Source organism: Ruegeria sp. CDSB013, from assembly GCF_059611165.1.
In genome coordinates, this window is record NZ_JBXWPA010000014.1 from 1 (window position 1) to 114673 (window position 114673).

Annotated in this window: 104 protein-coding genes, 1 tRNA gene and 7 pseudogenes (1 of these 112 cut by a window edge); 63 read left to right on the forward strand and 49 right to left on the reverse strand. The window is 56.0% G+C overall.

The genetic code is table 11. From position 1 onward, the window contains the following. Positions 1 to 179 precede the first annotated feature (179 nt). Genes AC2FJF_RS19845 through AC2FJF_RS19875 form a run of 7 tightly spaced genes read right to left on the reverse strand, consistent with a single transcriptional unit; the run spans position 180 to position 8518 of the window. Positions 180 to 1565: a M20 family metallopeptidase gene (locus AC2FJF_RS19845; protein ID WP_496726883.1), complete on the reverse strand. Its 1386-nt coding sequence runs from the start codon at positions 1563 to 1565 to the stop codon at positions 180 to 182. A gap of 12 nt (positions 1566 to 1577) precedes the next feature. After that, a complete protein-coding gene (locus AC2FJF_RS19850) occupies positions 1578 to 2984 on the reverse strand; it encodes an amidohydrolase (RefSeq protein WP_496726884.1) in 1407 nt (468 codons plus the stop codon). Between the two features lie 20 nt (positions 2985 to 3004). Continuing rightward, the gene (locus tag AC2FJF_RS19855; protein WP_496726885.1) at positions 3005 to 4009 is read right to left on the reverse strand and encodes an ABC transporter ATP-binding protein; all 1005 of its coding nucleotides are present in this window, start codon (positions 4007 to 4009) and stop codon (positions 3005 to 3007) included. Next, positions 4006 to 4983, reverse strand: a complete 978-nt coding sequence (locus AC2FJF_RS19860; RefSeq protein WP_496726886.1) for an ABC transporter ATP-binding protein — start codon at positions 4981 to 4983, stop codon at positions 4006 to 4008. The genes AC2FJF_RS19855 and AC2FJF_RS19860 overlap by 4 nt, the downstream gene beginning before the upstream one ends. Continuing rightward, positions 4980 to 5903 (reverse strand): ABC transporter permease, encoded by a 924-nt coding sequence (locus AC2FJF_RS19865; RefSeq protein WP_496726887.1) that lies wholly within the window; start codon positions 5901 to 5903, stop codon positions 4980 to 4982. Before AC2FJF_RS19865 ends, AC2FJF_RS19860 begins: the two co-directional genes overlap by 4 nt. Then, positions 5900 to 6877, reverse strand: coding sequence for an ABC transporter permease (locus AC2FJF_RS19870; RefSeq protein ID WP_496726888.1), 978 nt, complete (start codon positions 6875 to 6877; stop codon positions 5900 to 5902). Before AC2FJF_RS19870 ends, AC2FJF_RS19865 begins: the two co-directional genes overlap by 4 nt. A gap of 60 nt (positions 6878 to 6937) precedes the next feature. After that, on the reverse strand, positions 6938 to 8518 hold the full coding sequence (locus tag AC2FJF_RS19875) for an ABC transporter substrate-binding protein (RefSeq protein ID WP_496726889.1): 1581 nt from the start codon (positions 8516 to 8518) through the stop codon (positions 6938 to 6940). A gap of 181 nt (positions 8519 to 8699) precedes the next feature. Between AC2FJF_RS19875 and AC2FJF_RS19880 the strand changes: the two are divergent. Both AC2FJF_RS19880 and AC2FJF_RS19885 read left to right on the forward strand, forming a co-directional pair. Further along, positions 8700 to 8885: pseudogene (locus tag AC2FJF_RS19880) on the forward strand (helix-turn-helix domain-containing protein); the annotation flags it as partial. Positions 8886 to 8897: 12 nt separating this feature from the next. Beyond that, complete coding sequence (locus tag AC2FJF_RS19885; protein WP_496726969.1) at positions 8898 to 9611, forward strand: LysR substrate-binding domain-containing protein; 714 nt, start codon at positions 8898 to 8900, stop codon at positions 9609 to 9611. A 14-nt stretch (positions 9612 to 9625) separates the two neighbouring features. Here AC2FJF_RS19885 and AC2FJF_RS19890 read toward each other — a convergent pair whose 3' ends face one another. Then, entirely contained in the window at positions 9626 to 11149 is a 1524-nt protein-coding gene (locus AC2FJF_RS19890; RefSeq protein ID WP_496726890.1) for a M81 family metallopeptidase, read from the reverse strand. Between the two features lie 151 nt (positions 11150 to 11300). Between AC2FJF_RS19890 and AC2FJF_RS19895 the strand changes: the two genes are divergently transcribed. Next, the gene (locus AC2FJF_RS19895) at positions 11301 to 11801 is read left to right on the forward strand and encodes an RES family NAD+ phosphorylase (protein ID WP_496726891.1); all 501 of its coding nucleotides are present in this window, start codon (positions 11301 to 11303) and stop codon (positions 11799 to 11801) included. Between the two features lie 440 nt (positions 11802 to 12241). Here AC2FJF_RS19895 and AC2FJF_RS19900 read toward each other — a convergent pair whose 3' ends face one another. Beyond that, a complete protein-coding gene (locus tag AC2FJF_RS19900) occupies positions 12242 to 12409 on the reverse strand; it encodes a hypothetical protein (RefSeq protein WP_496726970.1) in 168 nt (55 codons plus the stop codon). A 188-nt stretch (positions 12410 to 12597) separates the two neighbouring features. On the opposite strand from AC2FJF_RS19900, the gene AC2FJF_RS19905 reads away from it, so the two are divergent. The 3 genes from AC2FJF_RS19905 (at position 12598) to AC2FJF_RS19915 (ending at position 14937) form a co-directional block, all read left to right on the forward strand. After that, positions 12598 to 13461, forward strand: a complete 864-nt coding sequence (locus AC2FJF_RS19905; protein ID WP_496726892.1) for a LysR family transcriptional regulator — start codon at positions 12598 to 12600, stop codon at positions 13459 to 13461. A gap of 402 nt (positions 13462 to 13863) precedes the next feature. After that, positions 13864 to 14133: a hypothetical protein gene (locus AC2FJF_RS19910; protein ID WP_496726893.1), complete on the forward strand. Its 270-nt coding sequence runs from the start codon at positions 13864 to 13866 to the stop codon at positions 14131 to 14133. A gap of 252 nt (positions 14134 to 14385) precedes the next feature. Further along, positions 14386 to 14937 (forward strand): 2OG-Fe(II) oxygenase, encoded by a 552-nt coding sequence (locus AC2FJF_RS19915; RefSeq protein WP_496726894.1) that lies wholly within the window; start codon positions 14386 to 14388, stop codon positions 14935 to 14937. 205 nt (positions 14938 to 15142) lie between these two features. Here AC2FJF_RS19915 and AC2FJF_RS19920 read toward each other — a convergent pair whose 3' ends face one another. The 3 genes from AC2FJF_RS19920 to AC2FJF_RS19930 all read right to left on the reverse strand — a co-directional run bounded on the left by AC2FJF_RS19920 (position 15143) and on the right by AC2FJF_RS19930 (position 17544). Beyond that, the gene (locus AC2FJF_RS19920) at positions 15143 to 15799 is read right to left on the reverse strand and encodes a hypothetical protein (RefSeq protein WP_496726896.1); all 657 of its coding nucleotides are present in this window, start codon (positions 15797 to 15799) and stop codon (positions 15143 to 15145) included. A gap of 105 nt (positions 15800 to 15904) precedes the next feature. Next, positions 15905 to 16897: an IS30 family transposase gene (locus tag AC2FJF_RS19925; RefSeq protein WP_496726898.1), complete on the reverse strand. Its 993-nt coding sequence runs from the start codon at positions 16895 to 16897 to the stop codon at positions 15905 to 15907. Next, positions 16843 to 17544 (reverse strand): MFS transporter, encoded by a 702-nt coding sequence (locus AC2FJF_RS19930; protein ID WP_496726899.1) that lies wholly within the window; start codon positions 17542 to 17544, stop codon positions 16843 to 16845. The genes AC2FJF_RS19925 and AC2FJF_RS19930 overlap by 55 nt, the downstream gene beginning before the upstream one ends. A 12-nt stretch (positions 17545 to 17556) precedes the next feature. On the opposite strand from AC2FJF_RS19930, the gene AC2FJF_RS19935 reads away from it, so the two are divergent. Further along, positions 17557 to 17871 carry a hypothetical protein gene (locus AC2FJF_RS19935; protein WP_496726900.1) on the forward strand — a complete coding sequence of 105 codons (315 nt, stop codon included), beginning with the start codon at positions 17557 to 17559 and terminating at the stop codon, positions 17869 to 17871. 284 nt (positions 17872 to 18155) lie between these two features. After that, entirely contained in the window at positions 18156 to 18437 is a 282-nt protein-coding gene (locus AC2FJF_RS19940) for an HlyU family transcriptional regulator (protein WP_496726901.1), read from the forward strand. 226 nt (positions 18438 to 18663) lie between these two features. Here AC2FJF_RS19940 and AC2FJF_RS19945 read toward each other — a convergent pair whose 3' ends face one another. The 3 genes from AC2FJF_RS19945 to AC2FJF_RS19955 form a co-directional block, all read right to left on the reverse strand. Beyond that, positions 18664 to 19788, reverse strand: coding sequence for an ATP-dependent DNA helicase (locus AC2FJF_RS19945; RefSeq protein WP_496726902.1), 1125 nt, complete (start codon positions 19786 to 19788; stop codon positions 18664 to 18666). Positions 19789 to 20092: 304 nt separating this feature from the next. Continuing rightward, positions 20093 to 21106: a hypothetical protein gene (locus AC2FJF_RS19950; RefSeq protein ID WP_496726903.1), complete on the reverse strand. Its 1014-nt coding sequence runs from the start codon at positions 21104 to 21106 to the stop codon at positions 20093 to 20095. 94 nt (positions 21107 to 21200) lie between these two features. Next, complete coding sequence (locus tag AC2FJF_RS19955) at positions 21201 to 21779, reverse strand: hypothetical protein (protein WP_496726904.1); 579 nt, start codon at positions 21777 to 21779, stop codon at positions 21201 to 21203. A gap of 220 nt (positions 21780 to 21999) precedes the next feature. On the opposite strand from AC2FJF_RS19955, the gene AC2FJF_RS19960 reads away from it, so the two are divergent. The 3 genes and pseudogenes from AC2FJF_RS19960 (at position 22000) to AC2FJF_RS19970 (ending at position 23795) form a co-directional block, all read left to right on the forward strand. Next, entirely contained in the window at positions 22000 to 22257 is a 258-nt protein-coding gene (locus AC2FJF_RS19960; RefSeq protein WP_496726905.1) for a DUF3644 domain-containing protein, read from the forward strand. A 351-nt stretch (positions 22258 to 22608) separates the two neighbouring features. Further along, positions 22609 to 22758, forward strand: a pseudogene (locus tag AC2FJF_RS19965) (helix-turn-helix domain-containing protein); the annotation flags it as partial. 17 nt (positions 22759 to 22775) lie between these two features. Then, positions 22776 to 23795, forward strand: coding sequence for a tyrosine-type recombinase/integrase (locus tag AC2FJF_RS19970; protein WP_496726906.1), 1020 nt, complete (start codon positions 22776 to 22778; stop codon positions 23793 to 23795). 281 nt (positions 23796 to 24076) lie between these two features. Here the strand turns inward: AC2FJF_RS19970 and AC2FJF_RS19975 are convergent, their stop codons facing one another. Next, a complete protein-coding gene (locus AC2FJF_RS19975; protein WP_058281578.1) occupies positions 24077 to 25171 on the reverse strand; it encodes a tyrosine-type recombinase/integrase in 1095 nt (364 codons plus the stop codon). A gap of 353 nt (positions 25172 to 25524) precedes the next feature. On the opposite strand from AC2FJF_RS19975, the gene AC2FJF_RS19980 reads away from it, so the two are divergent. Further along, positions 25525 to 25959 (forward strand): helix-turn-helix domain-containing protein, encoded by a 435-nt coding sequence (locus tag AC2FJF_RS19980; protein WP_131726293.1) that lies wholly within the window; start codon positions 25525 to 25527, stop codon positions 25957 to 25959. Then, positions 25959 to 26546 carry a hypothetical protein gene (locus tag AC2FJF_RS19985; RefSeq protein ID WP_058281576.1) on the forward strand — a complete coding sequence of 196 codons (588 nt, stop codon included), beginning with the start codon at positions 25959 to 25961 and terminating at the stop codon, positions 26544 to 26546. The genes AC2FJF_RS19980 and AC2FJF_RS19985 overlap by 1 nt, the downstream gene beginning before the upstream one ends. A gap of 366 nt (positions 26547 to 26912) precedes the next feature. Here the strand turns inward: AC2FJF_RS19985 and AC2FJF_RS19990 are convergent, their stop codons facing one another. Next, positions 26913 to 27329 carry a MerR family transcriptional regulator gene (locus AC2FJF_RS19990; protein ID WP_496673991.1) on the reverse strand — a complete coding sequence of 139 codons (417 nt, stop codon included), beginning with the start codon at positions 27327 to 27329 and terminating at the stop codon, positions 26913 to 26915. 72 nt (positions 27330 to 27401) lie between these two features. Between AC2FJF_RS19990 and AC2FJF_RS19995 the strand changes: the two genes are divergently transcribed. Further along, a complete protein-coding gene (locus AC2FJF_RS19995; RefSeq protein WP_496726907.1) occupies positions 27402 to 28037 on the forward strand; it encodes a cation efflux transmembrane domain-containing protein in 636 nt (211 codons plus the stop codon). Between the two features lie 215 nt (positions 28038 to 28252). On the opposite strand, the gene AC2FJF_RS20000 is transcribed toward AC2FJF_RS19995, so the two are convergent. From AC2FJF_RS20000 to AC2FJF_RS20040, 9 genes are all read right to left on the reverse strand, one after another. Next, on the reverse strand, positions 28253 to 28465 hold the full coding sequence (locus AC2FJF_RS20000; protein WP_299664548.1) for a hypothetical protein: 213 nt from the start codon (positions 28463 to 28465) through the stop codon (positions 28253 to 28255). Between the two features lie 222 nt (positions 28466 to 28687). Continuing rightward, complete coding sequence (locus AC2FJF_RS20005) at positions 28688 to 29689, reverse strand: ABC transporter permease (RefSeq protein WP_299664546.1); 1002 nt, start codon at positions 29687 to 29689, stop codon at positions 28688 to 28690. A 10-nt stretch (positions 29690 to 29699) separates the two neighbouring features. Continuing rightward, positions 29700 to 30455 carry an ATP-binding cassette domain-containing protein gene (locus tag AC2FJF_RS20010; protein WP_299664544.1) on the reverse strand — a complete coding sequence of 252 codons (756 nt, stop codon included), beginning with the start codon at positions 30453 to 30455 and terminating at the stop codon, positions 29700 to 29702. Positions 30456 to 30474: 19 nt separating this feature from the next. Beyond that, positions 30475 to 31707, reverse strand: coding sequence for an ROK family transcriptional regulator (locus tag AC2FJF_RS20015; RefSeq protein WP_299664541.1), 1233 nt, complete (start codon positions 31705 to 31707; stop codon positions 30475 to 30477). Between the two features lie 75 nt (positions 31708 to 31782). After that, positions 31783 to 32427 (reverse strand): AAA family ATPase, encoded by a 645-nt coding sequence (locus AC2FJF_RS20020; RefSeq protein WP_299664539.1) that lies wholly within the window; start codon positions 32425 to 32427, stop codon positions 31783 to 31785. After that, entirely contained in the window at positions 32420 to 33271 is an 852-nt protein-coding gene (locus AC2FJF_RS20025; RefSeq protein WP_299664537.1) for a PfkB family carbohydrate kinase, read from the reverse strand. Before AC2FJF_RS20025 ends, AC2FJF_RS20020 begins: the two co-directional genes overlap by 8 nt. Then, a complete protein-coding gene (gene fba / locus AC2FJF_RS20030; protein ID WP_299664535.1) occupies positions 33268 to 34341 on the reverse strand; it encodes a class II fructose-bisphosphate aldolase in 1074 nt (357 codons plus the stop codon). The genes AC2FJF_RS20025 and fba overlap by 4 nt, the downstream gene beginning before the upstream one ends. A gap of 10 nt (positions 34342 to 34351) precedes the next feature. After that, positions 34352 to 35839 carry a family 43 glycosylhydrolase gene (locus AC2FJF_RS20035; protein ID WP_299985811.1) on the reverse strand — a complete coding sequence of 496 codons (1488 nt, stop codon included), beginning with the start codon at positions 35837 to 35839 and terminating at the stop codon, positions 34352 to 34354. Between the two features lie 80 nt (positions 35840 to 35919). After that, a complete protein-coding gene (locus AC2FJF_RS20040; RefSeq protein WP_299664530.1) occupies positions 35920 to 36996 on the reverse strand; it encodes a sugar ABC transporter substrate-binding protein in 1077 nt (358 codons plus the stop codon). Positions 36997 to 37502: 506 nt separating this feature from the next. Between AC2FJF_RS20040 and AC2FJF_RS20045 the strand changes: the two genes are divergently transcribed. From AC2FJF_RS20045 to AC2FJF_RS20065, 5 genes and pseudogenes are all read left to right on the forward strand, one after another. After that, entirely contained in the window at positions 37503 to 37757 is a 255-nt protein-coding gene (locus AC2FJF_RS20045; RefSeq protein WP_496726908.1) for a hypothetical protein, read from the forward strand. Positions 37758 to 37775: 18 nt separating this feature from the next. Further along, a pseudogene (locus tag AC2FJF_RS20050) lies at positions 37776 to 38030 on the forward strand (IS110 family transposase); the annotation flags it as partial. Further along, positions 38024 to 38110, forward strand: a pseudogene (locus tag AC2FJF_RS20055) (RidA family protein); the annotation flags it as partial. The pseudogenes AC2FJF_RS20050 and AC2FJF_RS20055, both read left to right, overlap by 7 nt. 4 nt (positions 38111 to 38114) lie before the next feature. Next, on the forward strand, positions 38115 to 38201 hold the full coding sequence (gene mobC, locus AC2FJF_RS20060) for a plasmid mobilization relaxosome protein MobC (RefSeq protein ID WP_367575553.1): 87 nt from the start codon (positions 38115 to 38117) through the stop codon (positions 38199 to 38201). Between the two features lie 125 nt (positions 38202 to 38326). Further along, positions 38327 to 38626: pseudogene (locus tag AC2FJF_RS20065) on the forward strand (IS3 family transposase); the annotation flags it as partial. A gap of 61 nt (positions 38627 to 38687) precedes the next feature. Here AC2FJF_RS20065 and AC2FJF_RS20070 read toward each other — a convergent pair. After that, positions 38688 to 39113, reverse strand: coding sequence for an Lrp/AsnC family transcriptional regulator (locus AC2FJF_RS20070; RefSeq protein WP_496676975.1), 426 nt, complete (start codon positions 39111 to 39113; stop codon positions 38688 to 38690). 95 nt (positions 39114 to 39208) lie between these two features. Here AC2FJF_RS20070 and AC2FJF_RS20075 point away from each other — a divergent pair, with 95 nt between their 5' ends. The 8 genes and pseudogenes from AC2FJF_RS20075 (at position 39209) to AC2FJF_RS20110 (ending at position 47259) form a co-directional block, all read left to right on the forward strand. Beyond that, entirely contained in the window at positions 39209 to 40399 is a 1191-nt protein-coding gene (locus AC2FJF_RS20075) for a pyridoxal phosphate-dependent aminotransferase (RefSeq protein ID WP_496708008.1), read from the forward strand. Between the two features lie 25 nt (positions 40400 to 40424). Then, positions 40425 to 41171, forward strand: a complete 747-nt coding sequence (locus AC2FJF_RS20080) for an SDR family oxidoreductase (protein ID WP_106607289.1) — start codon at positions 40425 to 40427, stop codon at positions 41169 to 41171. Positions 41172 to 41183: 12 nt separating this feature from the next. Beyond that, entirely contained in the window at positions 41184 to 42026 is an 843-nt protein-coding gene (locus tag AC2FJF_RS20085; RefSeq protein WP_106607288.1) for a fumarylacetoacetate hydrolase family protein, read from the forward strand. A gap of 169 nt (positions 42027 to 42195) precedes the next feature. Beyond that, positions 42196 to 42924, forward strand: coding sequence for an SDR family NAD(P)-dependent oxidoreductase (locus AC2FJF_RS20090; protein WP_106607586.1), 729 nt, complete (start codon positions 42196 to 42198; stop codon positions 42922 to 42924). 33 nt (positions 42925 to 42957) lie between these two features. Next, complete coding sequence (locus AC2FJF_RS20095) at positions 42958 to 43623, forward strand: RraA family protein (RefSeq protein WP_106607287.1); 666 nt, start codon at positions 42958 to 42960, stop codon at positions 43621 to 43623. Positions 43624 to 43661: 38 nt separating this feature from the next. Next, the gene (locus AC2FJF_RS20100) at positions 43662 to 44810 is read left to right on the forward strand and encodes a fumarylacetoacetate hydrolase family protein (protein ID WP_106607286.1); all 1149 of its coding nucleotides are present in this window, start codon (positions 43662 to 43664) and stop codon (positions 44808 to 44810) included. Between the two features lie 12 nt (positions 44811 to 44822). After that, a complete protein-coding gene (locus AC2FJF_RS20105; protein ID WP_496705071.1) occupies positions 44823 to 46328 on the forward strand; it encodes an aldehyde dehydrogenase (NADP(+)) in 1506 nt (501 codons plus the stop codon). An 18-nt stretch (positions 46329 to 46346) separates the two neighbouring features. After that, a pseudogene (locus tag AC2FJF_RS20110) lies at positions 46347 to 47259 on the forward strand (dihydrodipicolinate synthase family protein). 219 nt (positions 47260 to 47478) lie between these two features. Here AC2FJF_RS20110 and AC2FJF_RS20115 read toward each other — a convergent pair. Further along, the gene (locus tag AC2FJF_RS20115; protein WP_106607283.1) at positions 47479 to 48489 is read right to left on the reverse strand and encodes a LacI family DNA-binding transcriptional regulator; all 1011 of its coding nucleotides are present in this window, start codon (positions 48487 to 48489) and stop codon (positions 47479 to 47481) included. A 197-nt stretch (positions 48490 to 48686) separates the two neighbouring features. On the opposite strand from AC2FJF_RS20115, the gene dctP reads away from it, so the two are divergent. The 11 genes from dctP to AC2FJF_RS20170 all read left to right on the forward strand — a co-directional run bounded on the left by dctP (position 48687) and on the right by AC2FJF_RS20170 (position 61656). After that, positions 48687 to 49688 (forward strand): TRAP transporter substrate-binding protein DctP, encoded by a 1002-nt coding sequence (dctP, locus tag AC2FJF_RS20120; RefSeq protein WP_496676989.1) that lies wholly within the window; start codon positions 48687 to 48689, stop codon positions 49686 to 49688. Between the two features lie 81 nt (positions 49689 to 49769). After that, positions 49770 to 50357, forward strand: a complete 588-nt coding sequence (locus AC2FJF_RS20125) for a TRAP transporter small permease (RefSeq protein ID WP_496676992.1) — start codon at positions 49770 to 49772, stop codon at positions 50355 to 50357. Further along, positions 50351 to 51643, forward strand: a complete 1293-nt coding sequence (locus AC2FJF_RS20130) for a TRAP transporter large permease (protein ID WP_496676995.1) — start codon at positions 50351 to 50353, stop codon at positions 51641 to 51643. Before AC2FJF_RS20125 ends, AC2FJF_RS20130 begins: the two co-directional genes overlap by 7 nt. Before the next feature lie 148 nt (positions 51644 to 51791). Next, positions 51792 to 53057 (forward strand): FAD-dependent oxidoreductase, encoded by a 1266-nt coding sequence (locus tag AC2FJF_RS20135; protein WP_496676997.1) that lies wholly within the window; start codon positions 51792 to 51794, stop codon positions 53055 to 53057. 31 nt (positions 53058 to 53088) lie between these two features. Further along, positions 53089 to 54237 (forward strand): mandelate racemase/muconate lactonizing enzyme family protein, encoded by a 1149-nt coding sequence (locus tag AC2FJF_RS20140; protein ID WP_496677000.1) that lies wholly within the window; start codon positions 53089 to 53091, stop codon positions 54235 to 54237. Next, on the forward strand, positions 54234 to 55148 hold the full coding sequence (locus AC2FJF_RS20145; RefSeq protein WP_496705072.1) for a dihydrodipicolinate synthase family protein: 915 nt from the start codon (positions 54234 to 54236) through the stop codon (positions 55146 to 55148). Before AC2FJF_RS20140 ends, AC2FJF_RS20145 begins: the two co-directional genes overlap by 4 nt. A 30-nt stretch (positions 55149 to 55178) precedes the next feature. After that, positions 55179 to 56279, forward strand: coding sequence for an Ldh family oxidoreductase (locus tag AC2FJF_RS20150; protein ID WP_496677006.1), 1101 nt, complete (start codon positions 55179 to 55181; stop codon positions 56277 to 56279). Between the two features lie 320 nt (positions 56280 to 56599). Further along, a complete protein-coding gene (locus AC2FJF_RS20155; RefSeq protein WP_106607585.1) occupies positions 56600 to 57847 on the forward strand; it encodes a sarcosine oxidase subunit beta family protein in 1248 nt (415 codons plus the stop codon). 11 nt (positions 57848 to 57858) lie between these two features. Further along, positions 57859 to 58146: a sarcosine oxidase subunit delta gene (locus AC2FJF_RS20160; RefSeq protein WP_106607275.1), complete on the forward strand. Its 288-nt coding sequence runs from the start codon at positions 57859 to 57861 to the stop codon at positions 58144 to 58146. After that, positions 58143 to 61100, forward strand: a complete 2958-nt coding sequence (locus tag AC2FJF_RS20165) for a sarcosine oxidase subunit alpha family protein (RefSeq protein WP_496677010.1) — start codon at positions 58143 to 58145, stop codon at positions 61098 to 61100. The genes AC2FJF_RS20160 and AC2FJF_RS20165 overlap by 4 nt, the downstream gene beginning before the upstream one ends. After that, positions 61093 to 61656, forward strand: a complete 564-nt coding sequence (locus AC2FJF_RS20170; RefSeq protein WP_142638799.1) for a sarcosine oxidase subunit gamma — start codon at positions 61093 to 61095, stop codon at positions 61654 to 61656. Before AC2FJF_RS20165 ends, AC2FJF_RS20170 begins: the two co-directional genes overlap by 8 nt. A gap of 829 nt (positions 61657 to 62485) precedes the next feature. Here the strand turns inward: AC2FJF_RS20170 and AC2FJF_RS20175 are convergent. The 6 genes from AC2FJF_RS20175 to AC2FJF_RS20200 form a co-directional block, all read right to left on the reverse strand. Further along, positions 62486 to 64060, reverse strand: coding sequence for a relaxase family protein (locus AC2FJF_RS20175; protein WP_496677021.1), 1575 nt, complete (start codon positions 64058 to 64060; stop codon positions 62486 to 62488). After that, positions 64054 to 64482 carry a plasmid mobilization protein gene (locus tag AC2FJF_RS20180; RefSeq protein WP_082643591.1) on the reverse strand — a complete coding sequence of 143 codons (429 nt, stop codon included), beginning with the start codon at positions 64480 to 64482 and terminating at the stop codon, positions 64054 to 64056. Before AC2FJF_RS20180 ends, AC2FJF_RS20175 begins: the two co-directional genes overlap by 7 nt. 19 nt (positions 64483 to 64501) lie before the next feature. After that, positions 64502 to 65422 (reverse strand): hypothetical protein, encoded by a 921-nt coding sequence (locus tag AC2FJF_RS20185; protein WP_496677025.1) that lies wholly within the window; start codon positions 65420 to 65422, stop codon positions 64502 to 64504. Positions 65423 to 65446: 24 nt separating this feature from the next. Beyond that, positions 65447 to 65523 (reverse strand) — tRNA-Pro (locus tag AC2FJF_RS20190). A 94-nt stretch (positions 65524 to 65617) separates the two neighbouring features. After that, a complete protein-coding gene (locus tag AC2FJF_RS20195) occupies positions 65618 to 66733 on the reverse strand; it encodes a THUMP domain-containing class I SAM-dependent RNA methyltransferase (protein ID WP_496726909.1) in 1116 nt (371 codons plus the stop codon). 73 nt (positions 66734 to 66806) lie between these two features. Further along, on the reverse strand, positions 66807 to 66965 hold the full coding sequence (locus AC2FJF_RS20200) for a hypothetical protein (protein WP_496726910.1): 159 nt from the start codon (positions 66963 to 66965) through the stop codon (positions 66807 to 66809). 56 nt (positions 66966 to 67021) lie between these two features. On the opposite strand from AC2FJF_RS20200, the gene AC2FJF_RS20205 reads away from it, so the two are divergent. The 6 genes from AC2FJF_RS20205 to nqrF are packed head-to-tail and all read left to right on the forward strand — an operon-like array spanning position 67022 to position 72882. Further along, complete coding sequence (locus tag AC2FJF_RS20205; protein ID WP_496726911.1) at positions 67022 to 68365, forward strand: Na(+)-translocating NADH-quinone reductase subunit A; 1344 nt, start codon at positions 67022 to 67024, stop codon at positions 68363 to 68365. Positions 68366 to 68370: 5 nt separating this feature from the next. Beyond that, entirely contained in the window at positions 68371 to 69579 is a 1209-nt protein-coding gene (locus tag AC2FJF_RS20210) for an NADH:ubiquinone reductase (Na(+)-transporting) subunit B (RefSeq protein ID WP_496726912.1), read from the forward strand. Next, positions 69572 to 70387, forward strand: a complete 816-nt coding sequence (locus tag AC2FJF_RS20215) for a Na(+)-translocating NADH-quinone reductase subunit C (protein WP_496726913.1) — start codon at positions 69572 to 69574, stop codon at positions 70385 to 70387. The genes AC2FJF_RS20210 and AC2FJF_RS20215 overlap by 8 nt, the downstream gene beginning before the upstream one ends. Next, positions 70387 to 71040: an NADH:ubiquinone reductase (Na(+)-transporting) subunit D gene (locus AC2FJF_RS20220; RefSeq protein WP_058277140.1), complete on the forward strand. Its 654-nt coding sequence runs from the start codon at positions 70387 to 70389 to the stop codon at positions 71038 to 71040. The genes AC2FJF_RS20215 and AC2FJF_RS20220 overlap by 1 nt, the downstream gene beginning before the upstream one ends. Further along, positions 71040 to 71648, forward strand: coding sequence for an NADH:ubiquinone reductase (Na(+)-transporting) subunit E (nqrE, locus tag AC2FJF_RS20225; RefSeq protein WP_058272100.1), 609 nt, complete (start codon positions 71040 to 71042; stop codon positions 71646 to 71648). The genes AC2FJF_RS20220 and nqrE overlap by 1 nt, the downstream gene beginning before the upstream one ends. 10 nt (positions 71649 to 71658) lie before the next feature. Beyond that, complete coding sequence (gene nqrF / locus AC2FJF_RS20230; RefSeq protein ID WP_058272099.1) at positions 71659 to 72882, forward strand: NADH:ubiquinone reductase (Na(+)-transporting) subunit F; 1224 nt, start codon at positions 71659 to 71661, stop codon at positions 72880 to 72882. Positions 72883 to 72925: 43 nt separating this feature from the next. Here nqrF and tviB read toward each other — a convergent pair whose 3' ends face one another. The 3 genes from tviB to AC2FJF_RS20245 all read right to left on the reverse strand — a co-directional run bounded on the left by tviB (position 72926) and on the right by AC2FJF_RS20245 (position 75845). Beyond that, positions 72926 to 74209, reverse strand: coding sequence for a Vi polysaccharide biosynthesis UDP-N-acetylglucosamine C-6 dehydrogenase TviB (tviB, locus tag AC2FJF_RS20235; RefSeq protein WP_496726914.1), 1284 nt, complete (start codon positions 74207 to 74209; stop codon positions 72926 to 72928). A gap of 13 nt (positions 74210 to 74222) precedes the next feature. Beyond that, positions 74223 to 75236: an NAD-dependent epimerase/dehydratase family protein gene (locus AC2FJF_RS20240; protein ID WP_496726915.1), complete on the reverse strand. Its 1014-nt coding sequence runs from the start codon at positions 75234 to 75236 to the stop codon at positions 74223 to 74225. An 84-nt stretch (positions 75237 to 75320) separates the two neighbouring features. Next, a complete protein-coding gene (locus AC2FJF_RS20245; protein ID WP_109311025.1) occupies positions 75321 to 75845 on the reverse strand; it encodes a CBS domain-containing protein in 525 nt (174 codons plus the stop codon). A gap of 121 nt (positions 75846 to 75966) precedes the next feature. On the opposite strand from AC2FJF_RS20245, the gene AC2FJF_RS20250 reads away from it, so the two are divergent. The 7 genes and pseudogenes from AC2FJF_RS20250 (at position 75967) to AC2FJF_RS20280 (ending at position 83348) form a co-directional block, all read left to right on the forward strand. Further along, a complete protein-coding gene (locus tag AC2FJF_RS20250) occupies positions 75967 to 76152 on the forward strand; it encodes a hypothetical protein (RefSeq protein ID WP_496726916.1) in 186 nt (61 codons plus the stop codon). Between the two features lie 67 nt (positions 76153 to 76219). Continuing rightward, complete coding sequence (locus AC2FJF_RS20255; protein ID WP_496726917.1) at positions 76220 to 77245, forward strand: FAD:protein FMN transferase; 1026 nt, start codon at positions 76220 to 76222, stop codon at positions 77243 to 77245. Positions 77246 to 77260: 15 nt separating this feature from the next. Then, on the forward strand, positions 77261 to 77497 hold the full coding sequence (gene nqrM / locus AC2FJF_RS20260; protein ID WP_058277146.1) for a (Na+)-NQR maturation NqrM: 237 nt from the start codon (positions 77261 to 77263) through the stop codon (positions 77495 to 77497). Positions 77498 to 77591: 94 nt separating this feature from the next. Continuing rightward, positions 77592 to 79247: pseudogene (locus AC2FJF_RS20265) on the forward strand (sulfatase-like hydrolase/transferase). Between the two features lie 103 nt (positions 79248 to 79350). After that, complete coding sequence (gene gpmI, locus AC2FJF_RS20270; RefSeq protein WP_496726919.1) at positions 79351 to 80868, forward strand: 2,3-bisphosphoglycerate-independent phosphoglycerate mutase; 1518 nt, start codon at positions 79351 to 79353, stop codon at positions 80866 to 80868. Continuing rightward, entirely contained in the window at positions 80865 to 81995 is a 1131-nt protein-coding gene (locus tag AC2FJF_RS20275; protein WP_496726920.1) for a murein hydrolase activator EnvC family protein, read from the forward strand. Before gpmI ends, AC2FJF_RS20275 begins: the two co-directional genes overlap by 4 nt. A gap of 6 nt (positions 81996 to 82001) precedes the next feature. Then, positions 82002 to 83348: a S41 family peptidase gene (locus tag AC2FJF_RS20280; protein WP_496726921.1), complete on the forward strand. Its 1347-nt coding sequence runs from the start codon at positions 82002 to 82004 to the stop codon at positions 83346 to 83348. Between the two features lie 48 nt (positions 83349 to 83396). Here the strand turns inward: AC2FJF_RS20280 and AC2FJF_RS20285 are convergent, their stop codons facing one another. From AC2FJF_RS20285 to AC2FJF_RS20295, 3 genes are all read right to left on the reverse strand, one after another. After that, positions 83397 to 84923: an MFS transporter gene (locus AC2FJF_RS20285; protein WP_496726922.1), complete on the reverse strand. Its 1527-nt coding sequence runs from the start codon at positions 84921 to 84923 to the stop codon at positions 83397 to 83399. A 90-nt stretch (positions 84924 to 85013) separates the two neighbouring features. Next, entirely contained in the window at positions 85014 to 85373 is a 360-nt protein-coding gene (locus AC2FJF_RS20290; protein WP_496726923.1) for a hypothetical protein, read from the reverse strand. A gap of 11 nt (positions 85374 to 85384) precedes the next feature. Next, positions 85385 to 86146: a DUF6478 family protein gene (locus AC2FJF_RS20295; protein ID WP_496726924.1), complete on the reverse strand. Its 762-nt coding sequence runs from the start codon at positions 86144 to 86146 to the stop codon at positions 85385 to 85387. Between the two features lie 244 nt (positions 86147 to 86390). Between AC2FJF_RS20295 and AC2FJF_RS20300 the strand changes: the two genes are divergently transcribed. The 4 genes from AC2FJF_RS20300 to AC2FJF_RS20315 are packed head-to-tail and all read left to right on the forward strand — an operon-like array spanning position 86391 to position 92642. Then, positions 86391 to 89489, forward strand: a complete 3099-nt coding sequence (locus AC2FJF_RS20300; RefSeq protein WP_496726925.1) for an ABC transporter transmembrane domain-containing protein — start codon at positions 86391 to 86393, stop codon at positions 89487 to 89489. Further along, complete coding sequence (locus tag AC2FJF_RS20305) at positions 89482 to 90378, forward strand: CPBP family intramembrane glutamic endopeptidase (protein WP_496726926.1); 897 nt, start codon at positions 89482 to 89484, stop codon at positions 90376 to 90378. Before AC2FJF_RS20300 ends, AC2FJF_RS20305 begins: the two co-directional genes overlap by 8 nt. Before the next feature lie 60 nt (positions 90379 to 90438). Beyond that, positions 90439 to 91371 carry an acetyl-CoA carboxylase, carboxyltransferase subunit beta gene (gene accD / locus AC2FJF_RS20310; protein ID WP_113788373.1) on the forward strand — a complete coding sequence of 311 codons (933 nt, stop codon included), beginning with the start codon at positions 90439 to 90441 and terminating at the stop codon, positions 91369 to 91371. Beyond that, positions 91368 to 92642, forward strand: a complete 1275-nt coding sequence (locus AC2FJF_RS20315; RefSeq protein ID WP_496726927.1) for a bifunctional folylpolyglutamate synthase/dihydrofolate synthase — start codon at positions 91368 to 91370, stop codon at positions 92640 to 92642. Before accD ends, AC2FJF_RS20315 begins: the two co-directional genes overlap by 4 nt. A 76-nt stretch (positions 92643 to 92718) precedes the next feature. On the opposite strand, the gene zapE is transcribed toward AC2FJF_RS20315, so the two are convergent. Next, on the reverse strand, positions 92719 to 93777 hold the full coding sequence (gene zapE / locus AC2FJF_RS20320; RefSeq protein WP_496726928.1) for a cell division protein ZapE: 1059 nt from the start codon (positions 93775 to 93777) through the stop codon (positions 92719 to 92721). A gap of 146 nt (positions 93778 to 93923) precedes the next feature. On the opposite strand from zapE, the gene AC2FJF_RS20325 reads away from it, so the two are divergent. Next, the gene (locus AC2FJF_RS20325; protein WP_496726929.1) at positions 93924 to 95159 is read left to right on the forward strand and encodes an MFS transporter; all 1236 of its coding nucleotides are present in this window, start codon (positions 93924 to 93926) and stop codon (positions 95157 to 95159) included. Between the two features lies 1 nt (position 95160). Here the strand turns inward: AC2FJF_RS20325 and AC2FJF_RS20330 are convergent, their stop codons facing one another. The 5 genes from AC2FJF_RS20330 to AC2FJF_RS20350 all read right to left on the reverse strand — a co-directional run bounded on the left by AC2FJF_RS20330 (position 95161) and on the right by AC2FJF_RS20350 (position 99702). Continuing rightward, positions 95161 to 95781: an HAD family hydrolase gene (locus AC2FJF_RS20330; protein ID WP_496726930.1), complete on the reverse strand. Its 621-nt coding sequence runs from the start codon at positions 95779 to 95781 to the stop codon at positions 95161 to 95163. Positions 95782 to 95924: 143 nt separating this feature from the next. After that, positions 95925 to 96380: a YaiI/YqxD family protein gene (locus AC2FJF_RS20335; protein WP_496726931.1), complete on the reverse strand. Its 456-nt coding sequence runs from the start codon at positions 96378 to 96380 to the stop codon at positions 95925 to 95927. Beyond that, positions 96377 to 97834, reverse strand: a complete 1458-nt coding sequence (gene sthA, locus AC2FJF_RS20340) for a Si-specific NAD(P)(+) transhydrogenase (RefSeq protein WP_496726932.1) — start codon at positions 97832 to 97834, stop codon at positions 96377 to 96379. The genes AC2FJF_RS20335 and sthA overlap by 4 nt, the downstream gene beginning before the upstream one ends. Before the next feature lie 3 nt (positions 97835 to 97837). Continuing rightward, a complete protein-coding gene (gene fghA, locus AC2FJF_RS20345; protein ID WP_496726933.1) occupies positions 97838 to 98671 on the reverse strand; it encodes an S-formylglutathione hydrolase in 834 nt (277 codons plus the stop codon). A 101-nt stretch (positions 98672 to 98772) separates the two neighbouring features. After that, positions 98773 to 99702 carry an AEC family transporter gene (locus AC2FJF_RS20350; protein ID WP_496726934.1) on the reverse strand — a complete coding sequence of 310 codons (930 nt, stop codon included), beginning with the start codon at positions 99700 to 99702 and terminating at the stop codon, positions 98773 to 98775. Between the two features lie 207 nt (positions 99703 to 99909). Between AC2FJF_RS20350 and AC2FJF_RS20355 the strand changes: the two genes are divergently transcribed. Next, complete coding sequence (locus AC2FJF_RS20355; RefSeq protein WP_496697795.1) at positions 99910 to 100527, forward strand: TetR/AcrR family transcriptional regulator; 618 nt, start codon at positions 99910 to 99912, stop codon at positions 100525 to 100527. A 70-nt stretch (positions 100528 to 100597) separates the two neighbouring features. Here AC2FJF_RS20355 and AC2FJF_RS20360 read toward each other — a convergent pair whose 3' ends face one another. Genes AC2FJF_RS20360 through AC2FJF_RS20370 form a run of 3 tightly spaced genes read right to left on the reverse strand, consistent with a single transcriptional unit; the run spans position 100598 to position 108029 of the window. Then, entirely contained in the window at positions 100598 to 101968 is a 1371-nt protein-coding gene (locus AC2FJF_RS20360) for an HlyD family type I secretion periplasmic adaptor subunit (RefSeq protein WP_496726935.1), read from the reverse strand. Further along, positions 101965 to 103722, reverse strand: a complete 1758-nt coding sequence (locus AC2FJF_RS20365; protein WP_496726936.1) for a type I secretion system permease/ATPase — start codon at positions 103720 to 103722, stop codon at positions 101965 to 101967. The genes AC2FJF_RS20360 and AC2FJF_RS20365 overlap by 4 nt, the downstream gene beginning before the upstream one ends. 59 nt (positions 103723 to 103781) lie before the next feature. Beyond that, positions 103782 to 108029: a beta strand repeat-containing protein gene (locus AC2FJF_RS20370; RefSeq protein ID WP_496726937.1), complete on the reverse strand. Its 4248-nt coding sequence runs from the start codon at positions 108027 to 108029 to the stop codon at positions 103782 to 103784. A gap of 345 nt (positions 108030 to 108374) precedes the next feature. Between AC2FJF_RS20370 and AC2FJF_RS20375 the strand changes: the two genes are divergently transcribed. The 6 genes from AC2FJF_RS20375 to AC2FJF_RS20400 form a co-directional block, all read left to right on the forward strand. Beyond that, positions 108375 to 109295: a LysR family transcriptional regulator gene (locus AC2FJF_RS20375; RefSeq protein ID WP_496726938.1), complete on the forward strand. Its 921-nt coding sequence runs from the start codon at positions 108375 to 108377 to the stop codon at positions 109293 to 109295. Between the two features lie 227 nt (positions 109296 to 109522). Then, entirely contained in the window at positions 109523 to 111106 is a 1584-nt protein-coding gene (locus AC2FJF_RS20380; protein ID WP_282152074.1) for an ABC transporter substrate-binding protein, read from the forward strand. 68 nt (positions 111107 to 111174) lie between these two features. Beyond that, a complete protein-coding gene (locus AC2FJF_RS20385; RefSeq protein WP_496726939.1) occupies positions 111175 to 112269 on the forward strand; it encodes a M24 family metallopeptidase in 1095 nt (364 codons plus the stop codon). Continuing rightward, complete coding sequence (locus AC2FJF_RS20390) at positions 112269 to 113276, forward strand: ABC transporter permease subunit (RefSeq protein WP_496726940.1); 1008 nt, start codon at positions 112269 to 112271, stop codon at positions 113274 to 113276. The genes AC2FJF_RS20385 and AC2FJF_RS20390 overlap by 1 nt, the downstream gene beginning before the upstream one ends. After that, positions 113276 to 114178 carry an ABC transporter permease subunit gene (locus AC2FJF_RS20395; RefSeq protein ID WP_496726941.1) on the forward strand — a complete coding sequence of 301 codons (903 nt, stop codon included), beginning with the start codon at positions 113276 to 113278 and terminating at the stop codon, positions 114176 to 114178. The genes AC2FJF_RS20390 and AC2FJF_RS20395 overlap by 1 nt, the downstream gene beginning before the upstream one ends. A gap of 4 nt (positions 114179 to 114182) precedes the next feature. Beyond that, a protein-coding gene (locus AC2FJF_RS20400) for an ABC transporter ATP-binding protein (protein ID WP_496726942.1) crosses the window boundary here: on the forward strand, positions 114183 to 114673 show its 5' portion. Its footprint extends 487 nt past the window's final position; 491 of the gene's 978 nt are visible here — the first part of the coding sequence; its start codon is at positions 114183 to 114185; its stop codon lies beyond the right edge, outside the window.

Consider the following 114673-nt stretch of genomic DNA (forward strand, 5'->3'; position numbering starts at 1 on the left):
TTGGTGAGGCTGATAATATCAGGCCTCGTTTGCCCAAGGAGAGCGACCACCGCGATCACACCATGTCATTCGCTGCAAATGCGATATCAACTCCCCCAATCCGTGAAAGCGGTCAATTACAGTAAGGAGTGCGATACCCACCCGATCCAGGTACGGATGAAGTCCTTTGTGGCGCGGGATCAGAGCGGCCTGGCAAGGTCGCCAATATCCCAAAAAAGCCCGGCCATTGCACGCAATGCATCACGCGAAACTGACTTTAACACGTGCTCGTTTGGCGCGTGCTGCGAACAGCCGCGATAGGAATGCGGCACCCAAACCGTTGGGAGGCCGAGCACATCGGAAAAGACGTCGTTGGGTAAAGAACCGGCGAGATTTGGCAGGACATGGGGCGGCCTCCCACACGTTTTTTCAAGCGAACGCGCGACAAAAGACACCCAGGGATGGTTGGGGGAGGTTCGCGTTGCATCGAAAAAGCTGCGGTCGTGAGGCTTGATCTGAACGATCTCGAATCCTCTCGCATCAAGGTGGCGTCGAAGGGCGGGCAGGATATCGGATTGGTTAGTGCCAACAACGAAGCGGAGCTGGCAGGCGGCTTTGGCAAATTCCGAGATCGCGTTGACCGGTGCCTCGGGGACACCGCTTTTCATTGCGAGGATCGCAAAACTGTTCCAGCCGAAGACCCGTTCGGCCGGTGTCAGACTTTCCTCGCCCCAGTCTTCGTCAATCTTCGGACCGCCATCTTCGCCTACCGGCAAGTTGCGCAGGGCATGCCGGATCTCTTCGGTTAGGCTGGTCGGTCGCCACTCTAGTATTTGGATTTGGCCCCTCACATCGGTGATCGTCGAGAGGGCTTGTGCAAGGATCATCGCGGGGTCGGCAAGTAAACCGCCCCAGTTGCCGGAATGATGCGCACCGTCTCGAAGGTCAACAATGAGGTCGAACGAATAGCCGCCCCGTGAACCCATGAACATCGTCGGAGTGTCTGACTGAAGGCGTGGTCCGTCCGATGCGATCAGGACATCCGCGGCAAGGTTTTCTTTGTGCGTGGCGCAAAAATTCGACAGCCCCGGCGACCCCATCTCCTCACCCATTTCAACAAGGATCCGAATGTTGAAGCCGAGTGATCCACGAGCGTCGATGACGGAGCTCAACGCAGCTAAGTTGATGAGGTGCTGTCCCTTGTTGTCAGCGGTACCGCGTCCGAAGAGGCGATTACCATCATCGACGAGACGAAACGGGTGAAGCCCGTTTCGCCACTGATCAGTTTGCGCGCGGGTCACGTCGCCATGCCCATAGGACAAGATCGTTGGGCTCGAGTCGTCCTCGATGCGTTCAGCGACAAGGATCGGACCTGCATCCGGCACAGGGTTCGGGTGGATTGCGCAGGAGAACCCAATACTGCGCAGGCGCGGAACGAGGGCTTCCTCAAGGTAGCGCGGAAGCTCCGCGGCTTTCTCCTGTGTCTGGCTCTCCGTCTCATGGGCAACCAGTTCGCTAAGTTCTGTTGCAAATTGACCGGTGTCGAAATACTGGGCGGCGTTGTCTATAGCAGAGGCGCGGGTCAAGGTTGTTTTACCTCAGACAGGTGGACGCACGTCGTCCGGGATCGGACAAGTGTAAGGTGTTTCGCCCAGATGGTCTTGGTGCGTCGCGCGTGCAGCTTCGATGCGCGAGGGATCCTCAACCAGTCGACACGTTGTCGCGGCCATTGCTTTTGCTGCGTAGACCATGCCTTTGTGAGCCGCGGGCGCCTTGCCTTGTGCCACTGTTTGCCACGTATGAAACGGCGTTCCTATAGCACAGGTGGCAACTCGTGCCTGAACGGTTGGGACTGCCCAACTCACGTCGCCAACATCCGTCGAGCCTTCGCCGCCATCGCTGTGGCGATCAAGAGGTGCGATGAAGTCGCATAGTGCGAGATCCTTTTTGGGCTTGGCACCGATCCGCTTGAAGGTCGTGTTGATGTCAGCCTTGGTCAATGTAGTCTGAATCTCGCGGGCAAAGCTGAGGTCTGTTTCGTCAAAGGCGACGGGTCCGAGTTTCTCTAGCTCGTGCTGCATGGTTTCTTCCAAAGGACGATTGCCAAGCAGGTTCGAGACGCCGGAAAAGACCTGGCTGGTAACTTGCGTTCCTGTCATCAGCGCCGCGCCGTCCGAGATCTTTCGGACGCGCGTAACCAGATCGGCGAGGTCGGGTAGCGAACTGGCCCGGACGAGCTGGCGCACTGTGGCCTTGGCCTGCACCACATTAGGCGCAACGCCACCTGCGTCGAGATAGGCGTAGTGCACCCGGGCGCTGTCGGGCATGTGCTCGCGCAGGTAATTCACGCCAATGTTCATCAGTTCAACCGCATCAAGCGCGGATCTGCCAAGTTCAGGCGCGCCAGCAGCATGGGCAGCCTTTCCATGAAAAGTGAAATCGATCCGGGTGTTCGCGAGCGATCTGGCCTCATTCACGCCTGTGAAGGTCGCTGGATGCCAGGAGATGGCCGCGTCGACATCATCGAACAGTCCTTCGCGCACCATGTACGTTTTGGCCGCGCCCCCTTCTTCAGCGGGGCAGCCATAGTACCGCACACGGCCCTTAATGCCGTTTTCGGTCAGCCAGTCTTTCACCGCCGTCGCGGCCAAGAGTGCGGCAGCGCCCAGCAGGTTGTGACCACACCCGTGCCCGTTGCCGCCCTCTTCAAGCGGCTGATGTTCTGCCACACCTGGCGTCTGGCTCAGATATGGCAGCGCATCGAACTCGCCGAGGATGGCGATCACCGGACCCTCGTCTCCTGCTTCGCCAATCACGGCCGTAGGAATGCCAGCTGCATTTTCTGTTATCTTGAACCCTTGAGCGCGTAACATATGCACATGTTCGGCAACGGACTTGTACTCGGCATAAAGCGTCTCGGGCGTGTCAAAGACGCGGTCTGACAAGGCGATAAAATCATCACGATGGCGGTCAACGTGGTCCCAGATCGGATCGGCGTTTTTCAAGGGGCTCTCCAGCTTCTCGTTCAAACGGTTTCGGCGTGTTCCAGAAGGCAAGCCGTTTCGCGCCCGCCGCACCCCGCTTTCAGTTCAGGAACAGTGGTGCGGCACTCAGCGGTCGCCACCGGGCAACGCGGGTGGAAGGTACATCCAGATGGCGGATCGAGCGGCGACGGAATTTCCCCCTCAATCGGGGCAAACTCACGCCGGCGCTGATCAAGGCGCGGAGCCTCTGCAAGCAGCGCTTTCGTGTAGGGATGGCGTGGGTCAGAAAAAATGTCCTCAGTCGAGGCGCTCTCGACAATGCGGCCCAGATACATGATCGCCACGCGGTCGGCGATGTGTTCGACGACGCTCAGGTCATGGCTGATGAACAGATAGGTCAGGCCCAGCTCTTCGCGCAGATCCATGAACAAGTTGATGACCTGCGCCTGGATTGATACGTCCAGGGCAGCGATGGCTTCGTCGCAGACAAGGAACTTCGGCTTCACGGCGAGCGCACGGGCGATCCCGATCCGCTGCCTTTGCCCGCCGGAAAACTGATGCGCGTAACGCCGCTTGAGCGAGGGGTCGAGGCCGACCTTGCGCATCACGTCGTCCACGTAATCCGCACTCTCTGCCTTGCTGACGATCCCATGCATACGCGGTGCTTCGCCGATGATATCTTCGACGCGCATACGCGGATTTAGGCTGGCAAAAGGGTCCTGAAAGATCATCTGAATTGCGAGGGTCGCCGCGCGTTTGTCGGCGCTGTTCAACGTCGCAACATCTTTGCCTTCGTAGAACATCTGTCCGTCACTTGCAGCGTGAATGCCGGCAACAACACGTCCCAAAGTGGACTTGCCGCAGCCGGATTCGCCGACCAATCCCAGAACCTCACCCTTTTGAATCGACAGGTTCACGTTATCGACAGCATGGACCGTTTCTTCCCGGATATTCGCGCCAAGTCGCTGCGCGATTTTCCCCGCGACGTCCAAACGCTTGGTGAAGCGCTTGGAAACGCCGCGGATTTCGACGAGCGGTTCTGTCATGATGCCTTCTCCTCCGCGCGTTGCGGGTTAAAACAGCGAAGGCGGCGACCGTCTGCGTCCTCTATCGGGGGTCGCTTGGAACACGCTGCCGTTCGGGCCTGACAACGCGGTCCAAAGGCGCATCCTTCAGGCAGGGCGAGCATGTTTGGCGTCATCCCTTCGATCTGGAACAAACGTTGCCCGCGCCGGTTCGCCGTCGGAACCGATCCGAGAAGCCCAACCGTATAGGGATGCAACGGACGGTCGATCACATCGTCGATACCGCCTTGCTCAACGATCCGTCCGGCGTACATCACCGAAATCCGGTCCGCGAGCCCTGCCACAACGGCAAGGTCATGCGTGATCCAGATCATCGCGGTTCCCGTACGTTTCGTCAGCTTCTGCGCCTCGTGGATGATCTGCGCCTGAATTGTCACGTCGAGCGCGGTCGTCGGCTCGTCGGCAATGATGAGGTCCGGCTGGTTCAGGAAAGCTGTCGCAATCGCCACGCGCTGCCGCATCCCACCGGAAAGCTGATGCGGATAGGCCTGCAATCGTTCTTCCGGCGATGGGATGCCGACCAAACCAAGCGCATCGCGGCTTCTTTCCCAGGCGGTTTGGCGGCTGACGTTTTCATGGGCAAGAATGGCCTCAATCATCTGCGTATCGACGCGCAGGACCGGGTTGAGCGTCATCATCGGATCCTGAAAGATCATCGAGATTCGGTTGCCACGCAAGGTTTTGAGGCGCTCTTCCGGTGCGTTCGCGATCTCGTTACCATTAAAACGGATTGACCCATCGACGATGCGCCCGGGGGGATCGATCAGCCCGAGGATGGAAAACCCGGTGATCGACTTGCCTGACCCGGACTCACCCACCAGCCCCATGACCTCGCCCTTGGAAATGGTGAAATCCACACCGTCCACGGCCTTGACCGCACCCGCGTGCGTGAAGAAATGGGTCTTCAGCCCGCTGACTTCGAGTACTGCCGTCATTTCTTCAACCTCGGGTTCAAAACATCGCGCAAATGGTCGCCCACAAGGTTGATGGACACGACCGTCAGTAACAGAGCGACGCCGGGAAAAACGGATATCCAGTAGCGCCCGGACAGCATGTACTCGAAGCCATTTGCGATCAGCACCCCAATCGACGGTTCAGTCTGTGGAAGGCCTACGCCAAGAAACGAAAGCGTCGCTTCCAATGAGATCGCGCTGGCGGTTTGCACCGTGCCGACGACGATCAGAGGAGCCATGCAATTCGGAAGGATATGGCGAAAGACGATCCGGGGTCGTGATATTCCAAGGCATTGCGCGGCTTCGACATACTCTTTGCCACGCTCGACAAGCGCGGTCGCGCGAACCGTGCGGGCGTAGTAGGCCCATTGCGCGATCACGAGGGCGAGGATGATCTTGTCGACACCCTTACCAAGTGCCGCAACCATCATCAGCGCAACCAGCGATGCCGGGAACGACAGTTGAAGATCCACGATGCGCATGATGAACGCTTCGGTCCGGCCACCGGCGTAGGCCGCGATCAGACCGATCGCCATACCGATCAGAAGGGCAATCACTCCAGATGCAAGCCCAACGGTCAGAGATATACGCAAGCCATAGAGAATTGCCGAGTAGAGATCGCGTCCAGACCCGTCTGAGCCGAGCCACATTGTGTATCCGTCGAATGCTTCGGAACCCGGAGGCAAGCGCCCATCCATGACGCTGACCTGACCAAGATCGTAGGGGTTCTGCGGTGTGATCCAGGGCGCCAGAATGGCCAAAAGAACGATGATCAGGAATATGCCAAGCGCCGCTGTCGCGATCCTGCTTTCGAAGAACTCGGCCCGAAAACGCTGGAACGGCGTCTCGACTTTAGGGGACTTGGCAGGGGTCAGCGAATGATCTGTGACGGTGTCGGTCATGCGCCCTGATCCTGCAAACGAACCCTCGGATCGAGGATCGAGTAGAGTATGTCGACGATCAGATTGATCAGCACGAAGAACAGTACGATGATCATCAGATAGGCGACGACGACAGGCCGATCCAATTGCAGTATTGCGTCGATCAGCAGTTTGCCCATTCCCGGCCATGCAAAGATCGATTCAGTCACCACCGAGAACCCGATCAAACTGCCGAATTCAAGGCCCATGACGGTCACTACCGGGATCATGATGTTTTTCATTACATGCACCAGAATGATGCGTCGGGTCGAAAGCCCTTTGGCCCGGGCATACTTCACGTAATCCTGTCCCATCGCTTCCCGGACACCCGCTCGGGTGAGACGGATTGCCAGTGAAATCTTAAGAAGCGCCAGGTTGAGAGCAGGCAGGAAGATGTGGCTCAACCCGTCGAGCGTGAAAAGGCTGCTGTGATTCCCGAGAAACGAGCCGATGTCACCTCGCCCTGTCGCAGGGACCCACCTGAGTTCAACGGCAAACAACATGATGAGCATCAGTCCCACCCAAAAAGTCGGCAGCGAAAACCCGAGGATTGAGCCAGCCATGATGCCCTTGGACAGCGGGCTTTCGGGATAGAGCCCGGCATAAAGCCCCAATGGAATACCGAGCACGATGGCAAGAAAGAGTGCACTGAACGCCAGTTCCATCGTAGCTGGCATATGGTGCAGGATCAGTTTGAGCGCGGGCTCACCGAAGACGAAACTGTCGCCGAGGTCACCGTGTGCAGCACCTTTGAGGAACAACCAGTACTGTTCCCAAATTGACCGATCCAATCCAAGCCGTCGAATGGCAGCTTCGATGTCAGCCTGATCCGCGTCGGGGCTGACCAGCATGTAGACCGGGTCACCAACGATATTGACGCCGAAAAAGACAATCACCGACATCAGGAAGACAACAAGCATTGCTTGCAGCAATCGGCGAATGACAAAAACGGTCATGAGGACATTCCCTGGGCAAAGGCTCCGGGCCGCTGCGAAGGCGGCCCGGATGCATTGCGATTACTCTTTCACGACGCCTGTCGCGAGAGTGTATTCGTCGGTCCGAGGGATGTAGCTCAGACCTTTTTTGGCCGCCCAGGTGTTGACCTGGAAGTGCGTCGGAATGATCGCCACGTTCTCGATCGCGCGCTCTGTCGCCGCAGCGAGCAGTTCCTGCCGCTTTGCGTCATCGACTGTTCGCAGGGCTTCTTCGATCAGTGCGTCGGTTTCAGCATCCGAGTGCCGGCCACGGTTCGATGATCCAAAGCCCGCATCCTTGTCATGGGTGTGGATCAGCGATTTGAGAGGCGAGGACGCTTCGCCGGACCCCGCGCCCCATCCGACGAGGATAAAGCTGAACTCCGGCAGACCCTCTGGGCTGCCTTTGGACGCGCGTCCAAAGTATACCGAACGCGGCATTGTTTCGACGGCTGTCTTGATGCCAACACGGGTCAACATTTGCGCAATTGCCTCGGCAATTTTGGCGTCGTTGATGTAACGGTCATTCGGCCCATGGATTGTCATTTCAAATCCATCGGGATAACCGGCTTCAGCCAGAAGCGCTTTAGCACCGTCCGGGTCATAAGCCACGACGTCCAGATTGTCGGACACGCCAAAGAACCCCTCGGGCAGAAGCTGGCCGGCGGGCAGGGCAACCCCCTCCATGACACGCTCAACGATTGCATCGCGGTTGATCGCCATGCTGATCGCCTTGCGGACGCGGACGTCCATGAGGGGGTTCTTGATATCACCGCCACCGTTGGCCTTCACAAAGGGTGAATCCTCGCGGAATTGGTCCATGTGAAGATAGATCACTCGGTTGGACACGCCCTGGCTCAACTGGATACCATCATTGCCCTGAAGTGTTGTGATATCGGTCGTTGGTACGCCCGATATCATGTCGACGTCACCGGCAAGAAGCGACGCAACACGGCTCGGACCGGACGTGATTGGGCGGAATTCCACCTCGGACCAGATCGGTGCGTCACCCCAGTAGTCGTCGTTCCGTACCAGCACGATGCTTTCACCCGGCGTGTAACTTTGGAACTTGAACGGCCCTGTGCCGATGGCGGCCGTACCCGCGTTGAAGTCTTCCGTCGTTGCTTCGCATCCCACTTCTGAGATCACAGGGATCGTGGAAATGTCATTGCCCATCAACGGATAAGGTGCGGCCGTTTTGAAGTGCACCGTGTAGTCATCAATCTTGACGACTTCCTTACCCTTAAGATAGGTGCCGTATCCCGATGGAGAGTTCGGTACGTCCGGTGCGCGCACCATGGTACAGACGACGTCGTCCGCCGTAAAGTCACTTCCATCGTGAAACTTTACGCCCTCACGCAGCTTGAACTCCCACGTCAATTCATCAATCGGCTCCCACGACACGGCAAGACCCGGCGATAGGCGCTGATTTTCATCCTGCGCGATCAGCCGGTCAAAGATGTGCACGGACATCGCGTTGTTTGGACCGAGGTTGTGAAAATGCGGATCGAGTGACGTCGGCTCCGAAGCGAGGCCGATCGTCAGTTTTTCGGCCGAAACAGCACCGACGCCGAAAGCCAAAATGCCGACAGCGACAGCTGTCGCAGATGTGAGTTTCCTCATCAAAAAGACTCCCTGTTTGTTTGGCGCTTGTGAATAGGCGAATCCTTGGCCGACCCCGCGCCCTATTAAAAAAGGCTAGCTACCGCAAAAATCATTGCCAATACTCAATGCTATGCAATTTTGCATAGACCAATCCAAGAGTTTGGATGTTCAATCGATCATACCGGGGGAGGAATGCAGCATGACGGAACACCGGCACAGACTGCGCGAGTTCGAGTCACTGAGAGCCGTGATCACAACTGGGACGACAATCGGCGCCGCACGGCGTCTCGGGATTTCTCAGTCTGCCGTTAGTCGGTCCTTGTCGCAACTCGAGGCCCGAGTTGGACGGTCTTTGTTTCTCCGGCGGTCGGGACGCATTGACCCAACCGACGAAGCGTTGCGCCTCAACGAAAAACTGGACCCAATCTTCGAGACGCTTGCGGACATCGAGGGCGCAGAATGGGCTACTCCGGATAACGAGCCGTTACGCCTGATCGTGCCGCCAACTCTGGCGCATCACTTTGTCATCTCCAGGGTGGCCAGTTTTCTCAAGAAAAATGAAGGAAAGCAGCTTCAACTGGATATTCAGGCCACGGACGTGCTTGTCGCTGGCATTCTCGACCTCCGCTATGATCTTGGTTTGACGAGTGCGATGATCCAACGAACGGGTGTTCACCTAATGCCTTGGCGCCGCAGTCAGGTGGTCTGCGCCATGCCGAACAACCATCCGCTATCGGAAAAACGAGTGGTAACGCCGCACGACCTTGAAGGCGTCGCGCTGATCGAGTTTCTGCGAAGGCTGGGGACGCGAGCGATCACCGAAAAGATCTTTGCGCGCGCTGGAATTCGGCCAAAACAAGTTGCAGAAACGGCAACGAACATGGCCGCTCTGGAGCTCGTCCGTGAGGGTTTGGGCGTGACACTCATCAACCCGTTCCCATTGTTGTCGACGGGGATGGATGGTGTTGTAGTCAGGCCATTTGACGCCGCCATCTTTTATGACACCAGCTTCGTTCTACCATCAGGCCGACCGCCGTCACAGCTTGCCCGCCAGTTCATGCAGTTTGTCAAATTGACGACGCCACACGACAAATATTCAGAGCCCGTCTAGCGCAGCATTTGAGCCTACCGCGAGGTATCGACGTCCATCGGAAAGTTCGGTCGTGGCAAGCCTGCAAACGGCCAGCGGTTGTGAACTGGCGACGTAAGCCCTCCTGTGTCGACCTCAAATACCTGGTTCGGCCCAAACCAGTTGGAAAACCCGGCCCGAAAGTGGCCTCGGGATTTCACAACAACAGTCCGGGCAGACGCAATATCCAGCCCGAACATATGAAAGAACACGGGGTCGGCAGTCTGTGTGCGATCGGTGATCACCACCACGGTGATGCCGCCAATACGAAGCGCAGCGGATGGCCCTAGGGCCAATCTCCGACCAGCCGTCATGCCCAGTTCACCTACCACATCTCCATTATGGAGACCCAAGACCTCTGCACCCGCCTCAAAAGGCACATCCCATTGCGCCCAGAATGCGCTGGAATCGGAAGACCGGTTGAATCGTGCCCTGAATTTGCCGCCGACACCGATGCCATGGGCTTCGTTCGCAAGTTCCGGATCACAAAAGGAACCGAATAGGCATTCTTCGACTTTTGCCGCATGAAGAGCGGCTAACAGTTCCGTCGTCCTGCCACTGCCGCCGCCACCAGGATTGTCACCGGCATCGGAGAAAATCACAGGCGTGCGCGCTTGGTCAGCGGAAATCGAGATCGCTTCCGTCACGGATGTCAGTTTCCGAACGAAATCCGTTCTCAAAGACCAGGCCATGTCTGCTAGTTCTTCCGCCAGTGCATTGGCCGCCTTCTGGTCCTCACGCGCAGTGACAACGATGCTCAAACCGTTGTCAGGCGTGTCTGAGAAAAGGAAATTGCCAAAGATTGATACGTTGACGATCTCACCTCGACTTTCGGCTTGTCGTCGCTGACCTTGGTCGATCAGCGTGCCATACGGATGCTCTGCACTTAGAAGTGTTACAGATGCGGGAACAAGAGGCAGTTTGACATGTGCGGTTTGGGCCCGGACGCCCGACGCCAAAACCCGGCGCAGCGAAAAGGCGGCTTCCTCGCCACGTTCTATCTGATCGACGTGAGGATTTGTCCGATAGCCGACGATCAGGTCACAGGCATCGACCATCCGTTGTGAGATATTTGCATGCAAATCGAGTGTCGCAATGACAGGTACGTCCGGTCCAACAACTCCTCGAATACGTGACATCAACAAACCGTCGGGGTCGTGGTCATGCTCGGCAACCATCGCGCCGTGATTGCAGATGTAGACTGCGTCAACAGGGCCAGCTGAGCGAAGCATGTCTTCCGAAGTCACTATGATCTCTTCGATTACGGTTTTTCGTACTGGACCTGCGGGATGGCTGGCTGCCAAGATACAGGGTACCGGCGTCCAGTCGCCCGTAGCATCCATCGCCCGGACAAAGGCCGCAAATTCTATTGCCAGCTTTGGTGTCGCGGATCTGGCTTCAGACATCAAAGCATCGCTTGTAAGCCATGTCAGAGACTTAAAGTCTGACAAATCAGCCGGGGGTGCAAAGCGATTTGACTCGAGAATTGCGCCAAGGAGGGCGATCTTTGGAGCCGTCATGCGAGAGGCCTTTGGAAATGCAACACAGTGCGAGGAAACATGAGTAAGTGATTTCAATCAAGATATCATTCGTCTTCTCTGCTCTAGGAAAACCCCTGCCGCCTTGCGTCTTTCCTATAACGCGACGCGCAAACGATCAGTGCCACCCGTTATGCTGACAGAAGTTTCCGGAGAATTCGTAAAGATTGTTTGGGCCGATGACCCAGACGTTCACCTCATGCGCGGCGCACCGGATCGCCCAGCCGCCAGGTTCAATCGCCGGGGGCAGGACGCTTTGTATCTGAGCCCTGATGTCGAAAGCGCAAAAGTCGCTATTGGTCAGGACGTCAGGAAGGATGATCGCCCGCGGGTTGTGCTGACTTTCGAGGTGGAACGATGCGCGTTGTTCGATTTGCGCAGCCCCGAGGCCGCAGATATCTATGCGCTTGCCAGTCAACCCTGGCGCAAACTCGTAACTGCCGGTAGGGATCCGTCCTCATGGTTCGCTGCTGATCGGATCAGAGCAGACGGGCATATCGGATTGATTGATCCCTCACGAAGGCGTCCGGGTCTTTGGCACATCACTTTATTTCGATGGAACGATCCGGGTGCACCTGGCGTGTTTCGGCGTAGTGAAGTGAAGCCGGTTTCCGTCCTGCCGGACTATCGGTGACGTTTAAGGTGCGACCCAACTATCATTTCGCAATTATGGTCATCGCGAAAATTGGCTGTGTGGAGGACTTTGTCATGAGTTCGCTTCTGGCACGCCAATGACATTTTTTTGTATGTTGTTTGAGCGCTCGTGACAGTCTGCTTTCAGTGCCAAATTGTAGCTTCGCTTGGGGTAACGAAAGGCAGTTCCTCTAATTGGGGATATCGGTCAAGCTCGTTTTTCTTTCTTAATCGGGGCGCTTGTCACTCATCCGGATCAGGCTTCTCTTCGCAGTCTGGTTGATGCCGCGTGGGACATCGCTGCACGCAGGTGTCGGATTGGCAGTGGAGAGCCTCGCTTTGGGACGCGCTTCTCTTTGCGCATCAGCCATATTCGGCTTCATCCACGAACCTCGCCCGATGAGGACGACCCCGTTCAGTTTTGGTGTTGGGCGGTTCAGATCATGCTGTGCCCTCCACCGTCACCGGACGGAACTCGGTGCCATCTGCCCACATACGATAGAGCAGAACAGCCAGTTTACGCGCAACAGCGACGACAGCGCGGCGGCGATTTGGATCGGGAACGCAGGCCAATACGTTCCCGATCAGGTGAGGCAAGTCGTGTAGCATGAAAGATGCTTCGCGCTGCCGGGAGCCGTTCTTCGACACTCACTTCGAGATGGGGGACTCTGAGACCCTAGGGTCGCAACCGAACAGCGGCAGCAGTTTCATGCTACGAGCCAAATCTGCCACATACTGTTTTAGTTGAATAGCGAAATTGCTTCATGCATTATATTAGAAGATCGAATAGATACCCCATGGATATTGAACTCGCGCGCACATTTCTGGCGATTGTCGAAACGGGCAGTTTTCTGGAGGCTGCCAACAAGGTTTACGTTACACAATCAACAGTGAGCATGCGTATTCGGTCACTCGAACAACAGCTCGGACGACCAGTATTCGAGCGCGGAAAATCGGGCGCTACACTTACTCCTGCGGGGCACCGCTTTCATAAACACGCGCAGGCACTTGTCAGGTGCTGGACACAAGCCCGGATCGACGCCTCCCTGCCTGATGCGGTGGAAGCTGCTCTGGAAATCGGCGCTGTGCCCAGCTTGTGGGACGGGTTCCTGATCGACGCGATGCCAGAGTTTATGCAAGCGTTTCCGAATGTGGCGGTTCACGGGTCTACGGTTTCAACTGAAACACTGCTAAGCCAAACGACTGCGGGCGCGCTGGATTTGGCTGTGATGTATGATCCGCGAAACACTGTCGGGCTGACCGCAATGCAGTTGTTCGAAGATGATTTCGTACTCGTAAGCAGCGATTTTGATACCTCGCGAAGCCCATTTGAAGAAAACTATGTTCTGATCGACTGGGGGCCAGAATTCCGCGCCGATCACCTGCTGAACTTTCCGGAAATTCCGACGCCATTGTTGCAGCTTGGTATTGGAACTCTTGGCCTGAACTACTTGAAAGCCCAGCCGGGAGCCGGATTTTTCCCCTGGCGGGTAGTTGCGCAGGAAGTCGAAACCGGTTGGTTGAGGGTGATTGAGGATGCTCCTCGGTTTGCCTATGCCGCCTATGCCGTTTTTGCAGACGATGATCCTGAAAGCCTCCCCTGCAAGGCCGCCCAGCTATTGAGTGCCTTTGCAAAAGAACAGTTTCCCGTCACGGCCTGAGATAGCGGACTACTCGCAGCTTACCATCTAGTAGGCGAATTGTCAGTTTTCTGAAGCCTCCAGGGCTTCGGTTGCTGCGGGCTGCTTTTTGCCTGACTCGAAAATTAGACCTGCGGTAACCACGACCATCAAAACGCCGCCCAAGATGGCCCAGTACCTCCAACCAAAAGACCTTTGCAAACGCATTTTTCTCTCCACGGCCGTCCATCGAGACCAGATCAGTATAAGGAGGTATAAAAGTCTGCCAAATCGAAGGGATTGACATTCAAAGAGACAATATACTGAAAACAAACATCTATTCAGATCGTCGATAACATGGTTGAGAAAAAATCATAAGGTTTTGCACTCCGAAAACGAACATTGATCTCCTAAACTAACGAAGTGGAGGGAAAGGAGGAATCGATGGATAGGCGCTGGGTAAATCGCGTTACCGAACATATAAGGCGTTTCATTGCGTCACAACGGTTCGGGGTCGTGAAGCGCTCGGTAGCAAAACAGCAGGATTTGCAAATCCCACAAGATTGGGGCGATGCCGCCGAGATATGGGACCCGTCCGAATTCGACCCGGAAAAAGAAAACCGGGAACGACGTTTGCGCCCGAGCGATTATGAGTGGGACACAACCGGCGAACTTCCTTGGCGCGGGCACAATCACCGATTCAAAGGAGGCTGAGGGAAATCCAAGGCCTGAACATTGGATATTACAGTCACAGGTGACGCAATACTCGCGTCCCCTGATCCCGCATCGCATACCGTTTGGGATCCGAGCGCACCGAAGAGGAATTCCCGCTCCAGATAGCATGACCGAAAACATTCGAGATTATGGAAAAAAATTACGTCGCTTTCGGCCTCTTAGGTCGAAAACAGCGCAGCGCCTTCTGTGTGTTTTGGCAAAATCCAGTACCAATCAAAAACGGTGTACAGAATGCTGGAAGTTCATTCGATTCCCGGTGCATTTACCGCGCGGGAATGTGAGCAAATTGTTGCTGCATCACAAAAAGCCCCGGCGAACGAGGCTCTGCTTGTCGGGCAATACAAGGATCACAATCTGCGCAGAGCGGATGTGACTTGGCTGGACGACGTCGACGGCTCTGATTGGGTGATGTCACGCCTGATCAATCTGGTTCGTCGCTCCAACACCAGCAAGTTTGCCTTTGATCTTCGCGAGTTCGCGGAAAGCCCGCAGATTGCCTGCTACAAAGGATCAGATGGTGGTCATTTTGCGTGGCATTCCGATATTGGCGACGGGCCCGTTGCCCAAAAAAGAAAGCTGTCTATGGTCGTACAGCTCAGCAAACCCGGGATGTACGACGGCGGTGACTTGGAGATTATGCCGGGCGCTTATGCTGTAACGGCCAGCCGGCATCAGGGGAGCGCGACCATCTTTCCAAGCTTTTTGTTGCATCAAGTGACACCGGTTGAGAATGGTGATCGGTATTCGTTGACGGTCTGGGCACATGGCCCGGCGTTTCGCTAACATTTTCCGTACTCGTTTAATTTAGAGTCCGAGACTACAATGCTAACGATTCCTTTCGTGTAGGAAACAGAGTCGAAAGTGTTAGGCTTGGCTTTAACATATTCGCTGAAATGGCATTTCCTGTAGTCCAACGTATCTGCTAAATCCTGGAATCCGCACGGTACTGACGCCTGAGTTGCTTTGGTCACTCAATGGCTGGCCTCTATTATGTATCCGTCGGTAAGCGACTGGCGACTGATTTCTCATGGACTAAGTTTGGCAGGCTCACCATATCAGAAGCAACTTTGCCAGCTGCCTTTGAAGTACTTTCGACAGATATGCGTGTCTGACCCAACCGGGGGTGCAGCTTACGAGCCAGAACCCACGTCCAAAGCAAACCCGCGCCACCCGCGGCGAACACGCCAGAGAGCGGTGCCACGAGAAGAACCAGCCAGGCGGCACCAGGTGTAATAATACCCGAAACATCGCGAAAGCTCGCGTAAATTGCTGACATCTCAGTTCGTTCGGAAGGTTTGACTGCGAGAAGGAACGGCAAACCTGCGGAAACATCAAGCAAGATCAGGAAAATCGAGCCCATCATTAAGAACGCGATTGTGACTTCAGGGATTCCGAATGGAACTCCAGCAAAAAGAAACAGCAGCCCGGACATGAGGAATCCGGTTCTGACTGCTGCGCGCACCGAACTGCGCTGCATAAACCTAAGCATCAGCGGGGTGCAAAACAGGGCGGCATTGGAAATCGATAAAGCAATCCCTCCAAGCTGGCTGCCTAGCCCGTTCTGAACCGCATAGATGGGCAGATATACGACATAAATCCACCACCCGCAGGAACGAACGACTGCGAATACCCATCCGGCAACCAATCGCGGTTGCGCAAAAAACCTCCCGAAATAGGCGAACGGATTTGCGGGAGCGCATTGGCTTCTGGTGATGAGCAGAAGTCTCAAGGGTCGTTGCGACGGTTCTCGCTATCTCAGCTTCATGAGTTCATCTCTGAATGCCTCGGTTGGAGTTTGCCATCCGAGGCACTTTCTCGGGGTTCCGTTCAGGCGGTCGCAATTCGCCTTCATTTTGCGATTTGAGAGCGCCGCGAGTTGGGTGTCGCGTGGAAGGTATCGGCGGGCCCGCTTGTTCAGGTTTTCAACCGACCCCTTCTGCCAGGGCGCTTGAGGATCACAGAACCAGCTCTCAGTACCGATGCCCGATTTGAGCCTGCGCCACTCTCGGAATTCAAAACCCCTGTCAAATGTAATCGAGCGTCGTGCTGGTTGGGGCAGGGGTTCCATCACATCCATCAGTTTGTTCATGAAATGCGCTGAACTGCGGTCGTTGTTGCGGAACAGCACAGCAAACCGGGTCTTCCGCTCGACCAACGAGGCGGCATTCATTTTACCCGTGTGGCGCTCGAAGATCATCAGATCGCCTTCCCAATCGCCGAATTCTTCGCGTGTTTTTACGCCTTCCGGGCGCTGGTGAATGGACCGATCCGGCGGGAAAACCTGGCCTCTGGGGCGTCTGGCATAACGCGGTCGGCGTTTCTTACGTCGGCTCGGCAAGTGTCGCGCCAGTTGTTCGGATTGGCCTTCGGGGCTGTAGACATAGGCGTAGATCGTCTCGTGGCTGACCCGGACAGGCTGATCGTCGTAACCGAGGCGGCCCGCGATCTGTTCCGGCGTCCAACCTGCAATCAAACGGTCGATGACATGTGCGCGCAGGTTTTCCAAACGGATCAGCTTTCGCCGCCGAGCGCGTCTGGACTGCGCCGTTCGTTGTGCTTTGACGCCATAGTAGCCACTCAGATGCGACAACTCGGAGTCTTCGAAACGGTTCCGGTTGATCTCTCGATAAACCGTGGACCGATGCCTGCCGATCTCGACCGCAATCTTGCTGACGGGCATCTTTGCATTCAACATGTCCTCAATGGCGCGCCGCTCGTGCAGATCCAATTCCGTGTGTGCCAATTTCCGTTCTCCTTGCTTTTCAGCAAGATAGGGGATTTGTCGCAACGCAGTTTAGAATGTGCCAGCCTGCCGTTTCCGAGGCGCATAACAAGAAAGATGAGAAGCATGACAATCGCTGCACCGGCTGCAATCAGGAACGGTACAGGTTGCCACCATTCGTACAATATCGCGCCAAGTGCAGGGCCAGCCGTCCAACCCAGCGCACTGTAGAAAAGCCGAGATGTCTCAAAACATCCCAGTTCAATCCTGGCAACATGGTCGAGCACATAGGCGTTGAAGCACACAAATGTCGTCACAACGGCGAAAGTCGTGAGTGCGAGCCCCGCAATAACGGCAGCAGGGGTCGCAACGGTCGTCACAACCGCGCCCGCGACGTACGAAAGAGTGCCGAACACATAGACCCATCTCCTTGGGACAAAACGGATCAGGTAGGGAACCAGAAGACCGATCAAGAGTGAAACTGCGCCAATGGCGAAATAAATTTCGGACACAAATCGCGCATCCTTCAGCGCGTTGTACATCGCTACCGGAAAGACAGAGATCAAAATACCCCTGGCAATCGCCTCTGTACCCGCCAGAATGGCGAATCCCCGCACACTTGGTGCTGGCGCATGGCGAAGCCATTCTGGTATTCGACGTTCATGCATGAGAAGTGCTCAATGGACTGGGAACTAGTCAAACCTGTTTCCTCATTTTTTCTTTCCTGCGAGCGACCCGATGTCGTTTTTGTTAATCGCGTAAGTTACTTAAATTCCGAAACGGAATTTCGTTTTCTCTTTTTGACAACCCGCTTCACTGGCGTTCGATTTTCAACGCTGATTACAGCGAAAGGATTGCTGAACTCTGGCTGGGTTCGCTCAACAGAAAAGCCGCAAACGGGAAAGCACTGCTCGGCCGAAAAACCTACCGCTGCGGATGCGAGCAATTTCGGCAAGAGCAAAAGTCGTGGCTGCAAAAGTCGGTATTGTCCGTGATTTGTGAATTCAGGCTCGCCCAGGCTTTGCTGTCGCAGCGAATGTCGGCAAAGCGGGCTGCGGCTGCAACATCTGAAGGCCTCGCTCAAGGTCGGCATTGGGCCGATCCGCAAATGTGAGATTGGTGCGGAGGAAAGGGTTTTCGCTGTCGATCGGGACGTTTGAGACCACGAACAGAGCGTACTATAAGATCGACGACCAGTGATCTGATAACAGGAGAAGCTACACGCCTGTCTTAAGCGGCGCTAGTCTCCGATCCTAGCAGTACTGAAAGGAGCCGCCCAATGCCCCTCTTTTCTAAACTTTTCGGTGTCAGCGAAAAGTCTGAGCCGGAGCCGGTTTCGTACAAGGGGTTCGAGATTTTCCCCGACCTGATGCCCGAAGGTGGTAAATACCGCCTATTGGCCCGTATCGAAAAGATCATAGACGGAGATCGCAAGACCCATACGGTGATCAGGGCGGATGTCTTTGAAAGCCGGGATCAGGCTGAAAGCTTCAGCATCGCAAAGGCGAAGCAGGTGATTGACGAACAGGGCGGACGCCTTTTCGGCTCAGAAAACCGGTAGCTTGAAGCCCGCTGTGCGATCGGCAGGTACCATGTGAATGGCTTAGTTCGCATGAAGTACGGACGCAAAGCGGGGTGAATTCCACCGATGTCACAGAAATAACCTGTGGATGCGTTCTGGCACCACGAGATTTTGAGATTCAATGCTCCCATGGACATAGCGTCAGGGAGCAACAACATTGGGCAGAAAGTGTCTGCCCAATGTTGCTTCTCGTATGAAAATGCTTCTAAAGGCGTGTGACCAGCGTCACGCTTTCAGAAGCCCGTGTAACGGCGGTATAGAGCCAATTCCTCGCATATTTGTCGAAGATGTGACTTTCGTCCTCTATAATCACGTGGTCCCACTGGCTGCCTTGGGCTTTATGAACTGTCAACGCGTAACCATACTTAAACTGCTGAGAATTTTTCCGTTCCTTGTCCGCCAATCTCTTTTCGTCGTCAGTAAAAAACTCCGGATGCACACGTACGCGGTAGTTTTCATGATCCGGGAAGTCGCACGATTTCAGTTCCAACAACAAAGTCCCCGAAAACCGGGAATTCTTCGGTTCTGAGACGACCGTGAACATGCCTCCATTGACGATACCAAGGCCATGGTCATTGTGCTGACACACAAGGCGGTCGCCAACCTCAGGCAGGTCGCCGGCGCGCCCCAAGGCCCTGCGGATTTCTTCGTTGTAGTGGAAACGAGTGACGTTCCTACCTGCAAGGAGCTGGTCCGCATCCAATATCTCATCGATCTCAAGACTTCCGTCCGGCACCACACGGCTGTTCCCATAGGCGCCGTATTTCAGCGGTTTTCCTTCACGAATGTCTATCGCCAGTCGTAAGGCCGGGCTGTCCTTGGCCTGACGGTGGATTTCGGTCAGCATGGCGTCAGGCTTGGCGTTGGTGAGATAGCCCTCGCCGGCCACCGGCGGCAGCTGGGCAGGATCACCGAGTGCGAGGATAGGAGCTCCGAATGACATTAAGTCACGCGCTAAGTTTACATCAACCATTGAGCACTCATCGAGCACAATCAAGTCTGCATCCGCTGCTGCACTATCCGGATTGAGGTGGAAACTGAATTTACCAGCCGGTCCCTGCACAACCTTGTAGATCAGACTGTGGATGGTGGAAGCACCTTCACAGCCGTTGCGCTGCATCATCATAGCCGCTTTGCCAGTGAAGGCCGCGTAAACAACCCCTCCATTCAAACCGCTGGCCAGATGTCGCGCGATTGTCGTCTTGCCGGTGCCGGCATATCCGAAGAGCCGGAAGATCTTATGTGTCTTGGCATCGTTCTTCAGCCAGGAGCCTACGCAGTCTAGCGCCGAGATCTGTTGGTCGGACATAGTGAAATTGATAGCATTCATTAGGTTAGGTCTTCTGCAGGTTTTGGGGTTGAGAATTCTGGCCAACGGGCGAGGCTGGCCGAGCGTGTCTTGGGCGTCTTAGGGACAAACCAACCAGACGATTGATGGTCGGCTCTGCGTTCATGGAAATGAATGTGTAATGCCCCCCTTGTGACAGGGTAAACTTCAGGAGGGATGTTCCGGAGAAAGTATATAATTAGGGGGGCATTACATACCCGGAGGGGTTTCTTAATCTCCGGAGGGTGTAACGCTCCCCTAATATTTACTTCTTCTCTCTTACACTATTTCTGACACAAGGGAGCCATTACACGGCAACCTGCAACTTCGTTGCAGCATTGGCCTGAGATCTCGAGGAACGCTGGCGGGCGCGATATTCGTTCACGCGCCTCCGGTTTGCCCGCCTATCGGCCTCGGCAATCGGATCAGCGAAGCCCGTTTCTGAAAGGGTTTTCGAGATGACTGCCTGGCGCGCCAGTTCACATTTTCCACGTTGCGTACAGGACGAGCAAATAGGATTGTCAGACGTGACTACCCCGGGCACACCAAAACAACTCTGGTAGAACTCCTCGCTTGTAGGTGTCTTGAGCTCAACGGGTCTAAGGAAGCCGTTGGCAACGTCTTCTTGTGCTTTGCGTTTAGCACTTTCGACGGCCTTTTCCTCAAGGAAGTTACAATCAACGGCACGGAAATACTGGCGCTCGACCACGTGCCTAGCAACAAACCCGTCTATTGAATATACGCCGCGCCTCACCAAATCGAGCATTTCTTTACGAAATTGACGCTGCGCCGGAAGGCCCAGGTGGGAAAAACACGCGTACTGGGGCATGTCCTTCATCCGGTTCAATTCGAGGCCATGGCGGTCATCACTCCAGAACTCCACTATCTTGGTCAGCCAGACATCGCGTTTCTTCTCGCCAGGCCATAGCTGGTTGGGCTGCGGTGGATATTTGCGTTTACGCGCCGACGCGAACTTGAATGCGAACTCCAAGTAAGCAGGATACGGCAATCCGACCCGATCGGCGTTCAGACGTGCATCATTGAGCTGAGTCAGATCAGAACTCCGTTTGAAAAAGTTCAACTTGAAACCGACCTTAATGTCGGATGCAGCGGTCGCGTCGATGTTCTCGCGATAGTAATTCCTGTACGCTTCGATGTAGGCACGATGAAACTGCTTCGTGGCATCAAAAGGTGTAAGAAAACGATATTCCGGCCATTTGGTCGGCATCACTTCGGCCTCGTGCGCGCGGCATTGTGTCGGTATCAGCGTGAGCATGCGATGAAGCTTGTTTATCCTCAGTTTGTGTTGATCCATTGTCATTTGACATATCTCTTTCGTGCCAGGACCGACCTTGAGGTCGAAATCCCGGTCTTGTCTTTGGGCTTGTGTTGGGTGGGTTGTCGCTAGCGCTAGATCAGACGAGGTGTGTCTCTTCTGAACCGGCGTTCCGGTGCTCACTAGTCCAGTGACCCAGCTTCATGGCGGTGTCGCGCAGCTTGCGATACCGGCGACGGGCCTGCTCGATCATCCGATAGCCCTGCCGGTATTCCGGTGCCTCATAATAACCTAAACGCAGGCCTTCGATTTCGCGCAGTAGATCGCTCGCGCGTTTGTTGAGAAAGCGAGCCTGATCTTTGCGTGAAAGCTTTTGTAGCGATGCTAGAGAGGGCGAAGGCGGTATCCGAGGCGGCAGTAAGGGGGCTTCGCCTACCAATCCTCTGCCGTCAATGTCAGCGGTCGTAGTATGAGTTAAATCAAACTGCTCAAGAATCTCTACCAGATTATTCGCCACACCTAGAAGGCAGGCGGTAAGTTCCGGTGCATCCTTTTCGCCACTAAGTTCATCTGCCATCGTTTTCAGCAAGAAAAACACAGTGCCCTTGTCGATAAATTCGTGATTGGCGCCTGCGATGTTCTTTTTCAGGTTGATGTTGGGAGCAGTCAATTTGCAAACATCTATTGTTCCGCCAAGGCGGTTGGAGGTCGTGTCCATTTTGGACTCCTTTCAAGATTTCAATTGGTGAGACCAGCTGTCGGCCTCTGAATTGACTATAGCAATGCGTCCTTCGACTTGCGGCTTTTAGCGAATTTTTTTGCCTCGAACTTTGTGACACGCCGAAGTGAACATCCGGTGGCGGGTGATCTTTCGTACAAAATGGATCTCTGCCGCGTTCTAAGATTACCCTTCTACTTGAATGGATAATAATGAGGCCATGATCGCTTCTGTTCACCTCTTCAATTCAGCCGGCCCGACCTTCCGTGCCGAATTGTTCATCGTGACGGCCAACATCGCGTGGACATATCTACTCCGCGCTTGGTTAAAAAAGGAGAGGTTCGACTACCGGCAACCGCTGGATCGAACTTGTTCTCGAAGGGTGTGCAGAAAAACAGGACAGCTATCGTTGATGATGATCAGTAGCCGCGTAGTCAAGGCAGCGTGGATGGACACTTCAGCCAAAGGATCATCTTAGTTACGCAGCCTTGTTTTAGTCGGGCGCAGAGGTCGGCGCGGGAAGCCCGCTAGGGAGCGCCGGCTTGAACTTGTAGTCAGTCCCTGGGTTATCGAAATCACTATCGAAAATGGTGGAGAGCGGTACCATCCAAAATTTACTTTCAAAATATATCAATAGCTTATGATTTTTCTCCGATCTACAACGCGCATCCGACGTTGTGCTTGCTATAGACTTATTGATCACACGAAAAAGGAACCTCCCGGCAATGCGTACGCAGATCAGGAATTCGGCGCCCGTGTCCGAAACTTCGATGGCTGAATACCACCCTGGCATCTGGGTTGTGGATATAACCCTCTGGGCGGTTACGTAATGAGTAGTGACGAAGCACTCATCACGATCGAGGAATTCGCGGCCGCCTTACATCGCACGATCACCCCCAGAACGGTTCGGACCATGATACACCAGGGCGAGATCCACGCGGTTCGCCTCGGCAAGCGCTACTACATGACCCACGACGAATTGAAGAGGTTCACAACATGCCCCGTAAACGCAAACCGGCCCGGCTCTTCCAGCGCAAGGACGATGGCGCCTGGGTCGTCCTCGACGGAGGGCAGCAGATCCGGACAGGCTTTGGTGATGGATTTCATGAGGCAGCGGAAGAAGTCCTGAGCAATTACATCGCCAGCAAGAAGCAGCAAGATGATCGCGTCCGCGACCCGAGCGAGATCACCGTCGGCGAAGTTTTGGTGCATTACGGCGAGGCTAAGGTAAAGGTGGTCCGCGACGGGGACCGCCTGCTCTACACGATACAGGCACTGTCGCCCTACTGGAGCGACCTCAAGGTGTCCCAGATCGACATCGACAGGTGCCGGGGCTACACGGCCTGGAGACGGTGCGCGGCATGGACCGTCCGGCGCGAGATGAACACACTGAATGCCGCTGTCAAATACGCCCTGGCGTCGCGCAAGATCAGCCATGCACCGATCGTGACCCTGCCTGAGAAGGGAGTTGCCAATGACCGCTGGCTGACCGAGGAGGAGATCCAGCGTCTGCTGGAGACCTCTGCTTCTCACGTCCAGCGGTTCATCAAGATCGCGCTATACACCGGACGTCGGAAGACCGCGATCACGCGGCTGAAGTGGATGCCTTCCCTTGATAGCGGCTGGGTCGATCTTGACAGCGGGGTGATCCATTTCCTTGGCAAGGCCGAGGCCGAGACCAAGAAGCGTAAGGGAATGGTCAAGATGCCTGGCACGCTCCACGCGGAGATGAAGACCTGGGCCCAGGAGGGGAGCCACGTGGTGTCGCTTAAGGGGGCGCCGATAAATCGGATCGACAAGGCCTTTCGTGCGGCTGTCCAGCGGGCCGGTCTTAAGGACGTGACGCCGCACACCCTAAAGCACACTGCGGTTACCTGGGCGTTCATGCACGGCATGACGCTGGAGAACGCCACGGCCTATTTTGCAACCTCGCGCGAGACCTTGGAAAACGTCTATCGGTCCTACAGCCCAGATGCGCTTAAGAACGCAGCGGGAATTATGGACTGGAAGATATGAAGTGCTAATTCGGTAGTTGGTGGATGCCGGTAGTGAACGAACTGAGCACATCTATCGAACGAAACGTTGCGGATATCGTTGCGACGATTCCTCTCAAAACAACAAAGGCGCCCTCAGGTGCCTTGTTTTGTTGGTCGGAGTGAGAGGATTCGAACCTCCGACCCCTGCCTCCCGAAGGAACGGGCCTGACTTTAACCCATTGTAATTATTGTAATGTACTATCATTTCACTGTTCCTTTGTTCACGTTTGTACCGATCTATATCCGGAAATGATCTGGATATCAGATTGCATCCGCCGCTCCTCTCTGGTGATCAGGGTGATGATGCCCATAGTTCTTCTCAAGCGTTTCGTGGGTCATACCCAGGAAGCCGCAGGCGTCCCACTTGGGCGCCCCCTTTTGCATTAGCCAGGTCGCACAGGTGTGCCGCAGAGTGTGTGGAACGACTTTTCGGTCCCCCTCGGTCTCCAAGCCTGCCGCCACAACGGCAGTCCTAAATGCGCGTTTGACGTTCTGCAGTGACTTGCCGCGATGGGTGACTACGAATTCGTCTACCGGAAACCGCCTTCGTCGGCATAGCAGGTGCTTCTTCAGACGCGCAGGCAGCCTAGAACTCGGGCGTTCCTTTTTCGTGCGGCGCCGTCCAACGGGGTTCCAGTAGATGATGTTGCTATGAAAATCGATATCAGACCAGCGCAAGGATAGGATCGCCTCCTTTCGCTGGCCGGTCAGCAATCCGATCCTAAGAAACAGAGTCAGGTGCTCAGTCTTTGACTCGGTCGGCACGCCATCCTCCAGAGGCGTATCGAAGCTCCGCGATACCCGGATTAGCCTTAGCGCTTCATCACATGTCAGGAATCGGATACGACCCTCGGGTTTCGGAGGTAGTCGGACCGTTATTTTGCGCGTGATTAGCTGATCTTCCTCGGCACGCCGGATAGCAGTGGAGAGCAAACTGAGCTCCCTTCGCAAGGTGCCGTCCTTCAGCCCCTTGTCTCGACGGCTCTTCCGGCGTTTCTGGCAGTATTCTTTAATGAGCACATCGTTGATATCGCCCACGGCATAGCCATCAAAAAACCTGATGATTGGCTTTGCTGCATTGGCCAAACGCTCCGGGTCAGTAACGTCGTCAAATCGCTTCGCCAGATAGTGCGAAACTGCGTCAGTCACATAGAATTCGTGTGGCTCGACCGCGCGATCCGGCCTGAAGCGCCTTAGCTTCCATTCTGCGAAGTAGAGTTCAGCCTGGTCGCGATCCCCAGTGCCAGTCGAGTGCTCACGGCTGCGTCCCCCTTCGGTCCAGTAGATGTACCAATTGCCATCGGCGAGGCGTTTTCGGTCGCGTGCAAGGCGGGGCGGGGTCGGTTTGCGGGGCATGCTTTCACCGTAAATTGATCGAGGTATCGTTCCCACGCACCATTGGGAATCTTGGGGTTTCGTCGGCCTGGGGCTGTATAAATATGATCCAGCATGTCTTCGCGGATTAGATAGCGAACGTTTGAAACGGGGATGCCCACTCGTTCAGCTAATTCCCTTGGTGTCTCGAGAATTTTTTGCAATTTCAACTCCTCAATGACTGCACACATATCGAGGCAAAATTTTCGTTTTGCGTTCAGATCGAAACAAAACTACGATAATGCTACCTAAAACGAACTAAATGCCTCTATGAGCGGTTACATTGAATAGAGATAACCATAATCGTGGTCAATGCAACCACAAAAAGGTACATCATGACTGTTCCTGACCTAGGGGTGCGCCTTGCGGCTGTCCGAACCGAGGCGCGTCTGTCACAAGAAGAAATGGCGCAACGACTTAGCATCAGTCGAAGTGCATATCAGTACTATGAACGTGGCCAACGCGACCTAACCGCCACCCTACTTCTGAAGGTTTATGAAGAATTCGATGTCGATCCGCTCTGGATGCTCGAAGGGGACACTGCTGAAGGCAAAAGCCGCCGACATTCGGAAATGGCGCATGCCTATCGTAAACTTGGAATCGCAGTTGAGCACAGAATAATTAATCGCGGCCTTGTTGTAGCACCCGAAAAGAAATGGGACGCTATAGATTTTCTTTTCAAAGAAGCTCTGAGCCCCGAAACGATTGAGGGCCTTAACCAAGTGCCCGATATAGCCAGAATTGACACCATCTTAAGGTTAGTCGCTTGATGTTAGAGAACGAAGTTTTGCGAAAAGCCGAGCAATTGAGGCCGCGCAAAGTGGGCGTGTTGGGCAAGGTAGATAGCATCCTAGAAGAGACCCAACTTGATGCACCGTACCAACCTGGAAGCTCCAACGGAGTTAGGCCGACTAGAGGTTGCCCGAATGCCACGGAATGTGAGGCCTGCGGAGGGATTGAGTATCTTTCTAGAGAGTTTTGTCGTTGCGGCCATTATTTACGTGGCCAACTAGAAGACGAGTACTTGTCATGGGTGCGTAGGCTGGAGCATGAGGTTGAAGAAATATCTACGGATTATTTGCAGAAGCAGAAGAAGTTGAAAAAAGGTTTGATGCTTACAATTCTTCTTCTCACCCCTCCGATAGCCGTTCAAGTTACCAGCCCAGATCTACTAGGGCTTTTCGCGTACCTTTGGATACTAGCCGGGCTTGTTGTTGTGTGTATTCTTGCGTTTATAGAAGCAAGACTTGCGCGCCCAACCAATGATGCTACTGAATTTCTGCAAAACTCCTCTCTCCAAGTCTATCTGGAACACAGAAATCTAATCTTGAACTCAAGTCCGGATGCTTCTGGATAGACTGGTTCCCTCAAAAGTATGATGGAAGCATGAGTTTTAGTTCTATCGATTTATTTGCAGACTGCTGCGGCCTTTCGCTCGGGCTTAGGATTTGCATTCCCTGGAACTTGTACTTCAACATTTGGTTGCAGCGCGTGTTTGTCCTGTTAGGATCATTGAAAATAAGAGATTTTTTCAGGCTAATATTCAGCGCCTCGACAGGCTCGTTGAGCCCGTTCCTGCCGTTTAGCGAGAGTCGGTCTTTCGCATATGCGGTAGGTCAAAAACCGCACATTCCGGACGTTCAAATTCCAGTGTCGGATGGCAAGGCTGCGGACTTAGCTGCCGTTAACTTTTAGCGGTCAAATGTCCGCTTCCCCCGGTGTTCTAGTGGTCTCTGTCGCACAAGCCGTGGTCGGCCAACGATGCTAATACGTAGCAGTCTTCGGAAACGCCTTCACCATTGCAGCCCTTCGATATCCGGTTGAGTTCCTTTTCAAGTGTTCGGAGGCGTTTGATCTTGGCGCGGACCTCTTCAAGTTGAGATGTTGCGATATCCGTCGCAGCCTCGCACGACCGGTCGGGGTGCTCCTGCAATTCGATCAGCGAAGAAATTGCTTCAATTGAAAACCCAAGATCACGCGCATGGCGGATGAAGCTCAGCCGCTCCAACCCAGCTTGGTCGTATCGTCTTTGGTTGCCTGACGTGCGCTCTGCCTCGGGCAGTAGTCCCATTTGCTCGTAATACCGGATGGTCGGAACTTTGACCTTTGTGCGCTTAGAAAGCTCGCCAATGGAAAACATGAAGAAACCTCTTGAACCTCTAGTCACTAGAGACATTACATCATGAACAACCTAAGATGAAAGAGGATTCCCATGGCTGGTTGCTGCGGACATGACGCCAAGTTTGACGGTGTTTCAGATGACTACAAAAGACGGCTCTGGATCGTGATCGCGCTCAACGCGGCGATGTTCTTTGTCGAGATGACAGCGGGTCATTTGGCCAAATCCCAAGCGCTGCAGGCAGACGCACTCGACTTCGCAGGCGATGCGCTCACCTACGGCATTTCGCTTGCTGTTATCGGGGCCTCTCTCCGCGCGAGAACGAATGCAGCACTGTTCAAAGGCATCAGCCTTCTGATGATGGGCCTTTGGGTGTTCGGATCGACTATCTATCGCGTCTTCTATGTTGGCGTTCCAACTGCAGAGATCATGGGGGGCGTCGGCTTTCTCGCGTTGCTTACCAATCTAGCAAGCGTCTTGCTTTTGGTCCGCTACAAAGATGGTGATGCCAATGTTCGGTCGGTTTGGCTGTGTTCGCGCAATGACGCGATTGGGAACGTGGCAGTGATGTTTGCAGCACTTGGTGTCTGGGGTACGTCGACAGGTTGGCCTGATCTTGTCGTGGCAACCGTCATGGCCGGGCTCTTTCTGTCGTCTGCCTTCCAAATTGTGCGCCAAGCCTTGGCTGAGCGCCGGGAAATGAGCGACCATAAGCACGCGGAAGCATGATGCAGCCGACCAAGCGCAAAAACAGACCTTCGCCATAGCGCGGCATCTTGGGAGGTATAGGCTCGAAGCAGTCATTCGCTGCAACTTGCTTGAACGACTGCTACGCGGGACTTTGCTGCCCTACATGATGACCGATCAAACGTCTGCTTTTGCAGTGCTTTAGAAACATCGTGACACAATCGTTCAGTAATCAAGGGCACTGTGACCGCGGGGATTCACTCTTTAGACTCTTGATCTGACGCCTCGTCCGGCCAACCAGAAAGGAAAAACTGCCAGGTCGCGATGGTCCCAATCGCGCCAAACAGAATGGCCCAGAACAAGTTCCCGGTTACAAGCTCCAAGATCGCCCATCCAACGCTCAAGAGTGTGACGGCAACCCGCCGCCAGAGCGGAAGAAAGAAGGGTACGCGAAGTTCGAACATGTTCATCCGGGGATCACTCCAACGCTGTGGAACACGCGATGTTAGACCTCTGGCATGATAGTTGCGCCGGTAAATGCAATCAACTAACGTCCTTCCCCACGGTTACATGTCTCAGGTTCTGTGCACACCATTGACCGTTGCGATTGTCGACGGTGCACGCAGCCAATATTTGATTCCTCGGCATCGTAGCGCACAGCTCCGGCAGCCACACCACGATGTCATTCGCTGTCACTTCACAACGTCTACCTTGCTTCTGTTTAGCGAAATAGCGATTGCAGCAATCAGCAAAACACCCAAGGCGACCTGGCTCCACGAAGGGGGTACGCCCGCGATTGTCAGCCCATTGCGGACGATTGTCAGGGTCAATGCCCCGATGATTGTTTTGACCACACTGCCATAGCCACCTGTCAGCGGCGTACCACCAAGCGCAACCGCAGCAATTGCGTCGAGCTCAATCATCAGACCCGCCTGGGGCGTCGCCGCTCCTGCCCTTGCCAGGTTGACGCAAGCCGCCAATCCCACCATCAGCCCTGCAGCGGCAAAGACCTTGATCTTGAACGTCGTGACATTGATGCCGACCAGGCGGAGAACCTTCTCGTTGCCTCCAACGGCTCGCAACTGTTGACCAAAAACAGTCCTCTCATAAAAGGCCCACATAAACAGCGCGACAATCGCCGCGAGGATGAAGATCGCGGGGAATTTGCCCATCGACAGAAGCCAAGGTGCTGCGACAGACGAGATGTTGGTGCCGCCTGACACGCTATCGTCCGTTATATAAATCGCCGTGCCGTCTGATGCGATAATCACAACGGCGCGCACGATGATCAGCATTGCCAATGTTGTCACAAATGATGGGATCTTGAGCAGTGAAATAATCAGGCCGTTGACCATGCCAACAAGGCCACCTGCGACAATTCCCAGGATCAAGCCCACATCCCCGAACCAGAGCATTCCAAGTGCACCCAGAAACGCCGAAAATGCCAGGCTTGACCCGATGGAGATATCAATTGAACCAGTTGTCACGATCATCAACTGCGCGAATGCCAGTAACATCAAGACAGGCGTTTGCTGCGCAATGAACGTCCAGTTGCGCATCGACATGAAGCGGTCGCCCGAGATCGCCCAGAACAACAAGATTACCAGAACAATGGCAATGAAAGGCACATAGTCTCGCAACATTTCGGCGCGTTTGGGCGTCAGGAATGGGCGGGAGGCGGTTGTTTCGGTCATGTCGTTCTCCTCATTCGCCGAGAGTTATGGCCTTCACGAGCCGGTCCGAGGTAATCTCGTCGCGTTTGAATTCGCGCGATGTGACCCCGTGATGGGTCACTACGATACGGTCAGCCAGGCGGCGCACCTGATCGAGATTGTGGCTTACCAAAAGGAATGACGTGCCCTGCTTGTCGCGCACATCCTCAACCAATCGCTCAACTTCCGCCGTTTCATTCGGTCCAAGTGCGGCGGTCGGTTCGTCAAGGATTACGATGTCGCTCCCCCAGGCAATTGCGCGCCCGATCGCGATACTTTGTTGTTGTCCTCCGGACATGGAGGAGATTGGTTGCGACAGATCCTGAACGGTGGTGACATTGAGCTGCGCGAGGGCTTCACGGGTTTTTTCGCGCATCTTTCGTTCATCCACAAAAATCCCCCATTTGCGGGGGATGCGCCCCAAAAACAGGTTGTAGGGCGCCGTCATATTGGGAACCAGTGCCAGATCCTGATAAACGACTTCGATCCCGCATTCCTGCATATGCGAAACACTGTGCTCAGCCCGGGATACTTCCTTGCCATTGATGATGATCTGTCCGCCGTCCGGAACATGGGCCCCAGCCACAACCTTCATCAACGTTGATTTTCCGGCACCATTTCCGCCCACGATCGCGACAACTTCACCGCGATGAAGATCAAAGGAGCCGTCACGCAATGCCTGGACACCACCAAATGACTTCGAAACGTGTTTCACCGAAAGAAGAGGTTGAGCCGTCTGGTCATTCATAGTGGGTTCTCCTTCATTCCTATCCGCTTGCTTCAGCAACAAGGGCTTCTGGCTCGGCTCTGGGAGAACCGAGATAGGTTTGTGCAAGTACGTCCAGAAAGGCCCCGCGCAGCACAGTATCTTCACTTTGCTGGCTCAGCTCGATGTCGACGGCATCGTAGATGCTTGGCAAAACCGTCGCTTTTACATGGGTCTTGATGTGTTCCAGAAACCTTTGACCGAACCCGGCATATTCATCTCCGATCACAACCAAATCCGGATTGACGAAGTTGATGCAGTTGGTGATGCCTTGCGCCAGATAGCGTGCAACCCTGTGCACCTCTTCGCTGGCAAGCCCGTCTTCCGCTGCGTATGCGTCAAGGACCTGAGAAAAATCAGCGTCTGAAGTCAATGTTGTACTGCTGACGTTCTCTGCGCGCTCCCGTATGGCACGCAGTAGCGCAATGCGCGACGTGAAGAGTTCCAGACAGCCTCTATTTCCACATTTGCACTGCTCGCCATCAACGCTGATGGACGTATGCCCCAATTCACCTGCAAGACCTTGCGCACCCCGGTGCACATGGCCATCCACGACAAGCGCCGAGCCGATCCCCTGACCGGCAGACACGTACAACATGACCTTGGCCCCCAGCGCCCGGCCATGATGGCGCCATTCAGTCAAGGCTGCTGCCTTGGCGTCGTGTGTGGAGTGAACAGGAATGTCAGGATAGCGGGAGCGCAGCTCGGGGATCAGATCGAAGCCCTGCCATTGAGGGCTTTCAGTCATGAGGATGACACGTTCATCGCGCTCCAGGAACGGGCCAGGAACAGCCACGCCAATGCCATCGACCTGTTTCAAATTGCCAATCTGGCGATCCAGTGTCTCGGAGATCTCCTTGAAAGTCTGCTTGGCGGACCCGTCCCGTGCGATGGGGAATTCACTGGTCTCCAGCAGGTCACCGCGCAGATTAAATGCAGCAATGGAAAAGCTACGGCGTTGCAATCTAAGACAGAGGATGTATCGCCCGGAACCAACAAAGCTGAGGTTGATCGATCGCCGACCACGCCCCCCACGAACAAGTCCCACTTCCTCAACGATGCCATTGTCAATAAGTGGTGCTATCGCACGTGTGACAGTCGCCTGATCCAATCCGGTGGCTACGCTGATTTCCTTGCGCGAGCATTCTCCCATGTCGTGCAAAGCTGCAAGGATGGCGCGCCTGTTGTGGCCTTGAATACCTTCGATCGACAAGCCTTTTTGAGCAAGTTTCATGTCCGAACCCCAATTTTTTCAATTTGGCTCAAACATAGCGAGTTTTGCTTGCAACCTGCAATCAACTCTCGGGTGCTACGCATCGACGCCCTCCTGAAACAGGATGTCGGCGAATGTAGCACTTTGTCGGATCCTCTCCGCGTTGGGCATGTCGGTCTTGGTGATCTTTTCCCGCGTCTCGACTTCACCTCTGCCGCCACGCTCGTGGCGTCGCTTCAAGCGCTGCTTCAGGAGTTCATCCGGCGTGTCTACAAAGATACGCAGGTCGAAATGCGATGCCGCTCGAATCCAAGGCGCTTCATTCATCAGAATGTAGTTGCCCTCGACTATGCAAAGGGCCTCGTTTCCTTCGATCCTGGCGCCTTCTGGGACCGGGTCATGTATGTGCCGGGAATATCGCGGCCACCAAAACGCATCTCCCCTGGACAAACGTTCCACCGCGTGGGCAAACGCGTTGCCATCAAACGTATCGATACGGCCTTTCACGCTTCTAAGCCCTTCGGCCTCAAGCTGGGCGTTTGTTTTGTGAAACCCGTCCATCGGGCAGTAGGCAGCGATGTGCCCGGCAGCGCGTAGATCCTCGGACAGCCGCTCGGACAGCGTAGACTTACCCGTCGCCGGAGGCCCTGCAATTGCTACAATGAGCGGCGGTTGACCTGCACTTATCCGCTTTTCAATTGCGCCCAGAAGGCTGGCATAGTCGGCGAGGTGCTCAGGCATCCATCCAACTCCGCGTACCCGCATGGGTGCATGACTTACCCGCGATCTGGTTGGCGATATTCAACGCATCTACAAATGACCCGGTCTCGAGATACGCGTGGCAGAAAGCGCCGTGATAAATGTCTCCTGCGCCCAAGCTATCGACAACGTCCACCTCCAAAGCGGGTATCTCGCCCCGTCGTCCCTGATCATGCCAGACGACCCCAGCGTGACCCCGTGTCATTGCCCAGCGTTGGATGTCCAGTTCCTCACACATATTGGCAAAGGCGCGCAGTCCCTCGGGACAAAACACGTCGCTGACAATTGGAATATCGGCCAGCTTTAGAAAATCCGGTGACCAGTCTTTCCAGCCGCCGCCATCCAAAATGATTGGCCCTTCAAACGCACGTAAGGCGTCAGCGTGCGCCGCAACAAAATGCCGTTCGTACTGGTCGATCTGAATCAACCCGTATCCTTCCGTCAGGATCAGACCCTCTTGAGAACGCACCTTTTCGCACTCATCCCCTGCGCCATTGACAATCATCCTGGCCCCAAGGCTCCGGGTTGAAACAACTGTCGAAAGAGGGATGCGATAGTCCGGGTCATTACTGATGTCGTGCACCGTAACGTTCCTGTCCTTCAGATCGGACGTCAGCATTGTCTTCATTGGGCCCGGCGCGCCCAGCGATGTGGCCAGCGCCGCCGTTCCACCAAGATGGGCGAACGTAACGGCAGCGTTCAAAGCAGACCCGCCCGGGATCACATCATTGCTCAAAGCCTTGGTCTTCCCGTCCGGACCCGGAAAATCCTCAACAAGCGCGGTGACATCCATCACCGAGCGGCCTATGAACAGCGCCCGGCTCACGCGGCCTTCCGGGATGGATCGAGCCCGCCATCAGCATACCGCTTTGCCATTTCTGCAACTGGGATCGGCTTGATTTTACGCCCGTGGCCCGCCACCCCGAACCTCTCGAACCTGTCACGGACCAGCGTTTCAAGCTCCGCCATCCCGGCCAAGATAAACGCCCGAGGATCGAAATTCGATGGGTTGTCCCGGGAGAAGCGCCGCATTGCGCCGGACATGGCCATGCGGCAATCGGTGTCGATGTTGATTTTTCGAACACCATGCCGGATCCCGCGTTCGATCTCTTCGACGGGGACGCCCCAGGTTTGTGGCATTTCACCGCCAGAGGCGTTTATCAAGTCCTGCAAACCCTGTGGCACAGAGCTCGACCCATGCATGACAAGATGGGTATTCGGCACGCGACGATGGATCGCCTCAATCTGGCTGATGGCCAGGATGTCGCCATCCGGTTCCCTTGTGAATTTATAAGCGCCATGAGACGTCCCACAGGCTATCGCTAGCGCATCGACCTTGGTTGCAGCAACAAACTCCGCTGCCTGATCGGGATCGGTCAATAGCTGATCGTGATCCAGTTTGCCCTCTGCCCCGGACCCGTCTTCTTCACCCGCCTCGCCGGTTTCAAGCGATCCAAGAACACCCAGCTCTCCTTCGATTGAGGCACCCGTCCAATGTGCGATCTGTGCAACGCGAGCCGTGATATCGACGTTGTGGGCATAGCTGGCGGGTGTCTTGCCGTCGCCCATCAGGGAGCCATCCATCATGGCCGAGGTGAACCCCGCAGCGATGGCGCTGACGCAGGCCTGCTCATCATGGCCGTGGTCCTGATGCAGACAGATTGGGTTGTCGGGATACATGGACGCCAGTGCGTTCACTATAGCGACGATCATCCGATCTCCGGCATAGGCCCTGCGAACATTCAAGCTGGCTTGCAGGATCACCGGTGCATCGCAGGCGCGCGCAGCGTTCATGATCGCAAGGCCCTGCTCCATATTGGAGATGTTGAACGCCGGCACACCAAATCCTTGATCCGCCGCATAATCAAGCAATTGTCTGAGGGTTATGAGGGGCATGGCGAGGCCTTTACTTGCGGAAGTTGAGATTGTGGAATTTCGCCGAGCCTTCCTGAACAAAGAGACCCCAGGCATCGGTATTGGAGATGTCATAGACCCTGAAGGATGCAACAACCTGCCCGGCCACAAAGCACTCGATGGCCGACCCGTTGCGCAGGATCTGGACCCGGTAACACCCATCCTCCGGTGTGAAGGCGAGCGGACGCTCGACCAATGGGCTGTCGATCTCCTGACGGACCTCAATGCCATGCCGCTCATTGAGCACCAGGCTGTCCCAAAGTGGATCCATCGCGGCAGGCCAGCGATCAAACAGGACGCGCTCCTTCATGGGCTCGATTGAAAGGCTGTAACCGCTGTCCAGATGATCGCCGCCTCGGGGTTCGATGAGAATACCCACAGCTTCGGTGGCGGGATCAGGTTCAATCACTACATCGAGCAACACGTCATCCCGGTTCGGACCGTCGATGAACGCGTATCCGTATGATCCTGTCGCATCACACCGAGGGTCTGCATCGCCGGTCCAGTCTCCCAACATGGGGCGCAGCTTGTGGGGCACGGTCTCTGCGTAACTCTGGTCCACGTTATCGGGCAATTTGCAGGTCAGCGTGCCGTCTGGCAGCGAGACAAGTTCGCGCGGGCTGCCCAGTTCTCCGCCCCAAACCCAGCTGCGCTTGGGGCCATGATGCTTGCGGAACGGTATCCATGCGAAACTCATGCGACGGTCGCCATCGCTGGCCGATTTGGCAGCGTAAAATCGACGCCCGTCAAGACTGTCGAGCTTGCGGCTTTCCCAAGGACCATCCGGGGATTTTGACACCCGATACACTGTTTGCATTCGTTCCGAGTAGCGGCTTTCAACCAGATACCACCAGTCGCCCAACTTGAAGATTTCCGGGCATTCCGGGCAATGCGTCAACATCGAGGACGCCAGCGGCGGGCCAACCTCCCAGCTTTCCAGATCATCGGACGTGGCAACGGCAACACAGCCCCGGCGAAACTGCGGACCTTCCTTGAGGCGCGCTGAGATCAGCATCTTGAAGCACCCTGCCTCTTCGTCGCGGTAGACAAAGGGGTCGCGCCAATCGACGGTTTCGTACCAGCGGGGATCGGGGAAGATCATCGGGTTGGATCCGGATTTCTCCCAGGACTTGAGATCAGTCGATGTTGCCTTGCAAATTGACTGCGGTGAAGCAGATTGACGATTGTAACCTGTGTAGAAGAAGTGAAACACGCCCTTGTGCTCAATGACAGAGCCGGTCCAGATCCCATCGCCGTCGCACTCACCGTGCGCGCCGGGGCCAAAAGCGTCGGGCATCACCTCCCAGTTTACGAGGTCATCTGACCGAAGATAAGCGGTCGAGACGCGCGCCCGCTCAACATATTCCCACGCGCCCACAGGGGGTTGGGAAAAAAACAGATGCCACGTGCCATCGTGGTAGAATGGCATTGTATCACCAGCGGCAGCACCGCGCTCCGGAGCGTATCCGAAAAGTCTCATCTGCGGACCTCGAAAAGAGTTTGATTTTTTAGTCCCCCGACCCATTGAACCGGGGGAGGGCTCGCTGCGTGCAAGGGGAGTTATTGCACGTAGTCTTGCCAGTTTGCCTGCCACGCGTCGATGAAACCGGGCAAATCAGCGTCGGGATTATGGACCTTGCTGAGGCTGCGAACGGTTTCCGGTGAAAGAATACATCCGTTCAGAAGACTGTTGGCATAGGTATCCACATTGTCGGCTGTTACCGGAATGAGGCCGACCCGCGGCTGGGTGTCTTCAATCGGGTGACCGTGCAAGTAGTCATAGAGTTGGATAAGGCCGAACCCGCCAACCATCCAATGGCCACCGATCGAGAAACTCAGTTTGCCATCCTTGATGAATTGAGCGACCTGCTCGTCAATGTCGGTGGTTATGATGGCGATGTCGTCACGCCCTGCCTGTTCCACCGCAAATTGACTGCCGAGACCGGCGACCGCGCCAAGCACGATGATCGCGTCAATCTCGCCGGGTCCGAAGCGGGCAATGAACTGCTCGGCATATTTCTGGCCATTCTCCCGGTTCAGACGATCCCAACTTTCAGCGATCACTTCGACCCCTGCCGCGTCCAATTCCGATTGAACTCCCGCCCAGATTTCTTCCGCAGAAGTCACACCTTTCTGGTTCCAGACCATCGCGACTTTCTTGTGTCCGAGATCTGCGGTGGCTTTGCCGATTGCCTGACCCCAAGTGTCATTGTTCTGGGTCACCTGCGCGATGAAATCCTCACCTTCATAGTCATCGTCATAGCTGGACACCACCAGTCGACCGACGGCAATACCAGGAATATCATTCTCTTCGAGAAGACGCGCGACCTGGATACCGGCCGGCGACGTCAGCGGGTTGAAGATCAGCCCGTCCGGGCCGCTTGCGATGATGGATTCAGCTTGCGCCGCGTGCTGTTCTTCCGAGTTCTGATCGTCAAACTCCTTCAGCTCGACACCCAGCGCTTCAGCGACGCAGCGTTCAAAACGATGGCGGTTGATAACCCAAGGGTTTGTTTCCGGCTGGCCAAGGTCAGCGATTACCAGATCGGTACGAGCTTCGCTTTGAGCCGTTGCCACGCTCGCAAGCGGCAACATGGCTGCTGTCACAAGCAAAGGCTTGAGCATCTTGTAGGTCATGATCTCCTCCCTGGAGAGTTTTTCGCGTTGATTGCGGAGAGGTAAACTCCTATTTAATGCGTACTGCAATTAAATGCAGTTTGCAAGTATATATCCAATCCGCTGAACCAACCCGGGAACTTTGAGGTTGCGAAGTGGCAAAAATCCAGGCTTTACGGCTCAAGCAGTCAAGGCATCAAGTTCCGCGCGAACCACGCGGTACGGCAGGACCCGGTGTCCTGACTCAGGTTCCGAGCGGTGTGGATGCCCTGGGCGTGGTCCTCGTAACGATCGGCGTAGTCGTTCACAAATCCGCGCAGATGTCGTCTGCACCTGTCAACGGCGACTGAAATCGGCCATTCGCTGCAACCTGAAGAACGAGCAGGTTGGGCTCGCACCGGACTTTCTCTGCGACGGGCCCGAATTGGTCGAATGAGCCCTGAACCGCCATTGATCACACTTCAGCCTTTCGCTCATGCAGCAGGTCGCGATCCGCGCAAACCGGACATTTCCTGTCTGGTTCGTGGATGGCTGTGACGCGGACTCTCCAGACATTGGCCTTTGGGCATGTTGCTGACGCAGCATCCGTTTGCATCTGCGGCACGTTCGATGTGGCAGCGCAGCGCAAATCACCGAAGCAGCCGCTCGACAGCGCGGATTTGGCTGAGACCGAAACTGTAGTTTCGCCGCAGCCTGGTCTGACAACTCAGACGCGGATGGGGTGGATGGCGCCTGCAGCCAACCGTCGCGCTTTGCGGCATACTGTAGAAGTCATCTTCTGACAGGAAAGGAACCCCACCATGGAAGTTACAACAGTTGGACTGGATCTTGGTAAGGACGTCTTCCAAGCTCACGGCATCACCGCAGACGGGGCGATTGTTTTCAATCGAACAATTCGACGCAAGCAGTTGCTTAAGTTCTTCGAGAAATTGCCGAGTTGCCTTGTCGGGAAAGAAGCCTGCGGGTCGGCCCATCACTGGGCGCGCGAGCTGACCGAAATTGGTCATGATGTGCGGCTCATGCCTGCGGCCTATGTCAAACCGTATGTCACGCGCCAGCCCGTGCCTGCGGCGAAGCCAAGCTAGCCCGTGCAGAACTTGGGGTCGAGTTTATAGTGGACGCGGCCTACGATTGATCTGTTGCGGGTTTCGGCTTCGCTCAATCGCACCGGCAACAACGTCAACCAGATTGCGCGGCGCTTGAACGAGGCGAGCGGTGTGCTGTAAGCGAAGTGCTGCGATTTTGTAGATTGGCGCACCTGTCATCAGATTGGGACCTTCTCAATCTGATGACAGGAGGTTCCGATGGTGGAACATTATGTACCCGCGCTGCGCAAGTGCTTTCTCGAAGACATGCGGACCGCGGGGCTCAATACCTGTCGATCAAGTATTCCGAGCGCCTTGACGAGGCGAAGGTCGGTGCCTCGGTCGGCAGTAGCGGGGACAGTTACGATAACGCCCTCTACAAGGCTGAGGTCATCGAACACGAAGGCCCGTGGAGTGGCAAGAAAGACGTGGAAATGGCAACCCTCAATTGGGTCAATTGGTGCAACGAAAAGCGCCTCTTCGGCCCGCTCGGGTATATCTCACCCGCACCAGCAGAAAGGAACTTCTACAACGCAGATTGCGCGGCTAAGATCGCCGTAGAATGACAAACTCAAACGTCTCCGGTAAACTCGGTCTGGTTCAGTAACCATAGAAGCCGGTAGTCGTTTAGAACTCTTTGGAGAGAGCCATGATCGTCTCGGTACGCTTGACACCATCGATTTTATAGATCTGCTCCAGTACGAGATTCAGACGCGGCTTTTCGATGGGATTGATGAGCAGCGCGAAGTCGTGGTCTCCTACGATTCTTAGACAACTTGCAACCTCTGGCATGGTCGCAAATTCGCGTGCTGCTGCTTCCCCCTTGCTGCGGATTTCCATGTTTATCAGTACAATTGCCCCTATGCCGCCTGTTTCAACGGTCGAAGGTTCCTTGATTGTGTAGCCAAGAATCTGCTGAGTTTGCTCCAGTCTTGAAAGCCTTGCCTGCACCGCAGTGCGCGAACGGCCAACCTTCCTCGAAAGATCGGTGACGGGCACACGCGAGTCCCTGCGCAGCGCTTCAAGTATTTGCTCGTCGATCTTATCACGCATTGATATCCAAGCCCGTCCCAAATTGCAGATTGCCTAGTGTATAGGCATATTGCCTATGATTTCAATCGATTTAACAATCGACAGGACGGGCCGTTTTGACTGACATCTTCGTTATGGACAACGCAACACTATTGAACTCGATTTCGTCCCGTGCGCGGGCTTTGGAAGCCTCCAAGATCCGCGAGGTTGCAGAGCTTGGCATGAAGCAAGACGGCGTGTTGCCGCTCTGGTTCGGTGAAGGCGCCTGGCCGACCAATTCACTGATTGTGGACGCTGCAATTGCCGCGCTCAAGGCTGGCAATCATATGTACCAGCCGAACAATGGCGCGATGGCGCTGCGGCAAGCGATTTGTGCTTATAGCAACGAACTTCTGGGCAGCCGTCTGAAACCGGCTCAGGTCACAGTCACCCCTTCCGGAATGCAAGGCCTCATGCTGACGGCTGAATTTCTTGTGACTCCCGGCGACCGGGTTATCGCAGTGGAGCCGGGCTGGCCCAATATCATCGGTGCTTTCAAGGCGACCGGTGCAGAGATTGCGAGCGTGGCAATCGTGCCGAAGGGCGGTCATTGGGCGCTCGACGTGGAAGAGCTGATCGCGGCGCTGACACCGGGCACCAAAGCGGTGGTGATTAACTCGCCCAACAACCCCACCGGCTGGACCATGTCGGCCGAGGAGCAGCGTCTGGTGTTGGAGCATTGCCGCCGGCACGGCATCTGGATCGTTGCCGATGACGTTTATTCCCGGCTCTACCGCCATGGGCGTCACGCGCCCTCATTCCTGTCGATTGCAGAGCCTGAGGATCAGCTGATCTCTGTGAACTCGTTTTCAAAATGCTGGTCGATGACCGGATGGCGGCTTGGCTGGATCGTGGCTCCCGCCGCGTTCGAGGGGAAGCTGGGTCAGTTGACCGAGTTCAACACGTCCTGCACAGCCGGCTTTGTCCAGGAGGCGGGTATTGCAGCCCTGCGCGGCGGCGAAGAGGAAATTGCCAGCCTGTTGAGCAAAATCCAGGCAGGGTATGAAATCACGGCAGAACGCCTCAACGCTTTTTCGCGGGTGGAGTTCATTGAGCCTGATGGTGCTTTCTACTGCTTCTTCCGAGTTGACGGGCTGACTGACAGCTTCGCTGCGGCTGGTGAAATCCTTGAGCAGACCAAGGTCGGGCTAGCGCCGGGCGTGGCGTTCGGTCCGCAGGGAGAAGGTTATTTGCGGCTCTGCTACGCGCAGCCGGCAGAAGTGCTGGAAGAGGCCTTCAAGCGGCTCGAGCCGTTCCTCTCGAAGTGATGCCTCAATATCGGGGAGGAAAGACATGACGTATCAACTCAGCCTTGAGGGTAAAACCGCGCTGATTACTGCCGCTGGGCAGGGTATCGGGCGTGCCAGCGCCGAGGCCTTTGCCCAGGCTGGCGCCTCGGTCATTGCCACAGACATCAATGAGACTTCGCTAGCTGAGCTCAATGCGATTGACGGCATTACCGCATGGAAACTGGATGCAACCGATCCCGAAGACATCAAGCGGGTACTGCCTGAAGCTGGTAGGCTGGATGTGCTGTTCAATTGCGCTGGATTTGTCCATACCGGCAGCATCCTGGATAGCACCGAGGAAGATTGGGACTTTGCCTTCGATCTGAATGCCAAGGCCATGTACCGCCTGTGTAAGGCAGTCCTTCCGGGCATGCTTGAACAGGGCAAGGGGTCGATCATCAACATGTCCTCGGTGGCATCCTCCTTGAAGGGCGTTCCAAACCGCTTTGTTTATTGCGCGTCCAAGGCAGCGGTCATCGGCATGACCAAGGCGATCGCTGCTGACTACGTAACCCAAGGCATCCGTTGCAATGCGATCTGCCCTGGCACCGTAGATAGCCCATCGCTGCACGACCGGTTGCGGGCCACGGGCGATTACGAGGCGGCGCGGGAGCAATTCATCGCGCGCCAGCCTATGGGGCGCGTTGGCGATGCAGACGAAATTGCAGCGCTTGCAGTTTACCTTGCCTCGGATGCCAGCGGATTCACCACGGGCCAGGCCCATATCATCGACGGCGGCTGGGCCCTCTGAACGGAGACTATCATGAAACTTTTGCGTTATGGCCCGAAAGGGCACGAAAAACCCGGTATCGTCGACGCTGACGGTGTTGTCCGCGATCTGTCCGGCTTGGTGGATGACATTGCCGGTGAGGTTCTGACGGATCAAGGCCTGGCCGGCATTGCCGAAGCTGACCTGTCGTCGCTGCCTGCCGTTGAGGTCGACCGTTATGGGCCCTGCGTCGGCGGTGTTGGCAAGTTCATCTGTATTGGGCTCAATTACTCCGACCATGCCGAGGAAAGTGGGCTGGAGGTGCCGCCGGAGCCGGTGATCTTTGCCAAGGCGACTTCGGCAATTTGCGGTCCCAACGACACGGTAGAAATCCCCCGCGGCTCGAAGGCCACCGACTGGGAAGTTGAACTGGGCGTCGTAATTGGCAAAGAGGCAAAATATGTCGATGAGGCAGAAGCTCTCGAACATGTTGCGGGCTACTGCGTGATCAACGACATTTCCGAACGTGATTTCCAGAACAAGCGCGCAGGGCAGTGGACCAAGGGCAAATCTGCCGACACGTTCGGTCCTATTGGACCTTGGCTGGTGACCCGCGACGAGGTTTCTGACCCGCAGAATCTGCCGATGTATCTGGAAGTGAACGGAGAGCGCCGCCAGGACGGAAGCACGAACACAATGGTGTTCGGGGTGGCTCACATCGTCTCTTACCTGTCACAGTTCATGAGCCTGCAGCCAGGCGACATCATCTCCACCGGCACACCTCCGGGTGTGGGCATGGGGATCAAGCCTGAGCCCGTATACCTTAAGGCGGGCGACAAGATGGAACTCGGCATCGAAGGCCTGGGCGTGCAGCGCCAGGACGTTGTGCAGTGCTGACCTTCTCCCCGGCGCCAGGCCGTTCACCCCATTGGCGCTGTTCCTGGGCCAGCTATATTGGTTGCCCGGTCCATCTTTTCCCGAGGCCTACATCCATATCGGTCTCAAAAGGCAAGCCCAGTGAATGAAGGCTGCCTGTAGCCGTGATTTTCATCAGGAGGACAAAGTGATGGAAAACCAAGTTGCAATCGTAACCGGCGGTGCGCAGGGAATAGGCCTGGCTGCGGCTCGGCTTCTGATCGAAAAAGGTGCGAAGGTCGTCAGCTGGGACATTGATGCAAGCAACGGGGACGCAATGGCTGCTCTGGGCGGCAATGCTTTCGCGGTGGACTGCGATATCACCGATCTGTCTTCGGTGGAAGCGGCCTACAAGCGTACTTGCGAGGCAGCGGGAATTCCTTCGATTTTGATCAACAGTGCTGGGATCGCAGGTCCCAACGAACCGCTGGACACCTACGATCCCGAAGCTTGGCGCAAGATCATCGACATTAACCTGAACGGCACATTCTATGTGAACCGCGTCTGCGTTCCTGGAATGCGAGAGCAAGGCTATGGACGCATCCTGAATGTCGCGTCCATCGCAGGCAAAGACGGCAATCCTAATGCTTCCGCCTATTCGGCTTCCAAGGCCGCGGTGATCGGCTTGACTAAGTCCTTGGGCAAGGAACTGGCTGGCTACGATATTGCAGTAAACTGCGTGACGCCGGCTGCGGCCCGGACCCGGATTTTCGACCAGATGAGCCAGGAGCACATTGACTATATGCTTTCCAAAATCCCTCGTGGCCGGTTCCTGGAAGTCGAAGAGGCCGCGAAGATGATCGTTTGGGCGGTTTCACCTGAAAACTCCTTCACCACTGGAGCTGTATTCGATCTGTCTGGCGGCCGGGCCACCTACTAACTCTTGTAAATTAAGTCACTTGGAGGAAAACCCATGACAGATAATGACAAAAAAGCCGCTCTCACCGAACGCCTTGCAAAATGCTACAGCGGTGCAGTTTATGACGCCCTGCGCGAGAGAGGGATAGACAATACTGTTCTGCCCAAAGACATCCGGCCGATTGACGATACTCATGTTCTTGCTGGTCCCGTTTTCACAATTTCAGGAACACCAAAACCTGGGATTAGTGCTGATGATGCTCTGCTGGCTTGGACGGGTTTCCTTTCAACAGCGCCGTCTGGCCATGTCGTAGTTTGCAATGGCCACACTGACGACATCGCGATGATGGGGGAACTGTCTGCCGAGACGCTCCAGATGCGCGGTGTGCGCGGATATGTGACCAATGGCGGGTGTCGGGACAGCAATTTCATTCGTAACATCGGTTTCCCCGTTTTCCATCGCTTCTACACCGCCCGCGATGTGGTGGGCGCATGGTCGGTCGACAAAATGGAAGTCCCTGTGCAGATCGGTGACGTTGTCGTTAAGCCCGGGGATTTTCTGATTGCCGACATTGATGGGGCCATCCTTATCCCAGGTGAAATCGCAGAAGAGATCGTGGTTGAGGTCGAGGAAGTGATGAACACCGAGAACAAGGTCCGCTCGGCTATCCGTAGCGGGACGGATCCGAAAGAAGCCTACCTGACCTACGGGCGCTTCTGAGCGGTCAAACTGGCGTAACAGCACTTGGAGATACGAATATGCATATCGGTTTGCCTGACCAGGGCTGTTTTGTTTTGCGGGTCTGGAATCCAGCGGTTTCAGGGCCTTCGGTTTGCCACTTGCGCGACGGATGCATTGTCGATGTGACCTCGCGTGAAGTGGCAACAGTACGCGACCTGCTTGAGCAGGACGATCCGGCGGGCTGGATCAAGTCTGCCTCAGGCGAAGCAGTTTGCACGCTGGGCGAGCTCGAGGAGAGTTCCGTCGAACGGCCTGATCCTAAATTACCCTATTTTCTGGCGCCCTGCGATCTGCAGCCAGTTAAAGCATGTGGCGTGACCTTTGTATCCTCAATGTTGGAGCGGGTGATTGAAGAGCAGGCACTCGGTGATCCTACCAAGGCCAAGGTGATCCGCGGGCGCTGCGAGACTATTTTAGGCGATAGCCTGACCGGGATTGTTCCCGGGTCAGACCAAGCAATTCAATTGAAGAACGCGCTTCTCGCCGAGGAAGCCTGGTCGCAATACCTTGAAGTCGGAATTGGCCCGGATGCAGAAGTTTTCTCCAAGGCTCAAGCGCTGTCTTCGGTTGGCTGGGGTGCAAGCGTCGGCCTGCATCCAATGTCGCGCTGGAATAACCCGGAACCGGAGGTGGTTCTGGCGATAAACAGCCGGGGTGAGGTCAAGGGTGCCACGCTCGGCAACGACGTGAACCTTCGCGATGTCGAAGGCCGCTCGGCGCTGCTGCTTGGAAAGGCAAAAGACAACAATGCTGCCAGCTCGGTAGGACCTGCCATTCGCCTCTTTGATGGAACCTATTCGATCGCGGATGTGCGTAAAGCGGAACTTGATTTGCGGGTTACCGGGGAGGATGGCTTTGTGATGGACGGTCACAGCACAATGGCCGAGATCAGCCGCGACCCGCTTGACCTGGTTGGGCAGGCTTATGGTGCGCACCACCAGTATCCCGATGGTTTCATGCTGATGATGGGAACCCTTTTCGCTCCAACCCAGGACCGTGATCACCCCGGGGGTGGTTTCACGCACAAAATGGGCGACGTCGTGACCATTTCAAACTCTGATCTGGGTGCTTTGGTCAATACCGTGCGCCTTTCTACCGAATGCCCGCCCTGGGACTTCGCAGCCTCGCATCTGATGCGCAATTTGGCCCGCCGTGGCCTGCTCTGAACGGAGACACTCATGCTAAACGGAAAACATCTGATTGCCGGCGAATGGCTAGGCAGCGCCAGCACTTTTTCATCACAGCCTGCTCACGGCTCCGCCCATAGCTTTGCTGTCGGAACGGTGGATCTTGTCGGACGTGCCTGTGAGGCGGCTGAAGAGGCTTTCTGGTCCTATGGCTACTCTGGCGTGGAAAAACGTGCGGCGTTCCTGCACCGGATTGCGGATGAAATTGACGCCCTTGGAGATGAAATCACTGAGATCGGAAGCCAGGAGACAGGTTTGCCCGAGGCTCGCTTGACCGGTGAGCGCGGTCGGACTGTCGGCCAGCTGCGCTTGTTCGCAGAGCATATCCTGAAAGGCGATTATCTGGACCGTCGCCATGACAGCGCCTTGCCTGACCGGCAGCCGCTGCCGCGGCCTGAGCTGTATATGGTTCAGCGGCCCATTGGCCCGGTTGCGGTCTTTGGTGCTTCGAATTTTCCACTGGCCTTCTCGACCGCAGGGGGTGACACCGCAGCAGCATTGGCCGCAGGCTGCCCTGTAGTGGTCAAAGGCCACTCAGCGCACCCGGGAACGGGGGAGCTGGTGGCTCAAGCCATCGACAAGGCCGTGAAGGCGATGGATCTGCACCCTGGCGTGTTCAACCTGATCCAAGGAGGCAAGCGGAACGTAGGAGCTGCGCTGGTTCAGCATCCATTGGTTAGGGCGGTTGGCTTTACCGGTTCGCTGGGTGGCGGGCGGGCCCTGTTCGATCTGTGCGCATCCCGCGAAGAGCCTATCCCGTTCTTTGGCGAACTTGGCTCAGTCAATCCGATGTTCCTGCTGCCACGATCTCTCTCCTCCCGTGCTGAGGCAATGGGCGAGGGCTGGTCCGGCTCCTTGACTATGGGAGCCGGCCAGTTCTGCACCAATCCAGGGATTGCCGTCGTGCAGTCGGGCGCAGATGCCGAACGTTTTGTTGCGGCAGCTACCAAGGCATTGGAGCAGGTTGGCGCGCAGACAATGCTGACTGACGGGATCGCCGCAGCCTATCGCGATGGGCGCGACCGGATCCGCGCCAATTCCAGCGTGCAGGGAATCCTCACCACCACCTGCGTCCTGCGCAATGCAACGCCGTACCTTTTCCGCGTCACTGCGCGTGAGTGGTTGGCAAATGATGCGTTGGCCGAGGAAGTCTTCGGTCCGCTGGGCCTGGTTGTCGAAGCAGAAGATGCGGCCGAAATGACTGCTGTTGCGAAGGGACTTAAAGGGCAGCTGACCTGCACCGTCCATATGAGTGAAGACGACACCGCCCAGGCGCAGGCCTTGATGCCAATCCTTGAGCGCAAGGCGGGGCGAGTTTTGGTCAACGGCTTTCCGACCGGCGTCGAAGTATCTGACACGATGGTCCATGGCGGCCCCTATCCGGCCTCGACAAATTTTGGTGCGACCTCGGTGGGTACTCTGTCGATCCGACGTTTCCTTCGGCCTGTATGCTTCCAAAACATGCCAGAGGCACTGCTGCCTCAAGATCTGAAATGAACGTCCAAGGATAATATTATGGCTAAAATGTACAAAGGCATCTGGCCGGTTGCCCCGACCCCTTTTCATGACGATGGAACACTCGACCTTGAGGGTATGAAGCGCGTGCTCGACTTCATGATCGATGCGGGCGTCGATGGCATCTGCATCCTTGCGAATTACTCCGAGCAGTTTGTGCTGTCTGATGAAGAGCGCGAAGTGCTGACTCGATTGTCGCTGGAACATGTGGCGCACCGGGTGCCGGTGATCGTGACTGTCAGCCACTTCGCAACCCAGATTGCGGTGGAGCGCGCGCGTCTCGCGAAATCGCTTGGCGCCAGCATGGTGATGCTGATGCCCCCTATCACGGGACAACGCTGCGGGGGACGCCGGAGCAAATTTTTCAGCAGTTTGAAGCGGTCGGCGAGGTGGGCATCCCGATCATGGTGCAGGATGCGCCGATGGCCGGCAATGATCTGACTGTGCCGCTTCTGGTCAGGATGGCCCGCGAAATCGAGATGGTGAAGCTCTTTAAGATCGAGTGCATTCCGGCAACCGGTAAGCTGCGCGAGCTTATTGCTGCAGGCGGTGACGCGATTCAAGGCCCCTTCGACGGTGAAGAAGGTATCACATTGATGGCCGACTTGGATGCCGGAGCTACTGGCACCATGACCTCTGCCACAATTCCCGACAAGATCAAGCCCATTCTGGCTTTGCACGCCGAAGGCAACCGCGAAGGTGCATCCGAAGTCTACCGTCAGGTGCTGCCGGTGATCAACTTCGAAAACCGCCAGTGCCTTTGGCGCGCCTCAAAGGCCGCGATGATGGAGGGGGGGTGATCAATTCCGACTGCTGCCGCCACCCGATTGCACCGTTGCATCCTGAGACCCTTGCGGGGCTCTTGGATATTCTTCGGCCGATTGATCCGCTCGTCCTGTCCTGGGGCAAGTGAAGTAAGACTGGGCGGTTGCATCGTTGAACCAAAAACATAGGCCGCAACTGCCCCGCTCGGCCAACTATGGCATGATGAGAACAGTTCTTGGATTGGTGCCTTGCGGGAGGAGCCGGTGATTTTCACGTTCGCGACATAGGCCGCTCCCACATTCTTCTCAACCCAACGAGACCGTATACTGCACTTGGTCGAAATCAATACGATAGAACGCGACATACTTTAACGATGTGAGCTAACGCTATCAGTCAGGATCAATTCTGTCGGGACGAGAGTGAGTTTAGTTGGCGCTGTCGGATCCGAGATACGGCTTAGCAGATGTTGAATGACAACTCTCCCCATCTCTTGCAGATCAATGCTTGTCGTACTCAGCGGCGGATTGGTGTGTTGCAACTCATCGATCCCCTCGTTCGCGATCAACGAGAAATCTTCTCCGATTTTTTTTCCCAACCTCTGCAAACCGGCTTTCAGTCCAAGGGTGACGATAGCATTATATCCGATGGCAGCAGTCGGCGGATCTTCGACATCCAGAATTCTCGCCGCTGCTTCGTATCCCTGAGCACGAACAGGGCGGCATTCGAAAACAAGCGCACGATCGAACTCTTGACCCGCTTCGTCAAATGCTTGCCTGATGCCTTTCATGCGACGGTTAAATGGGGAAATATTGACTGTGCCGCCAACAGCGGCAATGCGTCTGTGACCAAGGTTAAGCAGATGTTTTGCCGCCGTGTAACCCGCAAGTGTCTCATCAGCCACGACTGAATCGATGGGATAGCCACTGATCTCTCGCGAGACACACACTATTGGGGGGCTGAATTTCTTCATCTCTTCCAGGTCGGTCGCCTGAGTTCCAATCGCAGGAACCAGGACGATGCCATCTGCATTGTACTCAGACATTTTCCTGATGAATTCGGATTGTCTCTCCACTTTTTCATCCGTATTGCACAGGAAGACCGTTTTTCCTACTTTGGCAAGTTCACCTTCAATCGCTCCCAGAATCTCGCTGAAGGACGGGTCGGACACGTTGTTAAGCACGATACCCACCGTGTCGGTCTTTGACTTCCTCAATCCTGCCGCGGAACGCTGATAGACATAGCCAGATTCGCGCAGCGCTTCTTTGACCCTGGCGCGCGTCTGGTCCGAGATTCGGCTGTTTTCCTTCATCGCCAAAGAAACAGTTGCAGTGGAAAGTCCTAACTGTTTTGCGATTTGACTAAGGGTCGGCTTCTGCATTCTTATTATTTTTCCTATGGTTATGGTTGCCTAGGGTAGTAATTTCCAACGTTCTTTCGGGCAAGTTGCCCATGAGAAGTCAGAGTTAATCGATTTAATTTGATTTGTAAAAGTTAATCGATTAACTTGAAGCGGCACCGACGGAGAGCAGTTTACGCATTCCGGAGCGCAAGCGCAGTTTCAACGGGAGGAAAACTATGAAACTCGGAAAATATGCATTCGGCATAATCTCGGGTCTGGCGTTGTCAGGCCTACTTGCAACAACAGCCCTCGCCGACACGGTCAGGCTGAAATTGGCCGGGACCTATCCAGTCAACCACTTCGGCCATGAGATTGTCGAAAACATGATCAAAGAGATTGAAGACGCAGACGTAGGCGTGAAAATCTCCTATTTCCCGGCCTCACAGTTGGGATCCGGCGAAGAACTGATCGAGGATGCCATTCGCGGCAATATCGACCTTGTACAAGCGTTCATCTACGCTCAGGCCGATCCTCGGCTGGAAGTCATGAACCTGCCAGGGTTGGTGACGACTTTTGACGAATTGAAAGCGGTCTACGGCAACCCGGACTCCAAGTTTAACCAGATCCTGGCCGGGATCATGGACGACCTGGGGCTGGTCTATCTTGCCAATACCGGCGAAGGGTTGGTCGGTATTGTCGCGAACGAAAAACCTACCGATTATGCCGGTTTCGGTGATAAGGGCGTGAACATCCGCGTCTGGAGTTCAGAGGTCGCCAAAAAGACCACCGAAAGCCTCGGGTATCGGACGACAACGATGAACTGGGCGGAGGTTCTGCCAGCGCTTCAATCTGGCGTCATCGACGGAGCGATCTGCTGTACGCCGGAATGGGCCTATTCGACCTTCGCGGCCGCCGGCGTGGGGAAATACTTTATTCCCGTGAACACGGCTATCGAAGCGTCATCATTCTATGCCAGTGGCAAGTCCTGGGAGAAGTTGAACCAGGAACAGCGCGACGTTATCCGGGCTGCCGCCGAGAGAGCCGCCAACGTTGCGATCAACACATCCTGGGACCGCAATCAAGGCTTCGTCGAAAAGCTGAAGGAAGCTGGCTGGGAAATTCTTGAGTACAGCCCTGAAGAGCGCGCTGCGATGGTTGCCCACATCCAGGAAAACGTCTGGCCGGAACTGGCGGACGTGGTTGGGCAGGACCTTATCGACGAGCTGACCGCCAAGTAACCAAGATTTTCTTTGGTTGCTCATTAATTGGGGATGCCGTGATTGTCTGGCATCCCCCTCTTAACGGGGAGTGAACTTTCGATGGTACTATTTGAAGATGCATTGCCACCCGGTCTGAGCCGGTTCGTTCGGCTGATGGTTTGGATCAAGTCGGTCCTGGTGAGCGTCGCTCTACCGATACTGCCGATCACATTCTTTTTCGTTGTGCTGTTTCGCTATGTTCTGGAACGCGATCTTTTTGCCTACGAAGAATGGCTCATGCCGATCTGCTTCTGGATCTTCTTCTTGGGCAGTGCGCTTGGCACTTACTACGACAAGCAGATCAATGCTGATCTTCTTGATACAGTCACCGAAAATTCAACACTGCTGTGGCTTCGCAAGCTCGTGATCCAGATCATCGAGTTGTCGATAACGCTGGTACTTGTTTACTGGGCCTGGCTGATGATTGCGGATGAGATCGCGGCATATCCTGGATGGAAAACCACCATCGCCCTGAAGATTCCGTTTATTGTTCCACGCTTTGGAATTTTCGTGGGGTTCGTGTTCATGGCGTTCTACAGCGCCTTGTCGATCTTCCTGATGCTGCGCGTGGGCCCCGATCGATATGCCGAGGCCATGGAGAATGCGCGACGGGCAGAGCCCGATGAGGAGGAGGTTGTGACATGGTAATCCTCATCGCCATAATCCTTATCTGCGTTCTGCTGGCAATCGGCGTCTCGGTTCCATTGGCCTTTGGCGGTGTGCTGATCCTTCTGGCCTATACCGGAGGGTACGATGTCTCTGGGTTCTTCGCGACGGGCCACTGGAAGATGAATTCAGTTATCCTGCTGGCCATTCCTCTTTTCATCATGGCTGGCGATATTATGCAGCGGGGCAAAATTGCAAAACCGATCGTTGAGATTGCCGAGCTCATGTTCGGCCATCTCCGCGGCGGGCTAAGTGCTGCCTCGGTCGTGGCCAGTGCGATGTTCGGCGCAATCTCGGGCAGTGGTGCGGCCACATTGACTTGCATCGGTTCGATCATCATGCCGCATCTGCGCAAGGCACGGTATCCCGCAGGCATTTCCGGCGCATTGGTGATCTGTGCAAGCCCCTTAGGCCTATTGATCCCGCCAAGCGGCGCGCAGTTGCTCTATGCCTGGGTCGGTCAGTTGAACGTTCTTGAATGTTTCCTCGCAACGGTCGTACCAGGGCTGATCCTTACGACCCTGTTGATCATCGTGAATTTCGTGATCCTTCGGAAGGATACCGAAATTCAGGTTACCGAAGTTCCGGACCGTTTCTTCCGTGCACTTGCTGGTAAAACAGCCATCGCAACACCGGCGATCCTGATGCCACTGATCATTCTGGGCGGCATTTATGGTGGCATCATGACGCCCACCGAAGCCGCTGGCGTCGCCGTAATTTATGCCATTCCGGTGGGCTTCTTCGTCTACCGCGGCCTGACACTCAAAACCTTCTATGAAAGTATGAAACACTCGGCGATCACGATCGGCGTGGTCATGGTCATGATCTTCACAGTCTTAATCGCCAGCCGCTTCCTGATTTTCGAAGATATTCCCGGTCTCGCCGAGGATCTGATCTATTCCATTTCAGATAACCCAATAATGATTTTCCTGATGCTCAATCTGGTCATGCTTCTGATTGGTATGCTGATGGACGATATCAGCGGAATCATCCTGAGCGCATCGCTTCTGCTACCCATCGCTGTTGGAGCTGGAATGGATCCAATCCACTTTGCCGCAGTTCTTGGTGTTAATCTTGGCATGGGCAACATCACGCCGCCAACGGCACCGCTTCTGTATCTCGGATCGCAAGTGACAGACGTGCCGGTCCGACAACTGATCTGGCCGACACTGATTTTCATCGTGTTTGCTTGGCTGCCAACTTTGCTGATCACCACATTTATCCCTGGGATCGCTCTTTGGTTGCCGAACATGTTCTTCGGCTCCTAGCAACACGAAAACACCAGCCAGAATAGAAAGAAGTTGGTATGCAAAACTCTGTTCCTTCAAACCGGGCGACGGTTGTCGTGGCTGAAATTCTGGCTCCGAAAGCCAATTTTGATTTCGCTGCCCACGCTCATATCACGGACAAGTCGTGATGGCGGACGCGCTCATAATCGGCGGTGGGCTGATTGGCATCACAACGGCCCACCGATTGGCCAAACGCGGCTGCTCGGTCGTGCTGGTGGAGGCCAACGAGGATGTCGGTCTTGGTGCCAACTTTGCAAACGGTGCGATGCTGGTGCCTTCACAAACTATGCCATGGAATTCGCCAGGGATATTGTCCACGCTTTTGAGGTCAATCGTGACACAAAATTCCGCAGTGCGGATCAAGCCGAAAGCTATCCCGTCCCTGTTCAAATGGGGCCTGCAATTTCTCAAGAACTCAAAGCCGCATCTGCACGAACTCCATACGCGCCGATTGCTCGAACTGGCGCTCTTTTCCATGGATGTCTTTGAGGAATACTACAAAGGATACGCAGACCAATTCGAACCCAAAAAATGTGGCACCATCAAAATCTACCGCGACCAACCAGGTCTGGAAGCCCAGATCAGATCCAATCGTCACCTCAGTGAGGTTGGGCTAGATTGGGAGGCACTAACGCCTGATCAAACTGTTGAGGCTGAGCCGCACCTTCAAGCGCTGGCCCCGCAGCTGGCAGGCGGAATTCGTTTTTCCGCTGATGTGGTGGCGGAATCGCGAAAATTCTGTCAAATCCTCCGCGATGACCTCGTCGCTTCCGGTCAGATAATACATGTTAGTTGCCAAGCCAATGAACTGCTGATGTCAGGCGAAAAGGTCATCGGCGCGCGTACAACAATCGGAGATATTCGGGCGAAGAATACCATTCTGGCCCTTGGGGCCAATACAAGAAAATTGGCTGCAAACGACGCAAGATCAATCTTGGTGCGCCCCGTGAAAGGGTACTCGGTCACATACGATACAACCGGCGTCAACGACCTGCCTTCGTATCCCGTTATCGACGAAGGGATGCATGTCGGGATTGTTCCAATAAATGGCAAATTGCGCGCTGTTGGAATTGCCGAGTTCGCCGGGCATGACGACACTCTAAGCCCCAAAATAATCCGGCAACTCGATCGCCTGACCAAATCCGTTTACCCCAACCTTGCGCAGACGCTTGACGGCTGCAAGCGCGAGCCGTGGACTGGATTCCGCCCGATGAGTGCTGACGGTTTGCCCTATATCGGCGAAGCATCCAGCAAGGGGCTTTGGGTCAATACCGGGCACGGCCATCTGGGTTGGACCCTCGCCACCGGGTCGGCAGAGTTGCTTGCTGACCTCATCATGGGCAAGCCAACAGCCTTGGACGCATCCAGCTATGCAGTAACTCGATCACACTAGACAGAAGATAAACCTAATGGAAGACAAGGTCATGAAAATAAAAGATATTCGCCTCACACGGCTCTTTTCCAAGTTCAAGACGCCCTATGTCTGGGCCATGGGCAAGAATCTTGGTCAAACAACAATCCTGATTGAGGTCGAAACGGATGCGGGCGTCGTCGGCTACGGCGAAACCGCCCCGACGATGACGTCCCCAGAGGCGATCCATGCGCTCTTACTAACCGCTAAAACGGTCCTGATAGGGCAGCCCATCACTCAGATCACCGATTTGATGAAACAGCTCTTTACGCAAAATTTTGGACATCACTATGCCAGCCAATCTCATCCAAGAATAGGCAATTTTGCGTTTGCAGGTGTTGAATTGGCCCTTTGGGATGCACTTGGCAAATCGTTGGATCTGCCGGTTCATGCCCTGTTGGGTGGGAAGATCCATGACACGGTGAGTTTCATGGGGTTTGTCCAGGGAGACAGTACGGAAGAGGTTGCAGCACATGCCGGTCAGTTGGCGTCGGACGGCTTTGAAGTGATTTACCTCAAGGCCGGATACACCAACGATAAAGATATGGCCAATGTCGAAGCTGTCAGAAAGGCAATTGGCAACAAGCGACTTCGGATCGACCCGAATGAGGCCTGGGACTTGATGGAGGCCCAGGTGATGATCAATAAGCTCGCCAAGTATGATCTCGAGATGGTTGAACAGCCGGTGTCGGCGATTGCCGGCGTTCCGGCATTGAAGGCATTGAAACAATCCTGCTCAGTCCCAATTGCCGCCGACCAGTCCGTGTACACACTAGAGGAGGCTCACTCGATGTGCTCCAGCGGTGCGGCAAGCCTGCTGACTGTGGGTCTGCACGAAACTGGAGGTATTCTTGGGTTCCGCCGCGTCGCTGCGATAGCTCAGGTATTCGACATCAACGTGTGTATTCACGGTGTTTGGGAGACCGGAATTACCACCTGCGCCTCGATACAAGCTGCGTCGGGTGTTCCGAATTTGGATGATGGCAATCAGATCATGTGGCAGCTCCTGCAAGAGGACATCGTCGAAAGCCCGGATCTGACGCCAAATGCCGGGAAAATTCCGGTCATGTCCGCCCCTGGCCTTGGATTTACCCTGAACGAGGACGCCGTTGGTCGGGCCGCAGAAGCCTACGACAAGAAGAATGGTTTGGAGGTAACATGATAGCATTGCAAGACAATTCACCTGCGGTCGTATCGCCCGGCATTTATCCAATGCTCTATGCGTTCTTTGACGATCGCGGTGTATTGCGCCAGGATCCGTTTCGGCGTCAGGTGGATGCGGCTTTGGGCACCCAGGCTGCCGGAGTTGCGATTCTGGGGTTGGGTACGGAGGTCTCGAAGCTCTCATTCGATGAGCGCGTCGAGGTCCTTGAAGTCGTCGCGAAGCGCATTGATGGACGCAAGCCGCTCTTAGCGACCGTCTATGGCGATACGATCACCGAGCAGATTGAGTTTTCGAAGCGAGCAATTCAAAGCGGTGCGTCGGCGCTGATGCTCCAGCCTCCCTCGCAGAAAATGGACGATGCAAAGCTGGCGGGCTTCTTCTCCGAGATTATCTCGGCGGTCGATTGCCAGATTGGGGTCCAGAATGCGCCGGAGTTCCTTGGCTTCGGACTAAGCAACCAGAGCTTGATCGCGCTTGCGAATGACCACAAAAATTTCACCATCGCGAAACTGGAATGCAACGCCGTCGATCTTGAGTCTGTTGCGTCAGAGCTCGGGGATAGCGTGATGCTTTTCAATGGCCGCTGCGGACTGGAATTACCTGACAACCTGCGCGCGGGTGCCAGTGGGCTGATCCCGGCGATTGATACGGTAGATAAGACCAGCGAAATTTTCGCTGAATTCACTGCTGGGACCGAAGAGCGGGCCGATAAGCTATATGCCGATCTATTGCCGGTTCTCTGCTTTATCATGCAGGGAATTCCACATTTCCTGACCTATGGAAAGATGCTGGCCGCAGCGCGTTTGGGAATTGAGCTTGGCGGCAGTCGAGAACCCTCATTGCCAGCGACTGATTTCGGCGCAGCATGCATCCACCGGTTCTCGAAACACTTGGGACCGTTGAATTGAGATATTCCGCAACATCACCAGCCATGAACAATGGCCCAAACACCAAAAGAAGAAAGTCATGAAAAATACTGCGCTACACATTTCGATTTCGTTCCGTGCCCGGCTGAGGAGGCTTTTCTAATGACCGTCGTAAACCTATCGCTAAGTGAGATACATGATCTCGCACTAGAAGCATTCACCCAAAATGGATGCGACCCTCAAAACGCCGGGGCCCTGACCCGGACGGTTGTTGCTGCTGAGCGAGACGGGTCTCATTCCCACGGCTTGTTCAGGGTGCCCGGATATGTGGCATCCCTACGTAGTGGGAAGGTCAACGGCGCCGCCGATCCGCAGATTTCCAACAAATCACCTGTAATTGTTAACGCGAATGGCGACGATGGGTATGCCCCCTTGGCAATCGAGCGAGGTATTCCAGCGCTGGCGAAAGCAGCGAGTGAGTTCGGTATCGCAGCAATGACTCTTACCCACACGCATCATTTTGCCGCCCTTTGGCCAGAAGTTGAGGCATTGGCCGAACAAAATTTGGCAGGGATGGCTTGTGTAAGTTATATGCCAAATGTCGCACCACATGGTTCAAACAAGCCTTTATTTGGTACCAATCCGCTCGCTTTTGCCTGGCCACGGAAAAACAAACCACCATTTGTATTCGACATGGCAACTTCCGCAATGGCCGGCGGCGATGTAGCAATTGCCGCAAGAGATGGCCATTCGGTCCCCCTTGGAACCGGATTGGATGAAAATGGCAATGAAACCACCGATCCGGCAGCAATCTTGAAAGGCGTTTTGCTTCCCTTCGGAGGGCACAAGGGTTCTGCTATTGCAACGATGGTTGAACTCTTGGCGGCTGGTGCGACCGGTGAACGGTTTAGCTATGAAGCGCAAGATGCCGACAACGGTGATGGTGGCCCTCCCCGTGGGGGAGAGTTTTTCCTGGCATTTTCGCCATCACTACTGGCCGGTGAAGGTTGGGAGGGCCATTGCGAAGAGTTTTTCGAAAAATACGAGGCAATTCCGGGATCTCGTCTGCCGGGCGCAAGGCGCCACAACAACCGCAATGATACAACCAACCGTGCCATAGATGCGAAACTTGTCGCCACCATTCAAGAGCTTTGTAGTCGTCCCGATTCGTGAATCAGGCACAAGATCGCCATTTGGTTGCCTGAGTTGTCTTTTGGAGGGTGTCGCATTTGATCGCGTTTACCCGCCCGATACGCAAGTATCGGGCACGCGTCCGCCCACCCGGGCGAACGCCCAGCACTGTAAGCGATACTTGAACTGCGACTCCTATTGGCGTTGAAGGTGATTGACGAATTGGAAGTTAATCGATTAACTTATGAGCATTAAGCGTTCCAGAACATGGGATTCGGCATTGCCCACATCAGCGTTGAAACTGGCCGGTTCCACGAACTGGGTGCCAAATGGGCACCCATGCCATAAAGGAAAAGAATGCCATGAGGTACTCAGGGCTAAGAGTCATTAGAGAGGCCTTGAATGGCCAAAAAGGTTGGAAGCCTGCTTGGCGCAATCCGGAACCCAAACCCAATTACGACATCATTGTCATTGGCGGCGGAGGCCACGGGTTGGCGACTGCACATTACCTAGCGACGAAATATGGTGAGAAAAGCATCGCAGTGGTCGAAAAAGGCTGGATTGGGTCCGGCAATGCCGGGCGTAACACGACAATTGTGCGTGGTGACTACACTTTGCCTCCAAATACCCGCTTCTACGATCACAGTGTTGGCCTGTGGGAAAAGATGGAGCGGGAGTTGAACTTCAATGTCATGCACTCACAGCGTGGCTTGTTGTTCGTGCACCACAACGACTCAGAGAGGGACGACCACTATCGCAAAACCAACATCATGCGGATGCAAGGCACAGATGGCGAGATTTTGGGGCCTGAGCAGGTGCGCAAGATGTACCCCTCGATGAATTTCGACGGACGTTTCCCTATCACGGGTGCCTATCTTCACCGGCGCGGTGGCACCGCCCGCCATGACGCTGTGGTCTGGGGATATGCGCGGTCGGCCGACAGGCGCGGAGTAGATATCCTTCAGAATTGCGAAGTTATGGGGTTCCGGATTGAGCAAGGTAAGGTCCTGGGGATTGAGACAACCCGCGGGTTCATCGGCGCAAGGAAGGTTGGTGTCTCGGTAGCTGGAAATACCAGCCGAGTGATGGACATGGCGGGCATTCGTACCCCAATCGAAAGCCATGTTCTTCAGGCTTTCGTGTCTGAAGGGCTCAAGCCCATCATTCCCGGCCAAGTCAATTATGGCGCAGGTCACTTCTATATTTCGCAGTCGGACAAAGGCGGCCTGGTTATGGGAGGCGACCTGGATCAGTACAATTCCTGCGCCCAGCGGGGCAACCTGCCGGTCTTTGAATCGGTGATTGAAGCCGCTGTGACCTTGTTCCCAATGCTGTCGCGCGCTCGTCTTTTGCGGGCATGGGGCGGTTTGCAGGATATGTCCATGGATGGCCATGCGGTGATCGACGAAACGCCGATCAAGGGTCTCTATTTGAACGGCGGCTGGTGCTACGGCGGATTCAAAGCAACACCCGCAGCCGGCGAATGCTTTGCTCATCTTCTAAGCACAGAACAGCCGCATGAACTTGCCAAGCCCTATCGTCTTGACCGGTTCCGGACCGGCTACCTGCTTGATGAAAAGGGCCAAGGCCCGAACCCGAACCGGCAGTAAGGAGCGGTCAAATGATTATCAATCACCCTCTTTTGGGGCCGCGTGACCGGCAGGAATTCACCTATCTCGGCGATGCTTGCCTGATTGACCGTCCCGACTGGCAGGCCGGGAACGCGATGGATCAGTTTTACGAATACGTCTACCTGCGTGATGATCCAGCCGGGGAGCACCGCGAGCTTTGGTATCACGAGCATGGCGACCGCTCGTGGCTAGTCGTAACACGCAACACGGTGACGCATGAAATCACTAATGTCGAACTGGCCAGCGATGTGGCCCGCAAGCAGGGGCGCAGCAAATGACCCAATCCAACCGTTTGAATGGCGGCCTGATCAACCGCGGAAAGCCACTGAACTTCAATTTCGATGGGCGTGCCTATCTGGGGTATGAGGGCGACACGCTGGCGTCTGCCCTGATGGCCAATGGCGTGCGTTTCCTGGGTCGATCGTTCAAGTATCACCGTCCGCGTGGTATTTTCACCGCTGGCTCCGAGGAGCCAAACGCGCTGGTCGAATTGCGCAGTGGAGCCCGGCAGGAACCAAACACACGCGCTACAGTAGCGGAGCTGTACGAAGGGCTGGTTGCTTGCTCACAGAATTACAAGGGCAGCTTACGTTACGACCTGCTTGCCCTGAACGATTTGTTCTCGGATATTCTGAGCGCCGGTTTCTATTACAAGACGTTCATGTGGCCGGCGGCTTTCTGGGAGAAAGTCTATGAACCCATCATCCGCTCAGCTGCAGGCCTTGGTCGCCTGTCTGGGGAAGATGACCCGGATGAATATGAAAAGGGCTTCCTCCATTGCGATCTGCTGGTGATTGGGGGTGGGCCCGCTGGCCTGATGGCGGCACTGACCGCGGGCCGTGCAAGCGCAAACGTCATCCTCGCGGATGAAGATAGCCGTTTTGGCGGGCGCCTGAACGTCGAACAGGAAGATGTCGACGGAAAGCCTGCGGTCGAATGGGTTGAGCAGACTGTGGCCGAGCTAACCGCGATGGACAATGTGCGCCTGATGCCGCGAAGCACGGCGATGGGGGCCTTTGACCACGGGGTTTACGGTGTGGTTGAGAGGGTGCAGGACCATCTGCAAACCCCTGTGGCAGGGAAGCCGCGGCAGACATTGTGGCGGGTTTATTCAAAGCGCGCGATCCTTTGTGCCGGGGCAACCGAGCGTCCAATTGCTTTCCCGGACAACGACCGTCCGGGGGTGATGCTGGCAGGATCGATGCGGGCCTATGCCAACCGCTGGGCTGCAACCCCCGCGCGGAAGGTGGCGGTCTTCACCAACAATGATGATGGCCATCGCACTGCGGTAGACCTGATGGCAAAAGGTGTTGATGTCACAGCCATCGTCGATGCCCGGCTGGATGCGCCGACACTGACGGATGTGCGGCTGATCAGTGGCGCGCATGTTATCGGCACCAAGGGGCGGCATGGCCTGAGCAGCATCCGGGTCCGTCAAGCGGATGGCCACGAGGAAACGCTAGCCTGTGGCGCCTTGGGCGTGTCTGGCGGCTGGAATCCCAACGTCCACCTGACCTGCCACCAGGGCGGCCGTCCTGTCTGGATTGAGAGTATTGCAGCTTTCGTTCCCGGCCGGAACATCCCAGTTGGCATGTCGGTGGCGGGTGCGGCCAAAGGCCTGTTTTCGACTGAAGACGCATTGCGCAGCGGGGCGGAAGAAGCTGTGGCTGCCCTGGAAAGCCTGGGTATCGCCGCCAGCGCATTGAAGCTGCCGCGCGCCGATAACGGCGCCTATAACCTCCAGCCACTTTACCATGTGCCCCATGGCAAGGGCCGGGCTTGGCTGGACCAGCAGAACGACGTGACCGTCAAGGACGTTAAGCTGGCACATCAGGAGAACTACCGATCGGTCGAGCATCTCAAACGCTACACTACTCTCGGCATGGCCACTGACCAGGGCAAAACTGCTAACGTCAATGCTTTGGCAATAATGGCCGAGCTGACCGGCAAATCGATCCCCGAAACGGGAACGACGATTTTCCGGCCGCCCTATACACCGGTTGCACTGGGCACAATCGGCGGGCGCACGGTGGGCAAACACTTCCACCCGACGCGCGAAACCCCGACTGACAAATGGGCCAGGGAACACAATGCGCCCTTTGACACTGCTGGCGACTGGATGCGGGCGCGTTGGTTTCCGCAGCCGGGCGAGACCCATTGGCGCCAGTCCGCTGACCGAGAGGCCTGTAACGTGCGCAAGAATGTGGGCATCTGCGATGTGACCACACTGGGAAAAATCGACGTTCAGGGCGCGGATGCCGCGTCATTCCTGAACAGGGTCTATGCCAATGGTTTTGCCAAGCTGGCAGTGGGTAAGGTGCGCTATGGCATCATGCTGCGCGAAGATGGCGCCTGTTACGATGACGGCACCGCTGCACGGTTGGCGGAAGAACACTTCGTCATCACGACCACTACAGCCAATGCCGGGGCGGTTCTGAGAAACATGGAATTCGCCCGTCAATGCCTGTGGCCGGACATGGACGTGCAGCTGATCTCAACCACCGAGGCCTGGGCGCAGTTTGCTGTTGCCGGACCGAAATCGCGCGAGCTGCTGCAGCGGATTGTGGACTCTGAGTTCGATATCTCAAACGAGGCATTCCCGTTCATGGCCTGCGGTTCCGTGACGCTGTGCGGCGGCCTGAGGGCACGTCTGTTTCGGATCTCATTCTCGGGTGAACTGGCCTATGAATTGGCTGTTCCCACCCGTTATGGAGATGCGCTGTGGCGCCGAATGCTAGAGTTGGGGCAAGATCTTGGAGTAGCTCCCTATGGTCTTGAAGCGCTCGACATCATGCGCATTGAAAAAGGCCACCCGACGGGTCGCGAACTCGACGGCAGGGCCACCGCACTGATGCTGGGTATGGGGCGCATGGTGTCCCGCAAAAAAGACAGCATCGGCAGCACAATGGACCAGCGGGAGGGGGTGACTGATCCCAATGGATTGCGCCTTGTCGGTCTGAAGCCCGTGAACCAAAGCGAAGTGATAACCGCCGGTTCCCAGTTGGTGAATGAAACTGCGCCTGTTCATATCGACAGCGAACAGGGGCATGTGACATCAGCCTGTATCTCGCCACATCTGGGGCACTCCATCGGAATGGCCTTTCTCAAAGGCGGTGATCAGCGCATGGGCGAGATTATCCGCGTAGTCGATCCCGTGCGGGGAACCGATGTAAAGGCTCAGGTCATTCCCACACATTTCTTTGACCCGGAAGGAGGGCGCCTGCGTGCTTGATCTTCAATCCATCACCCCGCTTTGGGGAGAAACGCCGCGTGTCGACCGATTCAATGGGCTGACAATCACTGAGGTTCCGAACCGGGCGCTTGCCTCGCTTGCATTGCGTAGGGGGCGCGAAGACGAAGGCCGGAAAGCGGCCGAGGCCATGCTGGGATTAGCTTTGCCTGCGGTCGGGAAGCACGCCGCAGCGGGCTCATACGCGGCTAGCTGGTTTGCGCAGGATCAGTGGCTGATCTCCGCAGAAATCCCGGAGCATGAACTTATGTCCTACCAACTCGCGGATGCCGTGGAGGGCCTAGCCTCGGTAACAGAGCAAACAGACGGCTGGTGCCGTTTTGATCTGGAGGGTGCGTGCCGGGGTGTGTTTGAACGTTTGAGCGGCGTCAATCTGGCTGCGATGGAGCCCGGGAGCGCCACACGCGCGCTGCTGGAGCACCTTAGCTGTGTGATCATCTGCTTTGAAACTGCCAGCCACTACGCGGTTCTTGGCCCGCGCTCTTACGCGCGCTCTCTGCACCATGCTTTGGAGACTGCCGCCCGTTCGGCCCTTTGAAATATCGGCTTACTTTCTGAACTAACCCGCCGCTACTGCGACCGCGGCGGAACCACGTACAGGAGACTTCCCATGACAACTGCTTGATCTTTTGGCCCTAGGTACCAAAGCTTAGGGTTAACCACGCAGTTGTCCAGTTTCGGCTTCGTCCGCGACTTGTGAATTCCACGTGTGATTCTCGCTGCAGCCTGTATGAATGACCGTTGCTTCCGCTGCATAGCGGCACCGAACTTGTTGCTCACTTGGCATTCCTGACGCTGCGAGTGCAAGCAGCGAGAAAATCCAAGGAACAGGTTGGGCTCGTTGCAGACCTTTGCTGCTAACTTCATGAATATCCGCTTTCCGCGCATTCATACCATCCTTGGTGCTCGGTGCTGCAATCGCAGCGAATGGCAGCTGAGTGGCCTTCCTGCCAAGTAGCCTGTGGCACGGCGATCGAGGGTCATCGGTCTGGATGCACGTTCTTAACGGGATTGGGCGGCAGTTTTATTGGGATTCAGGCGTCAATTCACTGAGAATACGCAGTTGAGCGCTAGGCTAGAACAACTTGGCCTATTTTGATCATTTTCGCATCGACCCCAAGTTCTGGTATCAAGTAGCCGTTTTTGGTCCTGAACACATTCCGCAAATACTGATTTCCGTCAGTGTCCATAAACAGACACCGTAAGTTGTAGCAATCGCCCCAAACCCCTGCAATTGCAACTAGTGGAATGCCTATCGGTAGCGAGTCGACTCTTTCAAATTCTCTGTAGTCAATCCCGCAGGCGCAGGATTGGCGGAAGCTCATGGTGAAGCGTTCGTGATGAGTGGGCATCGTCATTCCTTCAGATCAAAGATGGAAGCCGTAGTCTTGGTCTCGTTCAAGCAGCCCATGATTCAGCTCTCTTGCAGCAGAGTTTCGGCGGCTCTCGCTAGCTTCAAACTCGTCTGCAAGTTCTCTTCCAGCGTGGTGTAGTTCTGTTCTTCGGTCAGCAAGTCGGCCAATGTAGCTACGGACTTGAGATGTGATTTCATCAGCAGCTCGATGCACTGCGTTAAGCCATTTAGCCTGGCCTCGATCCCGGTCGTCGAGCGTTCTTCCAAATTGCGCAATTCCGAGGCGGAGGTCTCGCAAGCCGTCACCAACTGCTCGACGCACGCGAGCAAATCTCGCTCCAAGGCTGTCAGGGATTGGTCCATCTAGTTTGGCTCCACTCTGATGCAAGAAACCAATCGGCTCGCCACCGAACAGGTGCGCATGCTTGATGTTTCTGGCGGCAGGATCAAATAAGTCGCTCCCTCGTGAAGTACCGCCTGGATGCCCAACCTCTCTAGCTGCGTCGAGGCGGCTATCGTTGAGAGTTTCCAGCTCCACAGAAAAGTCAGTCCTAAGGTTGCTGCGATCAACACCATACAGGCCGTTATCACCGCCCAAGGTGAGATCTGAATCAGGAATTTGATCTTGTCGATGTGACTCTGCCAGGTCGTCCCGCTCCAATCCAAAAACGTGCGGGTATCGGCTTCGATTGTATTCCGCGCGAGTGTTACACATGCTTGAATATCGCTCCTGAAGCTCTGCAATTGAGAATCCATCAAGGCGGCGTGCTCTTTTCGGATCTTGTCCAAGTCCGCGTTCAATTTCTCGCTCAGCCGGGTCGGCTTGCCAGTCGTCATGGAAAATCTCTCCTTTCAATCGCCAGCGTTCGCCTGTGTCGGGGTCTTTGGCCGTGATGTAATTTTTGCTTACGCGGGGGATATCGAAACCTGCGTCGGTCAGGGCATCGACCATGCTTGCGCGGTCGGTGATGGTGCCGATGCTGATCTGGTCTAAGATCCATTCGTGGAGTTCTTCGCGGCCCTGTGCCCTAGTTGGGGCCTCAACGGTGGCTTGAACCTCCTGTGTGCGTTCCAGATCCATCGGATCGGCCCAGTCGTGCGTCTTGTTCATTAAGTCGCGCAGACTGTCATAGGCTGTCCGATAGCCAGGTGGTGCGATGTTGAGGCTTTTACCGGTTGTCAGCTCCAAACGCGGTGTACAGAAATGCAGCTCAACTCGGTCTTCGTGGCTGTGCCGGACCCAGAGCAAGTCGAATTGCTCACTGTCCATACCAGCGAATGCCAGTGCCTCGAAGGCGTTCATGACTTCGACCTGCTGGGCTACGGTGGGTGCGTCCTCGCTGGCAAAGCTGATGACGCCCGCGCGGTAGGTCCACTGATTGCGACTGGCGTCGATCAGGGCCTCGGTGCGGGTGGAATCGCCGCGCAGCACTTCAGGCAAAGGATCGCGTATGACCGTCATGGGCTGGCCATCAGCATCGCGGATTAGATCGCGATTGGAGTCATAGGCCAAGACCTCACGCGTGACGAGATAGCCAACTGGACCAGCACCCGCGCCTTTGCCATTGGGAAAGAACTTGATCAGCATTGTCGTGCCTCATCAAGGATCTTGGTAAGCTGGCGTTCAATCACAACCAGTTGTCGGGCGACGGCCAGCGTATCCATGTCAACCCGACCAATCAGAAGCGCCCGATTCACAACCCGCGCAACCTGGTTGAGGTTACCGCCAATGCGCCCTAGTGCCAGGACCAGAGCGGGGTCGACGCGAGGCGCAGGCTTGCGACGACGTGCTTCCGTCAGACCCAAGGCTTCGCGCAAGAGGGTCGCGGCAGACACTCCGGCAGCTTCGGCTTTGGCGCGAAGCTCAGCCTTCTCAGCAACGCTACATCGAAAGACGAAGGTCTCGGTGAGCGGCGCTTTGGCGGGCGGCGTGCCTCCGCCGGTGGGGTTCGAAGGGGAGGCTTGCCACCCCTCGCAAGGTCCCGTGTCAGCAGCGCCAGCGTATGACATGGGTCGCCTTGCTCTTTGCTCAGACCGCATGGCACAGTTCCTGCTTCGATGGTGCAAACAGGGTCCAGCCTTCGGTGATGAGCCAGCTGCGCAACACGGGCCACTCGTTCTTGTTCGTTGGAGGGAACCTGCCGGGGAGCCAGTAGCCGCGCTCGTTGTTTTCGATGGCTTCAGGAAGTACCCGGTCGATCCAAGCACCAAACATTCGTTCGGTGAACTGCTCCCATTGGCGGCAGCCGAAAGATTGGCGCGAGACGAATTCGGGTTGCGCACTGCCCACGCGCGCCGAGTCGGATGGCCCACCATTCGGCAGATCCGGCTCAAGCGCGAGGTTTTGTTCTATGGATTGTTCTTTCTTTATATAGGAAAGATCACCCATGCGCCCTTTGTCTCTCACGGGCGAACCCTTTCGCCCTTCTGAAAGGCTCATCGGTGCATCCTTTTTCCTCCGGCGAAACGGGATGATTTTTGTTGGGGAGCGAAGGTCGTATTCTGTGTGATTGCCTGCGCCACGCCCTTCAGTTCGAAACAGCCAACCGAACTCGACAAGCTGTTTGAGGCAGCGTTTGATGGTTGCTAGCGACATTCCGACCAGGAACTCATCAAGCGTTTTTAGTGAGGGATTGAGTTGGCCGGTCCTGTCGTTGGCGAACTGTACCGAAAGCGCTGAGGCAACTACCTTAGTTGACGAGTTGAGGTCAGCGCATTGCAGAACGGCCTTGAGCCATTCAAAGCGATTGAGCCTAGACATATGCGCCTCCCGCGATTGCGGACCGGCTGCGAATTTGGTATTCTGTTCGTGCGGATAAATTTGCATTACCGTTGAGGTGGGTGGCCGCCCCCTCAGCGGTTTTTCTTTCACTTTTCTTCGGAAACCAGACCCTGAAAACAGAATAATCCGGACAAAATCCGGGTATGCTGCGGTGGCGGCGCAGTTCATTCGTATTTAACTGATTGATTTTATTGGTCGGAGTGAGAGGATTCGAACCTCCGACCCCTGCCTCCCGAAGACAGTGCTCTACCAGGCTGAGCTACACTCCGACCGTGGCGCGTGATCTATACTCGCATTTTTGGATGTGCAAGGGGGTTTCCGTCCCGTTTGTGCGAATTGCCTTCGTCGTTTCCCTACATCAGGTCAGTCCAGCACACCGGTTCGATACAGTCGGATTTTGGTGCCGCCGTGGTCCACAATTGGCCCCGGGGGCAACAGCGGCAGACGGGTTGATCGAGCTAGGCCTGCGTTGCTTGTCACGATACCAACACGCCAGCCCTTGAACTTGGTTTGCAGTACCTTGCCCAAGCTGCCGTAAACGGATCGCAGGCGTTTTTCATCCCCGATCCGGGCACCATAGGGTGGATTGACAATAACAAGACCCGCAGAATCTGACGGGGGTTTTATGTCGCTGACCGAGCGCGTTTGAAACATGGTGAGATCGGCAACCCCGGCGCGGTCAGCATTTTTGGTCGAGGCCTCAATCGCTCCGCTATTGCGGTCCGAGCCATAGAAAACCACGTCCGGTTTGGCCGTAGGCTGCTGTTGGCGCATTGAGGACCAGACGTCGGGGTCGAAACTCGGTAGATTTTCAAATGCAAAGCTGCGGGAACGGCCGGGATGCAGCCCCAGCGCGATTTCGGCGGCTTCAATGACAAAGGTGCCAGAGCCGCACATCGGGTCCAGAACTGGCTCGGACCCATCAAATTCACACTCTCGTAGGAACATCGCGGCCATCGTTTCGCGCATCGGCGCTTTGGCGACAGCCGGTTTGTGACCCCGCTTGTGCAATGGCTCGCCGGAACTGTCGATCGAAAATGTGCACAGGTCCTTTTCGATGCGCACCAGGACGCGTACGGCCGCATCAGATGAAACCGGTGCGCCCAGCGTTTCCGAAATTGCCACTTCGATACGTTGCCGGGCGGCCCCTGCATGGTAGATTCGGGACTTGCGACTTGTCGCTTCGACTTTGACCGGCACATCGGGGCGCAAAAAATCGGCCCAGGGAAATTTTCGGGCCCGTTTATCCAGTTGTGCCAAATGAACTGCGGGAAACCCGCCCAGTCGCACCAGAACTTTATTCGCGCCACGCAGACACAGGTTCGCGCGCCAGACTTCAGGCCAGCCTCCGCGACAGGTGACGCCGCCGGGTCCGGGCTTTGCATCTGCGAATCCCAGCTCGACCGTTTCGGCATGCAGTGGGGCTTCAAGGCCCGGCGTTGCCACCAGAAAAATCTCAAAATCGTTGTTTGGTTCCATCCCGGGTGCTTACACCGGAAGCGTTGCGGGTGCGATATGCAATTTCAACAGGTCCAAAATGCAGCCCTTCAAGTTAATTTGACAAAATATCGGCAATTTCGGCGGCAACGGGTTTGCGTTTGGCAACATCCCCGCGTAAAGGGACCGTGATCAAAACGAAGCTTGGAATGAAAACAGGTGCCATGCGCCTTTTTTGCTCACAGGCTCCCACATACAGATCGTTTTGTGCCACTATGCAGTGGTGGGAACGATGTGTTGCAGGAAAGAGGCTTGGAAGACAGTAGCGACATGCAAACTTTCAAACTGAAAAAAGGGTTGGAGCTGCCGGTGCAAGGCGCGCCAGAGCAGACGATCCAACCGGGTCCTGAATTCAGGTCTGTCGGGGTTTTAGGGGCTGATTATCTGGGCCTGAAACCGCGCATGCTGGTTCAAGAGGGTGAAGAGGTTCAGCGGGGCACACCGTTGTTTTGCCACAAGGACGTGCCCGAGGCGATGATGGTCGCCCCGCTCAGCGGCAAGATCGTGGCCATCAACCGTGGTGCGCGTCGGGTGCTGCAGAGCGTTGTGATCGAAGTCTCGGACGTCAACGACACAGGTCTGGATTTCTCGGCTGTGGGCAACGCCGATACCGCCGAGGGCGTGACCGAACGTCTATGTGCGGCTGGCCTGTGGACTGCTTTTCGCACGCGGCCCTATTCCAAGATGCCCGCACCGGGTACAAAGCCCACGGCAATTTTCGTGACAGCGATGGATAGTGAGCCTCTGGCCGCTGATGCCGCGATCATTATCCAGGATGCAGGTGACGCCTTTGCTGCCGGCCTGAGCGCAGTTGCCAAGCTGACCGAGGGCAAGACGTATCTGTGCCAAAATGAGGGCGAAGCCCTGCCGGGCGCCGACGTTCCGGGTGTTGAAGCCGCAGCATTTTCCGGACCGCACCCCGCAGGTCTGGCTGGAACACACATCCACTTCCTTGAGCCGCTGGCCGGCGAAAAGCAGGTTTGGACGATCGGCTATCAGGATGTCATCGCGATTGGCCGTCTGATGCAAACGGGCCATCTGGATCCGAACATCGTGGTTGCCCTTTCAGGACCCGGCGCGCGTCAACCCCGCCTGATCCGCACTGTCATGGGGGCATCGACGGATGACCTGACCCGCGACGAAATCAATGTGGACGGCACGGCCCGTGTGATATCGGGCTCGATCCTGTCGGGCCGTCATGCAGAGGGGCCACAAGCCTATCTGGGCCGTTTCGCGCGTCAGATCAGCATCATCCGCGAAGACCATGATCAGCATACGTTGGGTTGGATTCTTCCGATGCCGTCGAAATATGCGGTTCAGCCCGTTTTGGGTTCGGCTTTTGCCAAGAAACTGTTTGCATTCACGTCTAACCTGAATGGTGGACGTCGTGCGATGGTTCCGACCGGTACGTTCGAACAGTTGATGCCGCAGGATTATTTGCCGACGCAACTGCTGCGCGCATTGCTGGTGATGGACACGGATTCCGCACAGGCGCTGGGTGCGCTCGAGTTGGACGAAGAGGATTTGGGCCTTGTCGGCTTTGCCTGTCCGGCGAAATATGAATATGGGCTGGCGCTGCGCGACTGCCTTACAAAGATTGAAAAGGAGGGCTGATCCGAATGGGTTTGCGCAACTTCTTTGACCGGATCGAGCCGAACTTTACCAAAGGCGGCAAGTACGAGAAGTATTTCCCCATCTATGAGATGGTCGAAAGCTTTATCTACACTCCGAAAACCGTAACCTCCGTTGCACCCCATGCGCGGTCCTACGTGGATATGAAGCGGATCATGACCTATGTCGTGATCGCCACGATCCCCTGTATCCTGTGGGGAATGTACAATACCGGCTTTCAGGCGAACTCGGCCATTGCCACGCTTGGACCCGATTCAGCCACAGGCTGGCGGATCGCCATCCTGCAGATGTTCGGCATCTCGCTGAACCCCGCCAGCATCTTTGCCAATGTGATGCACGGGATGATGTATTTCCTGCCGATTTACATCGTCACTCTGGTTGCAGGCGGTATCTTCGAGGTCATCTTTGCGACTGTTCGCGGCCATGAGGTGAACGAGGGTTTCCTTGTAACCTCAATGCTTTACACGCTGATCATGCCCGCATCTACGCCGCTTTGGCAGGTTGCGTTGGGCATCATCTTCGGGGTGGTGATCGGTAAAGAAGTCTTTGGCGGCACAGGCAAGAACTTCCTGAACCCAGCGCTCGTCGGTCGTGCGTTCCTGTACTTTGCCTATCCGGCGAACATGTCGGGTGACACGGTCTGGACTCCGGTTGATGGCTTTTCGGGCGCAACAGCACTGTCTGTTTCTGCCTCCGAAGGCTATCAGGCGTTGGCCACCGAGGGGCTGACATGGTGGAATGCGTTTCTGGGTCAGATGCAGGGTAGTTTTGGTGAGACATCAACGCTGGCCTGTATGATCGGCCTGGCATTCCTGCTGACGACCCGTATCGCCAATTTCCGACTGATTGTCGGCTGTCTGGCTGGGACCATAGGTCTGACGCTGCTGTTTAACCTCATTGGGTCGGATACCAACCCGATGTTCGCGATGCCATGGTACTGGCACGTCGTCGTCGGTGGTTACGCTTTCGGTCTGGTTTTCATGGTGACCGAGCCCGTTTCAGCCAGCCACACCAACATGGGCCGTTATATCTACGGTGCTCTGATCGGTATCATGGTTGTGTTGATCCGTGTGGTGAACCCCGCTTTCCCCGAAGGCATGATGCTGGCAATCCTGTTCGGTAACGTCTTTGCACCGCTGATCGACTACTTCGTCGTTCAGGCAAACATCAAACGGAGGGCGCGTCGCCATGTCTGATACGCAATCCCCAGAACCCAAGGGCGCGATTGCCAAGTTTCTGGCGGCCTCGCCGGACTCGGTCGGTAAAACGATCTTTATCGCCGTCGCCGTTTGTCTGGTGGCCTCGATGGTTGTGTCCGCCGCAGCCGTTAGCCTGCGTCCGGTCCAGGAAGCCAACGCGCTGAAGGACAAGCAGATCAACGTTCTGCAGGTTGCTGGTGTTTATGAACCCGGCACCGACGTGTCTGAGGCGTTCGCCGCGTTCGAGCCGCACGTTATTGAACTTTCGACGGGTGAGTTCGTCGACGACCAGTTCGATCCCGCAACATTCGACGATCTGGCCGCCGCAAGCGATCCAGAGCTGAGCGTCGCGCTGGACGATGACCCGGCTGGTATCGGTCGCAAGGCGTTGTACCGTGTTGTCTACCTGCTGCGCGACGAATCCGGCGAGTTGGACAAGGTGATCCTGCCGCTGCACGGCTATGGTCTGTGGTCGACGCTCTATGGCTTTATCGCGCTGGAAAATAACGGCAACGATATCTACGGCCTGCAATTTTACCAGCACGGCGAAACTCCCGGTCTTGGCGCCGAGGTGGACAATCCGCGTTGGAAAGCGTTGTGGAACGGCAAGAAGCTGCGGGATGATGCCGGTGATCTGCAGATCACAGTATCCAAGTCGCAACCTGCCGCTGGCCCCGACTTTTATGTAGATGCGCTGGCCGGTGCCACGTTGACCTCGGTTGGCGTTGATAACCTGGTGAAATTCTGGATGGGTGATGCGGGCTTCGCTCCGTTCCTGGCCAAACTGCAAGCAGGAGAGTTCTGATGTCCCAGACCAAGAGAGAGATGCTGGTCGACCCGCTTGTCGACAACAACCCGATCACACTGCAGGTGCTGGGTATCTGTTCGGCACTGGCGGTAACCTCTTCGCTGCAAGTGTCCTTCGTGATGGCGCTGGCGGTTACCTTCGTGACCTCGTTCTCGTCCTTCTTCATCTCATGCCTGCGCAATCAGATCCCGGGCTCGATCCGGATCATTGTGCAGATGGTGATCATCGCCTCGCTGGTGATCCTGGTGGATCAGGTTCTCAAGGCTTATGCCTTTGAGATTTCGAAAACCTTGTCGGTTTTTGTTGGTCTGATCATCACCAACTGTATCGTGATGGGCCGCGCCGAAGCATTTGCGATGAAGAACCCGCCCGTCGCGTCCTTCATTGACGGCCTGGGCAACGGAATGGGCTACGGTCTGATCCTGCTGCTTGTTGGCTTCATTCGCGAACTGTTCGGCAACGGGTCGCTGTTTGGCGTCACCATTCTGCAGACCGTCAACAATGGTGGCTGGTACGTGCCCAACGGCATGCTGCTGCTGCCGCCGTCCGCGTTCTTTATCATCGGTCTGATCATCTGGGCCTTCCGCACATGGAAGCCGAACCAGGTCGAAGAACGTGAATACAAAATTCAGCAGGTAGAGGCCCACTGATGGAAGGTCTGATTTCACTGGCCGTGAAGGCCATCTTTGTTGAAAACCTCGCACTCAGCTTCTTCCTCGGGATGTGTACATTCATCGCCGTATCCAAGAAGATCTCGACCGCGCTGGGTCTGGGCATCTCGGTCATGGTCGTTCAGGCGATCACCGTTCCCACGAACAACCTGCTGCTCAGTTATCTGCTGAAGCCCGGTGCGTTGGCCTGGGCGGGTTTCCCTGATGTGGACCTGACCTTCCTTGGTCTGATCTCCTACATTGGCGTGATCGCGGCGATGGTCCAGATCCTTGAGATGGTTCTGGATAAGTACTTCCCGCCGCTCTACAACGCGCTGGGGATCTTCCTGCCGCTTATCACAGTGAACTGCGCCATTCTGGGGGGATCGCTGTTTATGGTCGAGCGTGACTATAACTTTGCCGAAGCAGCCACTTATGGTGTGTCTTCGGGCTTTGGCTGGGCACTGGCGATCACCGCTATGGCGGGTGTTCGTGAAAAGCTGAAGTACTCGGATATTCCGGATGGTCTGCAGGGTCTTGGCATCACCTTCATCACCGCGGGACTGATGGCGATGGCCTTCATGTCTTTCTCGGGCGTGAAGCTGTAAGGAGGGACGAATGGAAACTTTTAGCCTGGGCGTCGTCCTTTTCACCCTGATCGTTGTCGCTCTGGTGGCTCTCATCATGGCCGCCCGTTCGAAGCTGGTATCGACCGGCGATGTGAACATCACAATCAACGGTGAAAAAACCATTTCCGTTCCTGCAGGTGGCAAACTGCTGCAAACATTGGCGGCTGAGAAGCTGTTCGTGCCGTCCGCTTGTGGCGGTGGTGGCACCTGTGCGCAGTGCCGTGTGCGCGTGCATTCAGGTGGCGGTTCGATTCTGCCGACTGAAGAAAGCCATATCACCAAGCGCGAAGCCTCTTGCGGCGACCGCCTGTCCTGTCAGGTTGCGGTCAAGCAGGACATGGACATCGAAGTTCCTGAAGAGGTCTTTGGTGTCAAGAAATGGGAATGCACGGTTCGCTCGAACGAAAACGTGGCAACCTTCATCAAAGCGCTGACGCTGGATTTGCCCGAGGGCGAGGACGTGAATTTCCGCGCTGGCGGATACATCCAGATCGAAGCCCCTGCGCATGCGTTGAAATACACTGATTTCGACGTAGAAGAAGAATACCGCGAAGATTGGGACCGCTTCAATCTGTGGCAGTATGAATCGGTTGTGAACGAACCGATCGAACGCGCGTATTCAATGGCCAACTACCCGGACGAAAAAGGCATGATCATGCTGAACGTCCGCGTTGCCTCGCCACCTCCCGGTTCCGAGGGTATCCCAGCGGGTCAGATGTCGTCTTACATCTTTAACCTGAAACCGGGTGATAAGGTCACCATCTCGGGCCCGTTTGGCGAATTCTTTGCCCGCGACACCCAGAAAGAGATGGTCTTTATCGGCGGTGGCGCCGGTATGGCGCCCATGCGCAGTCACATCTTCGACCAGCTCAAGCGTCTGGAAAATCGCGACCGCAAAATCAGCTTCTGGTACGGCGCGCGTTCGAAGAAAGAGATGTTCTTTGTCGAGGACTTCGACACTCTGGCCGAGGAATTCGACAACTTTGAATGGCATGTTGCCCTGTCGGATGCGCAGCCAGAGGACGATTGGAAAGGCTACACCGGCTTTATCCACAATGTTCTGTTCGAAGAATATCTCAAGAACCACCCTGCGCCTGAGGACTGTGAGTTCTATATGTGTGGCCCACCAATCATGAATCAGTCGGTCATCAACATGCTGCTGGATCTGGGCGTGGACCGCGAAGACATCATGCTCGACGATTTCGGCGGGTAAGAAACAAAGAACCGGCGCTTATAGCGCCGGTTTTCTTTTGTGCTCAAAGACGAAGGTCGCTGGACTCTATCGGTAGGACCGACTTAACGTCGAAGACCACGCTTGTGTCTTTTCCATACGCTCTGATTTGCGCGGGTTTGACATCTAGGAATTCCTGATGTGCGACGGCTAAAACGACGCCGTCATAGGCGCGTTCGTTGGGGGTGGCGACAAGGGAAATACCATACTCGGCCAACGCTTCGGCGGCATCGGCGTGCGGGTCGTGCACATCGACCTCAATACCGTAATCCTTAAGTTCGTCTATGATATCGACGACCCTTGTGTTGCGCAGATCCGGGCAGTTTTCCTTAAATGTCAGCCCCATGACCAGCACGCGCGCCGATCCTACGTCAATCCCGACGCGGGTCATCCGCTTTACCAGTTGCAACACGACATAGCCGCCCATGCTGTCGTTCAGGCGTCGCCCGGCCAGAATGATCTGTGGATGATGGCCGACCGCCTCTGCCTTATGTGTCAGGTAATAAGGATCGACGCCGATGCAGTGTCCGCCGACCAGGCCAGGACGGAAGGGCAAAAAATTCCACTTGGTGCCAGCTGCGCGCAAAACGGCATCGGTATCAATGCCCAGGCGTCCAAAAATCATCGCCAATTCATTGACCAGCGCGATGTTCAGGTCGCGTTGGGTGTTTTCGATAACTTTCGCGGCTTCGGCCACGCGGATGCTTTCCGCTTTGTGTGTACCTGCCGCGATAATCCGGCCATAAAGCGCATCTACCAAATCGGCAACTTCGGGTGTCGAGCCCGAGGTCACCTTGCAAATGTCCGAGATCCGATGGCCCTTATCACCGGGGTTAATCCGCTCTGGGCTGTATCCGGCAAAGAAATCCGCGTTGAATGTAAGTCCTGAAACCCGCTCGAGGACAGGCACACAGTCTTCCTCGGTAGCACCTGGATAAACCGTGGACTCGTAAATCACCAAGTCACCCTTTTTCAAAACACGTCCGACCGTCTCGGACGCACTTAGCAAGGGCGACAAATCCGGTTGTTTGCCCGCCGTGATTGGCGTTGGAACCGTCACGATAAAGGTATCACATCCCGCCAGATCGGAAGGTTCCGAAGTAAAGGTCAAACCTGTCGCAGCGTTCAGATCATTGGGTTCAACTTCCTGAGTGCTATCCTGCCCCGCGCGCAACGCGTCAATGCGTTTGGCATTGATATCAAACCCAATGACCGGGCCCACCCCGGCAAACGCCACTGCCAGTGGCAGGCCGACATAACCCAGGCCGATGACGGCGATTTTACGGGAATTGGGGTTTGTTTCGAACATTCGGGAAATCAGCTCATTTTCCATGATAGTCGCGGAACCATTCCACGAACTGGGCAATCCCGACCTTGAAATCGGTTTGTGGACGATACCCGGTTAACCGCTGCAACAGATCGGTATCGGCCCAGGTGGCCGGGACATCGCCCATCTGTATGGGCATATAGTTTCTGATTGCTTTCTTGCCGACAGCTTCTTCAATCGCCTCTACAAAATCCAACAGGCGCACTTTGTCGCCGTTACCGATATTAACCACGCGCCAAGGCGCCACGGGCGAAAGGCTGTCGCCTTCTTCGATGTCATCTGCGCTGTCGGGGCGCGCGGGCGGGCTGTCGATCAACAGCCGGATTCCGCGGACAAGATCATCCACATTGGTAAAATCGCGATACATGTCGCCATGATTGTAGATGTCGATCGGACGGTCATCCAGAATGGCATCCACAAACTTGTACAGTGCCAGGTCAGGGCGTCCCCAGGTCCCATAGACAGTGAAGAACCTAAACATCGTCGTGGGCAAGTTCCAAAGATGCGCATAGGAATGCCCCATGGCCTCATTGGCCTTTTTGGTAGCTGAATAGATGGTCAGAGGCGTGTCGGCCTTTTCAACCTCGGTAAAGGGCATAACCTCATTCGCGCCATAGACCGACGATGTAGAAGCCATCAAAAGATGGTCAACCTTATGTTCGCGTGCAACTTCCATCACGTTGAACGTGCCGACAATGTTCGAGTCGATATAGCTCCGCGGATCCTCCAAGCTGTAACGCACGCCTGCCTGACCGGCGAGGTGCACGATCACGTCAGGTTGAAACTCATCACCAACCTGCTTGAGCTTTTCGTGATTTTCCAACAAATCCTCGGTGACGGAAAACCCAGGGTTTTGCAGCAGCATCTGATGCCGGCGGTTTTTTAACGCGACATCATAGTAATCGGTAATCCCGTCATAGCCGTGCACCCGGAATCCTTCCGAAAGCAGCAGTTTCGCAAGATGGAACCCGATGAAACCCGCTGTACCCGTTACCAGAACGTGCTTCATTTTACCCTCGACCTATAACCGAACAAATTTTGGCATCAAGGATACTGTCAGTCAGCCAAGGTCAAGGGATTTCTACCGGAAGGATCAGCCTACGATCATTTGTTTCATACGCAACGCTTCATACTCCAGCTCTTTTAGTCGGAAATGAACAACGTCACCGATTGTGATTACGCCGCGCAGTTTCCCGTCGCCAACAACTGGCATGTGGCGAAAACGTCCTTCGGTCATGGTTTTCAGGACATCATTCAACAGATCGTCTGGTGAACATGTCTTGACCTCGCGCGTCATCAGATCCTCGACGGATTGTGGCAAGGTCTGGCCGGGCGTGTCAGCCATGCGCCGGACGATGTCACGTTCGGACAGAATACCCTGAAGGGTGCCGTTCTGGTCGGTCACGACCACGGCACCAATCCGCTTTTCACTGAGGGTATTCACGACCGAATGGATCGTGTCGTTTGGGCGCACCGCAAATACAGCATCCCCTTTACCCGCAAGCAATTTTGCCACCGTCGTCTGCGAGTGCGACAGATTGGATTCAACCGATTGACTGTGCGTGCTTGTATCGGTCTTGTCGCCGCGGGTAGGGGGCTGATATGAGGTTGGGGCCATTGGCAATCTCCTCTTATTTTTGAGATGGCTTCCCTGACACCTTACCGCAGCAATGCGGCCTGTATAGGGTGCAAATGCCCAAACCGGGGAAAACTGCCGCTAAACAAGGATATCCGGCCTGTTGTTTGACTTGTACCTTACCCCGCCCGTCGCAGTGCTGATTTTCTTTGCCGTGGTCGTATGCGGGCATAACTTTAGAATGGCCTGGAAACAGCAGCCGGTTGGCTGGCAAAAGAAAGCCTGGTTGTTCGGTGTCCCGGCCGGCATTGGGCTACTTATGTTGGGCTTCCTGCCGCTAAAGCTGTGAAGTCGGTTTGACTCTGCATAGGGCCGCTGGCATATGCCGGGCACGGTTTTCCTCTGGAGGTCTCTCGATGCGCCTTTTGCCTGTTCTGGCTGTTGCAACACTTGTTTCCGGATGTCTCTTTGACAAAGAACCCGAGGTTGTGCGCCTGTCCGGTGAGACCATGGGTACCACATTCAACATCACCGCTATCGGCACGGATGTGGATGAGACTGCATTGGGCTCTGCCGTGGAAGAGACATTGGCAGACGTGAACACCAAGATGTCCAACTGGGATCCCAACTCAGAGGTTTCGACATTTTCGGCGTCGCCCAGCACTGAACCCACTGAGGTTTCCGAAGAATTTGCGCTGGTTTTAGGTGCAGCAAATGACGTGCACGAAAAATCGGGCGGCACGTTCGACGTAACGCTTGGCCCGCTGATCGAACTGTGGGGCTTTGGTCCGCGCAAGCCAGAAGATCCGGTGCCATCAGATGCCGAGATACAGACGGCGTTGGAAAGCGTTGGTCAGGAACGCTTGCTGATGTTGGACAGCGAAAGCGGAACACTGGCCAAATCAGATGCTGGCGTGGGCATCAACCTGTCTGCAATCGCAAAAGGATACGGCATTGACGCCGTGGCTGCGACGCTACGCGACGCTGGGATCGAAAACTATATGGTCGAGATCGGCGGCGATCTGGTCACCATGGGCCAGAACGACAAGGGTGAGGCTTGGCGGATCGGGATCGAAAAGCCCGAAGCGGGGGCCCAAAACCTGCAGTTGGTAGTTGAGCTGGACAACCTCGGTATGGCGACCTCTGGCGACTACAAGAATTTCTTTGAACAGGACGGAGTGCGGTATTCGCATATCATCGACCCAACAACAGGTCGTCCGATCACGCATCGCACGACCTCGGTCACGGTTCTGGCCGAAAATGCGATGATGGCGGATGCCTGGGCGACGGCAATGCTGGCGCTGGGTCAGGATAAGGGCCTGGAACTGGCCGAAGAACATAAACTTGCCGTGTATTTCATTTCGCGGGATGTGACAGGCGGCGACGATGCCTATATTACGGTTCACAGCACTGCGTTCAAAGACGCACTGGGCACCAACTGACAGGTAAGAACCGGGATGAGCACCTTTATCATAGCCTTTTTTCTGCTTTTGATCATCGTGGTTGGCATGTCGCTGGGTGTCATGCTGATGGGCAAGACGATCAAAGGCAGCTGTGGTGGTCTGAACGCAATCTCGGGCGCGGACAAGTGCGTGGTCTGCCAAAAGGATGTCGACCCGGACTCGCCTCTGCGCGATCAATTGCAGTGTAAACGTGCCAAAAAGATGCTTGAGCAGATGGAGCGTCAGGCTTAAACGCAGATTGCGCGTCGCTATAGTGAAGGTAATGGCTAAATAGACCCCTGAGGTAACTTGGGGGAGGGCGCGCGTTTGGCCAAAGCCAAAAAACATCCTGTTTATCATGTTCGATCAGCTGCGCCGGGATTACCTCAGCTGTTACGGGCATCCGTGTTTGCACACCCCCAACATTGACTGGCTGGCTGCTAACGGAGTCCGCTTTGATAGGGCCTATATCCAGTCTCCGATTTGCGGTAGCTCGCGCATGTCGACATATACCGGCCGCTACGTGCATTCACACGGCGCCTCATGGAATGGCATTCCACTGAAAGTTGGTGAAATCACGATGGGGGATCACCTGCGCAAGGCAGGCATGGACTGCTGGTTGGTTGGCAAGACCCATATGCGCGCAGATGCGGAAGGCATGGAGCGGCTGGGATTAGCGCCTGACAGTCTGATCGGCGCGCGCGTCGCGGAATGCGGGTTTGACGTGCATGAACGCGATGACGGTATGCTGCCCGAAGGACCTGACGGGTTTTATGATCCGGATGGCGCAAAGGAATTCAATAAGCATCTGGCTGCAAAAGGGTATGAGAGTGACAACCCTTGGCACGACTTTGCTAATTCGGGGCTGGATGAGGACGGCAATGTCCTGTCCGGCTGGTTTTTGAAGAACTCAACCGAGGCGGCCAACATAGCGTAAGAGGACAGCGAAACCCCTTATCTGACCGGACGAGGCATCGATTTCATGGATACCCATGATGGCCCGTGGTGCTGTCACCTGAGCTTTATCAAGCCGCATTGGCCATACATCGTGCCGGAACCTTATGCCTCGATGTACGGGCCGGAACATGTTCTGCCGGTCGTGCGCTCCGACACGGAACGTCAGAATGCGCATCCGGTGCTCAAGGCATTCATGGATACTAAAGTCGGGCAGACATTCTCGCGGCAGGATGTACGTGATGCGGTGATCCCGGCCTATATGGGGCTGATCAAACAGGCCGATGACCAGATGGGGCGACTGTTTGACTGGATGGAGAAAACTGGCCGGATGGAGGACACGATGATCGTGCTGACATCCGATCACGGCGATTTTCTGGGCGATCACTGGATGGGCGAGAAAACGTTCTTTCAGGACGTATTAACCAAGGTGCCACTGATCATCTATGACCCGTCACCCGAAGCAGACGGAACGCGTGGCACCGTCAGCGATGCGCTGGTTGAATCCATCGACCTTGCTCCGACATTTGTGGATGTGGCGGGCGGTGAGATCGCAGGGCATATCCTTGAGGGGCACTCCTTGCTTCCGATCCTGCATGGGCAGCAGAACGAAACACCCCGCGACGTGGTGATTTGTGAGTACGATTACTCTGCATCACCAATTGCAGACATGCTGAATGCCTCTGTCCGGGACGCAGTAATGTTCATGGCAGCTAACAAAAAATGGAAGCTGATCCACAGCGAAGGCGGCCATCGGCCTATTCTGTTCGATCTGGAAAATGACCCTAACGAGCTTGTCGATTTGGGGGACAGTGCCGATCACGCCGATACAATTGCCAAAATGTACAACCACCTATTCGCTTGGACACGTCGCCAATCGCAACGCACCACGCGGTCGAAACAGCAGTTGATTGAGATGCGGAGCAAAAGCCGGGGCAGGGGGATCGTGGTCGGGGTCTATGACGAAAACGATGCGCCGCTGGATCTGACCGTCAAGTATCGCGATCGCAAGGCGCGTCCGTATACGGAATTGATAAACAAGGGTTGAGCGGCCTAAATATTAAATCTGCACAACCGCGCACAAAATAAGGTTCAATTGCCCGAGGGCAGGCGATACAAGACCGACCAGAGCAGAAATCCGGAGAGCCGCAATGACCGCCCCCAAACCTGTCGTCCTGTGCATTCTTGATGGTTGGGGCTTGTCCGAAGACACACGGTCTAACGCGCCGTATCTTGCAAACACGCCGACCTTTGATGCGATCATGACCAATGGGCCGCACGCGACCATTATTACACATGGCCCGGATGCTGGCTTGCCCAGCGGCCAGATGGGCAATTCCGAGGTAGGTCACACAAATATCGGGGCGGGCCGTGTTGTTGCGATGGATCTGGGGCAGATCGACCTGGCAATTGAAGACGGCAGCTTTTTCGACAATGCCGCATTGCAGACCTTCATCGCAAAGGTGAAGGCAGCGGATGGAACGGCGCATCTGATGGGTTTGGTCTCGGACGGTGGCGTCCATGGCCATTTGAACCACATCGTCGCGGCCGCCAAGGCGATCACCGATGCGGGCGTTCCGGTGGCGTTGCACGCCATGACGGACGGGCGCGACGTCGCTCCGAAATCGGCATTTACCTACCTGTCGGAACTTGAAGATCGTTTGCCCGATAGGGCGCGCATCGTCACGGTCTGTGGTCGGTATTTTGCAATGGATCGGGACAATCGCTGGGAACGCGTCAGCGAGGCTTATGATGCGATGGTCAAAGGCCAGGGTCGGGCTGCCACAACCGCGCATGGCGCTGTGGATCACGCATATAACCAGTCTGAAACCGATGAGTTCATCGCTCCCACTGTTCTGGAAGGTTACGACGGCATTCAGGATGGTGACGGGGTTTTCTGTTTGAATTTCCGAGCGGACCGCGCCCGTGAAATCTTGCGCGCGATTGGCGAACCGGGCTTTTCGGACTTCGATACGGGCCCGCGCCCGCAGCTTTCCGCCCTGTTGGGAATGGTCGAGTATTCCGACGGTCACAATGCCTATTTGACAACCGTGTTCCCCAAGCGGAAAATAGTGAACACTTTGGGTGAGTGGGTTGCCAAGAAGGGGTTGCGCCAGTTCCGTCTGGCCGAGACCGAAAAATACCCTCATGTCACGTTCTTCCTCAATGGTGGCAAGGAAACGCCCGAGGAAGGCGAAGACCGGTATATGCCAAAATCGCCCAAAGTGGCCACCTATGACCTGCAGCCCGAGATGTCTTCGGCCGAAGTGACGGCGAAATTTGTCGAGGCGATCGAGGCGGACTATGACCTGATCGTCACGAATTATGCCAACCCGGACATGGTTGGTCACACCGGCGATCTGCAAGCCGCAATCAAGGCATGTGAGGCCGTCGATCAAGGCTTGTCGCAGGTTGTCGCGGCGCTGAACAAGGTCGGTGGCGCTATGATCGTCACTGCGGATCACGGCAATTGCGAGGTCATGGTTGACCCCGAAACCGGCGGGCCGCACACCGCGCATACTCTGAACCCGGTTCCCGTGGCGCTGGTCGGTGGACCAAAAGATGCATCGCTACGAAACGGCCGCCTTTCCGATCTAGCCCCGACGCTGCTGGACCTGATGGGTCTTGAACAACCGCCCGAGATGACGGGGAAGAGCCTGCTGTCATGAGGATGCGCGCGCTTATCTTTGCGATATGTCTTGCGTCGCCTGCCAGCGCGCAGAATGATCCGTCCACAGCAGCCTTGAATGCGGCGCGCATGCTGGAACAGGCCTCGATCAACCTGACTGAAGCCGACGGTGCCCGCGACCGCGTGCGTGCCCTGACCGAAACTATCCAGGCTTATGAGGCCGGGCTTTCAGCGATGCGGGACGGGTTGCGCATAGCAGCGACCCGCGAGGCACAGCTGACAGCAGAATTGCGGTCGCGGGAACAGGAGGTCGCGCAGCTGCTGGGTGTATTGCAGACCATTGAGACCACGGCACCACCCGTTCTGATGCTGCACCCGTCCGGGCCCCTTGGTTCCGCGCGGGCAGGCATGATGCTGTCCGAAGTTACTCCCGGACTGAACGCGCGCGCGCAGGCACTGGCCCATGATCTGCAAGAGGTCCAGACCCTTCGGAAACTTCAGCAAAGTGCTGCAGACACTCTGGTCGAAGGGCTAACCGGTGTGCAAAACGCGCGCACCAGCCTAAGCGAGGCCATCGCTGACCGCACGGATTTGCCCCGTCGCTTTGTCGAAGATCCGGTGCGCACCGCCATCCTGATCTCATCAACCGAGACGCTGGATGGGTTTGCCAGCGGATTGTCCGAAATCCCGGAAGGCGAAATTGCTGAAACAGACGCGGATGTCTCTGACCGCAAGGGGCGGATTGAATTGCCGACCCAAGGTGTTGTTTTGCACCGCGCGGATGAGACTGACGCGGCTGGTGTGACGCGCCCCGGTGTGGTTTTGGCCACCCGTCCTCGGGCAATTGTTACAGCGCCAACCGCGGCAACGATCCGGTATCGTGGACCATTGCTGGAGCTCGGGAACGTCATGATCCTCGAGCCGCAACCGGGCTTGTTGTTCGTGTTCGCCGGGCTGCAAGACGTTTACGGAGACATGGGCGAGGTCATCCCCGAAGGCACTCCGGTAGGTTTGATGCCGGGTGAATCGCCCGAAATCGGCGCAATTTTGTCAACAAGCGGTGATGGCACTGGAACTGACCGGTCAGAAACGCTCTATATAGAGGTAAGACAGAATAACAGCCCCGTGGACCCGGAATCATGGTTTCGGACCGACAAGGATGGATAAACGAGTATGAAGAAATTTCTGATGGCCGGTCTGGCCGGAACCGTGGCAGGTGTAATCGCAACTACACAAATCGCTGGTCCTTTGCTGGCGCAAGAAGCTGACCGCAAGGCCAGCGTGTACGAGCAATTGGATCTGTTTGGCGATATTTTCGAACGTATCCGCGCCCAGTATGTCGAAGACGTTGAGCCGGAAGAGCTGATTGAGGCGGCCATTGACGGCATGCTCACGTCGCTTGACCCGCATTCCAGCTACCTTTCACCCGATGATGCCGAGCAGATGCGCGTGCAGACACGGGGCGAATTTGGCGGATTGGGCATCGAGGTCACGCAAGAAGAAGGGTATGTCAAAGTTGTCTCGCCAATCGACGACACGCCTGCGGATGAGGCTGGTATCGAAGCAGGTGATTTCATCACTCATGTCGATGGGGAAAGCATCCTTGGCCTGACATTGGACAAGGCCGTCGATCTGATGCGTGGCCCGGTCGGGTCGGAAATCGTGATCACGGTCGTCCGCGAAGGCGAGCAAGAGCCGTTTGATATCACCATCATTCGCGACACTATCAAACTGACAGCCGTGCGTGCCCGGACCGAAGGCACCAGCGTAGTCCTACGCGTCACCACCTTCAACGATCAGACATTCCCGAACCTGCAAGAAGGCCTAAATGAGCAGATTGAGGAAGCCGGTGGTCTGGACAAGGTCAATGGTGTTGTCCTTGATCTGCGGAACAATCCCGGCGGGTTGCTGACCCAGGCGATCAAAGTTTCGGACGCATTCCTGAACGAAGGCGAGATCGTGTCCACGCGTGGTCGCGACCCAAGCGATGGCGAGCGATTCAATGCCACGCTGGGTGATTTGGCCGAAGGCAAGCCGATCGTTGTTCTGATCAATGGCGGTTCGGCATCAGCTTCGGAAATCGTAGCTGGCGCGTTGCAAGATCACCGTCGTGCGATCGTTGTCGGCACCAAGAGTTTTGGCAAAGGATCGGTGCAAACGGTCATGCCGCTGCGTGGCGATGGTGCAATGCGTCTGACGACCTCGCGCTACTACACGCCCTCGGGCCGGTCAATTCAGGCACTTGGCGTCAGCCCAGACATCATCGTTGAACAGCCGCGCCCGGCGCCGGATGCCGAGGAAGAGGAAGAGGAAGCCAACGCCCGCACGCGGTCCGAAGCTGATCTGCGCGGCAGCCTGAACAATGACAGCCTGAGCGAAGATGAAATCCGTCAAATCGAAGAAGATCGCGCCAAAGCCGAAGCCACGGCTGAATTGCGGGAAGAGGATTATCAGCTGGCCTACGCCATCGACATCCTCAAAGGTTTGTCGGCGTTCAATCCCAACGGACCGTCTCAGTAAGACAAACAGGGCCGCCGATACTGGCGGCCCTTTCTGCAAAGGCCGGGATCAACCCTCAACCTTGTGCAGCTTTTCTTCGTCAAGCATCATCGCCAGAACAATGCCTATCGAGACCGAGATGGCCGCAAAAACAAAGGCCATGTTCATGCCTGCATCAAATGCGGCAGCGATGGCAGATTTGACCTTTTCAGCCTCTTCCGAGCTTAGCTTTTCCATAACAGCGCGGGCTGTACCGGTCGTAAGCGTTCCACCGTTGATCGCCTTTTGATCGGTTACGGACATGTTGATCCCATCCGCAACCAGCTGTTTGCTGAGGCTGGACAGGCTGATGACATACATAATTGCGGTCGCGAAGGCGACGGAAATGGCGCCATATACCAGATGGGTCATAAAGCTCAGGCCGCCCACAAGGCCAGCGCGTTCAGGTTTGACGGCGCACACGGCTGCAGTGCCTGACGGCCCAACCGTCAGTGTTGCGCCCAGCCCGATCATTGCCATGCCGGGCAAAATCTGAAAATAGCCCAACCCCGCCGGTAAGATGATAATGCTGAGAGCGCCAGTCGTTGCGATCAAATATCCCCAGAACAGCAGGCGCTTTGGCCCGAAATCATTATAAAGAGTGCCCGAAACAATCGAACCGACGGCCAGCAGGAGTGTCAGCGGGGCAAGACCAATCGCCGACTCAAACACCGACCAACCAAGGACCTTTTGCATGTATTGAGGGAAGTATAGCAGCCCGACAAAGGCCGCCGACACGTTGAACATGTTCAGTCCCAGCGTGATCCGAAACTCGCGGTTCTGCATCATTTGTGGCAGCAAGAGAGGCTCTTTCACGCGCTTTTCGACTTGCGGGAAAAAGAAGAACAGCGCGGCGCTGACGAAAAACAACATCAACAGAGGGACAGACGTCCAGCCCCAGTCCGCACCGACGTCCAGCCCGTAAAGAAGCAAAAGAACAGCAAACGAAAGAATACCTATACCGGCGAAATCGATATGTTCGCCCTGTTTGTGTTGAGTTTCACGCTCCATAAGGATCAGGGCCGTAACCATCGAAATGGACGAAAACAACACGTTTGCAAGAAAGAACAAGCGCCAGTCGCCAAAGCTGACTGCGGCGCCGCTGATGAGCGGACCAAAGACATTGCCGCTGGTCACACCGGCGAGGATCATACCCATGATCATGGCGCGGTGTTCGGGGCGCGAGACTTTGGTGGCGCCAAAAGCAAGCGTGCAAGGCCAGACGCAACCCGAACCAATCCCTTGCAAAGCACGCGCGGCGATCAGGAAGTCGAGACTGGGAGAGACAAAGCACATGACGGACGCAAATAGAAAGATTGCCAGCCCGATGATCATCATCTTGCGATGCCCGAACATGTCCCCCATGCGCCCCCCGGCAACCATGGTCATGGCAAAAAACAGGGCGTAGATGTTCAGAACCCATTGGGTGCTGGTAATATCAGCGTCAAAACTGTTTTCGATGGCCGGGACAAGAATAAGAGCGCCGGTAAAGTCGATACCGATCCCGAACCCTGTCACCATCAGAGCGATGACCTTGACGATACTGCTGCGGTCCATTTTCGCACCCGGGTTGCTTCGGATGACTTTTATGATGCACGGATTCCGCCTGAAAGATAGACAAAGCCTTGGAAACGAAGAAAACCCGGATCAGTCCGAAGGTGCCTGAGACCGTCTAAATGCCCGTTTCAACAAGTCGAGCTCCGCCCGCAACAAAGCGATTTCGGTTCGCAAATCATCTGCGGCTGATGCCCCCGCAATGATTGTGAATTCACCGATCTTCTGTGTTGTGTTTGCATCGGCTATTACAAAGCAATGAACCCCGTCGGCGATAGCGGTTGATGGCACCGGCACACTCAGTTCCCAACCACCATCGGTGGCGGTCATGAGCACACCCTCCAGCGCCTGGCCCATGTAACGGACTTCGACATGCGGTTCAGTGTCGGCCTGCAGGTACCCGCGCCAGATGCCGTTTTCGAACAGGGTTGGGGTCAAGGTTGGTTGTGTCATGGCCAATGCTCTCACATGTCGGCGCGGTGGTGGCGGCAAAGGGTCAGGTCCCGCAGAACTATGCGGTTCATCGCCGGATTGGTCAGAACCAAGTCCAGCCAAATCTTGTCTATGCGCCGTTCGTTCAGCGGCAAATTGGCAAGATCGAAATCTAGAACATTCGAGCTTGTCGACAAATCCAGAGACCGTGGAACGGAATCGGTGTTTGGGCCGTGCTGAATATTCAGTCGTGCGGTCACGTCCAGCGGACGTTCTGTTTCAATCTGGGCATCGACCCGCATCAGGTGCTGCCGCGTCAGACCACGCACTGCCTCAGCTGGCAAATCCAGCGACACGGAAAGGAATGACCCTGCAAAACCGAACACTTCGACGCCAAGTCCAAACGCGGCCAGATCCTTTTCGTCCATGTTTCGTGCTTGGCGCACGCTGATCTCGGAGAGAGCGCAGTCATGGAATATCTTTACCTGTTGATCCAACTCGACCTTACGCGGGATTGAGGCGAGGCCGGGCCGAGGCAAGGGGCCCCGCCACAAATCAGGTCGCCAGCACCAGTCAGTACCCAGCGGTTTGGGGAATTGTTTTGATCCAATCAGGGGCAGCGTCAGTCTTTCATTTGCTTCCCGAAGCAAACGGTCCAATTGCGCACGAAGTTTGCGCGCCTCATCCCGCTGTTGACGCAATTGGGGGTTCGTAGCCCCGGCCGCGTCTTGGACGGCCCGTTGCCAGCGCGCAATAGTTTTGCGGTGTAGATATCGCTCCAGAAGTTTGCCCATGATCCCATCGTCTGAACTTGACCTTCTTTAGTCAAAGACAACGGCGAGGATAAGGCCGAATTGGTGAAATCCGCATAAAACTATCCGACACTAACGTGGTTGTGACTGGGCGGTTTTGGTTGTGTCTGCTAAGGCCCCCATCGCCGTTCTTGCAATCATCTGGGACTGTGCGTACCGTCCGGCACCTGATTGCTGTGGATTATCCGAAAAACCGCTACTAAATTCTTTGAGGCAAGGCCGGGGCATGGAACCCACACTATTTTCGTTCATCTGGAAACACTCGAAAAAGCAGCAGCTTGTGCTGTTGTTTTTGACGGTATTGTCATTTCCGTTTCTCTACGCTTCGCTCGAGTTGCCAAAGCAGATCATCAACGACGCAATTGGTGCGCCTAGCGATAGTGTTGTGCTTCTGGGGATCACCTTCACGCAGGTCCAATATCTGCTGATCCTCTGTTTTGCATTTTTGGCCACTGTAATCGCCAGCGGCTTGATGAAGATGCGCATCAACACGATGAAGGGCATATTGGCCGAACGTATGCTGCGCCGCCTGCGGTTCACGCTGATTCACCGCGCCATGCGATTCCCGAAATCGTATTTTGCCACCACCAGCCAGGGTGAACTTGTTTCAATGATCACCTCCGAGGCCGAACCGATGGGCGGCCTGATGGGTGATGCGATTGCCCAGCCGGTGTTTCAGTTTGGTCAGATGATGACCATTGTCACCTTTCTGTTCATGCAAAGCGTTTGGTTCGGTCTGGCCAGCATCGCGTTGATTCCGTTGCAGGCATGGCTGATCCCAAAACTGCAGCGCCAGATCAACCTGCTGAACAAGGAACGAATTCAGCAGGTCCGCCACCTCAGCTCGGAAATTGGCGAAAGCGCTGCGGGCATCAGCGACCTGCGCACCAATGGTGGCTGGCGTTATCGTTTGGCGCAGTTCAGTCACCGGTTAGGGACCTTGTTTGAGATCCGGTTCAAGATCTACAACAAGAAGTTCTTTATGAAGTTCCTCAACAATCTGATCACGCAGATGACGCCGTTCCTGTTCTATTCGGTCGGCGGCTATTTGGCGATCACCGGTGAGGTGACGGTTGGCGCGCTTGTCGCGGCGCTTGGGGCATACAAGGACCTTAGTGGCCCATGGAAAGACTTGCTGACCTATTACAACCAGGTTCAGGATATGTCCTTGCGCTGGGAAATCGTCATTGAACGCTTTGCCCCGGACAACATGATCCCTGAAGAGCTGTTTGTGGGTGAGCCAGAGTCTATTCCGCATCTCAGCGGCGATATCGAACTGCGCAATGTAACAGTGCGCGATGATGACGGGAAAACCATCCTTGAAGATATCGACCTGACCATCCCCAAGGGTGCCCGCGTTGCTATTCAGTCGTCAAGCGCCGCCGAACGCGGCGCTTTGGCACAACTGCTGACACGAGAGCTTTTGCCGATACAAGGCAGCGTCACAATTGCGGGTCACGATCTGCTAAAACTCCATCAGACGGTAATTGCGGCGCGGATCGGCTATGCCTATTCGCGGCCCTATCTGTTTGACGGGACTTTGGGTGACAACCTCTTGATGCCGTTGCGAACCCATCCACAACACTTAACCGACGCGAAGAAGGCCCCAAGCCGGTGGCAAATCGAAGCGGTGCGGGCCGGGAACCCTCCGGATTCCCTGTCGGATGAGTGGATCGATCCCGGCCTGGCAGGGTTGGAAGACATCGAGGATATCCGCAACTGGTGGTTCCAGCTGGTCGAGGCGATGGGCATTGATGAGTTCATGTTCCGCCGGACATTACGTACCCAGTTCGATCCAGAACAGCATTCTGCGCTGGCGCGGGATATTGTAAATCTGCGCGATACGGTCGCGCAAAGGTTGGAAGAAAAAGACCTGGCGCGGTATGTCTATCGGTTCGAGCCGGACCGCTTTAACCCGGCTGTTCCACTGGGGGGCAACTTGCTGTTTGCCGCTCCGTCTCGCGATATCTCACCGGATATTCTGGCGGGCGATGATCGGTTCATGTGGATGCTGCGCCATCACGATCTGGATGATGACGCAATGAGCATTGCAAGCGCGGTGCTGGAAACACTGCACCAGACGTTTGGACGGGACGGGGCAGATCACCCGCTGTTCCTTCGTCTGGGTATGGCCAAGGATATGTTCCACCGCCTGCTTGATATAGAGGACCGGCGCAAAGCCAAAGGGGATGAAGCAATCAGCGAGGGCGAGCGTGCCTTGTTGCTGACCGTTCCGTTCCTGCTGACCGCGGAACAGATCGGGCCTGATTTTCCGGACGAGTACAAAGATAAGATCTTGGCCATCCGAAGGGGGCAAGCGGAACAGCTGCGTGCCTCGATGGATGGGATGTTCGTTCCGGTCACGCCAGATGCATATATTGAACGCATGACTGTCATGGAAAATGCCCTGTTCGGGCGGGTTTCTTTGATGGCCGGGGCGCACACGGATGAAATCGAAGATGTCGTCGCCGAAGCCATGAACGAAGCTGGTCTGCGCCGCCGGGCGGCGGCCATTATCTATGACCTGCCCTCGGGTCTGGGTGGGAATAATCTGCCGACGGTATTTCAGGAACGCGCCGCATTCTCGCGCGCTGGAATCAAGCGTCCTGATGTGTTGATCCTGGACAAAGCTCTGGCCAGCCATGATTCCGAGAGCAGGCTGAGAACCCGGCTGAAACTGCGGGAATTGTTGCCGGATTCCATCATGATCTTCATGGAGGATTACTTTGCCCATCCCGAAGCCTATGATCTGTTCGTCGAGATCAAAGATGGTCGAATTGACGGCGTCTCGCGAACCCGTCCAGAAGAAGAGGCCAGCTCAACAGATGACCTGAGCCGCAAGCTCAAGATTATCTCGTCGACCGAGCTGTTTTCCGGCATTGACGGTCGCAACCAGCGCCTTCTGGCGTTTTCGGCGCAATGGTACGATGCCGCAGCCGGGCAGATCATCTTTTCCGAAGGGCAAACGCCAGATGCCGCTTATCTGTGTATTTCGGGCGAAGCCGACCTGATCTGGAATGAAGGGAACGGAACCGCGCGTACGATCTCGGTCATCGAGCCCGGGCGTCTGATCGGAGACTTGTCGATCATCACGGGTGAAATTCGGCAATTTGATTTGGTCGCGGTCAAGAATTGTTCGTTCCTGCGCATTGGGGCCGAGGAATTGCGCGCGGTTATTGAAAGTGACGCAGGTGTTGCGATGCAGCTGCTGCAGACGGTTGCCGGCTATCTGACTACGATTTCCCAAAGGCTGAACGCCGCCAATGCAACTTCATTGATCTTCGACGATGACGCGCCGAACCGGGATGTGGCCGACAATGCCTGACGCCCACCCCGGCAGATACATAGCGCATGAACGACTTGTTGCACCTTCGCGCGCACGGCCAGAGCTTTGGCGCCTGCTGGTCGGGCTGACCATTGTTGGCGTGGTTGGCATCCTTCTGAACTTTCTACTTTTTGGATTGGTTGCGGGTCTTGGATCCGTCGAATGGGCCCAAGGTTTGCTGACCGGCGCATCCCCGGTTGCACTTTTGGTGCTACTGGCAAGCTTTGGCTTCATCACATTGGGCGTGTCCATCGCTGCAAAACGCCTACAACATCGAACTCTGAGCTCAATCTGTGGTCCATGGCGCGAGGGCATTGGGCAATTTTGGAATGTTTTTAAGGCATTGCTGATCGTTGGGATCGTCGTGGCCATCTTGCCGCCATATGGCATGGGCGCAACGCTGACGCAGAATTTGGCACTGTCGACCTGGCTGTTGTTTCTGCCTTTCTCGCTTTTTGCAGTGCTGATTCAGACAAGCGCTGAAGAGGTGCTTTTTCGGGGTTACATCCAGCAAAGTCTGGCAGCGCGATTCCGATCGCCGGTTATTTGGTTGGGCGTACCGTCGATTTTGTTCGCGGCAGGTCACTTTGCCCCCGGCGCGGCCGGAGACAACGCGCTATTGGTTGCCGTGTGGTCCGGTATGTTCGGCCTGATGGCGGCGGATCTGACGGCACGGTCAGGGACGTTGGGGCCTGCTATCGCATTGCACCTGTTCAATAATATGGTCGCTCTGCTGTTTGTTTCCTTACCCGATGGCTTAAGTGGTCTGGCATTGTATCTGCTTCCTTACGACATGTCGGATACCGGGGCGCTGCGGCAATGGCTGTATGTGGATTTTGCTGTGATGATCGTCAGTTGGCTAACAGCGCGGGTTGCGCTCAGGCGTTGATTGCATTTCTTTCCGTAGCGTCTTATTTGACGTCAAAGCAGCACAAGCCAAGGTTCCGATATGAACTGGATTACAAACTACGTCCGCCCACGGATCAACTCGATCTTCTCGCGCCGAGAAGTGCCGGAGAATCTTTGGCACAAATGCGATGAATGCGGAACCATGCTGTTTCACCGCGAGTTGGCAGAAAACCAGAATGTCTGCACCCAGTGCGATCATCACATGGCGATCACTCCGCGCGAGCGGTTCGATCATCTGTTCGATGGTGGGATCTTTACCGAGGTCGAGGTTCCCGCGCCCAAAGACGATCCGCTGCAGTTCCGCGATCAGAAAAAGTACCCCGACCGGATGAAAGCCGCCCAAAAGAAAACGGGCGAGAAAGAGGCGATGTTGGTCGCCCTTGGTGAAATTGGCCGAACCCCGATTGTGGCAGCTGCGCAGGACTTTTCGTTCATGGGCGGATCCATGGGCATGTATGTCGGCAACGCGATCATCGCAGCCGCGCAAGAGGCGGTGAAGCTAAAGCGCCCGCTGATCCTGTTTTCGGCCGCTGGCGGCGCGCGGATGCAGGAAGGTATCCTGAGTCTGATGCAGATGCCCCGCACAACCGTGGCAGTAGAAATGCTGAAAGAGGCAAATCTGCCCTACATCGTAGTGCTGACTCACCCAACGACAGGTGGTGTGACGGCTTCATACGCGATGCTGGGTGATGTCCATATCTCAGAGCCCAATGCGCTGATTTGTTTTGCCGGTCCACGCGTGATCGAACAGACGATCCGGGAAAAGCTGCCCGAAGGCTTCCAACGCGCGGAATACCTGTTGGATCACGGCATGTTGGACCGTGTGACCAAGCGGACCGAAATGCGCGATGAGTTGATCACCATCACGCGGATGTTGATGAACCAGCCTCCGGCGGTCAAAGGTGATCTGCCTGCGCCCGAACCCGAAGATGCAGTGGCAGAAGCCCCGGCTGAAGACGCGGAAGAAAAATGACCTCTCAGACATCGGACATCATTCTGGAGAGGATGATGGCGCTGCATCCCAAGATCATTGACCTGACCTTGGATCGTGTCTGGCGTCTGTTGGCCGCGCTGGACAATCCGCAAAACAAACTGCCTCCGGTGATCCACATCGCGGGAACCAACGGCAAAGGCTCGACCCAGGCCATGATCCGCGCAGGTCTGGAAGGGGCAGGGCTGACCGCCCATGCCTATACCTCGCCCCACCTGGCGCGGTTTCACGAACGTATCCGTTTGGCGGGTGAACTGATTTCCGAGCCGTACCTGACAGCGGTTCTGGACGAATGTTATGCCGCCAATGGTGGCGAGAACATCACGTATTTTGAGATCACGACCTGCGCGGCCCTGCTGGCTTTTGCCCGGTCCAAGGCGGACTACACGTTGCTTGAGGTCGGGTTGGGTGGCCGGTTGGATGCGACCAATGTCATTCACGACCCGGCGGTAACGGTTATCACGCCGGTTTCAATCGACCATGAGCAATTTCTGGGCGATACCTTGGGCAAGATCGCAGCGGAAAAGGCCGGCATCATCAAGCCCGGTGTTCCCTGCATCGTTGGCCCGCAACAGGACGAGGCGTTGGAGGTCATTGAATACACTGCCGCGCGTCTGGGTGCACCTTTGTTGGTTCATGGCCAACACTGGCACGTCACCGAAGAAAACGGGCGGCTCGTCTATCAGGACGAAACTGGCCTGCGCGATCTGCCGTTGCCAAATCTGTTGGGCGCACATCAGTACCAAAATGCCGGTGCCGCGCTAGCGGTCTTGCGTCATCTGGATCTTGGGGAAGACGCCTATGAGGCTGCGGTGACCAAGGCTGAATGGCCAGCCCGTATGCAGCGATTGAAAACCGGCCCGCTGGTCGAACAGGCTCCCGAGGCCGAACTGTGGTTGGATGGCGGTCACAACGCCGCCGCAGGTTTGGCATTGGCCGATCTACTGGCGAAGCTGCCTGCACGTCCAACCCATATGATCTGTGGGATGTTGAACACAAAGGACGTCACCGGGTATCTGGCTCCGCTTGCTGCGCAGGCGCAAAGCCTGACGGCAGTCTCTATCCCGGGCGAGGCAAATACGCTGAGCGCTGACGACACCGCTAAAGCCGCCGCTCGGGTTGGGCTAGCAGCGTCTACTGCCAATAGTGTGGCCGAGGCCCTAAAAAACATTACTGAAAATGACCCGCAGGTGCGGGTTCTGATCTGTGGATCACTATACCTGGCCGGTAATATTCTGCGCGAGAACGGCTGAAAAAGGCGCATCCGCACAGCTTCATCTGGCCAAATATCCCGGGGGAGTCGCGCAAAGCGCGGCGGGGGCAGCGCCCCTATTGCCCCCAATCCTGATCCTGCATCTCACGCAGGCGGGACGCAGTGCGCTCGAATTCAAATGTGCCTTCACCTTCGACGTACAGCATCTCGGGTTCTGCCGCAGCTGAACAGATCAAGCGAACTTTTCCCTCATACAGTGCGTCGATCAGCGTGACGAACCGTTTGGCTTCGTTGAAGTTGTTACGCGACAGGCGCGGGATGTCCTCAAGCACCAGAACTTTGACCGCTTCCGCGATGGCAAGATAGTCTGCCGGGCCCAGCATCCTTCCACAAAGGTCATAAAAACTGGCCCGCGCCACGCCGTTTCGAAAAGCGGGCAGTTCTACCGCACGACCGTTGACCTGCAGAATCAGCGGGTCCGCCGCGCCTCCGGCCAGGTCGTTCCAGACGCTGCGAATGCTCTCGCGCGCCTCGGGACCTATGGGCGTAAAATAAACAGGCGCGCCTTCCAGTCGGTTTTGCCGGTAATCCGTCGGTGAGATCAGCTCCCACACCTCAAGCTGTTCTTTGATATGTGCAATGAAGGGCAAAAAGAGCTGACGGTTTAGCCCGTCCTTGTACAGGTCATCCGGATGGCGGTTCGATGTCGTCACGACCACGGTGCCACCTTCATGCAGCAGATCGAACAGACGACCAACAATCATCGCGTCCGTGATATCGGTAATTTGCATTTCGTCAAATGCCAGTACGCGCGCGGACTTGATCACCGAGGCGGCCACCGGAGCCAACGCGTCTTCAACTCCATCCTTGCGGGCCTTGTGCATGCCTGCGTGGATTTCCTGCATAAAGGCGTGAAAATGCACTCGGCGGGCGGGGATGTCTGCCAAAGAGTCGACGAACATATCCATCAGCATGGATTTTCCGCGCCCGACTCCGCCCCACAGATATAAACCTTTGGGCGGCGGCGGGACTTTTCGAAAGAACCCCCGTTTCACAGGTTCGGCCAATGCCGCCCGGATACGTTCGAAATGAGGAAGAACGGCCTCTTGAGCGTCGTCTCTGGTCAGGGTGCCGTCGGCCACCTGCGTGTCATAAAGCGATATCAAACCCGTCATGTTTTGAGGCATAGCGCCCGGTTTGCCCGTTGAAAAGCAGCCAATTCTCGGACGCATCAATTTTGCTTATCCGTGACCGCAAAACTCCTGAATTGACGCATGATCCAAACACGGTAACGTCTGTCCCTTGAACGCCCGAGGACCTAATGCCCCAACACACGCGCTTGCTGAACCCCATCCTGATCGTCGGGTGTATCATCATCACCGTCAGTTTTGCCGTGCGCGCATCGTTTGGCGTGTTTCAAATCCCCATCGCAGATGAATTCGGCTGGCTGCGCTCGGACTTTTCGATGGCAATCGCAATTCAGAATTTGGCCTGGGGCATTGGGCAGCCAATATTCGGCGCCATCGCCGAAAAAGTCGGCGACAGGCGCGCGATTTCTCTGGGGGCTCTGACCTACGCGGCGGGTATGGTTCTGTCGGCCTGGTCCGTCACTCCGTTCGAACACCAGATGTACGCATGGCTCGTGGGCTTCGGTATCGCGGGAACAGGATTTGGCGTGGTCCTTGCCGTGGTGGCGCGGGCATCGTCGGACGAAAACCGCTCCATGTCGCTTGCGATTATCACAGCTGCGGGCAGTTTCGGTCAGGTTCTGGGGGCGCCTACCGCCGAATGGATGCTAAGCTTTATGCCCTGGCAGCAGGTGTTCATCGTATTTGCCATAGCGATCTTGGCACTGGTTCTGACACTGCCGTTCATGCGCGCGCCGCAGGCCGCCAGCAAGGTGGAAATCGAAGAAAGCATGAGTCAGATCCTGACCAAAGCTTTCCGTGATCCGTCCTATACGCTGATCTTTCTGGGCTTTTTCAGCTGTGGCTATCAGCTTGGCTTCATCACTGCCCATTTCCCCGCTTTCGTGACCGAGATGTGCGGACCCATACAACCCGGTGGCGTTCTGCATTCTATTGGCATCACAACCACATCAGCACTGGGGGCCGTGTCAATTTCATTGATTGGCCTGGCAAATATTGCGGGCACACTGCTGGCCGGTTGGGCAGGGAACCGTTTCCCCAAAAAATACCTGCTGGCCGGAGTCTATACCGCGCGAACACTCGCCGCGGCGGCCTTCATCGTGTTCCCGATCACGCCTCTGTCGGTCATCGTGTTTTCACTGGTCATGGGGTCGCTGTGGCTTGCCACGGTACCGCTGACCTCGGGGCTGGTCGCGCATCTCTACGGATTGCGTTATATGGGAACGCTGTATGGGATCATCTTTTTCAGCCACCAGGTCGGCAGTTTCCTTGGCGTCTGGTTGGGGGGGCGGATGTATGACCAGTACGGCGATTACACTCTGGTTTGGTGGATCGGCGTCGCGATCGGGGCGTTCAGTGCCATTGTCCATCTGCCTATTCGCGAAAACCGATCACTTGTCGCCACCTAAACTATTGTGCTTCGTCGACCGTTAGCAGGTCTTCTTGAACCAGCCGGTCCGCCCATCCTTGTGGCCCAGTGAAGTGATGGGTCTGCCACCCACGCGCCCGCGCCGTTTCGATATTGTCGATCCGGTCGTCGGTGAACAAAAGCGCCTCGGGCGGTAGTCCACAATCGGCTTCGACCATTTCATAGATCGGAACATGCGGTTTGACGGTCTGCATCCGTCCCGACACGTATTGTTTGTCGAATTCGTTGAGGAACGGGTAGACGGTGGTCGCATAGTCGAAGTTTTGCACCCCGAAATTGGTCAGTGCGTAAACCGGCACGCCTTTGGCGCGCAATGCCCGCTGCAGGCGGACCGAATGGGGGATTTCGGGTGTGGCAAGTTCGATCCACTTGTCGTGCCACATGCGGATTTCATCCCGCCATTCCGGGTATTTCTCGGCCCAGTCATATATCGTGTCCGTGAAGTGATGACCCTGGTCGACCAGGTCGTTCATCCCGTGCAGGTCAACTTCCGAGAACATGGCGCGACGGCGCTCTTCCCCGATGACCCGGTCGTAATAGCGTTCGGGTTGCCATTCGATCAGAACGTTCCCGATGTCAAAAACAACAGCTTTCACCGACATGTTGGTACCTGTCTTCTTGTTCTCGCGTTGGTGCTACTGAACCAAGCGCGACAGAATTGTTCAAGGCACAACCGCAGCGCGCAGCGCTGCCCGGCCCAATTGTCAAAGACGCATCTTTGATGCGTCGCTGGCAAGCGGGAGGATTAGCCCCGCTGCGCAGCCCTCAATTCCCGTTCCAGGGCGTCCAAAAACCGGGATCGATCAGCTTTGCCAAAGGGCTTCCCGCCGCCACCCGCGCCTAGTGGATTGGATGCGCGCAAGTCGGCCATCAAATCACGCATGGCCAGTTGCTGGCCGATATTGGCCGCGGTAAAGGCTTCGCCGTTAGGTCGCAGAACCCGGGCACCGGCTTCGACACATTTTGCGGCCAGCGGGATATCGGATGTCACCACAACGTCTCCTGCGCCGCATCGTTCGGCAATCCATTTATCTGCCTCATCCGCGCCCTCGGACACGATGACCACCTGCACCAATGGGTTTGCAGACGGCCGCAAACCACCGTTTGACACCAGTGCCATCGGTACTTCGTGCCGGGTTGCTACCCGTTCAGCCTCGGCTTTCACGGGGCAGGCATCGCCATCGATATAGAGCGTCGTCACGCTTTCCCGGCTTTCTTCTCGGCCTTTTCAGCGGGTTTCTTGCGCACCTTGAACTCGTCCGGGATTGGCATCCGGTTGAATGCATCCAACCCAGCGATCTTGTAGGCCTCGGCCAGGGTTGGATAGTTGAACGTATTCTGCACGAAATAATCCACCGTGCCCTTCAAATTTAGGACTGCCTGCGCGATATGGATCAACTCTGTCGCGCCCTCACCCACGATCTGCACCCCCAGCACCCGGCGGGTTTTCAGTGAAAACAGCATCTTCAGCATGCCATGTTCCAACCCCATGATATGCCCGCGCGAAGTCTCCCGGAACCGCGCCACGCCGACTTCGTATGGGATGCCGCGTTCCTGCAGTTCCTCTTCGGACATGCCGCAAGTTGAAATCTCGGGGACTGAATAAATGCCGTAAGGATACCACGGACTTTCCGGCAGGGTAGGGGTTTCCAGCGCGTGACAGGCTGCCACGCGGCCCTGCTGCAGGGAGGTTGAGGCCAATGATGGGTGCCCAATCACATCGCCAGTCGCGTAGATATGCGGCACAGCAGTTTGATACGTCTTGCGATCCACGTTGATCCGGTTGCGATGATCGGTTTCCAAGCCAACGGCCTGCAGGTTCAATGCCGATGTCGCCCCCATGCGCCCGGCGGCGAACAACAACATTTCAGCACGCACGTGGCGGCCATTCTCGAGCGTGACTTCGACATGGCCGCCAGCGTCTTCTATCTTTTGAACGGCTGAGCCCAGACGTAGGTCCACGCCGTTTTCGCGGATCTGATGCGTGAAATCATGGATTAAGCGGGTGTCGATGAAATCCAGGAAGGTCTCGCGCGGTTCGATCAACGTCACCCGAACATCCAAAGCCGAGAACATGGTGGCGTATTCCACACCAATCACTCCGGCGCCTATCACCACCAGCGAGCGCGGGATCTCTGCCATCTCAAGAAAGTCGTCACCGTCCACCACGGTCTTGCCGTTGAATGGCACATAATCCGGGCGATAGGTTTTTGTTCCGGTTGCCATCAGGAACTTGGCCGCCGTAAGTCTCGTTGTCTCTCCGGCATCAGTGGCAACCTCAATCTCGTGAGGCCCAACGAATTTGGCCAATCCGTTCAAGGTCTCCACATGGTTGCGGTTGAATTGGTGTTCCAGCACATCAACTTCATGATCCAGCGTCATATGCAGACGTGCCTTCAGGTCTTCGGCCCGGATCTGATCTTTGACCCGGTACGAGCGGCCATAGAAGCTGCGCTCGCGCCAGCCGGACAGGTTCAGTACCGTTTCACGCAGGGTCTTTGACGGGATCGTTCCGGTGTGGACGGACACGCCACCAAACCGATCCTTGCGATCGATCACCAGAACACGCCGTTGCAGTTTGCCCGCCTGTATCGCGGCCGAACGACCCGAGGGGCCGGACCCGATGATGATCAGGTCATAGTCGTATTGGCTCATGCCTCAGTCTCCGTACAGTGCCTCGGCGTGGAAGGTGATGTGGTCTTCCATGAAGGTCGACACGAAGAAGTACGAATGATCGTAGCCCGGTTGCAGGCGGAAGATTGCCTGCTGACGACGTTCGGCAATCGCCTGCGCCAAAGTTTCGGGGCGCAGCAAGTCGATGAATTGGTCACTGGCACCAGTGTCGATCAGGATAGGGCCATCAAAGCCGATTTCTTTCATCATGACCGATGCATCGTGTTTGACCCATGCCGTCTCATCGTCGCCAAGGTAGGCGCTTAATTGCTTGCGACCCCAATCCGCACCCGTCGGGTTCGATATGGGTGCGAAGGCGGAGACAGACCGGAAGCGACCCGGCAGGTTCATCGCGAGCGTCAGCGCCCCGTGACCTCCCATCGAATGTCCGGTTATTGCCTGACGCTCCGCATCGATCGCGAAGTTTTCGATCAGCAAAGCAGGCAATTCTTCGGCCACGTAATCCCACATGTTGAAATGCGGCGCCCAAGGTTGCTGCGTGGCGTTCAGATAGAACCCGGCGCCCTGGCCCAGATCATAATCCTCGTGATCCGCGACACCCTCACCGCGCGGGGAGGTGTCCGGGAAGACAACCGCGATGCCTTGCTCGGCCGCCCAAGCCTGAGCACCTGCTTTGGTCATCGCGTTTTCATGGGTGCAGGTCAGGCCTGACAGATACCACAAAATCGGAACCGGGCCGTCCTTGGCCTCGGCTGGCAGGAACAGGCCAAAGGTCATGTCGCATTGGCAGGCAGTCGAGGCGTGGCGGTAGACGCCCTGAACGCCTCCGAAACATGCATTTTCCGAAAGGGTTTCCATTTGGTTTTGTCCTTACGTTGGGTTTGCGACATGGCTATCCTTCCACGCTCGATACGTAAAGGCTGAGCGGCTTTGATGTGCCATTTTTGACAAGGCCTAGATCAGGGCGTTCCAACCCAGGCGATGACCAATGGCACCGTCAGAATGCTGGCCGCTGTGGACAAAAGTATCGCAGCAGATGCACGGTGCGGCGCCACCCTGTAATGGGCGGCCAGCATATAGACGTTACCCGCCACCGGCAGTGCCGCGGCGGCGATGGCGACGGAAGCAGGAAACGCAGCCACGGGCAAAACCCAAAGCAACACAACGGCGACACAAGCAGGGTGGACAACCAATTTACAAAAGCTCAGCCAGCCTGCAATGTGAACGCGTTCCGCGGATTTGCTGGCCAGAGAAGCTCCGATCGCGAACAGGGCACCCGGCGTCGCGGCCCCGCCCAGAATTGTCAGGAAATCATTCAATGGGACAGGAACGGGGATCTGCAAGGCGGACCAAAGCATTCCTGCCGAGATTGAAACGATCATCGGATTCTTGATCAAACCGATCCCGATCAGTCGGAAGGTTGCAGGCGTCAACCGCCCGTCGCGCCCGCCATTTATCAGAATGACGATCAGGGATGAAAACACCACAAGATCTACCGTCAAAACCAGCATAACCGGGCCAATCGCGGCTTCGGTAAACAGCAGCGCCAGCATGGGCAGGCCCAGAAAACCGACATTGCCGATGGCGGCACATTGAGCCTCGACCGCGGCGGTCGGGATATCAAGCCCACGTATCCATGCGACAACCGTCGCCAAGACGTACACAGCGGCGGTTCCGATCAGGTATCCAACGACTAGCCTTGCATTGAAAATATCCGCAAAGGGCAGGGTGGCGGCAAAGCGAAACAGCATGGCCGACAGCGCAAAATAGAAAACGAATTTCGTCAGGTACGCCGTTGCTTCTTCAGAAAAAAATCGACTGCGCCCGGCCCAGTACCCCAAGCCGATGATCGCAAAAAAGGGCAGTGTGCGCAGAAAGATATCGACCATGTGCAACGTGGTAGCACGTAACACACAGGCTGCAAGATGTGACGGGCCAGTTATAGGGTTTTGGGGACGCGCGTTGTAAAATAACTTAACTGGTCAATCGAAAACCTAACGTCATCTGTGTTGCCAGATGCCTGCTAATTGTGCGATTTGTTGTATCTGAACTGAACGGTTTATACATTTGTCACCCAATCGACCGAAGGAGAGTACATGACCGAAGCAGCCGTCATTCTGCGAACAGGCCGAAAATTTGATCAGGTCCTGCGCGGAGCCCGAGAGGTTTTCATGGCGGATGGTTTCGAAGGTGCAAGCGTCGACGACATCGCGCGCGCTGCGGGGGTGTCGAAGGCGACGCTCTACAGTTATTTCCCGGACAAACGCCTGCTGTTCATGGAAGTGGCGCAGGTCGAGTGCAGGCGAATGGCCGAAAACGTCGTGGCGATGGTCGACGACTGCAAGCCAGCGCGCGAAGTTCTGACTATCGCGGCGACGGAACTGACGACTTTTTTAGTCTCGGACTTCTCGCAACAGATGTTCCGCATCTGCATCGCCGAGCGTGACCGGTTCCCCGAGCTGGGCCAAACATTTTATGAGGCCGGGCCGCAGAACGGTCAGCGCCAGATGGTCGAGTATCTGGAAAAGGCAGTCAACAAGGGTGAGCTCGCCATCGACAACCTGCAATTGGCAGCCGAACAGTTCAGTGAACTATGCAAGGTTCGGATTTGGACCCGCGCTGCCATCGGTGTTCAAAAGAGCTTTTCCAAAGCAGAGTTGGATGCAATTGCGACGCAGGCCGTTGATATGTTCATGGCGCGATACGGCGTCTAACCTGCTGCATTTAATCACAAGAAAGATGTGAACGACCCGCACCCGGCAAGCCGGATGCGGGCAAAACAAGTCACTCGATAAAAGTCTTGGCCAGCCGGTCACTGATTGGCTGTGACAGATAGCTGATTACTGCGCGCTCGCCGGTTTTCACGAACAGATCTGCGGGCATTCCTGGCAACAGATCCAGTGCGGCGACTTCGATGGGTTGATCGGGATCCAGTTTCACCCGGGCTTTGTAATAAGGCTCGCCGGTGCGGTCGTCCTCCAGCGCGTCGGCTGAGATGTCAAAAATCCGGCCACTGGCTTCGGGCACATCGGTCTGCGTAAAGGCAGACAGGCGAATGCGCGTTGCCTGACCGATCTGCAGCTTGTCGATATCGGCGGTTTTGATCCGCGCTTCGACGATCAGGGCCTGATTGGCGGGAACAATATCCATGATAGACTCTCCGGGGCGAATGACGCCGCCGGTTGTCGATACTGCCAGATTGACGACCCGCCCGCTGGCAGGGGCCAGGACCTGTGTTCGTTTCAACCGTTCCGATGCCCCTGAATATTGTGACCGGATCAGATCAAGCTGAGCATCCACAACCGCAAGCTCTCCTGCGATCACCTCATCGCGCAACTTTTGTTGGCTGAGCAGGGACAACTGCAACTCTTGCACCTGATCCTGTGCCTGCGCGATCTGGGTGCGCAACGACGCATCGACACCACCCAGACGTTCCATTTCGATCTGGCGCGCGCTGACCCGTGTGACTGCCACAAGTCCTTTGTCTAGCAAGGATTTCAGATTGGACAGTTCAATCTGAGTGATGTCGATCTGGTTTTGGGTCGAGAGGCGTTGTGCGTTCAGGCCGGCGATCTGATTGCGCAGCCCCTGAATGCGTTGCGCGTTGATTTGAGCCTCGGTCCGGCGCGCGCGGGCTTCGGCGTCAAATAGTTGTTTCTGCGTCAGGTAGGGCGACAACCAATGCAGCCGCTGCATTCCATCGCTGAACCCGGCCAAGGCGGTTGGTTCGTCAAACCTGTCCGTGCCGTTGATCTGCGCCAGCAAGCGGGCGCGTCGGACCGACAATTCGCCCAATTGGCTGCCCAGGATACTCAGATCTACATCGATATCCGAGCTATCAAGTCGCACAAGGGGCTGACCTGCCTGAACAAATTCACCGTCCGTGACAAGGATCGAGTCAATGATGCCACCATCCAGATGTTCGACCGTCTTGCGGTTCCCCTCCACCACAAATGATGCTGGCGCGACGACCGCCCCGTCCAGTTTCGAGGCGAAAGCCCAATAGGCGCTGCCGCCCATGAAGGCCATCAGGGTAAACAATCCAAACAGGACATAGCGTTTGATCTCAGAGGTCTCGGTTGTGATGTCCAAGACTTGCACATCGTGGGCAGCAAGTGCGTTCTGAGATTGTGAGCGTTTCATCAACTGGGTCATTGGGCAACTCCGCTGATCTGAGTTTCATTGGCAGGGGCCGCGTCGGGTTTTTTCGCCGCGGATTGGGTAGGGTTGTCCAGAACGTTCCGGCGATTGACCTTCAGAACGTCCTCTTTGTCTCCGAACTGAGATTGGGCGCCGTTTCGCAGGACCATCACCTTGTTGGCGGCCTGCAGTGTTGCCGGACGATGGGTCATGACGATGGCAATTGCACCGCGGGCCCGCGCCGACATGATCGCATCGCGCAGGGCCTGTTCACCTTCGGCATCCAGGTCCGAATTTGGCTCGTCCAAAATCAACACAAACGGATCGCCATAAAGCGCCCGGGCCAGTGCCAGCCGCTGACGTTGACCACCTGACAAAAAGAACCCCCGACCGATGCGCGTTTCATATCCATCGGGAAGGGCGCTGATCATTTCGTGCACACCGGCCTCGCGGGCGGCACGCAGCACTTCGGCATCATCTATGGCGACAGAGAAGCGCCCGATGTTTTCGCGGATCGTGCCGTCGAACAGCGCTACATCCTGTGGAAGATAGCCAATCTGCTTGCCCAGATCCTCGTGGTTCCATTTGGACATCGGGCTTCCATCCAGCAAGACTTCGCCCCGCTGCGGGTGCCAGATACCGGCCATCATCTTGCCCAGAGTGGTCTTGCCCGAGCCGCTATGCCCGATCACCGCCAGCACGTCTCCGGGCACAAGACCAAAGTCGATCTGGCGGAGCGAGGCGTTGACGGCGCGCGGGGGCCCTGCCTGCGCAATCTTGACGTCCAGAGATTTGAACGCGCGCGGCAGGTGCAGATTGGGTGGGGCTTCGGCAAACTCTTCAGTCAGTTTTGCCAGCTTGGAATACGATCCGCGCGCGGCCAGAAAGCTGCGCCATTGACCGATCAATTGGTCAATTGGAGCCAGTGCACGGGCCAGCACGATGGTTGCCGCGATCATGACGCCAGCGGTGGATTCTCCGGTGATGGCCAGTGCCGCGCCAAGTCCCAGAATGGCCGACTGCAAACCCATCCGAACGGTCTTGGACACGACAGAAAAGCTGGCAACCCGGTCAGCGGCGCGGGTTTTGTGCAGATGGGCTTCAGCCTGAAGCGACGTCCAACGCCGCACCAAATCGGATTTCATGCCAAGTGCCTGAACCAGCTCGGCGTTCTTGTCACTGGTGCCGAACAACGCATCGGAACGACCGCGTGCTTGCGAAGCCGACCGCATCGGCTCCCGGGCGCGCGAGTTGTTGATCAGAGCCATGATCGTCAGCATGACGGCCCCGGCCAGACCAAGCAGACCCAGATAGGGGTGAAGGGCATAAAGGACCAACAGATAGAGCGGGATCCACGGCGCGTCGAAAAACGCGGTCAGCGTGGTTCCCGAGATGAATTCACGAAAGCCGTTCACGTCTTCGACAAGGTTTTCGCCAGCCTCGGCTTCGCCATGGACACGGCGGCGCATCGCCGCACCGAGGACCGGCGCGCCAACGTTCAGCTCAAAGCGGGCGGCCAGACGTCCCAAAATGCGCATCCGCATCAGGTCAAGGCAGGCGACGACAACAAAAACACCAGCCAGCAATGCAGACAGCGCGATCAAAGTGTCGACATTCTGACTGGTCAGGACCCGGTCATAGACCTGCAGCATATAAAGCGGACCAGCCAGCATCAGCAGGTTCAGAAACAAGCTGAAGAAGGCAACTGCGACAAAACCCTTGCGCAACGACCCCCAGGCGATTTTTACGGGATTGGTTTGCTGGGACATCAGGGAACCCTTTCCGGTTTGACAAACGGGGCGACCTGGGCCGCCCCGCTGTTGATTGGTTAAACGATGAAGTCGTTTTCGGTCAGGTCAGCGGCATCGACACCGGTCAGACGGATCGAGCCTGCGTCGCCAAAGCTGATGACGGCGTCGTCACCATCCTGAACGGTACTCGGACCGCCGTCGAAGTCAGAGCCCAGATCTCCGATCTGAATTCTGTCCACGCCCGTTTCAAAGTCCAGGATGGTATCGTCACCAAAGGTGCCCTGGAACAGGAAGGTGTCAGCGCCTTCGCCGCCAATCAGGACGTCATTGCCGCCCTCACCGTTTAGCAAGTCGTCGCCATCCGCGCCGTTCAGAACGTTCTCCAGATCGCTGCCGACGATTACGTCACCATCATTGGAGCCGATGACATTCTCGATCGAGACCAGCACGTCGGTTTCAACCTGATTGTCGATCACGTCCAGCCCGACAACACCGGTGCCACCTGTATCCACGTTACCCAGCGTCGCGCCCGCATCCACCAACGTGTCCTGCACAACCGGGCCGTTTTCTCCCGCTGGCGCATTGTGCAGATGGATTGCCGAGAGGACACCGGAGTTCGGCGTGGCAAGGTCGGCTTCGTTCAGGCCCACTACGCTCAGCTCGCTCGAGTAGGTGACTTCGCCGGTTGCAAGGTTCTGAGTGATGACGACGGTTGCGTTGCCGGAGGCCTCGCTGTCCGATGTCGGCCCAGGCTCTTGCGCCGCGTCCAGACCGCCGCTCAGCGTGACGGTGCGGATCCCGTTCTCGGTCACGTCGCCGTCGACCAGAAGCTGCCCGCGAATTTCCCCACCAGGGAAGTCGGCGGTGTGGATGTTGTAGTACAGGTTGCCCAGAACGGCCTCTTCTACAAACCAACCTCCATCCGGGATATTCGCCCCGAACTGGTCCGGTGCCACAACAGCAGCATCCACGATCGAGACATTAAAGCCGGTATCACGTGTGGCCGTGCCGTTGCCGTTGGCATCCAGACGAACTTCGACTGCGACATCCAGGTCCGAGAAGTCGGCTGTATCGATGCCTTCTCCACCGTCGATGAAGTCATTGCCCAGACCACCGGTCAGCACATTGTCTGCATCGCCTGCGATCAAAACATCATCACCTGCGCCACCGTTGATGTCACCGTTGGTGGTGCCCAGATCGACAAAGATGTCATCGCCATCGCCCAGCAGGACGTTGCCGTTGATCACACCTTCGTCGTCGTTGACGATGGTAACGTCACCAGCATCCGATGCATCGATCGCGTTGACCGTGCCGCGGATTTCGCCTTCGTTCAGGATCGCACCCAGAAGGTTGAGACCCCCATCGATACGGATACCAGCTGCGGCGTCCGACTGCTCGGACCCGGCAATGAGACCTTCATTGATGACAACCCCGGCAAAGGAGGCGTCTTCCTGACCCGTGAACAGGCGCAGACCATCGCCGACTTGATTACCCTCGGTGACATCGCCGTTACCCTGGAAGATTCCTTGGTTTACGATGGTTGCCGAGACGATATCACCATCAACATCACCGGTTTGCAGCGATACGGCAGAACCGTTGGCGCCATCATTGACGCTGACCGTACCAGTGTTGGTGAAGCTATAGTTGTCAGCGGTTCCATCGGCATAAACTGCGCCGTTGCGCTGATTGCCCGCACCGACAATCTGGCCTTCGTTGATGACCTCAAGACCTTCGCCATCGATGTTCAGCGCACGGCTTTCCGAAGCGACAATACCTGAGTTCACGAACGAACCACCTGAGTGGTCACCGGTGCCAAAGTATACACCGTTCTGGATGCCGGTAATGAAGCCTTGATTTTCCAGCGCACCTTGGAAATTCACGCCATTGACGACACGAAGGCCAGCAACTGTGCCGTTGGCACCGCTGGAGGAGACGTTTCCGGTGTTTAGAATGGTCGCATCAGTGGTGCCGGTGTTGCCGACATTGCCGATACGAATGCCATCACCGGCAAGCGACGTAGCCGCACCAGCGTTTCCGCGCCCAGTGATCTCACCGGAGTTTTCCAGCGTGAAGGTGTTAGCACCGTCTGCCGCACCCCCGATTTCCACACCAAACCCGGAACCCTGGTTGTCTTCACCAGCGTCAATCCGACCAGAGTTGATAACCGAGAAATCATCGGCAGTGCCATCGGCATAGACCGTCCCATTGCGCTGATCCCCGGTACCGAAAATGAACCCAGAGTTCTCAACGGTCAGGCCGATGCCATCAATGTTTAAAGCGCGACTGCCAGAAGACACGTTGCTCCCGTTGATGAACGAACCACCTGTGTGATCGCCATTGCCAAAGTAGACACCGTTGCGCACACCGGAGATGCCGCCGAGGTTAATAAATTCACCCTGAAAGTTCACTCCGTCTACAACACGGACGCCAGCGACGGTGCCGTTGTTCCCTTCTGACGAAATGATGGTGATATTGCCGATCGACCCGTCGACGGTACCGGTGTTGCCAACGTTACCGATGCGAATGCCGTCACCGGCCAGCGACGAGGCTGCATCAGCGTTTCCGCGCCCAGTGATAACGCCGGCATTACCTAGCATAAAGGTGTTTGCACCGTCTTCTGCGCCACCGACTTCAACTCCGATGCCTGAACCCTGATTGCCCTCACCTGCGTCAATCAGACCGGAGTTCTGTACAGAGAAGTCATCCGCGGTTCCGTCAGCATAAACCGTCCCGTTGCGCTGATCGCTGGTGCCGAGGATCTCACCCTGGTTGGAAACCTCAAGACCGATACCATCAATGTTGAGTGCACGGCTGTCAGATGACACAACACCGCCTGCTTCGTTCACAAAGCTACCACCTGTGTGATCCGCGTTGCCAAAGTAGACACCATTTTGAACACCCGAGATCGTGCCCGAGTTGGTGAATTCACCCTGAAAACCGACACCATCTACAAAGCGCACACCGGCTACAGTGCCATTGGCACCTTCCGAGCTCACCTCGCCGCGGTTGGTAATGTTCACCTCAGCAACACCTTCATTGCCGGGGTTGCCGATGCGAATACCGTCGCCCGCCTGGCCTGTGCCTGCCGCGCCGTTGCCGCGACCCTGGATAACGCCGTCGTTTTCCAGCGAGAATGTGTTGGCGCCGTCGGCGGCCCCACCAATTTCTGCAGCGAAACCTGAACCTTGGTTGTGCTCGCCTGCGTCAATCGTTCCGTTGGCCAGACTGCGAACCGAGAAATCATCCGCAGTGCCATCGGCATAAACAGTACCGTTGCGTTGGTCGCCAGTGCCCAGAATGTCACCGCCGTTGATCAGGTTGACACCCGAGCCGTCGATGTTCACTGCGCGGCTGCCGGATTGGATGGTGCCAAAGTTCAGCACGTCCAGGTCGTGTTCGCCTTCGCCGATATACAGACCATTGCGCGGACCTTCGATCACACCGGTCGAGGTGTTCAGGATCTCACCTTCGGCATTTACGCCATCGGCGATGCGGATACCGGCGGCTGTGCCCTGGTTGCTTTCGGTCGAGATCAGGCCGCTGTTGATGATTTCGGTTTCCAGCGTGGCGCCTTCGGCACCGTCATCAATGCGGATGCCGTCCCCGGCCAGCCCGGTATTGGCCGCACCTTGGCCACGGCCCTGAATCGTAGCACCAAAGCCGTTGAAGATGTCAGTTTCCACACGGTCGCCGACCTCGTCGCCGATTTGCAACGAGATACCAGCGCCCTGGTTGCCTTCGCCGGCGTCAATCGTGCCGCCCACAAAGTTCGAGATCGAAATGTCTTCGGCGGTGCTGTTGGTATAGATCGTACCATTGCGCTGATTGCCGGTGCCGATGATGTCGTCAAAGTTGCGCACATCGATGCCTTGGCCCTGAATGTCTACTGCACGGCTATCCGAACTGATCACACCGCCGCGGAAGTTATCCAGACCGCCAGAGCTTTGAGCGCCCGCAAACTGCACACCGTTGAACTCGCCCGCAATCTCACCAAAGTTGCGAACGCTTGCGCTGCCGGTGACCTGAACGCCTGTGGCCAATGCGTCAGGGCCGTTGTTCGCTTCAATCAAGCCCGAGCGGAAGTTGAATACGTCAACATCCTGCCCCTGCGCCTGAACAGCGGCGACGGCGTTGTTGGTGATGATCTCGCCAAAGTTCAGCAGGCGCGAGAAGTCATTTGCCAGAACAAAGGCTGGAGTGTCGTCGACGACGGTACTTTGAAAGAAGTTATTGAAAAGGGTTTGGCCGGCACGGTTGGTCTCTTGGGCTATGGTAGACGTGGTCAAGAGCTGAGCGCGCAGGCTTGTCAGCATTTGGGACAGCATGGGGTACTCCGTCAAAAATTGTTACGTTTGGCGGTCCGCCCGGTGTTTCGGACATTCCACGTAGCAAAGGGGTAGACGGCACCCCGTGTAAGCTGAAATTCATCGTGCAAATCGGTTGTATAACCAATGCTAATAATCACGGTTTTCGTGAGCGTCTGGGAAGTTCAACTTATATAAATCAACACGTTACGTCACAATTGTCCCGCATGACGTTCTATTCGAATGCGCTGGTTAACAGTTTTGTCAGCGAAATTGATCTGTATTTCATGCACCTTGCCCCGCTTTACGTTAGAGAAGGGAACGGTCCAGTGCCGTCTTTTGTATGACCGCAGAGAGATTGGGCGGATGAATTTCAGAGATTTGGAATACGTGCTTGCCATCGCGAAGCATGGCCAGTTCAGCCAGGCGGCGGTTGCGTGCAACGTTTCGCAACCTGCTCTGTCGAACCAGATCAAGAAGCTGGAACAGGAACTGGGTGTTGAACTGTTCCTGCGGCTGAACAACGAAGTGCGGCCAACCGCGTTTGGTCAGAGCATCCTGAGTGTCGCTGAATCCATTCTGGCAGATGCGCAAAAGATCCGCGATTCCGCCACCCAATTTCGCGACCCCGAGGCCGTTGCATATCGGATTGGCATGACGCCAACGCTTGCACCGTACCTGACGCAGTATTTTTCAGAGATGTTCAGCAATATTTTTCCGCGTATGCGCGTGACAATGATTGAGGATCTTCCACAGAACATGTTGCAGATGGTTGAAGACCATCAGCTGGACATGGCGCTGGTGGCTCAGGTCAACAACAGTGACGCTTTGGCTTTCACGTCGATTTGGTCCGAACCCCTGTTTCTGGCCATGCGCGAGGGGCATCCGCTGTGTATGCTGACCTCAATAGCACCTGAGGACGTTCCCTCGCATGACTTTATCCGGCTTCCTCACAGTTTCGGCTATGAGCTTGAGGACCGTTTGCCCAAAGCTGATCCTGCGATCCGGGTCGCAAAGCGGTTTGATCTGAGCGCGCTGAGGTTTGAAACGATCTGTCGGCACATCTGTCATTCTGATGATTGTACAATTGTGTCGGCCCTGGCTGCCGAGCAATTCAAGCGGGACAAATGGCCCTTGTGTTTTGTTCCGTTTGAGGGCCCGGGAAACCTACGCAACCTTGGGGCCGCGACCCGCCCGGGATGCCCCAGAAGCCCCGTGCTGAACCGTGTCGGTGCATATATTCAGGACCGGCCACCGGTTGGTGTGACCCCAACATTCTCGCAATAAATACCCGTCGATCCTTTTGATCATGCAACGCAATGATGCAGGGCAGTCTTTCGGCCGCTTCCTTTGCATTTGGTCAAGCTGTGCAAGAGCTATCAAAGTGAGTTGACAATGGATTTTGTATTTTGGATACATTGGGCACAAATTTCGTGGCGATGAGAGTCGTCTGGAATTGCTTGGACAACAAAAGCAACGCGAAAGCCGATTGAAAATTTTTCTGGGAGACAATCATGAAACTTAAATTTTTAGCTGCAACAGCGGCAATTGCCCTGTCCAGCGCGGCCGCGCAGGCCAACACGCTGGTTTATTGTTCAGAAGGTTCACCCGAAGGATTTGACCCGGCGCTTTTTACGGCCGGAACTACCTTTGACGCCTCATCGCACCCGATCTACAACCGCCTGCTGGAATTCGAAACCGGCACAACCAACGTTATCCCCGGTCTGGCCGAAAGCGTCGAAGCCAGTGATGATGGCCTGGAGTACACGTTCAAGCTGCGTCAGGGCGTGAAGTTCCATTCGAATGACGAGTTCACACCGACCCGCGATTTCAACGCGGATGACGTGATCTTCTCGTTCATGCGCCAAAAGGATGACAGCCATCCCTATAATCAGGTGTCAGGCGGTACGTGGGAATACTTCAAGGGTATGGGAATGCCCGATCTGGTCGAGTCCATTGAAAAGGTCGACGACTACACCGTCAAATTTACTCTGACCAAGCCTGAGGCGCCGTTTGTTGCCAACATGGCGATGGATTTCGCTTCGATACTGTCTGCAGAATATGCAGATGCGATGATGGAAGCCGGAACACCTGAAAAGCTGAACACCGCACCCATCGGCACCGGCCCGTTCTCGTTCTTGGCTTATCAAAAGGACGCCGTAATCCGGTACGCCCAGAATGCCGACTACTGGAAAGACCCGGCGGATGTTGAAAATCTGATCTTTGCGATCACTCCGGACGCATCCGTGCGCTATCAGAAGCTGAAGGCAGGCGAATGTCACATCATGCCGTATCCGAACCCGGCTGACATTCAGGCAATGCAGGATGATGCCGACATCAACATGTTGGAGCAGGAAGGCCTCAACGTTGGCTACCTGGCCTATAACACCACAATGGCGCCCTTCGACAACCCGAACGTCCGCAAGGCGTTGAACATGGCAATCGACAAGAACGCGATCATCGACGTGGTGTTCCAGGGCTCGGGCCAAGTTGCAAAGAACCCGATCCCGCCGACCATGTGGGGCTATAACGACGCGATCACCGACGATGCCTATGATCCAGAAGCGGCCAAGGCAATGCTGGAAGCCGAAGGTGTTTCCGACCTGTCGATGAAGGTATGGGCAATGCCGGTACAGCGTCCGTACAACCCGAATGCGCGCCGTATGGCTGAACTGATCCAGGCGGATTTCGCGAAGGTTGGCGTGGACGTCGAGATCGTGTCTTACGAATGGGGTGAGTACCTGTCGCGTTCGAAAGATCTGGACCGTGACGGTGCCGTTCTGCTGGGTTGGACCGGTGACAATGGCGACCCAGACAACTTCCTGGCGGTCCTACTGGGTTGTGACGGTCGCGAAGCGTCGAACCGAGCACAATGGTGCCATGAGCCGTTCGAAGATCTGATCCTGAAGGCCAAACAGTCCACGGATCAGGCTGAACGCACCAAGCTGTATGAAGATGCCCAGGTCATCTTCAAAGAGCAGGCCCCGTGGGCAACCATTGCGCACTCGGTCGTGTATATGCCGATGAGCAATAAGGTTCAGGGCTATAAAGTGCACCCGCTGGGCGGCCACATCTTCTACGGTGTGAGCGTCGAATAAACCACCACTCAACGACCGGAGCTGCCCAATTGGCGGCTCCGGTTTTCTTTATTGGGAGGTCGGCGCGAATGCCGGATTTGTCCGAGTACCAACAACTGGCAAAGGGCATGTCAGTAGATGCCGTGGCACTGGTGCCCGGCCCGAATTTTACCCGAGCTTTGGGAAAACCCTTTATGAGCCACGAGCGGCCCTTTGTGGTCGTGATCCCGGCCATGGGTGAACCAGCCGCGATTGTGCCGAACCTGGAAATGGGCTCATGGGCGCTGGTCGGATTTGACGGCGCTGTCTTCGACTGGCGCGACCAGACGGGCTATGACGACGCCTTCGCGGCACTGGCTAAACATATGCCGCTGCGATCTCTCGCGGTCGAAGGGCAGGTGATGCGGGTCTTTGTCTCCAAGGCCTTTACCCGTGCCTTGCCTGAGCTGCGGATCGTGGACGCGGAACGCGAGATTTCCGGTCTGCGCATCATCAAGACGGACGATGACATTGCAGCGCTGCAAGCCGCGATTGATATCTCGGAACGAGCGCTAGAGCGGGTCATTGCGGATGTTCGTGTGGGTCAGACAGAAGTACAGATTGAACAAGCCTTGATCCAGGCGCTGTTCGCAGAAGGTGCCGCGTCGCTGGCCTTTTCACCTATCGTGACAGCCGGAGGAAACTCGGCTCAACCGCATGGTAAAGCGCGCGCGGATTATCAGATCAAAGCAGGCGACGCGCTGCTGTTCGATTTCGGCGCACGCAAACACGGGTTTGCCGCCGACATCACACGCACCTTTTTTGTCGTCGAAGCCTCGGATGAGGGCAGGGCGGTCTACGACACGGTTTTGCGTGCCAATCTGGTCGGGTTCGAAGTTTGCAGACCCGGAGTAACCGCCCACGATATCGACGACGCGGTGACCAGCGTGCTCGAGGCCTCGCCCTATGCAGATCGTATCCGCACCAAGACTGGTCACGGGCTGGGCCGCGATGTGCACGAAGCGCCCTACATCATGCGTGGCAACGGCCAGATCATGCACGCGGGCATGGTTTGGACAAACGAGCCGGGCCTCTATGACCTGGACAATTTCGGCGTTCGGATCGAAGATGACGTACTGGTGACCAAAGACGGTTGCCGGTCGTTGACCAGCTTTCCCAAAGAACTAACAATCATAGGGCGCTGATGTTTGGCTATTTCCTTACCCGCCTCGGCATGTTCGTTCCGACATTTCTGGGCGTAACACTGATCTCGTTCATGTTCATTCGGGTGCTTCCAGGCGATCCGATCATCGTCATGGCCGGTGAACGCGGAATGTCCAAAGAACGCTATCAGGAGATGGTCGAGAAGCTGGGCTTCGACAAACCTGTTCTGCAGCAATACTGGGACTATCTGGTTGGCGTGTTGCATGGTGATCTGGGCGAGAGCTTTGTCACCAAGAAGCCGGTTTGGGACGAATTCTTTGCCCTGTTTCCGGCCACGCTGGAATTGTCGATCTGCGCCATGATTTTTGCAGTAGCTTTGGGGCTGCCTGCGGGCGTTATTGCCGCTGTGAATCGGGGCAAATTCTTCGACCGGGCGCTGATGTCGTCCGCGCTGATCGGGTATTCCATGCCGATCTTCTGGTGGGCGCTGTTGTTGATCATCGTGTTTTCCGGCAACCTTGGTTGGACGCCTGTCTCAGGCCGGATCGACTTGCTGTACTACTTTCCAAGTGTCACAGGCTTCATGTTGATCGACAGTCTGCTGTCCGGGCAGGAGGGGGCGTTTGGATCGGCTGTACGCCATCTGATCCTGCCGACCATAGTCTTAGGCACGATCCCATTGGCCGTAATTGCGCGCCAGACCCGTTCGGCCATGTTGGAAGTGTTGGGTGAAGATTACATCCGCACGGCCCGGGCAAAGGGGCTCGCCCCCGCACGGATCAATGGTCTGCATGCGCTGCGCAATGCGCTGATCCCGGTGATTACAGTGATCGGCCTGTCAGTCGGCACATTGCTGGCCGGGGCGATCCTGACCGAGACAATCTTTAGCTGGCCCGGTATCGGCAAGTGGATGGTCGACAGCATCTTCCGCCGAGACTACCCGGTGGTACAGGGCGGGCTGCTGATGATCGCCGTGATCGTCATGTTAGTGAACCTGCTGGTCGATGTCCTTTACGGCGTCATCAACCCCAAAATCCGGAGGCGGTGATGGCTGAATTGTCCGCGACCCAACCCAAAACCGAAGACCGCCCCAGCGCTCTGCGTGAGTTCTGGTATTACTTCAGCGAAAACCGCGGCGCGGTGATGGGCCTTTGGGTCTTTGCCGCTTTTGTCTTCTGTGCGGCCTTTGCACCTTTGTTGGCGCCTTACGACCCGACAGAACAGTTCCGCAATCACATTCTGCAGCCTCCTGCGTGGCAAGAGGGCGGCAGTTGGGCCTTCCCGTTGGGCACCGATCCGTTGGGTAGAGATATGCTATCGCGGCTGATCATGGGCTCACGCTATTCCTTCTTTGTCGGCATCGTGGTGGTCTGTGTCGCCGTGACGGGCGGGGTGATTGTTGGCCTGCTGTCGGGTTTCGCGCCAAAATGGGTCGATACAATGATCATGCGGGTGATGGATATCATCCTGTCCTTCCCCTCACTGCTGCTTGCGCTGGTTCTCGTTGCCATCCTTGGTCCCTCGTTGACCAACGCAATGATCGCCATCGCCATTGTGTTTCAACCGCATTACGTGCGTTTGACCCGGGCATCTGTGTTGGCAGAGCGGCAAAAGGATTATGTGACCTCTGCCCGCGTTGCCGGTGCCAGCAAGGCCCGGCTCATGTTCAAGACCGTGCTGCCAAATTGTCTGGCCCCGATCATCGTTCAGGCCGCACTGTCGTTCTCGACCGCCATTCTGGATGCCGCAGCCCTTGGTTTTCTGGGCATGGGGGCGCAGCCGCCCACGCCGGAATGGGGCACCATGCTGGCCGAAGCGCGTGAGTTTATTCTGCGCGCATGGTGGGTGGTGACGTTCCCCGGTTTGGCCATCTTGGTCACTGTGCTGGCAATCAACCTGATGGGCGACGGTCTGCGCGACGCGCTGGACCCTAAGCTAAAGCGGAGCTGACGACATGAGCCTGTTGGATATCCGAAACCTCACCGTCGAATTCGCAACCGCTTCGGGTCAGTTCCGGGCAGTAGATGGCGTTGATCTGTCTGTCGACAAGGGCGAATTAATGGCCATCGTCGGCGAAAGCGGCTCGGGCAAATCGGTGTCGATGCTGGCATTGATGGGTCTTCTGCCCTGGACGGCCACGATTACGGCCGACCAACTAAGCTTTGAAGGCATTGACCTGACCAAAATCTCGGCCCGTGACCGTCGCAAGATCATCGGCAAAGACATTGCCATGATTTTTCAGGAACCGATGTCATCGCTGAATCCTTGCTTTACGGTTGGCTTCCAGATCAAGGAGGCCTTGCGCATCCACCTAGGCCTGAACCGAAAGGACCGCCACCAACGCGCTATTGAACTGTTTGATCAGGTCGGAATCCCCGCACCCGAAAGCCGCCTGAACACGTTTCCGCATCAGATGTCCGGCGGCATGAACCAGAGGGTGATGAT

Excerpts from the sequence above, each read along its gene's own strand:
- AC2FJF_RS20195 (WP_496726909.1), bottom strand. The coding sequence starts at position 66,733 with ATGGAACCAAACAACGATTTTGAGATTTTTCTGGTGGCAACGCCGGGC.
- AC2FJF_RS19915 (WP_496726894.1), top strand. The coding sequence starts at position 14,386 with ATGCTGGAAGTTCATTCGATTCCCGGTGCATTTACCGCGCGGGAATGT.
- AC2FJF_RS20130 (WP_496676995.1), top strand. The coding sequence starts at position 50,351 with ATGGTAATCCTCATCGCCATAATCCTTATCTGCGTTCTGCTGGCAATC.
- AC2FJF_RS20040 (WP_299664530.1), bottom strand. The coding sequence starts at position 36,996 with ATGACCTACAAGATGCTCAAGCCTTTGCTTGTGACAGCAGCCATGTTG.
- AC2FJF_RS19995 (WP_496726907.1), top strand. The coding sequence starts at position 27,402 with ATGGCTGGTTGCTGCGGACATGACGCCAAGTTTGACGGTGTTTCAGAT.
- AC2FJF_RS20355 (WP_496697795.1), top strand. The coding sequence starts at position 99,910 with ATGACCGAAGCAGCCGTCATTCTGCGAACAGGCCGAAAATTTGATCAG.
- AC2FJF_RS19910 (WP_496726893.1), top strand. The coding sequence starts at position 13,864 with ATGGATAGGCGCTGGGTAAATCGCGTTACCGAACATATAAGGCGTTTC.
- AC2FJF_RS20370 (WP_496726937.1), bottom strand. The coding sequence starts at position 108,029 with ATGCTGTCCCAAATGCTGACAAGCCTGCGCGCTCAGCTCTTGACCACG.
- AC2FJF_RS19960 (WP_496726905.1), top strand. The coding sequence starts at position 22,000 with ATGATCGCTTCTGTTCACCTCTTCAATTCAGCCGGCCCGACCTTCCGT.
- AC2FJF_RS19855 (WP_496726885.1), bottom strand. The coding sequence starts at position 4,009 with ATGACAGAACCGCTCGTCGAAATCCGCGGCGTTTCCAAGCGCTTCACC.
- AC2FJF_RS20095 (WP_106607287.1), top strand. The coding sequence starts at position 42,958 with ATGACAGATAATGACAAAAAAGCCGCTCTCACCGAACGCCTTGCAAAA.
- AC2FJF_RS20015 (WP_299664541.1), bottom strand. The coding sequence starts at position 31,707 with ATGAAACTTGCTCAAAAAGGCTTGTCGATCGAAGGTATTCAAGGCCAC.
- AC2FJF_RS20255 (WP_496726917.1), top strand. The coding sequence starts at position 76,220 with ATGCGCCTTTTGCCTGTTCTGGCTGTTGCAACACTTGTTTCCGGATGT.
- AC2FJF_RS19950 (WP_496726903.1), bottom strand. The coding sequence starts at position 21,106 with ATGACAATGGATCAACACAAACTGAGGATAAACAAGCTTCATCGCATG.
- AC2FJF_RS20300 (WP_496726925.1), top strand. The coding sequence starts at position 86,391 with ATGGAACCCACACTATTTTCGTTCATCTGGAAACACTCGAAAAAGCAG.
- nqrM (WP_058277146.1), top strand. The coding sequence starts at position 77,261 with ATGAGCACCTTTATCATAGCCTTTTTTCTGCTTTTGATCATCGTGGTT.
- AC2FJF_RS20245 (WP_109311025.1), bottom strand. The coding sequence starts at position 75,845 with ATGGCCCCAACCTCATATCAGCCCCCTACCCGCGGCGACAAGACCGAT.
- zapE (WP_496726928.1), bottom strand. The coding sequence starts at position 93,777 with ATGACGGGTTTGATATCGCTTTATGACACGCAGGTGGCCGACGGCACC.
- AC2FJF_RS20350 (WP_496726934.1), bottom strand. The coding sequence starts at position 99,702 with ATGGTCGATATCTTTCTGCGCACACTGCCCTTTTTTGCGATCATCGGC.
- AC2FJF_RS19990 (WP_496673991.1), bottom strand. The coding sequence starts at position 27,329 with ATGTTTTCCATTGGCGAGCTTTCTAAGCGCACAAAGGTCAAAGTTCCG.
- AC2FJF_RS19900 (WP_496726970.1), bottom strand. The coding sequence starts at position 12,409 with ATGCTACACGACTTGCCTCACCTGATCGGGAACGTATTGGCCTGCGTT.
- AC2FJF_RS19945 (WP_496726902.1), bottom strand. The coding sequence starts at position 19,788 with ATGAATGCTATCAATTTCACTATGTCCGACCAACAGATCTCGGCGCTA.
- AC2FJF_RS20145 (WP_496705072.1), top strand. The coding sequence starts at position 54,234 with ATGATAGCATTGCAAGACAATTCACCTGCGGTCGTATCGCCCGGCATT.
- fghA (WP_496726933.1), bottom strand. The coding sequence starts at position 98,671 with ATGGAAACCCTTTCGGAAAATGCATGTTTCGGAGGCGTTCAGGGCGTC.
- AC2FJF_RS20380 (WP_282152074.1), top strand. The coding sequence starts at position 109,523 with ATGAAACTTAAATTTTTAGCTGCAACAGCGGCAATTGCCCTGTCCAGC.
- AC2FJF_RS20125 (WP_496676992.1), top strand. The coding sequence starts at position 49,770 with ATGGTACTATTTGAAGATGCATTGCCACCCGGTCTGAGCCGGTTCGTT.
- AC2FJF_RS20360 (WP_496726935.1), bottom strand. The coding sequence starts at position 101,968 with ATGACCCAGTTGATGAAACGCTCACAATCTCAGAACGCACTTGCTGCC.
- nqrF (WP_058272099.1), top strand. The coding sequence starts at position 71,659 with ATGGAAACTTTTAGCCTGGGCGTCGTCCTTTTCACCCTGATCGTTGTC.
- AC2FJF_RS20375 (WP_496726938.1), top strand. The coding sequence starts at position 108,375 with ATGAATTTCAGAGATTTGGAATACGTGCTTGCCATCGCGAAGCATGGC.
- AC2FJF_RS20390 (WP_496726940.1), top strand. The coding sequence starts at position 112,269 with ATGTTTGGCTATTTCCTTACCCGCCTCGGCATGTTCGTTCCGACATTT.
- AC2FJF_RS20205 (WP_496726911.1), top strand. The coding sequence starts at position 67,022 with ATGCAAACTTTCAAACTGAAAAAAGGGTTGGAGCTGCCGGTGCAAGGC.
- AC2FJF_RS20365 (WP_496726936.1), bottom strand. The coding sequence starts at position 103,722 with ATGTCCCAGCAAACCAATCCCGTAAAAATCGCCTGGGGGTCGTTGCGC.
- AC2FJF_RS19955 (WP_496726904.1), bottom strand. The coding sequence starts at position 21,779 with ATGGACACGACCTCCAACCGCCTTGGCGGAACAATAGATGTTTGCAAA.
- AC2FJF_RS20070 (WP_496676975.1), bottom strand. The coding sequence starts at position 39,113 with ATGCGTGATAAGATCGACGAGCAAATACTTGAAGCGCTGCGCAGGGAC.
- AC2FJF_RS20285 (WP_496726922.1), bottom strand. The coding sequence starts at position 84,923 with ATGGACCGCAGCAGTATCGTCAAGGTCATCGCTCTGATGGTGACAGGG.
- AC2FJF_RS19870 (WP_496726888.1), bottom strand. The coding sequence starts at position 6,877 with ATGACCGTTTTTGTCATTCGCCGATTGCTGCAAGCAATGCTTGTTGTC.
- AC2FJF_RS20185 (WP_496677025.1), bottom strand. The coding sequence starts at position 65,422 with ATGAACTGCGCCGCCACCGCAGCATACCCGGATTTTGTCCGGATTATT.
- AC2FJF_RS20330 (WP_496726930.1), bottom strand. The coding sequence starts at position 95,781 with ATGTCGGTGAAAGCTGTTGTTTTTGACATCGGGAACGTTCTGATCGAA.
- AC2FJF_RS20180 (WP_082643591.1), bottom strand. The coding sequence starts at position 64,482 with ATGTCATACGCTGGCGCTGCTGACACGGGACCTTGCGAGGGGTGGCAA.
- AC2FJF_RS20000 (WP_299664548.1), bottom strand. The coding sequence starts at position 28,465 with ATGAACATGTTCGAACTTCGCGTACCCTTCTTTCTTCCGCTCTGGCGG.
- AC2FJF_RS20115 (WP_106607283.1), bottom strand. The coding sequence starts at position 48,489 with ATGCAGAAGCCGACCCTTAGTCAAATCGCAAAACAGTTAGGACTTTCC.
- AC2FJF_RS20290 (WP_496726923.1), bottom strand. The coding sequence starts at position 85,373 with ATGACACAACCAACCTTGACCCCAACCCTGTTCGAAAACGGCATCTGG.
- AC2FJF_RS20135 (WP_496676997.1), top strand. The coding sequence starts at position 51,792 with ATGGCGGACGCGCTCATAATCGGCGGTGGGCTGATTGGCATCACAACG.
- AC2FJF_RS20385 (WP_496726939.1), top strand. The coding sequence starts at position 111,175 with ATGCCGGATTTGTCCGAGTACCAACAACTGGCAAAGGGCATGTCAGTA.
- AC2FJF_RS19905 (WP_496726892.1), top strand. The coding sequence starts at position 12,598 with ATGGATATTGAACTCGCGCGCACATTTCTGGCGATTGTCGAAACGGGC.
- AC2FJF_RS20035 (WP_299985811.1), bottom strand. The coding sequence starts at position 35,839 with ATGAGACTTTTCGGATACGCTCCGGAGCGCGGTGCTGCCGCTGGTGAT.
- AC2FJF_RS20005 (WP_299664546.1), bottom strand. The coding sequence starts at position 29,689 with ATGACCGAAACAACCGCCTCCCGCCCATTCCTGACGCCCAAACGCGCC.
- AC2FJF_RS20280 (WP_496726921.1), top strand. The coding sequence starts at position 82,002 with ATGAAGAAATTTCTGATGGCCGGTCTGGCCGGAACCGTGGCAGGTGTA.
- gpmI (WP_496726919.1), top strand. The coding sequence starts at position 79,351 with ATGACCGCCCCCAAACCTGTCGTCCTGTGCATTCTTGATGGTTGGGGC.
- AC2FJF_RS20305 (WP_496726926.1), top strand. The coding sequence starts at position 89,482 with ATGCCTGACGCCCACCCCGGCAGATACATAGCGCATGAACGACTTGTT.
- AC2FJF_RS19970 (WP_496726906.1), top strand. The coding sequence starts at position 22,776 with ATGCCCCGTAAACGCAAACCGGCCCGGCTCTTCCAGCGCAAGGACGAT.
- AC2FJF_RS20175 (WP_496677021.1), bottom strand. The coding sequence starts at position 64,060 with ATGCTGATCAAGTTCTTTCCCAATGGCAAAGGCGCGGGTGCTGGTCCA.
- AC2FJF_RS20020 (WP_299664539.1), bottom strand. The coding sequence starts at position 32,427 with ATGCCTGAGCACCTCGCCGACTATGCCAGCCTTCTGGGCGCAATTGAA.
- sthA (WP_496726932.1), bottom strand. The coding sequence starts at position 97,834 with ATGAGCCAATACGACTATGACCTGATCATCATCGGGTCCGGCCCCTCG.
- AC2FJF_RS19975 (WP_058281578.1), bottom strand. The coding sequence starts at position 25,171 with ATGCCCCGCAAACCGACCCCGCCCCGCCTTGCACGCGACCGAAAACGC.
- AC2FJF_RS20325 (WP_496726929.1), top strand. The coding sequence starts at position 93,924 with ATGCCCCAACACACGCGCTTGCTGAACCCCATCCTGATCGTCGGGTGT.
- AC2FJF_RS20105 (WP_496705071.1), top strand. The coding sequence starts at position 44,823 with ATGCTAAACGGAAAACATCTGATTGCCGGCGAATGGCTAGGCAGCGCC.
- AC2FJF_RS19935 (WP_496726900.1), top strand. The coding sequence starts at position 17,557 with ATGGACTGGGAACTAGTCAAACCTGTTTCCTCATTTTTTCTTTCCTGC.
- AC2FJF_RS19875 (WP_496726889.1), bottom strand. The coding sequence starts at position 8,518 with ATGAGGAAACTCACATCTGCGACAGCTGTCGCTGTCGGCATTTTGGCT.
- nqrE (WP_058272100.1), top strand. The coding sequence starts at position 71,040 with ATGGAAGGTCTGATTTCACTGGCCGTGAAGGCCATCTTTGTTGAAAAC.
- AC2FJF_RS19860 (WP_496726886.1), bottom strand. The coding sequence starts at position 4,983 with ATGACGGCAGTACTCGAAGTCAGCGGGCTGAAGACCCATTTCTTCACG.
- AC2FJF_RS20295 (WP_496726924.1), bottom strand. The coding sequence starts at position 86,146 with ATGGGCAAACTTCTGGAGCGATATCTACACCGCAAAACTATTGCGCGC.
- dctP (WP_496676989.1), top strand. The coding sequence starts at position 48,687 with ATGAAACTCGGAAAATATGCATTCGGCATAATCTCGGGTCTGGCGTTG.
- AC2FJF_RS19865 (WP_496726887.1), bottom strand. The coding sequence starts at position 5,903 with ATGACCGACACCGTCACAGATCATTCGCTGACCCCTGCCAAGTCCCCT.
- AC2FJF_RS20010 (WP_299664544.1), bottom strand. The coding sequence starts at position 30,455 with ATGAATGACCAGACGGCTCAACCTCTTCTTTCGGTGAAACACGTTTCG.
- AC2FJF_RS20150 (WP_496677006.1), top strand. The coding sequence starts at position 55,179 with ATGGCCCAAACACCAAAAGAAGAAAGTCATGAAAAATACTGCGCTACA.
- AC2FJF_RS20045 (WP_496726908.1), top strand. The coding sequence starts at position 37,503 with ATGGCTGTGACGCGGACTCTCCAGACATTGGCCTTTGGGCATGTTGCT.
- tviB (WP_496726914.1), bottom strand. The coding sequence starts at position 74,209 with ATGTTCGAAACAAACCCCAATTCCCGTAAAATCGCCGTCATCGGCCTG.
- AC2FJF_RS19890 (WP_496726890.1), bottom strand. The coding sequence starts at position 11,149 with ATGACGGCTCCAAAGATCGCCCTCCTTGGCGCAATTCTCGAGTCAAAT.
- AC2FJF_RS20140 (WP_496677000.1), top strand. The coding sequence starts at position 53,089 with ATGAAAATAAAAGATATTCGCCTCACACGGCTCTTTTCCAAGTTCAAG.
- fba (WP_299664535.1), bottom strand. The coding sequence starts at position 34,341 with ATGCCCCTCATAACCCTCAGACAATTGCTTGATTATGCGGCGGATCAA.
- AC2FJF_RS20315 (WP_496726927.1), top strand. The coding sequence starts at position 91,368 with ATGACCTCTCAGACATCGGACATCATTCTGGAGAGGATGATGGCGCTG.
- AC2FJF_RS20215 (WP_496726913.1), top strand. The coding sequence starts at position 69,572 with ATGTCTGATACGCAATCCCCAGAACCCAAGGGCGCGATTGCCAAGTTT.
- AC2FJF_RS20210 (WP_496726912.1), top strand. The coding sequence starts at position 68,371 with ATGGGTTTGCGCAACTTCTTTGACCGGATCGAGCCGAACTTTACCAAA.
- AC2FJF_RS19895 (WP_496726891.1), top strand. The coding sequence starts at position 11,301 with ATGCTGACAGAAGTTTCCGGAGAATTCGTAAAGATTGTTTGGGCCGAT.
- AC2FJF_RS20240 (WP_496726915.1), bottom strand. The coding sequence starts at position 75,236 with ATGAAGCACGTTCTGGTAACGGGTACAGCGGGTTTCATCGGGTTCCAT.
- AC2FJF_RS19930 (WP_496726899.1), bottom strand. The coding sequence starts at position 17,544 with ATGCATGAACGTCGAATACCAGAATGGCTTCGCCATGCGCCAGCACCA.
- AC2FJF_RS20165 (WP_496677010.1), top strand. The coding sequence starts at position 58,143 with ATGACCCAATCCAACCGTTTGAATGGCGGCCTGATCAACCGCGGAAAG.
- AC2FJF_RS20155 (WP_106607585.1), top strand. The coding sequence starts at position 56,600 with ATGAGGTACTCAGGGCTAAGAGTCATTAGAGAGGCCTTGAATGGCCAA.
- AC2FJF_RS20395 (WP_496726941.1), top strand. The coding sequence starts at position 113,276 with ATGGCTGAATTGTCCGCGACCCAACCCAAAACCGAAGACCGCCCCAGC.
- AC2FJF_RS20160 (WP_106607275.1), top strand. The coding sequence starts at position 57,859 with ATGATTATCAATCACCCTCTTTTGGGGCCGCGTGACCGGCAGGAATTC.
- AC2FJF_RS20100 (WP_106607286.1), top strand. The coding sequence starts at position 43,662 with ATGCATATCGGTTTGCCTGACCAGGGCTGTTTTGTTTTGCGGGTCTGG.
- AC2FJF_RS20085 (WP_106607288.1), top strand. The coding sequence starts at position 41,184 with ATGAAACTTTTGCGTTATGGCCCGAAAGGGCACGAAAAACCCGGTATC.
- AC2FJF_RS19985 (WP_058281576.1), top strand. The coding sequence starts at position 25,959 with ATGTTAGAGAACGAAGTTTTGCGAAAAGCCGAGCAATTGAGGCCGCGC.
- AC2FJF_RS19940 (WP_496726901.1), top strand. The coding sequence starts at position 18,156 with ATGCCCCTCTTTTCTAAACTTTTCGGTGTCAGCGAAAAGTCTGAGCCG.
- AC2FJF_RS19980 (WP_131726293.1), top strand. The coding sequence starts at position 25,525 with ATGACTGTTCCTGACCTAGGGGTGCGCCTTGCGGCTGTCCGAACCGAG.
- AC2FJF_RS20275 (WP_496726920.1), top strand. The coding sequence starts at position 80,865 with ATGAGGATGCGCGCGCTTATCTTTGCGATATGTCTTGCGTCGCCTGCC.
- accD (WP_113788373.1), top strand. The coding sequence starts at position 90,439 with ATGAACTGGATTACAAACTACGTCCGCCCACGGATCAACTCGATCTTC.
- AC2FJF_RS20220 (WP_058277140.1), top strand. The coding sequence starts at position 70,387 with ATGTCCCAGACCAAGAGAGAGATGCTGGTCGACCCGCTTGTCGACAAC.
- AC2FJF_RS20080 (WP_106607289.1), top strand. The coding sequence starts at position 40,425 with ATGACGTATCAACTCAGCCTTGAGGGTAAAACCGCGCTGATTACTGCC.
- AC2FJF_RS20090 (WP_106607586.1), top strand. The coding sequence starts at position 42,196 with ATGGAAAACCAAGTTGCAATCGTAACCGGCGGTGCGCAGGGAATAGGC.